The organism is Streptomyces winkii, from assembly GCF_032248595.1.
GTDB classification, from domain to species: domain Bacteria; phylum Actinomycetota; class Actinomycetes; order Streptomycetales; family Streptomycetaceae; genus Streptomyces; species Streptomyces winkii.
The window spans coordinates 797,883-913,225 of the sequence record NZ_JASTTH010000001.1 but is presented as its reverse complement, the minus strand read 5'-3'; the positions used below and the strand labels follow the sequence as shown (position 1 = coordinate 913,225).

Below are 115,343 nucleotides of genomic sequence, written 5' to 3'. Positions count from 1 at the left end.
GGCGGTCCTGGAGCGCGGCGATCGTGGCGTCATGGGGGCGGCGGCCGATCCAGACCACACGGGCGCCGTGACGGCGCATCATGTGTTCGGTCCACACGGTGCCGATGCCGCCCGCGCCGCCGATGGCCACGACGACGCCGGGCTCGCGCAGCACGGTGGGGGCAGCGCCGCCGGCGGAGGCGTGCTCGCCGGGGCGGTCGTCGCCCGGGCCGTCGGTACGGGCGGCTCGCTCGCCCGCGGCGCCAGTCGGGCAGGCGGCGCCGTCCGCCGGGGACACCTCCAGCAGCCGCTGCCGATACCACTCCCCGTGCCGCTGGGCCAGCACCTCGCCGCGCGGGTCCGCGGGAAGCGACAGCACCTCCGGCCACGGGACAGGGGCGTCCCGCTCGACGTCGGCGCCCCTGACGCGCCAGTGCGGATACTCCTTGGCCAGGGTGCCGAGCAGCCCGTGCACCCCTGCGTGGGCCGGTTCGCAGTCCGCGTCGCCGGGCAGCCGGCGGGCCTGGCGCGTCACGGCGGTGAAGCCGAGCTCCCGGGCGTCCGCGCCGTTCGCCAGCAGCGCCTTGACGAGGCGGAAGACGGCGACAGCTCCGTCGGTCCCGGCGGCGTGCGGATCGGTCGCGGAAGCCGCGCCGGGCTCGGCGGGCGCGACCCAGAAGACGTGGTCGACGCCGGAGGGCAGCAGCGCGGCGAGCTGTCCGGCCGTCGCGTCGCCGGTCGTGCCGGTCGCATCCGGCACCGTGACGTCCGCGAAGTGGCGGCGCAGCCCGGCCTGTTCGTCCGGGGTGCCGCCGAGCAGCGCGACGCGGGACCCGGGCGCGGGCCAGCGCGGGGCGGGCGCCTCGGGCTGCGCGTCCCACACCGGGGCCAGCAACTGTGCGCGGGGGACGTCGCCCGCGTCCGCACGGTCGGCGCCCGTACCGTCGGAAGTGCCCGTACCGGCGCCCGTACCGTGACCGACGCTCCGGGAGGCGTAGCCGCGGAGGCTCACGCACAGCCGTCCGCCGTCGTCGTAGAGGTCGATGTCCGTCTTCGTCACACCCCCGGCCCGGCCGGGAGCGTAACCGTCCGACCAGCGCAGATGGGCCCACATGCGGTCGGTGGTGGGGGCCAGTACGTCCACGGCGTCCAGGGCGAACGGCAGCGCGGGCGCGCCTGGGCGCTCGCCGAGGGCGCCGGTCTCGTCGCCGTACAGACCGACGACGGCCTGGATGGCGCTGTCGAGCATCGCCGGATGCAGCCCGAACGTGCTGCTGCCGGTGCCCGACCGCGCTGGCAGCACCAGCCGGGCCAGGACCTCGCCGTCCCCCACGGACAGGGACTCGATCGCGCGCAGCCGTTCGCCGTGCCGGATGCCGACGGCCTCCAGCGCCTCCCGGCACTGCTGCCGAGTCAGCGACCGCCGTGCGCAGCGCTCCCGCAGGGTCGCAAGCGGTACGGACGCGGGCGGCGTGCCCGGTGCCGTCAACCGCCCCTGCGCGTGTACGGACTTGCCGTCGCGGCATACGGAGAAGGCGTCGCCGTCGAGGTCGACGCGCAGCTCGGCGCCGCCCTGGCCGACCGGGAAGGGCGCGGGCCACACGATGTCGCGCAGCCCGACGCGAGCGGCGGCCTCGCCGCCGACTGCACGCCGCACGGCCTCCAGCGTCAGCACGCCGGGCAGCACCGCGCGTCCGGCGACATGGTGATCGGCGAGGAAGAACTCCTCACCCGTGAGCAGTTCGCGGTAGGCGGTGCGGGGCCCGCCGTCGCCCGAACCCGCGCCGGGCGGGGCCGAGCCGGGGAGCGCGCCCGGCGAGACGGGCTGCCGCCCGGCCTGCGGCTGCCCGGTCCGCGGCTGACCCGCCTCCGGCTCTCCAGGCTGCGGACGTACGGTCCGCGGCTGCTCGTTGCGGCCCTCGGAGGCCTCCACCCAGTAGCGCTGCCGCTCGAAGGGGTACGTGGGCAGCGACACCAGTCGGCGCGCTCCGGGCGGGAAGCTCTCGGCGAACGGGCCCTCGGCGCCCCGCACATAGGCCACGGCCAGCTCGGACGGCGCGAGTCCGCCCGCCGAGGAGCCGAGCGGCGTTCCGCCGTCGGCGACCCCGTACAGCACCATGTCGTAGGCGTCGTCGGGCACGATGCCCGGCCCGGCGGGGGCCGTCCCGGTGAGCGCCCCGGCGCCCTCCCCGGTGTCGGCGAGCCAGGCATGCAGACGGGAGGCGAGTTCGGGCAGCCCGTCAGCGACGACGGCCAGCCGGTGCGCGAAGTGGCCGCGCCCGGCGGCGAGGCTGTAGGCCACCGCTCCGGCGGGCAGAGCCGGTTCGCGTTCGATCCTCGCCAGCAGCCGCCGTGCCGCGTCCCGCAGCGCGGCCGGGGTGCGGGCCGAGAGCAGGAAGGCGAACTCACCGCCGGGGACGGTGACTTCACCTCCGGACGCGGGCCGGTGCTCCTCCAGCACCACGTGCGCGTTGGTGCCGCTGGCGCCGAAGGAGCTGACGGCGGCCCTGCGCGGGCCCTCGCCGGGAGCGGGCCACGAGCGTGCCGTGGTGGCGACGGTGAACGGGCTGCCGGACAGCGGCACGCGGCCGTTGGCCTCGGCGAAGTGCAGGGACGGCGGTATGCACCGGTGCTCCAGCGCCAGCAGCGCCTTCACCACGCCCGCGATGCCGGCGGCGAACTGGGTGTGCCCCAGGTTGGTCTTGACGGACCCCAGGACCACGCTGCCGGCCGGTGCGTGCGCGAACACCCGGCTGAGAGCACGGAATTCGATGGGGTCGCCGAGCTGTGTCCCGGTGCCGTGCGCTTCGACGAACTGGACCCCGCCGGGGGCGACTTCGGCGTGCACCTCGCGCAGCAGCGCCTCCTGCGAGGCGGCGCTGGGCGCGGTGATGCCGTTGGTGGTGCCGTCCTGGTTGATGCCGGTGGCGCGGACGACGCCGTAGACGTGGTCGCCGTCGCGCAGCGCGTCGGACAGCCGCTTCAGTACGACGGCTCCCGCGCCCTCACCCGGTACGAAGCCGTCGGCGCGGGCGTCGAAGCTGTGGCAGCGGCCGGTGGCGGAGAGCATCCCGGCGCGGCTCGCGGCCTCGTACAGGCGCGGCGTCGTCTGGAGGAACACCCCTCCCGCGACGGCCATGCCGGCGGCGCCCGTACGCAGGTCGCGGCAGGCGAGGTGGAGGGAGACCAGGGAGCTGGAGCAGGAGGTGTCGGTGGTGAGGGCCGGGCCCTTCAGATCGAGCTGGTAGGCGATGCGGGACGCCACGACCGAGCCCATCGTGCCCCACAGCGCCTGTGCGGGCGCGCCGCCGCCGAGGCTGTCGTAGTAGTCGCCCGCGTAACAGCCCACGTACACGCCGCAGTTGCGGTCGCGCAGCCGCTCTCCGGTGTAGCCGGCGTCCTCCAGGGCGTTCCAGCACTGCTCCAGGAAGATCCGCTGCTGCGGGTCCATGTGGGCGGCCTCGACTCCGGAGATCGCGAAGAAGACGGGGTCGAACCGGTCCATGCCGCGGACGAAACTGCCGTGGCGGCAGGTCACTTCGTCGCTCAGCTCCCAGCGGGTGACCGGCTCGATGAGGTCGTCCCCGGCCAGCAGGTGGTCCCACAGGGCACGGGGGTCCTCGGCGTCGGCGTAGCGGGCGGCCATGCCGACGACGGCGATCGCGTCGTCCTCCGGGGCCCTGACCGCGGCCAGGGCCGGAACCGGAGCCGTGGCCGGGGCGGCGGGGGCCGGGGCGGCCGTGGCCGGGGCGGCGGAAACGGCCGGGACGCCCACCGCGTCACCGACGTTGTCGGTGAGGAACGCCCGGAGGCGTTCGGCGGTCCCGTGGTCGAAGAGATCGGTGGTCTCCAGGCCTGTGCCCAGCGCCTCGTTGAGGGTGTTGACCAGGTGGACGCCGAGGATGGAGTCGAGTCCGTAGTCCGCGAAGGGGCGGCGCGGATCGATCTCCGAGGGCTCCATCTGAAGGGCTTCGGCGAGCGCGTCGAACAGCACCCGCCGGATGTGCTCGCGCGCCTGCTCCCGTGCCCGTACACCGTCCGCGCTCTCCACGGCGGCGTCCACCGACGTCACGTTCGTCGAAGTCGCCTCCGCCGAGGGTGAGTTGAGCGCGGTGGCTGACGGAGCCGTGCCCGTCGCGGGCGCGGCGCCGGGTGCGGGCGCCGCGCCGTGGGCGGCGCCATACGTACCGGCTTCCTGCCGCACGTCCACCGGACCGGGCCAGAAGCGGCGCCCGGCGAACGGGTATCCCGGCAGATGAACGCGGTCGGGCACCCGGCCGTCCGGATAGAGCAGGCTCCACTCCAGCGGCATGCCCTTGGCCCAGAACGCGGCCAGCTCCGCCCACTCGCCCCGCTCGATCCAGCGTTCGACGAGCGCCTGGAGCTCGTCCTTCCCGGCCAGCGCGCTCAGCGCCTCACCGGTCGCGCGCACCAGGCCCCGGTGCCAGGGGCCCTCGCTCTCCGGAGCCGCGACGAAGGCACGCAGCTGGTCGAGCCAGTCGGCGGGCGTGGCCGCGACGCAGCACAGCCGCTCGTTCATCGCCTCACGGCCGGTCTGGAGCGTCGCCGCGACCGACGTCAGATCGACGGCCGGACCGGCTGCCTCGCGGGCGACCAGCCACTCCGCCATCTGCTCGGCACGGGCACACAGATCCTCGGGGGTCCGGGCGGAGAGCGGCAGCAGCACCGGGTTCGCCGTCGCGGCCGCCACGCCGGGTACTGCCGGTGCGGAACGACGCGGCTCCGCGGAGCGTGCGTACTCGGCGACGATCACATGGGCGTTCGCCCCGCCGGCGCCGAACGACGACAGCCCCGCGATCCGCGGACCGTCCTGCCCGGGCCGCGTCCACGGCGCCGCCGAGGTCTGGAGCGCGAAGGGGACGGAGCCGAAGTCGATGTCGGGGTTGGGCTGTTCGGCGTGGAGCGTCGGCGCCAGCTCGCCGTGGCGAAGCTGGAGCACGAGCTTCGTCAGCCCGGCGATGCCCGCCGCGGCCTCCAGGTGGCCGATGTTGGACTTCACCGAACTGAGGGCGCACGGCGGCGTGTCGTCACCGCGACCGCTGAACGCCTGTGTCAGGCCGTCGACTTCGACGGGATCTCCGAGCGCGGTGCCCGTGCCGTGCGCCTCGATGCAGGAGACCTCGTCGGCGGTCACGCCCGCGCGGTCGAGCGCCTCGCGGATCAGCTCCGCCTGCGCCCGGGGGTTGGGCACGGTGTAACCGTTGGTGCGGCCACCGTGGTTGATGGCCGAGCCGAGGATCACCGCGTGCACGGGGTCGCCGTCGGCCTCGGCCCGCGACAGAGGCTTCAGCAGCACCGTTCCGACACCTTCGCCGGGTACGAAGCCGTCGCCGCCCGCGCCGAAGCTGCGGCACCGGCCGCCTCCGGCGAGCATCCGCGAACGGCACAGGTCCACGTAAGTGGAGGGATGCAGATAGAGGTTGACGCCGCCCGCGATGGCCAGCTCGCACGCGCCGTGCCGCAGGTGCTCGCACGCCTCGTGCACCGCCGTGAGCGACGCCGAGCACATGGTGTCCACGGGCATGCTGGGGCCGCGCAGATCGAGCAGATAGGAGACCCGGTTCGCCAGGGAGCCGAACGACGTACGGGGAGCGGCGGGCGGCAGTCCGCCCCCGGTCCTGGCGGGACGGTGCCGGTCGTAGCCGGTCTTGGTGATTCCCGCGAACACCCCCACGCGGGAGGCGTGTTGCTCGGCGAGGCGCTGCCGCGTGTAGCCCGCGTCCTCCAGCACGGACCACGCGCTCTCCACGAACAGCCGCTCCTGCGGGTCCATGTCGGCGGCCTCGCGCGGCGCGACGCCGAAGAACAGCGCGTCGAACTCCGCGAACCGGTCGAGGAACGCGCCCCACTTGCTGTAACTCGCGCCCGTGCGCACCGCGCGCTCGACGTCGGGCTCGAAGAAGCCGTCGAGGGACCAGCGTTCGGCCGGGATCTCGGTGACGCTGTCCCGGCCCGCGCGCAGGTTCTCCCAGAAGGCGTCCAGGGTGGGCGCGCCGGGGTAGCGCCCGTGCAGCCCGATGACGGCGATCGGCTCGTCGGCACCGGTCGTACGGGCGGACGCCGCGGCAGGCAGGGACGCGGGCGCCGGCCCCGGTACGGAGGCTGCCGTACCGGGCGCTGCCGTGCGGGGCGCTGCCGTACGAGGCGCTGCCGTACGTGCGGACCCGGCCGGAGCGGAGGTCGCCGAACGGTCGGCCACCGAAGGGGAGTCCGCGTCGGCGAGCCAGCGGCGGCAGCCCTCCGGATGGTGCTCGGCCAGATGGCCCGCCAGGTCCTGGAGCGTCGGGTACTGGTACAGCAGCGTCTTGGGCAGCGCCCCGAACCACTGCGCGAAGCGGCGGTTGAGGCGGGTGACGGCGAGCGAGTCGATGCCGAAGCCGTCCAGGGGCGCGGCGGCGTCCAGCCGGTCCGCGTCCAACCGCACGGTCTCGGCGACGAGTTGCTTCAGGACGGGCAGTACCCGGGATCGCAGGGAGCGCAGTTCCACAGCCGGTTTCCCCTTCCCGTCCCCCTCCGGGGGCACGGCGTCTGTCTGGTCCCCGCAGGCGGCGGACGGCCGCTCGCCCCCGGCATCGTCCGGGCGCCGGTCCCGGTGCTCGTCCACGTCCTCGTCCGCGGCCTCTTGCGGGACCTCGCCCGGGGTCTCGTCCGCGTCGTCCCTGACCAGGACGTGCGGCGTACCGAGGGCGAGCGCGGTGTGCAGCGCCGTGAGCGCCGTGTCCGTGGCCAGCGGGCGGCCGAACCGCTCTGCGATCTCGGCCAGTTGCTCGTCCGGCACGCTCATCCCGCCGTCCCGCCACAGCGGCCAGCCGACCGAGAGGCTCACGCCCCGGCGCTCGCCCGCGCCGGCCAGCGCGGCCCGGTGGGTCTGGTACGCGTCGAGGAAGCCGTTGGCTGCGGCATAACCGGCCTGTCCGGCGTTGCCGAGGGTCCCGGCGCCGGAGGAGAAGGCGGCCAGGAAGTCCAGCGGCAGATCGCGCGTGGCCTCGTCGAGGTTGACGAGACCGGCCGTCTTGGGCGCCAGTACGCGCTGGGTCTCCTGGTGGGACGCGCGGATCAGATAGCCGTCGCCGAGCACCCCGGCCGCGTGCACGACGCCGTCCAACCTGCCGTGTGTACGCAGGACTTGGCCGACCAGCGCGGCCACCGCGTCCGGGTCGGTGACGTCCACGCGGTGGTATTCGCTCCCCGCGTCCGGCGTACCCGGCACGGACTCCCCCGGTGCGCCGCGGCCGCACAGGACCGTACGGGCGTCGGGCACATGCCTGTGTATGCCGGCGACGAGCAGCCGTCCGATGCCCCCCGCGCCACCGGTGATCAGATAGACGCCGCCGGGCCGCCAGACCGGCTCGGGCGCCTGAGCCGGGACGGACGCGCCCGCGGGCGGGGGCCCCGGCGCGATGGTCCAGTGGCGCACCTGCCGTGCGCTGCCCGTACGCCGAACGTGGTCCGCGGGCTCTCCCGCCTCCTGCTCCAGGACACGGGCCAGCTCCGTCCCGTCCGGCAGCCGGTCGAACTCGATGAGCTGGCCGCGCAGTCGCGGGTCCTCCAGTGCCGCCGTACGCAGCATTCCGAGGAGGCCGGCCCAGCCGTACGGGGTGGCCTCCCGGCACACCAACTGCACCCGGCACGGCCCGGCCTCCGGGCGGCCCAGCAGCCGCTGAAGCTCGGCGAGCAGCCGGGTCGCGGCGTGCTCGTACGCGGCGGCGGGCCCGTCGTCCCGGCTCTCGACCGCGACGACCGAAAGGCGGGGCGACTGCCGCCTCAGCAGGGCGAGTTCCGCTTCCGCGACGTCGCACAGGACGGCCAGCCGACGGACACCGGCCGGTGCCGTCTGCCCGCGCGACGGCTCGTCCCGCCATGCCGGCACACGCACGATGTTTCGACTCACTGTGAGATCCGTTCCAGGTCACGGGGCGGCGCTGGGCCGCTCGTTGCGAGAGAGACAGCAGTTGAAGAGCGATCAGGGGTGGAGCAGGGTCAGGTGCCGCCGGGAGCCGGACGCACACGGCGCCTGCGGCGTCAGACCCGGCCGAGTTCGTCCGGATCGGCGCGTCCGTCGAGCACCGCGTCGAGCACCGCCGCGCGGGCCCCGGCGTCGAAGTCACCCGTTCTGCCGCCGGTTGCGCCTCTGGAGCCGGGCTCGACTCCCGCTCCATGCACGGCAGTCGGCGGTGCCGCCCCGTCCGCCTGCACCCAGTAGCGCCCACGCGCGAACGGGTACGTCGGCAGCCGGACCGTGCGGCGTTCGCCGTCCTGATGCAGCGCCTGCCAGTCGACGAGCGCTCCGTCGCACCACAGCGCGGCGGCCTCGTCGAGCCGTCCCTCACGCAGCGCGCCGGTCACCCGCGGGTCCTGCGCGCGGTCGCGCCGCACCCCGGAGCCGCGTGAGCGCCGGAGAGCGCCGGTGTGCCAGCCGTCCGGCTCCTCGCCCTTGAGGAACCGGTCCAGTACGTCGAGCACGCCCCCGGTGTCCCCGGCGACGAAGGCGAGCCGCGCCTCCATCGCCTCCCTGCCGGTCTGGAGGGTGCGGGCCAGGTCCGCCGTCGCCGGCGCCCGGCCGGCGCCGTGCTCCCGGCGCAGGAAGTCCCGCAGGCGCTCCGCCGAGATCCGCAGCCGCTCGCCGTCGCGTGCCGAGAGCACCACGACCTGCGGCCCGTACGGGGAACTCCCGTACGGAGAACTCCCCTGCGGGGAAGGCGCGTCGGCGAGTGGCGCGGCGACGTGCGGCCCGGCGAGGGGCGGCGCGGCCTCCAGCACGACGTGAGCGTTGGCCCCGCCGAAGCCGAAGCTGCTCACTCCCGCGCGCAGCGGCCATGGCCGCCCGTCCGCGTCGAGCCGCGGCTCCCAGCGGCGCAGCTCGCGCACCACCTCGAACCCGCCGTCCGCCAGCGGCAGTCGGGGATTGAGCCGCTCGCAGTGCAGGCTCGGCGGCAGCTCGCCGTGGCGCATCGCCAGCAGCACCTTGAGGACTCCGGCCAGTCCGGCGGCCGATTCCGCGTGCCCGATGTTCGTCTTCACCGAGCCGAGCGCGATCGCTCCGGTGCCGCTCTCCGTACGTCCCAGCTCCGAACGCAGCGCGCGATAGGCGCTGTCGAGGGCGCCGACCTCGACGGGGTCGCCCAGGCCGGTGCCCGTGCCGTGCGCCTCCACATAGCCGACGCTGTCGGGGTCGGTACCGCGCATGGCGTCGCGGATGAGCGCCGCCTGCGCGCGTGCGTTCGGGGCGGTGAGCGAACCGGCGCGTCCGCCGTGGTTCTCCGCGCTGCCGCGTACGACGCCCCAGACCGTGTCGCCGTCCTCCAGCGCCCGCTCCAGCGGCTTGAGGAGCACCGCGGCGACGCCCTCGGAACGTACGTAGCCGTCCGCGTCGGCGGAGAACGTCTTGCAGCGGCCGTCCGGGCTGAGCATGCCCGCCATATGCGTGGCCGCGAAGATGTCGACGCTCAGCAGCAGATTGACGCCTCCGGCCAGAGCCATGTCACAGCGGCCCGACCGGATGCTCTCCACCGCGCGGTGCAGGGCGACGAGCGAGCTGGAGCAGGCGGTGTCCACCGGCTCGCTCGGACCGTGCACGTCGAGCACGAAGGAGATCCGGTTGGCCAGCATCGAGTGGGCGTTGCCGGTCGCGGTGAAGCCGTCGGGGGCGACGCCGCTGGCGTTGAGCAGATGGTGGTAGTCGCTGCCGGAGACGCCGAACCAGACGCCGGTGTTCTCCGGGAGCCGCGCGGGCGCGTAGCCGCCGTCCTCCAGCGCCGCCCACACGGTCTCCAGCGCCAGCCGGTGCTGCGGGTCCATCAACTCCGCTTCCAGGCGCGAGAGGTTGAAGAACTCCGCGTCGAAGCGGTCGACGTCGTCGACGCGGCCCGCGAACTTCGGGAAGTCCGAGCGGGCGACGACGTCCGTGTAGTGCTGGTCGAACCGGTCGCCGGGGTACTCGCCGACCAGGTCGTCTCCCGCGCGCAGCCGCTGCCAGAAGGCGTCGGCGTCCGGCGCGCCGGGGAACCGGCCCGCGGCTCCGACGATTGCGACGGCCCCCTCGTACGCCATGCGCCCTGTGGACTCCGCCCCGGCGGGGACGGGCCGTACGGCAACGGACAACGACGCGGCGGGCGCGTGGAGTTCGGCCGGGGCCGATACCACCCCGTCCTCCTCAGCAGCGCTTCCGCCTCCGTTTCCGCGTACGGCGCGGGCCGTCTCCTCCGCGTCGTAGCGCTCGCGCAGATGCTCGGCGAGGCTGCGGATGTCGGGGCACTCGAAGAAGACGACCGGGCTCAGGTCCGTGCCGAGCAGTCCGTTGACCTCGTCGGCCAGCTTCGCCAGCGCGATGGACTCGAAGCCGTAGGCGTGGAAGTGGGTGTCGGCGTCGATCTCGTCGAGCTCGAACTTGAGCAGGTCGGCGACGGTCTCCCGCAGTACGGCGACCAGGGCGCCCTCGGCGTCCCCTGCCCGCTCCGGAGCCGGGGCAGGCAGCGGGGAAGGGGCTGGGGAAGAGGCTGGGGAAGGGGCCGGATCAGAGGCCACCGGTATCGGTGCCGCCACCGGAGCGGGCGCGGCCGCGGGAGCCGCGCTCCGCGCGCCCGGCAGCGCCGTCCGTACCACCCGTGCGGCACCGCTCTGAAGCGACCGCGGGAGCGTCCCGGCGGTGAACTCGGCGTCCTCGACGGTGCCCAGCACCCGTCCCTCCCCGTCCAGGAACGTCACGCCGAACGCGGCTTCCCCGTTCGCTCCGGTGCGGTCCAGTACGAGTGCGCGGGTGTCCGCCAGCCGCTCGCCGCGCACGGAGGCGGCGCGTACCGCCGTGGCCCCCGCGTGGCCCGTCGCGTGCTGCACGCCCTGCACCAGCGCCGCCAGCACCCAGGCCGGGACGACGACGTTCTGCTTGTGCGGGTCCTGGCACATCGGCGGTTCGGCGACATGGACGACGAGCCGCCGCTCTCCGGCCTCGGTGACTCCGGTGACGCTGCGCGCGTACGGGCGGGCGTCGACGCCCGCGTCCCCGAGGGAGGCGTAGAAGGTGCCGGCGTCGAGTGTCAGGGGGGCGGCGCGCAGCGCCGCGGCTTCCCCGGGTGCGAAGGACGGGGCGGACCCTGCGGAAGCGACAGTCCCAACGAGCGTGGCACGCCCGGCAGTTGCGCCTGTCCCGGCCTCCGACTCCGGCCGCGCCTCCCTCTCCGTCTCCGTCTCCGTCTCCACCTCCGCCGAGAAGTGCAGCGTGCCCCGCTCGGCATGCCACAGCTCCACGCGGTGCGCTCCGTCGCCGGACGCTGCCAGCCGCCACTCGAATACCTCCGTGGCGTCGCCGGGCGAGGGCAGCTGCGCCCACCGCGCGTCCCGCAGCCGCAGCGGGCCGTCCAGACCGGCCAGGCGTGCGAACACCAGCGCCCCGTCCAGCAGCGCCACCGTGGCGAAGCGGCGCGTACGGCCCACCGTGTAGACATAGTCGAGGAGTTCGTCGCCCGCCGGCTCCAACGCGTAGCGCACGCCGCGCAGATCGGACCGGTTCACGCCGACCCAGGGGTGCGCCCTGCGGGTGAAGGCGATCGGGCGGAGCACGCTGGGGGCGTCGTCGAAGCCGGGGTACCAGCAGCGCACCTTCTCGAAGGGGTACGCGGGCAGTGACAGCTTCGCGGGACGCGTGCCCCGAGGCCACAGCCTGTCCCAGTCGATCTGCGCCCCGGCCGTCCAGTACCCGGCCAGCTCCGCCAAGTCGCCGTCGTGCACGGCCCGTTCGACGGCGGCGGCCTCGACCGCGCGCCGCTGCCTGAGCGTGCTCTCGGTGAAGCGCACGTCATCGGGGAGCGCCGGGTCACGGGACGTCCAGCCGACCGCCGACAGGGTGGCGAGCCGGGCCTCGGCGTCGGCGGTGCTGCGGGCCACGAAGGCCAGCCGGCAGGGCAGCTCGTTCTTGCCGGTCTGGAGGGTGTACGCGAGCGCGTTCAGCGCGGGTGCCTCGTCCGCGATGTGGCGGCGGACGTCCCGCAGCACCGTGCCCAGGGCCTGCGGCGTCATCGCGGAGAACACCAGGAGCTGTGAACTGCCACTGTCCGGTGCCGAGTTCACGGCCCCGTCGAACTCCTCGACGACGACGTGCACGTTGATGCCGCCCGCGCCGATCGAGGTGACGCCCGCGCGGCGCGGGATCTCCTCGCCGTGCACCGACGGGCGCCGCCACTCGGCCCGTTCACGCTGGACCACGAAGGGCGTCGAGCCGAAGTCGATGGCGGGGCTGAGGGTTTCGGAGTGGAGGGACGGTGCGAGCGTGCGGTGCCGCAGCTGAAGCAGCACCTTCGTGATACCGACGAGGCCCGAACCGGACAGCAGATGCGCCACGTTGGACTTCACCGACCCGATGGCGCAGAAGCCGGTGTCCCGGGTGTCCCGTCCGAAGGCAAGGCTGGCGCCCTTGATCTCGATGGGGTCGCCGAGCGACGTGGCCGAGCCGTGGCCCTCCAGATAGCTGACGGTGCGCGCGTCGACGTCCGCGTCGTCCAGCGCCTTCTCGATCGCGCGTGCCTGCTGCTGCGGGCTGGGCACCGTGAAGCCGTTGCGCACACCGGCGTTGGTCATGCCGCTGCCCTTGATCACGCCGTAGACGTGGTCGCCGTCCTCGACCGCGTCGGCCAGCGGCTTGAGCACCAGGCTCCCCACGCCCTCGCCGAGGATCGTGCCGTCCGCACCGAGGCCGTAACTGCGCACCACGTCGGCGGACTTGGTGGTGAAGTGCGCCTGCGAGGTGGCGATGAGGTCGTACGGGTGCAGCATCAGGTTGATGCCGCCGACGACGATCATGCGGCACTCGCCGCCGCGCAGCATGCGCAGCGCCTGGTGCACACACGCCGACGAGGACGAGCACATGGTGTCGACGAACATCGACGGCCCCGTGAACCCGTAGTGGTACGAGAGCATGTTGGCCATCACGCCGATCTCGCTGCCGCTCGTCGCCGTGCCGCGCATCAGCATGTTCTCGAAGCCGTAGTAGGCGTAGCTGTTGTTCATCGAGCCGACGAGCACGCCCACGTCGCCGTCGTAGCGGCGGCGCAGGGTCTCCTTCGAGTAGCCCGCGTCCTCCAGGGCCGTCACGCCCGCCTGGAGGAAGAGGCGCACCTCGGGCGAGAGGAGTTCGGCGTCGCGCTGGGAGATGCTGAAGTAGCGCGGGTCGAAGGCGTCGACGTCGCGCAGGAAGGTGCCGGTGCGGACCGTCGTCTTCCCCTGCACGTCCCGTTCGTCGAAGTACAGGTCGCGGTGGGGCCAGCGCGAGGCGGGCACGGGCTCGAAGCTGTGCCGCCCCTCGCTGAGCAGCTCCCAGAACTCCTCCAGCGTCTCGGCCCCCGGGTAGCGGCCCGCCATGCCGACGACGGCGATGTCGCCCCGGCCGCCGGGCGCGGGTGCGGATGCGGGCTCGGCGGCAACGGCTGCCCCGGACAGGGGAGTTGACGCGGGCGCCCCCGCCGGGGCGGGTGGCTCGGCGCGACCTCCTGCGGCCGGAGGGACCGTTGCCTCGGCGGCTGCGCCCGTCCCGAACTGTGCCGTGACCTCCGGGGAGTTCACGGCCCCGGCAGGCACCCCGCCCGCTTCCGGCTCCTCCGGCTCGTCGGGCGCGAAGAGTTCGAGCAGCCGCGCACGGTGCTCGGCCACGAAGTACCCGGCGACGCCCCGCAGATCCACGTACTCGAAGAAGAGGGTCTTGGGCAGCGAGCCGAAGACGTCCTCCAGCCTGCTCGTCAGCTCCACGATGGAGATCGAGTCGATGCCGTACGTCTCCAGCTTCTCCTCGGCGTGGATCTGCCCGGCGTCCTGGAGGGTGACCTCGGCGAACTGCTCACGCAGGAAGTCCTGTGTCCGGGTGAGGAGTTCGGCCTCGCCCAGCTCGGCCCGCACGCTCCCGGCGCGCTGCTGCCGGGGGGCGGAGCCGCCGCCCGCGGGCGGCGCCCCTCCCGAGGGCGCCTCCGGGCGCTCCAGGCCCGCGTACGTCCGCAGCAGCGGAGTCTCTCCGAAGAGGACCACGCGCCGCACCGGGGAGCCCGTGTGCAGCGCCCGCTCCAGCGCGTCCAGGCCCTGCTCGGTCGGCAGCGGCACGGTGCCGGTGCGCTTGCGCAGATACGCCAGGGTCGCGTCGTCCACGCGCATGCCGCCCTCGGCCCACAGCGGCCAGTCGACGGCACGGGTGGCCTGCCCCTCGGCCTGCCGCCGCTCGGCGAACGCGTCGAGATAGGCGTTGGCCACGGCGTAGCCGGCCTGCGCCGCGTTGCCGAAAGCGCCCGCCACCGACCCGAAGACCAGTAGGAAGTCCATGCCCTCGGCGCGGGTGGCGGCGTCGATCCGGCTGACGCCGTCCACCTTCGGAGCGAGCACGGCCTCAGTGCCCGCGAGCGGCTTCGTCGCCAGATAGCCGTCGTCGAGCACACCCGCGGCGTGGAACACGCCGTCGAGACGGCCGTGTTCGGACCGTACGGCGGCGACCAGGGCCCGCACGCTCTCCTGGTCGGTGACGTCGGCGCTGCGGTACGCCAGGGCGCCCCGCGCCAGCCGGGCGGCGAGCGCGTCGGCGGCCGGTGCGGCCGGCGACCGGCCGCTGAGCACGACCGTCGCGCCGTAGCGCAGACACAGCCGCTCGGCCAGCAGCAGGCCGATGCCGCCCGCGCCGCCGGTGATCCAGTAGACGCCGCCCTCCCTGAGCAGGCTCTCGCCCGCCGTGCCGCGCGGCAGTTCGGCCGTCTCGTGGCGCAGGCGACGGCCGTCGGCGGTGTAGGCGACCTCCGCGTCCGCGCCGTCCGCGGAGGCCGGCGCGCCCGCCTCCGTACGTACGGCCTGCTCGAAGCGGGCCGTGTCGCGCGGGTCGAAGCCGTCGAGCAGCACTGTCGTGCCGTCGAAGGACGGGTTCTCCTGCCGTGCCGTCTTCAGCAGAGCGGCCAGCGGCGCGAACGCCGGCGAGCCGGGTGCGCCGGGCGCCACCAGCAGGACGCGTCGCGGCGACGACCCGAGCAGCCGCTGGACGGCGGGGTAACAGGCCGCGAACGCCGCCTTCATGGCCTCCGCGTCGTCGGTGGCGTCGCGCGGTACGGACAGGTGCTCGACGTCCATGCCGAGCCGGGCCGCGCTCGCGGGGACGAGATCGGCGTCGAGGGCGGCGTTCAGCACCGTCACGGGTACGGCCGGCCCGGACTCACCCGCGTGCTCGGGCTGGGGGGCGGGCGTCCAGACGCCGGTGACCTCCAGCAGCTCACCGTCCCGCTGGGCGGACGGCTCTCCGCGAGGGGCGCGCCGTGCCCGCCCGGGCGCGTCCGTACCCTCGGACTCCCCGCTGCCGGACGGCAGTTCGCGCGACGTATAGCCGCTGAGGCGTACGCACAGCGAGCCTTGCCCGTCGAGCAGGTCGATGTCGGCCGCGCCCTTGCGCCCGTTGGCGGCGGGCCGCAGCCACGCCCACGTCGTCTTCGCGGTCGGCGCGTACGCCGTCAGCCCGTCCAGCGCGAACGGCACGGCGGGCGCGGCCGGTCGGCGCCAGTCCCCGCTGTCGCCGGTCCCGGCCCTGCCGCCGGTCTCCGTCCCGTCGCCGGTGCCGAGCGCGAGTACGGCGAGCAGGGCGCTGTCCAGTACGGCCGGCTGGAGTGCCAGCTCCGCGGGCGACCCGGCGGGGAGCCGCAGTTCGGCCAGCAGCCCGTCGGGGCCTGAGTGCAGCGCGTGCAGCGCGCGGAGCGCGGGGCCGTGCTCGATGCCGCTGGCACGCAGCGCCGCGTATCCGTCGGCGGCGACGACGGGCCGCGCGTGCCGTTCGCGGAGCGCGGCCAGACCGGGCCCGGCGGTCGCGGGGGCGGCGTCGTATTCGAGACGGCCGCTGCTGTAGGGCGCGCCCTCCTCGTCGATGATCGCGTAGTCGTAGCCGTCGCCGGAGGCGGTCAGCCGGAGGCGCGCACCGAGCCCTTCGTCGCCGACGCGCAACGGCCGTACCCACACGGCGTTGCGGATGTGCGGTGCCGCACCCGTACGGGCACCGGCCACGGCGGGCCGTCCGGCGGCGGCCGTCACCGCCTCCAGGACCACCACGCCCGGGACGATCCGGGCGCCGCCGACGACGTGGTCGCGTACGAAGGAGTCGGCGGCCTCGAAGCGCAGCGGGAAGTGCCAGCCATCCCGCTCCTGAACGGCCTCGCCGAGCAGCCCACGGCCCGACTGGGCCTGCTCCGGGGCGAGTTGACGCGGGGCGAGTCGATGTGCCGGCTCCGCCTCCCCTTCCCGCGGGGGCTCCGCCTCGGCCGGGCCGCGCCGCGCGTCCGCCAGGCTCGGCGGCGCGTCCGGCCGGAACCAGTGCGGCGTACGCGCGAACACCTGACCCGGCATATGGACACGCCTGCCGGCGGCAGGCCACTGCCCCCAGTCCACGGGCAGGCCCCGCGTCCACGCCGAGGCGAACTTCTCCTCCTCGCCCCGCTCCAGCCAGCGTTCGGTGAGCGCGGCGACGTCGTCGGCGTCCAGGCCGTCCCCGGCGTCCTCGGCCGCACGTCCGCGCAGCCAGCCCCCGGAAGGCTCCTGCCCCCCGGCGAACGCCGCCAGCTGTTCCGCCCATTCGGCGACGCTCCGCGCATGGAACACGGCCCGCTCCCGCATCGGCACGCGGCCCTCACGGAGCGTGCGGGCGATGTCCGCGAAAGGAGGCGCGGTGCCTTCCGCGCTACGGGTACGGGCCCAGCCGGCGAGCGAGCGGCACAGCTCGCGCAGCCGCTCCTCGTCGGCGGCGGAGACGGGGAGCAGGAGAGGGCGGTCCGCGTCGGTTCCGGCCTCGCCCGCATCGGTCACGGTCTCGGCCGCGTGGGTACCGGCCTCGGCCTCCGGCGCCTCCAGCACGACATGCGCGTTGGTGCCGCCGAACCCGAACGAGCTGACGCCCGCGCGCAGCGGCCCGCCACCGTCCGTCTCCCAGTCGGTGAGCCGGTCCACGACGTACAGCGGACTGCCGTCAAGCGTGATGAGCGGGTTGAGGCGGCGGAAGTTGACCGTCGCGGGCAGCTTGCGGTGACGCATCGCGAGGATCACCTTGAGCATCCCCGCGATGCCCGCGGCGCCTTCGAGATGGCCGATGTTGGTCTTCACCGAGCCGATCCCGCAGCGGTGCGCGGCCTGCGCCCCATCCTCGCCGTCCTCGCCCGGGGCCCGGTCCCCGCCGTCCCCACCGTCCTCACGGTCCTCGCCGAGCTGCGCGAACGCCCGCTTCAGACCGCTGACTTCGATCGGGTCGCCGACCGGCGTGCCGGGCCCATGGGTCTCCACGTACGAGACCGTCTCCGGTGCGATGCCCGCGCGCCGGTAGATTCCCGCGATCAACTCGGCCTGCGCGCCGGGGTTGGTGACCGTGAGCGAACTGGTGCGACCGCCGTGGTTGCTGCCGATCCCCTTGATCACCGCGTGCACGGGGTCGCCGTCGCGGCGGGCGTCCGCGGCCCGCTTCAGCAGTACGACGCCGCCGCCCTCGCCCCGTACATAGCCGTTGGCCTCCGCGTCGAACGCGCGGCACAGCCCGTCGGGCGAGAGCATGCCCGCCTTGGCGAAGGCGATGAAGTGCCGGGGCGACCAGGTGAGGTTGACGCCTCCGGCAAGCGCGTGGTCGCAGTCCCCGGCCTGGAGCGCCTGCACCGCCTGCTGCACCGCCACCAGCGAACTGGCGCACGCGGTGTCGTTGACGACGCTGGGACCGCGGAGGTCGAAGTGGTGCGAGACGCGGTTGGCGATGATCGCGTAGGCCGAGCCCGTCGGGTAGTAGGCGTCGACCTCGGAGACCTCCTTCTCGATCAGCTCGGCGTAGTCCCAGTGGCACACCCCCATGAAGACGCCGGTACGCGAGCCCGCGATCCGGTCGGCCCGGTACCCGGCGTCCTCCAGCGCGTGCCAGCTCAACTCCAGCGCCATCCGCTGCTGCGGGTCCATCGAGCGCGCCTCGCGCGGCGATACGTGGAAGAACTCGGCGTCGAAGCAGTCGACGTCGTCGACGAAGCCGCCCCACACGCTGTTGGTCTTGTTGAACTCCCGGCGCGGATGGCCGAGATGGTCCTCCTTGCGCCAGCGCCGCTCGGGCACCTCGCTGATCAGCGAGCGGCCGGCGGCGAGGTGCTGCCAGAACTCCTCGGGGTCGCGGGAGCCCGGCAGCCGCAGGGACAGGCCCACGACAGCGATGTCCTGACCGCCGGCGGAACCTTCGGCCGTTCCCTCGGCAGGGACACCGGCCGGGGCGCCGGATTCTTCCTTCATCGCGGGATCTCCGTCCTATGCCGGCAGCGCGCTGCCGCGCCGGTCGACGACGTACAGGGGGACAGCGAGCGGGGTCCGGCGGCGGGCGTTGCCGCGCACGTACCAGTGGTGCAGCCAGACCGTGGAGGCCAGCAGGACGAACGCCTGGTTCTCCTTGGTGCCGATCCGCTCGGGAGGGCTGTCGAAGACGCGGTCGGCGAACCGGCGCACGAACCGCGCGTCGAGCACGCCGATGTCGTCCAGCGTGGCGGGATCGGTCAGCACGTCGCGGTAGTCGGGACGGGACCGTACGAACGCCGCGCTGTCCGGCGCGCGGTAGGGGAACTTGCCCTTACTGACGATGCGTTCGGGCAGCACGTCCGCGTAGGCGCGCTTGAGCAGGTACTTCTCGTCGTACGGGTCGCCGAAGCGGGAGTTGACGGAGGCGGCGCGGCGCACCACCGCCGGATCCAGGAACGGGCAGCGGTTCTCCACGCCGTGCGCCAGCGCCATCCGCTCCCCCTGGGTCGAGAGCAGATAGCCGCTGAGCAGCGTACGGAACTCCAGCCACTGCGCCTTCTGTACGGCCGTCAGCTCCGCGTAGCCCGGCTCTTCCGCGACGAGCCGGCTCAGGGCGGCGAAGGGATCGCCCGCGTCCTTGAGCAGCCGTACGGCGAACCTGCCGTTCTGGAACCGCATTTGGTGCGAGAAGAGCCCGGGCATGGTCTCCTCCGCGAACTGCTGGTAGAGGCCCAGCATCCGCCGGTGCCCGTCCTCGCCGCTGAAGTGGCTGAGATACGGATAGAGCTGAGCCATGCGCCGCATGCGGGTCGCGTCGTCGAGCTCGTGCCAGGACGACAGCAGCAGGGTGTCCTTGAAGATGCCGTAGCCGAGGAAGGCCTCGTCGGCGCCCTCGCCGCTGAGCACGACCTTGATGCCTTCGCTGCGTACGTGCCGGGCGAGCAGGTACATGGGCACGAACGCGGTGCGGAAGACCGGCACTTCGGCATGGCGGACGGCCTCCGGGAAGGTCTCCACGACATCGGTGTCGGAGACCCGCACGGTGGAGTGGTGCGTCCCGAGGTGCTTGGTCAGCTCCTCCTGTTCGGCGGACTCGTCGAATTCGGCGTCCTCGAACTGGATGGAGAACGTACGCGGCGGAAGTCCGGCCCGCTCCTTGGCGAGGTGGGCGATGATCGAGGAGTCCAGCCCGCCGGAGGCGTAGACGCCGACCTCGACGTCGCTGCGCAGCCGCAGTTCGACGGCTGCTTCGAGGTCGGCCCGTACGAGATCGACGGCCTCGTCCTCCGTGGCGGGCGGCTGGACTGCGGGTGGCTCGCCGCCGGTCAGGTCGAGTGCGGCCCAGCGTCCGCGCTCGGTCTCGTCCCCGCGAATCGTCAAGTACTCGCCCATGGGGAGCTGTTCGATGCCCCGGTATCCGCTGTGCGCGGGCAGCGGCGTCCACGTGGCGAACGCCGAGGCGAGCTGCGCCGGGTCGAAGGCGAAGTCGAAGCCGGGATAGGCGAGGAACGCCTTCATCTCGGACGCGAACAGCCAGGCGCCCTCGTGCCGGGCGATAAAGAGCGGCCGCTTGCCGAACCGGTCGCGCGCCAGGTGCAGTTCACCGGTGACGGTGTCCTTGAGGGCGAACGCGAAGGCGCCGTTGAAGCGTTCGAGACACGAACGCCCCCAGTGCGCCCACGCCATCAGCACGACTTCGGTGTCGGACTCCGTACGGAACGACACGCCCCGGCGTGTCAACTCCGCCCGCAGCTCACGGTAGTTGTACAGCTCGCCGTTGTAGCAGAGCCAGTAGCGGCCGTCGGGGCTGCCGACCGGCTGCGAGCCGGAGGAGAGGTCGATGATGCTCAGCCGCACCGTGCCCATGGCGGTCCGGTCGTCCAGGAAGCAGCCCGCCTCGTCCGGGCCCCGGTGCTCGATCTGGGCGAGCATTCCGCCGATCAGCTCCCGGTAGCCCTCCGCCGGCAGGGGGCTCGCGTGGAAACCCGCTATGCCGCACACCGGCGGCTACCTGCTCTCGGCGGTCTGCCGGCGGGCGGACGCCACGGAGTCGACGATGCCGGCGAGGGTGACGGCGACGTTCCCCAGCAGGGCCTCCTCGCCGAACTTCACGCCGTACTCCCGCTCGACGTGCGCGATGAGCGAGATGTAGCCGAACGAGTCGAGCACACCCGCCTTGAACAGGTCCGTGTCCGCGGTGATCTCCGAGTCGAACTCGAACATGAACTGCTCTTCCATGTACTGCTTGAGTTCCTGCTCCATGGCGTACCTCGTCTCGTTACGGGTCGGTTGGGGCCTTGAAGACCGGCACGGTGGTGAAGGGGTATGAGCCGGGCCGGAGTTGCGCGTCGCCTTCGACGCGGTGCGGTTGCTGGTCCCGCGCCGCCGCGGTGCCCTGTCCGCTTCGGTTTCCGCGTCCGCGTTCAAGTCCTCGTTCGCGTCCGCGTCCTGGCAGGTGTCCGCGTCCTCGTCCTCGTGGGGGTCGGTTCGGTTCCGTCCTTTCGGATCAGCAGGAGGCCAGCCCTGAGGTGATGACGCGTGCGATGCCGGGCCAGTGAGCCCGGATGAAGAAGTGGTCTCCGGTGAAGACATGGGCGGAGAGCGGCGCGGTGGTCTCCCGCTGCCAGGCCGCTACCTCCGCCTCGGTCAGGCCTTCCGCATCGCCTGTCATGGCGGTGACGGGGCAGTCCAGGGGCTGCGCGGTGGTGTACGCGCAGGCCCCCAGGACGGTGAAGTCGGCGCGCAGCACGCGCTCGAAGAAGTTCTTGAGGTCCTCGTACTCGAACAACTCGTCGGGCACGCCGCCGAGTTCTCTCAGGTGCTTCCAGAACGCGTCGGTCGGCAGGTCCGAGGTGTAGCGCTCCCGGCTGGGCAGCGACGGCCCGCACTCGCCGGAGACGAACAGACGGCGGGGCGCGGGCAGTTGCTCCTCGCGCAGCCGCCGGGCGAGCAGATGGACCAGGCGTGCGCCGAGGCTGTGGCCGTACAGCCCGTAGACGTGGTGCGGATCCGACACGCGGTCGCGTATCCGCTCCAGCATGTCCTCGACGAGGGGCCCGGGTTCGGTGAGCAGCGGCTCGGAGACCCGCTTGCCGCGGCCGGGACGCTCCAGCGTGACGACGTCGACGCCGGGGCAGTGCTCGGCGAGCCCGGCGTAGGAGCGCTCGTCGCCACCCGCGTACGCGGCGCAGTAGAGCACGGGGCGGGGCCGGTCCGGCGCGCCTCCGGATCTCCCGGCCGGCTCGGCGTCGGGGGCTCTGTCAACGGGTACCGCAGGCACGGGAGTCGAGGGAGCGGGAGCGGCGGATGCGGTCGCTCCGGAAGCGGGCGCCGAGCTCGCGGTTGCGGCGGCCGTACGCGCACCGCTCCCGGAACCGGACTCCGCGGCGATCTGGTGCAGCATCCGCGTCAGCACGCTTCCCGGCCCGACCTCCCTGCCGTCGGCGGCGGAGGCGTGCGCCAGCACATGCCGGACGCTCTCCAGCCACCGCACCGGCCCGGAGATCTGCTCGCTCAGCGTGGCCGCGATGTCTCCGTAGGGCCGCGCGGTCACGTTGGCGATCACCGTCGCCCGCAGGGGGCCGAATCGGAAACCCTTGAGAAAGGCGCGGAACTCCTCCCCTGCGGGCTTCATCAGCCGCGAGTGGAAGGCGGCGGAGACCTTCAGCCGGACGGTACGGACGCGTCGCCCGCCGAACAGCCGCTCGGCCCGCTCGATCTCCTCGGCGGGACCCGAAAGCACCGTCTGCGTAGGGGTGTTGATGTTGGCGACGTCGAGCTGCTCCAGACGCTCTTCGGCGAGCACCGCCAGTAACTCGTCCTCGGCGGGCCCGAGTAAGGCCAGCATGCCGCCCTGGCGTGCCTGCGCCATCAGCTCACCGCGCTTGAGTACGAGCCGCAGCCCGGTCTCGAAGTCGAAGGCGCCCGCCGCGTGCAGCGCGTTGTACTCGCCGAGGCTGTGCCCGAGCAGGAAGCCGCCCTCCGGCGCCCCCTCCTCCAGTGATTCGCGGTACGCGAGCGCGTTGACGGCGTAGAGGGCGGGCTGGGTGTAGCGCGTGTCGTCGAGTAACCCGTCCGGGTCCTCCAGGCACAGCTTGCGCAGGTCGTATCCGAGAACGTCGCCGGCCGCCGCCACCGCCTCGGGAAAACGGTCGAAGAGGGTCTTCCCCATGCCTTTTACCTGGGAGCCCTGTCCGGGAAAGAGCACAAAACCGGGCGTGCCTTCTGAGGTGACCACCGACATACCGAATCCGTACTCCGATAAAGGCTTCGCCGGACAACAGAATTGAACGGAAGCCCGCACGGAGTGCACGAAACGACCGTAGACCAAAAGCTAACACGCGGCGTTCAGCTCAATTGCAGCTCCGTCCACAATGCAAGACCGAGGCGGACGGACGAGTCTTGAACGCCAGACGGGAGTGTAGGCGGCGACCCCCGGGCCCGCAATCGCCGATTGGCGATACGGAACGCATCGAAGTGCGACCTGAATCACCTTGCCCGCACTTGATGCCATGACCTTGTCAACGCGCGGAGAGTGGCCTTAAAGCACCATCTTCGCAGCTCAGCGAATTGTCATGACATGGTCTAGCCCAGGGCTGCGTTCGTCCGGCGAACCTCGAATCATCCACCGCGAACGCCGCTCGAAACCGCTAACGGAAGAAGTGCTCAGGAATGCTCAAAAACTGAGCCACCATAAAGGCCGCCTACGCCGAGGTTAAGAGAGCCTTAAAATTCCAAGGGCACACAAAAACACACACAGGGAGCATGGACGACCGCACGCTGCACCATGTGGCAGCCGGTCAGAATCCCCTGCCGTTCGGGACAGATCCGGCACCGCGACCACACCTATCCCCGTACAACCCAGACATTTCCCGGAGTGAATACAGAATAGAACCCGGCAGTAACTGTAATATTGACATGGCCACGCCGCAAAATGCTGTCCAGGCGGTTTTCTGAACCACGCTCAGGAGACCGGCCCCGCTTCACTTGGATTCGAGCCGGCCCAGAGGATGGGTGTTTTCGGCGAGCTCCTTCTGTGCCGCTGTCCAGGCGGAGCCGTCGATGCCGAGTGCGTGGCGCAGATAGGCCCACGTGACCCGCTGGATCAGGGCGACCCGTGCGGGGTTCTCGTCGGTGGTCTCCTTGGCCTCGTAGCCGGGGATGCCACCGAGGGAGTGCTCTGCCCCGAAGAGGGTGAGCAGGCTCTTGTCACCGGGGCTCAGGAGGTACGGGTCGGCCGTCCACTCCGGGCCCCGCACGCTCAGCGGGGAATCGTCCCGGTCCCCCGCGACCACCAGAGCCGGCGTGGCCATGTGCTCGAAGTCCGGGTTCATGAAGGGAAATCGCTCGGCGGCGAACGGCGTCAGGTCCTCTCCGCCCCTGCCGGCCGTGGCAAGGAGTACGCCCGCCTTGACCCGCGGGTCGGACAGGTCCTCTTCCGCCCCGGCCGCCTGGCCCAGCACACGCAGACCCAGCAGACTGCCCGCCGTCTGACCGCCGAAGGAGTGCCCGGCCGCGGCGATGCGGCTCCGGTCGAGACGGCCGCCGAGACCGGGCACGGCGGCCTCCAGCACGTCGAGCCGATCGAGGACGAGCTTCATGTCCTCGACGCGGATGCGCCAGATCCGCGGTACGCGGGGGTCGTCCTGCGGGAGGCCCACGGTCCTGGAATCGAGAAAGGTGGGCTGGACCACCACGAAACCGTGGGCGGCCCAGTAGTCGGCGAGAGGCCCATAGCCTTCCAGCGACGAGCCGAAGCCGTGCGCGAGAAGGACGACCGGCAGGCCGTCTCCCGTCGCGGGTGCGGATACGCGTACGCGCAGATCCTCGCCGCGACCCGGCGCGTGCAGCACGATCGGCTTCACGGAGACGACAGCGGCGGGGGCGGTGACGGGAATGCCGATCGCCGCCGTATCCGATGGGTTCATGAACAGGGTGCTTTCTCTCCGAATGCCGAATGCCGACCGCCGGGCGTTGGCGCCGGCGACGGGTGGGGCCGGGCGGTGAGGATCTCGCGAGTTACGGTAAAACCTGACGTCGACGTCAGAGGCAAGGCCGTGTGATCCGGCTCTCACAGGAGGCGCACGTGCGTATCGGCGAACTCGCCACCAGAACGGGCGTCAGCGTCCGATCGCTGCGCTACTACGAAGAGCAGAGCCTGCTCACCTCGGAGCGCAGCCCCAGCGGCCAGCGCCACTACCCGGAGAGCGCGGTCGGCCGCATCCAGCTCATCCAGCAGCTCTACGCCGCCGGTCTGTCGAGCAAAGCGATCGTCGACCTGCTGCCCTGCGTCGTCGACGGCAACGCCACCCCGGAACTGCTCGATCGCCTGTCAGCGGAACGGGACCGCATCGACGGTCAGATCACCGAACTGGTCGGCGCCCGGGACAGGCTCGACTCCGTCATCACCGCCGCCACCAGCAATCTGCTCACAGGCCGGCCCTGCCGCGACGGGACGACTGCCTGAGGACGATGGCGGCAGCGGCCCCCGGCTGGGATGCTCAAGGCATGCAGTTCATCATCTTCATGACACTGCCGGGGCTGGTCATCGTGCTGACCGCGGTGGCCATCGTCGATCAGGTATTCCTCCAGACCGGACGGGCAGCGAAGTTGCCCTGGCGGAACAGCGTGCGTCAGGGGCAGATATCAGCGGTCGGGTTCGAGCAACTGCACGCCAACTTCTCGGCAGGAAAGCAGAACGAGCTCAAGGAGCGCCAGTCGGCCCTGCTGCTGCGGGACGACGAGGAGGACGGCGCGCCCCCGAACCGGACCACGGTGGATCTCGAGGGCGGAACGGCAACGGTCCGGATCCCACGAGCGGACCGGTAGAAGCGTTGAGGGTCGCCGTGCACAGACCCTGGAACCGGAACCGGCGTCAGCCGGGGCCGCAGAGCTCCTTGGCGTAGCAGATCTCGACGTACGGACCCGTGCAGTACGGCGGGGTCTCGCGGTAGCCGTGGCGGACGTAGAGCGAGCGGGCCTCGACCAGGTCGAGGCGGGTGTTGAGGACCGTACGGGAGGCGCCGAGCAGGCGGGCCTCGCTCTCCAGCCGTTCCAGCAGAAGCCCGGCGCCCTTCTTGCCGCGGAAGGCGGGACGCAGGTACACGCGGGTCAGCTCCGCGCACTCGGGCGTCAGCATCAACAGGCCGCCGCAGGCCGCGGCTTCGCCGTCGAAACGGCCCACGACGAACTGGCCCGTGGGCGGCCTGAGCAGTTCCACGCCGTCGTCGGCCAGGCCCTGATCGATCTCCTCGGCGGTCGCCGGGCGCTTCCAGTAGCGGCTGGCGACCTCGTCGTAGTAGGCACGGCGCAGGCCGGCCGCATCCGCCGTGTCGAAGTCTTCGGAGGCCAGATGCCAGGTCATGAGGCTTCTATAGCCGGAGCGGGCCGCCTTCACCAACCGATTTCGGCAGCGCGGTTCGCACGGCTCGCAACGCGGCTCGGGCCGGAACCCTCATCCGTCTGAAGCAGATGGACCGTCCGAGGTCTCGGTCTCGGTCGGCGTATCGGAGGGAGTGGGAGGCGGAGTGCTCTCCGTCTCCGTGGGCGTGCTCTCTGTCTCCGTCGGCGTCGCGCTCGGCTCTCCCCCGGATTCACTCTCGGACGGCGCCACTGTCTCCTGCACACCGGACGGTTGCGACCCGGGACCACTGCTGGTAGCGCTGATCCCGAATGCCGTCCCGCTGATGACGAGGACGATCACCGCCGCTCCGAGCAGGAGCGCGACCTTGTTCCGCTTGCGCGAACGCGCGAGGCCGGACGCGGCGGCATCGTCGCGTCCCTTCTCGCCCCGGCCTTCGTGGCCGGACTCGTGCGAGCGCGACGCATCGCCGCCAGGGCCCGCGGGCCGGACCACCGGGGTGGACCCGGTGGACTTCGGGCCGCCCAACTCGGCGGCCACGATGTCCGCCGGAGGCCCCAGCCGCTCCAGGACGACGCGGGCCTCCTCGGCGGCCCGGGCGTCCGCCTCTTCGAGGGCGGCGTCGATGTGCTCGACGATCTCCTGCCGGAGCTCGGCACGCCGCTCGGCCTCAAGGAAGACGGAGGCGTTGTCGAGCTGGCGCAAGTACTCGTCTATGAGCCGGTTCCGCTCTGAAGTCACTCGTGGCTCTCCTCACTGCCCAAGAGCTTGTCGACGGCGGTCTTGAAGGGCATCCACTCCTCGGCGAATTCGGCGAGAGCGTGCCGGCCCGTCGAGGTCAGGGTGTAGTAGCGGCGCGGCGGGCCGGAGTCGGACTCCTGCCAGGCCGTGCTGACCCACCCCTCCTTCCGGAGCCGCGCGAGGAGCGGATAGATGGTGCCCTCGCTGGTCATGAAGCCGTGCGCGTCGCTCAACTCCCGTACCACCTCGAAGGCGTACTTCTCGCCGTCACGCAGCAGCGCCAGGACGCAGAACTGGAGGATTCCGCGCCGAAGTTGACTGACCCCCGATCGAGCTCCCCCTGGGAGAAGTACCATGCGACACAAGGTACCTTCTGGTGAAAGGCAGCGCCAGCGTTGCAGGTTGCATCGGGAGAGGGGCGGGCTCGCTCCGGGCTCAACCGGGTTCTAACCGGGCTCATTCGTACGCGAGCGCGCTCGGCCGGCGGCCAGCACCTCGCGTCAGTAGGGCAGTCGGCCGCGAAGTCGTCCGCGCGGCTGTCCGCGGGCCTTGTTCATACTCGGCACGGGCACGCTGAACTGCGCACCGGAGCCGGGGGTTTCGGATCGGACGGACGACCGGAACGGCTCCCGCGGTGCGCGCTGAGCCCCCGGCCCAGGCGGAGCGTCAGACGCCGACCTTCATCTGCTCGGACTCCAGCAGAGCGAGGAGCACCTCCTTGCTGGGCTCACGGTGCCGCACATCGCACATGACGATGGGTACGGGCGACCGCAGGCTCAGCGCGCTGCGGATCTGGTCGACCGTGAAGTCGCATTCTCCGTAGAAGCAGTTGACGCCGATGGTGAAGGGAATCCCGCACTGCTCGAAGAAGTCCACGGAGGCGAAGCAGTCGGACAGGCGCCGGGAATCGGCGAGGATCACGGCTCCCAGCGCCCCCGAGGCGAGGTCTTCCCACATGAACCAGAAGCGCTCCTGACCGGGCATGCCGAACAGGTAGAGGACGTTCTCGCCTTGCTTGTCGAGCGTGATGCGGCCGAAGTCCATCGCGACCGTGGTCGTCGACTTGTCCGGAATGCCCTGGAGGTCGTCGACGCCCAGGCTCGCTTCCGTGATGTCTTCTTCCGTGTTCAGCGGCTCGATTTCGCTGACTGACCCGATCATCGTCGTCTTGCCCACACCGAAGCCGCCTGCCACCAGAATCTTCAGTGCCGTAGGCAACGGCGTCCGGGGGTGCCGCGTTTCAGAGCCTTCGAATGCCATCGATCACCTTACGCAGTACGCGGGCATGTTCGTCCGGGGTGTTGTTCTCCGGACCGGGCTTCTTGACCAGGATCAGCGATCTGTCCGCCAGGTCCCCGCAGAGGACTCTCACCACGCTGGCAGGCAGGTCCAGATAGGACGCGATCTCGACGATCGCCAACGGCCGTGCTCTGACCAGCTCGATGATGGCGGCCGACTCCGGCTGTTCCCTGCGCGAGTCGTGGCCGGAAGGCGGGTCGTTCCCGACCACCTGGGTTATCAGGGTGAGATCGGATCGGCTGGGTAACGTCCGCCCACCGGTGATCGCGTACGGCCGGGTGGTGAAGCCGGCCTCTCTGTCGAACCACTGCGGACTGTGAGGGGTGCCCATCTATCGCGACTGATCACCGGCTGCGACCTCCATGCGAGGCGCAGCGCTCAGGTGCGTACCCACCTGCTGGACGACCTTGGCCATCTCGTAGGCCGCCATGCCGGCGTCGACGTTCTCGGAGGCGAGCAGCGCAAGGCGCGAGCCGTCGCCGCCGGCGGTGATGAGGAGAAGGATGTTCTCCATCTCGATGACCGTCTGCCGCACCCTTCCCCCGTGGAAGCGGCGCGCGGCGCCCTGCGAAAGGCTGTGCAGTCCTGAGGCAAGTGCCGACATGTGGTCGGCGTCGTCCTTGCTGACGTCTTGTGAGCGCGCGAGAAGCAGCCCGTCCTGGGACAGCACAATGACGTGAAGCGTCTCGGGCACACGCTCCAGCAGGCCGTCGAGTAGCCAGTTGAGCTTTTCGTAGACAGGTGACTGCTCAGTCAATGTTCTGGTCCTTCCTCAGGAAACCTCAGTGCCACCGTCAGGTTCAGGCATCCTCCGGGGAGGCCCCGTTGCACTGTGCGTCCGACGACTCGGTACGGGCCTGCCGACCGGCCCGCTGTACGGCGCCCGCGATCGCCCCTGCTCGGTCCGGGGTGGGCCACTGGGGTGCGTGGCCCTCGTCTGCGGGATGCCGCTCTGTGTGGGGCGGCTGTCCGGGCGACCTGCGCAGTGGTGCCGCGAGGTTCTCGCCCGGCCTTCTCGTAGGCAGCGTCAAGGGACCCTGCGACGGCTTAGAGAGCTTCTGTGACACCTCGTCACCGGCGGGCTCCGGGAGTTCGGACGGTGCCTCCGGTTCGGCCCTCGGCGGCACCAGGGCCGTCAGAGCCGGGGCGTCCGGCGCCTTGTGAGTCCTGGGACGTGTCAAGAGCCCTCCGCCCGTGTAAGCGGGGTAGCCACCGAGGTCGTCCTCCGGATCCCGGATCGCGATGTCGGCGTCGTCGCGGCCGTCGCGGCCGTCGCGGCTGTCACGGCCGTCGAGGTCGAGCGCCGCCGCCCGCGCCCGTGCGCGCGCTGCGACCGGGTCCCGTACGGGCTCTGTGACCGGCCGGTGTGCGGGCTCCGCGACGGGCTCGCGTACGGGCTCCCGTACCGGCTCTTCGGCCGGGTCCCGTACGGGCTGCACGTGTTCCGCGGCCTGCTCCCGCGCGGGCGCATCCGTGGCCCTCGGCGGTGCGTGGTCGCGGCCGGCGCCCGGCTCCGGGGCGTGGTCGGCGAGGCTCGGCAGCAGGGGCGGGGCCTCCTCCAGCAGTTCGCTGGGCAGGAGTACGACTGCCTTCGTTCCCCCGTAGGCGGACCGGCCCAGCGTGATCTCGAGGCCGATGCGGTTGGCCAGCAGCGCCACGACGAACAGGCCGAGTTGGGGTATCTCGCCCAGCCTCGTCACGTCCGGCTCCGGCGGATCGGCGAGCAGCTGGTTGAGGTGCTCGTACTGCTCCGCGTCCATGCCGAGGCCGCGGTCGATCACCTCGACGGCCAGCCGGCCTCCGGCGACCTCCTCGGCCCTGACGTTGACATGGGTGTGCGGCGGCGAGAACGCGGTGCCGTTCTCGATGAGCGCGGCGAGGATGTGGCCGACATCGGCGACGACCCGGCCGGAGAGAGCGAACTCCGGGGCGGTCTCCACCTCGACGCGGGTGTAGTCGACGGTCTCGGCGACGGCGCTGCGCAGCACCTGGAAGACCGGTACGGGCTTGCTCCAGCGGCGGCCGGGCTGGACACCGACGATGAGCGACTGGTTCTCCAAGTCCCGGCGGAGACGGGTGACCAGATGGTCGATCTTGAAGATGTCCGTCAGCAGCTCGGGGTCGTGCTCCCTGCGCTCCAGGCTGTCGATGAGCGTGATGAGCTGGCTGATCAGCAGCTGGTTGCGCCGGAGGAGGCCCAGCACGACCGTCTCGGCGCCCTCGCGCTTGCGGCTCTTCTGCTGGCTGGTCTCCGCGGCGGTCTTCCAGCGGGCGTCGATCGCCTCGGCGAGGCCGCCCAACTCGTCGACGGCGGCGCGCTGTTGTTCGCGCACCGCGGTGATCAGGCGGCCCACCTCGTCGTGGGGAGCGCTGTCGTCGTACGGCACCAGGGCGGCGCCGACCTCCCGCTCGCCCTGCTTCAACCGCTCGGCGACGTCCGGGAGTTCACGGTCGGTCCACTGCTCCGTCGCGTCCCGCAGCTGCGTCAGCCGGCGCGGCAGCGAGCGCGAGAGCCGGATCGCCAGGAACGCCGTGAGCACGAGGACGGCCAGCACCGCGACGGAGCCGGCGATCGCGGACAGCAGAGCGTCGTCGGCGCGCTCCGAACCCTGCTCGGCCATGCCGTCGAGCGAGGCCGAGGTCACGTCGCGCAGATCCTCGGTGACCGCGTCGGCGGCCGGACGCCACTCGGCGGACCGGTCGGGCAACTCCCAGCGCGGCGTGGCGTTCTGGGACGTGGACGGCGTGGTGGTGCCCGGCGTCGTGTTCTGGGACTGGCTCTGCCTCGCACCGCGGCCGACGCCGTCTTCGATGCGCTGGAGCACGGCCCACTGCGGGGTGTCGGCGATGGCCCGGTAGTCCTTGGCGGCGGAGCCCGGCATGCCGCGGGTGTCCAGGTTCCGGGCGGCCTGCCGCTGCGCCGCGACATGGCCCGAGAAGGCCTGGCGGACGGTGGAGCTCAGATAGCCCGCGGGCTGCGCGCCGGTCAGCAACGCGTCCTCGCGGGAGAGGAGTTCGGAGATCTGTGCCAGGGAGGCCACCGCCCCGGCGCTGTGCGCGAGTCGGCCGTCGTCGCTGCGGAGGACCTCGGCGAGCAGCGTCGTGCCCGACTCGGTGGCACCGGTGTAGTAGCCGTACGATCCGCCGCGGGTGACCGCCCGCGAATCGACCTGGTTGCGCTGCCCGGTGAGTTCGCTGAGCGCCTTCGTCAGGTCGCGTTCCTTGCCGGCGTCGACCGTCTTGCCGACCTTCGCCTCGGCCGCGTGGAACGCCGTGACGGCGCGGTCGGTCCGGGAGCGGGCCTCTTCGAGCGCCGCGTGGGTCTGCTTCGTACGGTGGCTCTGCCAGGCGGCGGTGAGGCGGCGTTCGTCCTGGAGACGGGTCACCAGCGTGTGGACGGAACTGCCGGCCGAGGAACCGGCCTCCGCCTCGGCTCGTAAACGCAGCCCGCGGTCGACGGAATCGCTTGCCGCATACGCCCACATTCCCGCGAGGGCGACCGCCGGGATCAAAATGGGCGAAACCAGCGCAATGCGCAGGGAGTGACGACGTGCAGTCTTGGGCACTCTGTGCCGGTCGCGTTCCTCTGACATCTTCTTCCTCGCGACAGCGGACCGATGGTGACGCTTAGAGGGTTCCGCCGAGGGCCTCGGTTGTACCGGTAGATCACTGTATTCGCTGACGCGGCTTTCCCGGCAGATAGCCGGAAACGCTACCACGTCGTGATGCTGCCAAGGCGAACGCGAAAGGGCGTCATCTCCCGCCGCGGAGGCCCGCGTTGCCGATGCTCGCGACTCCGCCCGACGCCGGCTGCGCCGTCGGGATTCTCCCGTTCACAGCCATGTCTATCAGTTGCCGCAGCGAGCAGGAAAGCGGAGTTCGCCGCCGTATGCAACGGGACGTCAGAAAGCGTGCGGATACCGGTGGGTTCGAAAAGATTCCGTGGAGTTGTGTCGTTCAAAGGCGGGCGAGCAGCTGAGGAGTGTACAGAGCGGTGGGGGGCCGGATTCCGGCAAACACGTCGAAGTAGGTCGATGTGAGACCGGGGTCGGACTGCACGGCGCGCAGCAGCGACAGGCGCTTCGGATGGATTTCCAGACGGGCCGCGGACAAAGCGGCGCGATAACCCTCGGCCATCGAATCGTCCCGTTTCCGCGCGTAGGCCTGCAACGACTCGTCCAGCCGCTCCTCGTCCGCGAGTTCGTCGCCGATGTGCTCGGCCAGGGATTCCGCTTGGAGAAACGCGTCGGTGATTCCACGGGCGGTGATGGAATCCTTGTGGTGCCCGGCGTCGCCGACGAGCGCCCAGCCGGGCCCGGCGGCCTGCCGGAAGAAGTTCTCCTGGTGCCCCGTACCGCGCAGCCGCTCGATGCGCCGCTTGCCCTGCAACCGCTCGAAGAGGGCCGGTGCCGTGGCACGTATCTGGTCGAGGTAGGCACGGGTGGAGTCGGCGCGCACCTCCTCGAAGCGCGACTGCGGCAGGTAGGCGAGGACGAGTGTCGCGCCGTCGTTGGTCGGTACGGACGCCACCCAGCCGCCGGGCCGCTCGTAGAGCTCCAGCAGCGTCGGCACGCCTTCCCAGTACGCGTAGTAGGCGCATGTCAGCCGCGGCGTCTGCTCCGTGTAGCCGGCTCCGCAGAGGGTGGCGACGGTGGAACGCATGCCGTCCGCGCCGATCACCAGCCGTGCCTGCTCGGTGAATTCACGGCCGCGGTGTCTCAGCCGGACTCCCCGCACACGTCCCGACTCGCCGCGCAGCAGCCCCGTGACCGAGCACCGGCTGCGGAACTCGGCGCCGGACTCCACCGCCGCCTCCGCCAGCACGGGGTCCAGGACGTGGCGCCGCGGTGCGTATCCGGCGCTCTGCCCGTCCACGCCGTGGCTGCTCCCCTCCAGGCGTATGTCCTCCACGCGGTACAGGACGCGGTCCAGCGGCGGGCAGCCGGTGGCGAGGACACGGGCCAGCAGCCCCCAGCGCGCGAGCGCCGCCACGCCGGGCTGGTGGATGACATGGGTGGACAGCGTGTCGGAGCCGGGTTCGCTTCTGTCCACGAGAAGCACCCGGTGTCCGGCACGGGCGAGCAACATGGCCGTGGGTGAACCGGCGCACCGCGCGCCCACCACGATGGCGTCGAACATGCCTGGGTCTCACAGACGTCGATGAGGTCACTGTCCACCCGGCGCCCTCCGGCCGGGTGCCCGGGGCTCAGGAGCGGTCGTGCGCGAGCGCGGTCGCCAGAGCCTGCCTGTCGATCTTGCCATTCGGGTTGAGCGGCAGCTGCTCGAAGGTGCTGATGCGCCGCGGGAGCATGTACGAGGGGAGGTGGGCGCTGAGATGCCGGTACATGCGCTCGGTGTTGTCGTGGGACGCGGTCACCGCCGCCTCGATCTCCTGCTCCCCGTTGCGGCCCTCGACGGCGACGACGATGGCGTCGCGCACTTCGGGCTGCTGCCGCAGCAGCGCCTCGATCTCGCCGAGCTCGATCCGGTAGCCGCGGATGTGGACCTGGTGGTCGATCCGTCCCAGGTGTACGAGCACGCCGTCCGCCTCGGAGACCCTGTCGCCGGTGCGATACCAACTCCGGTCGCCCGGAGGGCTGTCGTCCGAGTGGATGTGTACGGCGCCGCCCTCCTCGTCGACCGAGAGGAAGCGGCCGGCGTTGTTGGCGGGGTCCAGATAGCCGGGGAAGCGCTGCCCTCCGCGGAAGCACAACTCGCCGTCGGCGGCCGGGGAGCCGTCCTCGTCGAGCACGAGGTGCTCCACCGTGGGGTACGAACTCCCGATGGGAACCGTGCCGTTGGGAGTCTCCGGCCACGCGTCCGGATCGTCCGGGAGCCGGTATCCGGTGCATGTGCAGGTCAGTTCCGTCGGGCCGTAGAGGTTGTCGACGGTGCTCGCGGGGGCGGCGGCCCGCCACTGCCGCGCGCTTGCGAGGTGCAGCGGTTCGCCGCCGAAGAGGCTCCGGCGCAGCGTCGGCATGGCACCGGGCCGCAGGGTGCCGAGGCGTTCGGCGAAGGAGATCAGCGAGGGCACGGACCACCAGTGCGTGATCCGGGCCGAGTTGATGAACGCGACCGGGGAGAGCAGCTGGCTGCGCTGCGGCACGACGAGGGTGCCGCCGCGGCTCCAGGTGACGAACAGGTCGTAGACCGAGCCGTCGAAGGACAGGTCGAAGGTCTGCGAACAGCGGCTGCCGGGGGCCACGTCGTAGAGCGTGGACGCGTACTCGACGTACGTCACGGCGTTGCGGTGGAGGACCGGCACGCCCTTGGGCGCGCCGGTGGACCCCGATGTGAAGACGATGTAGGCGACGTCGTCGAGAGTCGCGGGGCAGGGGGGCGGCGCCTCTCCGGCTGACGGCTCCGCCTCCCGCGCCGCCGCCTGCCCCGCCTCCAACGTCACCCTGGGGACGTCGAGTTCGTCGGTGGCGGGGTGCGGCTCGGCGATGAGGAACTCGATGCCGGACGCCTCGGCGATCGCGGCGTTGCGTCCGGACGGGTTGTCAGGGTTGAGGGCCACGACCGTGGCGCCCGCCCGCAGCACGGCGAGATAGCCCACGTAGGAGACGAGCGAGCGGTCGGAGAGAAGCCCCACGCGGCGGGGAACCGCGCCGCCGTTGGCGGCGACCAGCCTGCCTGCCGACTCCTCGGCCGCGTCGCGCAGTTGCCGGTAGGTCAGCTCCCGGCCGCCGACCTCCAGCGCGGTCTCCTCGCTGTGCCGGGCGGCTGCCGCGGCGAACTGCTCGTACAGGTTCCGATGGTGGCCGCTCATACCGTCTCCCTCTGGGCCTCCAACTGATGGAGGAACACGCGCAGTTGGCCCACGGTGTGGAGTGAGGCCAGCTCCTCTGGGTCGACGTGGTAGTGGTGCTCCTGAGCGAGCTTCGCGATGATCTCGATCCGCGCGAGCGAGTCGATGCCGATCTCCGACAGCAGGGAGCTGTCCTTGTACTTGGAGGAGGCACGGGCGTGCTCGCCCAGCAGCGCCGTCGCCAGGTCGTCGCCGTCCTCGTCGTCGTGCTCGCCCGGCCAGTAGCGCTGGGTCTGCCAGGGGTAGCCGGGCAGCGGCACGAAGACGCAGCCGGGGCCGAACACGGCGTGCCAGTCGACGCGTCGACCGCTGTGGTAGCGCTCGGCGACGGGAGAGAGCGCGGCCGGCAGGGTGGCGTCGATCTCCCGGTTGCGCAGCGCGGCCACCATCTCCTCGTGCGAGGTCCCCGGGACCGCCATCCGGTACTGGTGGTGCCGGCGGCGGGTCGCGGCGCTCCAGCAGATGTCGCGCAGGGCGAACTCCGCTCCCCGGCCCCCGGGGTTGAGGTAGTCGACGTAGGCGTCGGCCAGTGCCTGGAGCGCGCCGGGCGTGCGGGCCGACAGCGGCAGCAGACAGGCCTCGCCGCCGGAGGCAGCAGCAGTGCTCCGGCCCGCGGCCGACGGCTCGCCCTCGCGGAGCACCACATGGGCGTTGAGGCACGAGGCCCCCTGGCCGGTGACGCCTGCCACGATCGGCCGTCCGCGGTCGGGGAACTTCTGGAGCGTCTTCGGTACCGCCAGCGGCAGTTCGTCCCAGTCGATCAGCGGGCTGGGCGTGCTCATGTGCAGGTTGGGCGGTACCTGACGGTGTTCCAGGCAGAGCACCGTCTTGATCAGGCCGGCGATACTGCCTGCCGCCTCCGCGTAGCCGATGTTGGTCTTGATCGAGCCGACGTAGCAGGGACGGTCGGCGGGACGCCCCTCGCCGACCACCTCTCCCAGGGAGGCGAACTCGACCTGGTCGAGCATGGGCGAGCCCGATCCGTGCGCCTCGACGAAGTCCACCTCGGAGGGGGCGATTCCCGCGTCCTCGTACGCCCACCTGAGGACCTCGGTCTGCCCCTCCACGGACGGCGCGAGCAGCGATTCGCCGGTGCGCCCGTTGTTGCTGACCGCGCTTCCCCGGATCACGGCCCTGATGCGGTCGCCGTCGGCCCTGGCGTCGGCGAGCGGTTTCAGTACGACGACCCCCACGCCGTCGCTCGGCGCGAAGCCGTCGGCCTCCGCGTCGCCGAACTTGCTGCGCCCGTCGTGGGCGAGGTTCCCGGCCTGCGTCATCATCACGGCGACATCCGGGCGGAGCGCGATGTTCACGCCCGCGACCAGCGCGAGCGGGATCTCGCCCGCGCGGATGCTCAGCACCGCCGCGTGGACCGCGGCCAGCGAGGACGAACAAGCGGTGTCGATCAGCACGCTGGGGCCGCGCAGGTCGAACTGCCAGGACAGACGGGCCGGCAGCAGTGCGCGGAAGTTGTTCAGCTGCGATGCCGTGACGCTCTCCAGCCCCTGCTGGAACTGGCGCTCCAGGAAGTCACCGCGCGTGTTCCCCACATAGACGCCGGTCCGGCCTCCGGCGAGCGAATCGGGCACCTGCCCGGCGTCTTCGAGCGCTTCCCACGCGGTCATCAGCAGCAGCCTCTGCTGCGGATCGAGGTCGGTCGCCTCGGTTGGCGACATACCGAAGAATCCCGCATCGAATTCGGCGACTGTGTCGAGGTAGCCGGCGCGGCGGCTGGCGATCGTCCCCGGCTGCGGAGACGCGGAGTACAGAGCGTCCACGTCATAACGCTCCGCCGGGGTTTCACTTGTGGCGTCATGACCGCTTTGCAGAATTTCCCACAGTTGGTCGGGATTCGCAGCGCCGGGGAACTTGCAGGCCATCCCGATGACAGCCACCGACCGTTCTTCACCGTCCGTTGTAGTTCGCCTCACTACCCGCCCCTCCATTGCATACGTGTGACGCGCGACGACGATGCTCCCACCCGCCCAACAGGCTTCCACCGTGGCTGTAACTTGATGCACCCGACCCATCTCGGATCGTGACGTACTAGACGGTACGGCGCAGTCAGCCCATCGTGGACAGATAGTTCAGGTGCATATGCCCGCTGTGCGGCATTTATTCTTCACTGTTTCTCAGCCGTGCGTGCCCAGAGTTCTCGCAAGTCGGCTCGGGCATCTTTTCAAGATTGACGGGAAGCGATCGCTGCCCGAAACGGCAGAAAACAGACGGCCCGTCAGATAACACGCGCCCGCTCAACGGACGGCGCATGCCGGAACTTCGCCCCGCGGGGTTCCGCAAAGCGAGACGCGGGAATGTGCGCCGGGACAGTACGCCCGAGGTCTGGTTTCATGTGCGGCCATGGACTCCACTGCCTCCAACGAAACGCGGCTCGCGGACGAGCAGCGCGAGCGTCGACTGCAACGTCTGGGCCTCAACTCCCCTGAACCCGAAGAGAAGTTCGACCGGATAGCCGTTCTGGCGAGCAGTCTGGCGGACGCTCCCATCGCGATGGTCAACTTCATCGGCGGACAGCAGATGTTCCGCGGCCTGTGTTTCCCGGCGTCGGACCAGAAGCAGGGCGACCGGGCGGGCATCCCCTTCGGAGTCGGCGACCTCCCGCCGGCTCCCGATACGCGGGATGCGCCCATCGACATCGGATTCTGCCCCCATGTCGTGCGCCAGAAGGCCCAGTTGGCCATCGAGGACGTCCTGGCCAGCCGGCACTACCGGAACAATCCGGTTGTGGAGGCGCTGAACGTACGCGCGTACCTCGGTACGCCGCTTCAGGACAACACCGGTTTGATCATCGGCACCGTGACGGTCGCCGACGTACGGCCGCACCGGTGGACCGACAAGCAGAAGTCGGAAATGCAGTTCCTGGCCGAGACGTTGAAGCCCGAATTCCAGCTGCGGGACAGCGTCCTCGCCCAGCAGGACGAATTGCTCGCGGTCTTCGACCGCGCACCGTTCCCGATGATGCTCACTCAGGGTCCGGAGCATCTGCTGCGCTTCGCCAACACCCGGCAGGGCAGCGCATTCGGACGGGCCGATCTGCTGACTCCGGGCCGCGAGGCGTACCCCACTCTCCAGGACGCCGGTGTATTCGACACCATGGACTGGGCGTTGCAGGAGGCGCAGGTCACGGAGCTTCGAAGCGTGACCGTCCCGCTGCACGGGGCGAATCTCTCCCAGCGGTTCGACTTCACGTGCACTCCCGTGCGGCTCCGTCCCGAGGCACCCGTCAATACGGTGCTGACGACGGCGATCAAGTCCACTGAATCGGCGCCCGGAAGCCCGCAGCAGAAGCTCGCCCAGGATCTCGTTTCGAGCTTCGCGAATCCCCCGGCGCGGGATTCCGACAGCTAGGACGGGACCTTACGAGAACCCGAAGACAAACGGGGTGAAGCGCGGAGGCGTTCGGCCGGGAACGGTCCGGTCATACGGAGTGGGGCGCCGAGGTGAGCCGCATGCTCGTCTCCCACAGGCGCTCCCGGACCCGGGGGTCGTACGCCTGCGCGTCGGCGCGGGCTTCGCGCGTCCGGTCGTAGAACCGTCCGGTGACTCCGGCCAGTTCGGGGCCGACGGCGAGACGGCGGGTGGCCGCCACACCCTGCTCCAAGGTGTCGACGCTGTGGCCGACCTCTTCGAGAACGATCTTCGTCGGCATGTAGGTCGAGGGGTGGAGGCTGTTGACGGAGACCTCGTGGGCCGGGATCAGCGTCGCGAGGTGGAAGCCGCAGATGATCTGGGCGAGCTTGCTCTGCCCGTAGGCCCGCGCGCCGGAGTAGCCGTGCTCCAGCATCAGGTCGTCGAAGTCGATCGGGTGCTGGCCGAGAGACGCCACGTTGACGATGCGGGCGGGCGCCGACTCCCTCAGCAGCGGGAGGAGTTCGAGCGTGAGCAGGAACCCGGCGAGGTAGTTGACGGCGAAGCGCAGCTCGTGGCCATCCGCGCTGGTGCGCCGGGTGCGGCCGTCGGGTTCGCCACTGCCGATGCCGGCGTTGCTGACCAGGGCGTCGAGCCGGCTTGCCTGCCCGCGGACCTCGGCGGCCATGCGGCGGACCTGGCCGAGGTCGGCGAAGTCCGCGGTGACGGTCCGGGGGCGGGGCGCGCCGAGCGCCGCGATCCGCTCCGCGAGCCCGTCCAGCCTGGCCTGGTCACGGCCGTGCAGGATCAGGCCGGCGCCGTCGCGTGCGAGGTCCTCGGCGAGGGCCCGGCCCAGGCCGTCCGTGGCGCCGGTGATCAGGATGGTGCCGGAGTTCGTCATGGGGTGCCGTCCGGGTTGCTTGTCGGGGCTGTTTGTCGGGATTGCTTGTCGGGATTGCTCGTCGGAGTCGCAGTGAGCCCGTCGGCGAGGGTTCCCGGCGACGGGCTGCCGTCCACTCTTCCTCGTCTTTGACGGTTGTTCATACCTGCGCCCCCCTTTGCACCCGTACTTCTTGGAAGAATCTTCTGGCTCACCCTCCACTCCCCACACCCGCGAGGTCAGCAGACAGATGCCAGGACTCAATCGGCGCCGCTTCCTCCAGATCGCCGGCGCGACCGCCGGCTTCACCGCCCTGTCGAGCAGCATCGAGCGCGCCGCCGCGATCCCCGCCGCGCGCCGCTCGGGCACCATCGAGGACGTCGAGCACATCGTCGTGCTGATGCAGGAGAACCGGTCCTTCGACCACTACTTCGGCTCGCTCAGTGGCGTCCGCGGCTTCGGCGACCCGCGCCCGGCCGCGCCGGGCGGCGGCAGAACGGTCTGGCACCAGTCGGACGGCACCAGGGACGTGCTGCCGTACCACCCGGACGCCGAGAACCTGGGCATGCAGTTCATCGCGGGCCTCAACCACGACTGGGCGGGCGGCCACCAGGCCTGGCACGACGGCAAGTACGATCAGTGGATCCCCGCCAAGGGCACGGGGACGATGGCGTATCTCACGCGCGAGGACATCCCGTTCCACTACGCGCTCGCCGACGCGTTCACCGTCTGCGACGCCTACCACTGCTCGATGATCGGGGCCACCGACCCGAACCGCTACTACATGTGGACGGGCTACACGGGCAACGACCGCACGGGCGGAGGCCCGGTCCTCGGCAACGAAGAGGCGGGCTACGGCTGGACGACGTACCCCGAGCGGCTGGAGCGTGCCGGGGTCTCCTGGAAGATCTACCAGGACATCGGCGACGGCCTGGACGAAGAGGGCAAGTGGGGCTGGATCGACGACGCCTACCGGGGCAACTACGGCGACAACTCCCTTCTCTGGTTCAACAGTTACCGCGACGCCAAGCCCGGCGACCCCCTCTACGACAAGGCCCGCACCGGCACGGACGCCAAGAACGGCGACGGCTACTTCGACGTCCTCAAGGCCGACGTGCGGGCCGGGAGGCTTCCGCGGATCTCCTGGATCGCCGCCCCCGAAGCCTTCTCCGAGCATCCCAACTTCCCCGCGAACTACGGCGCCTGGTACATCTCCCAGGTCCTGGACGCGCTCACCTCCGACCCGGAGGTGTGGAGCAGGACGGCGCTGTTCATCACCTACGACGAGAACGACGGCTACTTCGACCACGTCGTCCCGCCCTTCCCTCCGGCCTCCGCCGCTCAGGGCGCCTCCACCGTCGACACCGCGCCCGACTACTACCCGGGCGGCGTCAGCGGCTACTCCCCCGGTCCGTACGGGCTGGGCCAGCGCGTGCCGATGCTCGTCGTCTCCCCCTGGAGCACGGGCGGTTACGTCTGCTCCGAGGTCCTCGACCACACCTCGCTGCTCCGCTTCATGGAGCGCCGCTTCGGCGTGCGGGAGCCGAACATCTCGCCCTGGCGGCGCGCGATCTGCGGCGATCTGACCTCGGCGTTCGACTTCGCGCTCAAGGACACCGAGCCCGCCCGGCTCCCGGACACCGGAGCGTACGAACCCCCGGACAGGGAGCGGCACGACAGCTACGTGCCGCAGCCGCCCGCCACGCCCGTCCTGCCCCGGCAGGAGCGCGGTTCGCGGCCCACGCGCCCGCTGCCGTACGCGCCGCGCGTGGACGGGGCGGCCGAGCCCGCGAAGGGGACGTACAGGCTCACGTTCGGCGGGGGCGAGGCGGCGGGCGCCTGCTTCCTGGTCACGTCCGCCAACCGTACGGACGGCCCGTGGACGTACACGGCAGAGGCCGCCGCGGAGTTGAGCGACGCCTGGAACACGGCCCACTCGGACGGCGTCTACGACCTCTCGGTCCACGGGCCCAACGGCTTCCTGCGCACCTTCAGGGGCCCTGGCGGCACCCCGGGCCCCGAGGTGACCGTCCGCCATGTCGCGTCGAGCGGCGACGTCGAGCTGACCATGACCAACCGCGGCGACGCCGACTGCCGCCTCACGGTCACGAACGCGTACGGCGGGTCGAAGGAGACCTGGACCGTACGGGCGGGCGGCGAGACGGTGCGGACGGTGGACCTCCGCGCGAGCAGACGCTGGTACGACCTGTCCGTCTCCTCCGACACGGACGGGTCGTGGCTGCGCCGCTTCGCGGGCCACGTGGAGACGGGCGCCCCCGGCGTCAGCGACCCGGCGATCCTGACGACCTGAGCGGGCGGGCTCCGGCGCCCCGTCAGGCGGGGAAGCGCGCGGCCCACGGCTCCAGTGGCAGGTCCGTCGAGTTGATCACCGTGGACAGGGTGCGGTACCAGCCCGCGAGCAGCAGAAGCTCCACCAACTGGGCGTCGTCGTACGCCTCTTGGAGGTCCTGCCAGGTGCTCGCGGACAGCGTGGCCCGGTCGTGGAGCTCGTCCGCCGCGGTGACGAGCAGCCGGGTGTGCGCGTCGAAGGCGGCGGAGCCGGCCGGCTGCGTCGCGAGGGCGTCCAGCACATCGCAATCGAGCCCGGCCTGGGGGCCGAGCAGCACCGCGTGCACGCCCCACTCGTACTCCGCTCCGGCGCGCGCGGTGGTCCGGCTGATCAGCACCTCGCGGTCACGCGCGGGCAGTGTCCCGTGATTGAGCAGGCCTGACGCCATCGGATGGATGCGGCCCGCCAGCCGGCGATGCACGACGAGGACGCGGAAGAGGAGCAACGGCTCCAACTCGCTTCCGGGCGGCATCCACTTGGTCAGGAGTCGTTGCGTCTCGTCGTCGTACGGGGGCGCGACCGGCGAGATCCGCGGTCCGCCGGTCGCCCCCGGCAGGGGCTTGCGGGGCTCAGGGTCCTGGGAAGCGTTCACTGCGATCTCCGTCGCTACGTTTTTAGTAGCAGCCACCATGCCGGTACTGTTCCCGTAGCGCAACACCCCGGATCGGAGGAGCTTCGAAGCATGGGAGAAGCGCCCGTCCCGGCCGACGGCACCCCGGTTCCCGGCAGGTCCGTCCGTGGATCGCAGACCGGACGGCCGATCATGGCCGCCTTCGACCTGCTGGGCCGGCGCTGGGCGCTGCGGATCCTGTGGGAGCTCCGCGACGGGCCCGTCGGCTTCCGCGCTCTTCAGCAGCGCTGCGGGGACGTGTCGCCGACCGTGCTCAACACCCGCCTCGGCGAGCTGCGTTCAGCGGGCCTGGTGGAACAGGACACCGACAGGGCCCATCGGCTGACCCCCCTGGGCCGGGACCTGAGGCAGGCGCTCGTGCCGTTGCAGGCCTGGGCCGAGCGGTGGGCCGAGACCCGCTCCGGCTCCTCCACCTGACGTGCGGCCCGGCGCCGGCTCGCCGCCCGGTGCGGCCAAACAGAATGTTGTGAGGTTGCGTATAACTCCCGCTGGAGGGTGTGGGCCCGCTACCGTGCCGCCATGACAGCGCGGCCCCCCGCTCCCGTGGCCTTGCCAGGCCGGCATGTCGTGCTGGAACCACTCAGGATCGACCACGTTCCCGACCTCTTCGCCGCTCAGGGCGGCCTCGAGACGGACTGGGGCTGGCTTCCGGTGCACGCGCCGCGCTCGCAGGCCGAGATGCGCCTGATCGTCGAGCAGCGCCTGGCGCAGCAGGCCGCGGGCGCCGCCTTCCTCTTCGTCGTGCTCGACGCCCGTACGCACCGTCCCGCGGGCTGGATCGCGTATCTGAACATCGGCGTCATCGACCAGCGCCTGGACATCGGCTGGCACTGGCTCGGGGACTCGCTGTCCAGCACGTTCGCCAGCGTGGAGATGCACCTGCTGCTCGTGCAGCACGCGTTCAACGACCTGGGCTTCTCGCGTGTGCAGTGGCAGCTCGACGACCTCGACCGTGCGGGCCACAGCACGATGATGCAGATCGGGGCGGTACGCGAGGGGCTCCTGCGGCGCCATCTGAGACGTCCGGACGGCACGTGGCGCGACACGGTCCTCTACGCCCTGCTCGCCCCGAACCGCGCCACGCCGCCCCTGGTGGGCAACCCCCGCATGGCCATTCCGGCACCCACGGTCTGGCCCGCTCCTGCGCCCCCCGGCGGGGGCCCGCCGCGCCTCGGGCTTCCCCCCGGAGGCAGATGACCGGCAGGACCCCGGCCGGGACCCGGGCCCCGGTCAGCCGAGACGGCCGAAGGTGTGCGTGACGTGGTCGGTGAGCATCGGGAGCCGCGGCACCGGACGGCCGAGGGCCGCCGCGGACTCGGGAACCGCTCGGTGCTCCAACTGCCAGCCCAGTCCGGCCAGTCGGCTCTCGACGGGCGCACGCTCCCCGGCGGGGAAGAGCGAGGACGCGTCCATGCCGAACGCCTTCGAGCGCTCCCGGAGGACCGGGTCGTCGAACAGGTCGTTGACGTTGTCGATCTGCTCGACGGCGAACCGGCTGCCGTCCGCCGAGAGCCGGGTGACCTCCTCGAAGAGCCGGGTCTCCGCGTCGGGCGGCAGATACGGCAGCAGACCCTCGGCCAGCCAGGCGGTCGGCCGGGAGGCGTCGAAGCCGGCGGCCTCCAGCGCGGCGCCCCAGTCGTGGCGCAGATCGACTCGCACCGGACGGTGATCGCAGCTGGGGGCGGTGCCCTCGCCCTCCAGGGTGGCCGACTTGAAGTCGATGATGGCCGGCTGGTCGAGTTCGTAGCAGACGGTGCCGGAGGGCCAGGCCAGCCGGTACGGACGGGTGTCGAGCCCCGAGGCGAGAATCACGGCCTGCCGGATGCCGTCCGCGGACGCGCGCAGGAAGTAGTCGTCGAAGACCCGCGAGCGCACGCCCACATAGTCGGAGGCGCCGTTCCACAGTTCCTGGTCCGTGGCGTCCACGCCCTCGGCGGCGGGCGCGGCCTGCGCGGCCGCGGTGCCGTCGGACAAGGGGAAGGGCACCGGTGACTGTGCCGCGGCGACGAGCACGGAGGCATGGGGGTCATGTATGAGTGCGTCGGGCCGTTCCGATTCCGCCGCTCTGGCGGCGGCCACCGCCAGAGCGGTCAGCCCGACGCCGGTGACGATGTCCCACTGCTGGTCCGTGCTCAACGGACACCTCCGTACTCACAGTTGCGCTGGTCGATGCGTCGTCGCGCGCGGGCATGCGCCGGGTGACGGCCCGTCGCTCCCGCGGGAGACGCCGGGCGCACCCTAGTAGATGGCAGCCTCAGGCAACTATTTCCCCCGGCGGAAATGAGCCGTCCTCCCGGCCCGTACGAGCCGCCGGGTGACGCTCCTCAGCCCTCGGAGTCGAGATCGACCCTCACCGTCAGCAGGTTCGTGCCGAACGCCCGCACGGCGGCGCTGTTGAACCGCGGCAACGTGCGCAGGCGCGCCCGGGCGTCGTCCTCCGGCACGAGATGGGCCGTGCCCCGGTGCCACCGCCCCTTGATGCGGACGCGAACTCGCGGATCGGCCTGGATGTTGCGCACGTAGTGGGACTTCTCGCCGTACTCCGAGACGAGCCAGAACTCGTCGCCTGTGCGGCGGCCGCCGACCGGGGTGCGCCGGGGCAGCCCGGACTTGCGGCCGGTCGTCTCCAGCAGGACCTGGCCGGGCAGGCGGGTGGTGACCGGGTTTCCGATGCGCCGCTGGAACGCGGTGACGGCACGGAACTTGAGGTCGTGGTAGCTCGACACTGCTGACTCTCCGCTCTTCACTTCTGGGTTCTCGGTTCTGGGTTTCCCGTGCTGAGTTCTGGGTGCTGAGCCTCGGTGCGAGTCATCGGTTCTCGCTTCGCGCTCCCCTTCCCGTAACGCAGTACCACCGCACCGCGCGACCCGCGTGACGGCGCGACGGCGGGAAGGGCGCGAAGCGGCACAGCGGGGAGGGACGGCAATCACGGAAGGGCGGAGCGGGCCCCTTCACGGAGCGAGCAGCCCCAAGTCGTCTTCATACGAGCGGACTTGGGGCATCGGCGCTTGCCCGCGCGCCGGGCGGGTCAGGACCTCCCGGCGAGGGCCGCCGCCTGGCTCGTGGTGAGGGCCCTGCCGAACGCCCTCACATCGTCCACGGTGCCCAGGAGACCCCGGAAGCCGTCGCCGAACGACAGCCCGCGACCGACGGCGAAGTCGCCCTCGGAAGCGAAGTCGCCCTCTTCGTGCCCGGTGGTGTCGACGAGGCGGCCGTCCACGTAGAGGCGGATCTCGTCGTCGGGATCGTCGTAGACGCCCGTCAGCTGGGTCCACTCGCCCGGCTCCGCGCCGAAGTCGGAGGCGGCCTCGTCGGCGTCGGCCTCCTCGGCGTCCTCCTCGTCCTCGACGGGGATCCGCATCTCCCAGCGGTCCTCGTCCGCGTCGTACTGGAGCAGGAAGCCGCTCGACTGGTCCGCGTCCTGGCTCACGACCACCTGGCGCTCGTCGGTGTCGTCGAGCTTGACGCGCGCCGAGACCGAGAAGCTGGTCTCGGTGTCGAGCACGGGGCCGTTCGAGACGACCGACTGATCGCCGTCGAACTGCACGCCTCCCCCGGCGAGTTTCGGGAGCGGGTCGCCGGTGAGCGTGCCGTCGCTGCCGTTCTTCGAGGTGTCGGCCACCGTGTCGCCGTCGGCCCTGTCGAAGAGCCACTCCAGGACCGCGCCGCGCACCGGCGGCTTGGAGCTGGGCGGCGGAGCCTTGCCGCCCCCGGAGCGCGGCGGCTTGGAGCTGCCGCCGGCGGTCACCGTCGCGGTGGCCGTGGCCGTCGGACCAGGGGGGCCGGCCTTGCCGGGCGGCGCGGGCTGCGCGCTCTGCGAGGGCGGCGACTCGTTGCTCTGGGGCGAACCCGGACGGAGGTCGTCGGACAACGCGAACGCCGCCGCGAGCGAAGCGAGCCCGATGAGGGCGAGGCTCTGCACCAGCCGGTTGGCGCGCAGCCCCCGGCCCACGGGGCGGGCGGCGCCCCAGCGCCCGAAGAGGCGGCGCTGCATCCTGCCCGGGGCGTGCGGCAAGTGGGCGCCGCCCGGGAGGAGTTCGAGCGCCGTACCCACGGGGGCGTCCTCTTCCGCCCGGATGGCGCCGTACTCCTCGCCGCCCCACGGCAGGACCGCCTCGGCGAGGAACGCACCGCAGTCCACGCGCATCTGCCCGAGATCGGCGACGGCCCGTGAACACGCGGCGCACCCCTCCAGGTGCGGCGCGAGGTCCGCCGCCATGTCGATGGCCTTCTCCTCGGCGTACGCGAGGACCATCCGGTGGAACGGCCGGCACTCGTCGGCCAGTCCGGCCTGGTGGAGCTGGACGTAGACGTTGTACAGCTCGTTGCGCGCCCGCCTCTCCAGCAGGGCTGTCCCCTCGGTGTCCGGGCCGAGGATCTCCTCGATGCGCTCGGTCTCGTCGCGCTCGACGGTCTTGTGCCACAGCACTGTCTGGCTGTGGTCGGCGAGGCCGGCGAAGGCCCGTCCGGCCACGGAGGGCTGGAGTTCCGGCGCCGCGCCGTCCTCGCCGCCGTCCGGGGCGGGCGCGTGCGAGTCGATCCAGGTGACCAGATCCGGGTTGAGGACGCTGCGCTGCTCGCCACGGGACCACCCGAGGGCAGTGCGCAGCACGACGGACAGCGCCCGGGGACGCACCGCGCCGGATGCTCCGCCGTCCTGCGGCCGCAGCGCCTGCTTCCACGCCTGGCCCGCGAGCGCGTCCGCCGCCGAAGAGCTGACGACGCAGGCCGCCGCGAAGACTCTCACCGCCTGGAAGTGACGCCGCTCCAGCTCGCGGAGCGCAGCGGTCGACGGCTCCCCTCCCGCTCGTACGAGCCGGAGCAGTTCCGCATCAGACAGGCGCGCGGTTTCCATCCGTTCGTTCAATCTCCCCGGCAGTCCCTGCGCCCCGCGTAGGAGCGGGTGCTCCACGTGTGGGTCGAGGCTGAACCGCGTCGGCGGCATTGGTCATCGTCCAGCTCATCGGAAGGAGCCTGAAAAGGCCATAGGCAATATGTACCTAGCCGGGGACTGCCCCCGATGTCGCCGCCCAATCACCCGCCGGGACGGGGTCGGGTGATGTCGCATGGCCGTAACGGGTGGTTACCGGCGGGTCCCAGCGTGCAGTGGTTTGAGGTCCGGCGTGAGGAGCAATGCCCAGTCCGGACACCGGCAGTCGGAGCAGCCGGGCAGCCGGATCCCGGCCCGGCTGCCCGGCTGCCCGGCTGTCCGGCTGTCCGGCTGTCCGGGGCTCCGAGGGACTCGCTCTCCGCGCCCAGCTCCCACGGGCCCGGCACGCGCGGATCCGGCCCCGGCGGCCCCTCCGCGGCCGGTCGCGCCGGCGCCCCGCTCACAGCCGCGGGTCGACCGGCTCCGACTCCAGCGCCAGCACCGCGAACACCGCCTCGTGTACGCGCCACAGGGGCTCGCCCGCCGTCAGCCGGTCCAGCGCCTCCAGACCCAGCGCGTACTCGCGCAGCGCGAGCGACCGCTTGTGCCCGAGGAACCGCGAGCGCAGCCGCGACAGATGCTCGGGCCTGGTGTACTCGGGCCCGTAGACGATCCGCAGGTACTCCTGGCCCCGGCACTTCACGCCGGGCTGCACCAGGCCCTTCGCGCCCCGTACGAACGCCTCCAGCGGCTTGACCACCATGCCCTCGCCGCCCGAAGCGGTCGTCTCCAGCCACCACTTCACCGCGGCGGCCTCGCTCTCCGGGTCGGCGGTGTCCACCGTGATCCGTGGCGTGCTCCGCAGCGTCTCCGGGCGGCCCGCCTCCGCCGCCGCGGCGCGGTCGGCCTCCACGAGCCGGTCCAGCCAGGCCAGTTGCTCGCCGTGCGGGACGGCCGCGAGGCTCCTGCCCTCCGCGGCGAGGATCTGGAACGGCGCAAGGCGCACCCCGTCGAGACCGTTCACCGGCCAGCAGTAGCGCCGGTAGGCGTCCGTGAACGCGTCGGCGCACGCGGCTCGTTCGCTCTGCCGCTCCAGCAGCGCGGCGACGTCCACGCCCCGTTCCGCGGTGCGCCGCAGAGCCGAGAGCGCCGGCGGGAAGACCGCGCCCGCCGCGGCGCCGACCGCCGCGTACTGCGTGCGCAGCAGCCCCGAGGCCTTCATCGACCACGGCAGCAGCTCGGCGTCGAACAGCAGCCAGTCCGTGGCGAGTTCGTCCCACAGGCCCGCACCGGCCACCGCGTCCCGCACCCTCGCGAGCAGCTCCTCGGTGAGCGCCGGGTCGTCGAAGAACGGCCGCCCGGTCCTGGTGTGGACGGTGCCCGTCGCGCCGTCCGCCGCGCCGAAGCGCCGCCGTGCCGCCTCCGCGTCGCGGCACACCACCGCGACGGCACGGGAGCCCATGTGCTTCTCCTCGCACACCAACTGCCCCACGCCGTCCGTCCGGTAGGCCGCGAACGCCTCCCGCGGGTGCTCCAGGAACCCCTCCTCGGACGAGGTCGCGCACGGCGACATCGTCGGCGGCAGATACACCAGCCAGCGCGGGTCGACCGCGAACCGGCTCATCACCTCCAGCGCCGCCGCCGCGTTCTCCTCCCGCACCGATATGCGCCCGTGGTGCGCGGTCTCGACGATCCGCCGCCCCGCGACGTCGGTCAGGTCCAGCGGACGCTCCCGGTGGCCGGACGGCCCCGCCGGGGCGAGCGGGCGCACCGGCTCGTACCAGACGCGCTCCGCCTCGACGTCGGCCAGTTCGCGCTCCGGCCAGCGCAGTGCCGTCAGCTTCCCGCCGAAGACACACCCGGTGTCCAGGCAGATGGTGTTGTTGACCCACGACGCGGACGGCACCGGCGTGTGCCCGTACACGACCGCCGCGCGGCCCCGGTACTCCTCCGCCCACGGGTAGCGCACCGGCAGGCCGTACTCGTCGGTCTCGCCCGTGGTGTCCCCGTACATCGCGAAGGAGCGCACCCGTCCGGACGTACGGCCGTGGTACTTCTCGATCAGGCCCGCGTGGCAGACGACGAGCCCGCCTCCGTCCAGCACGTAGTGGCTGACGAGGGAGTCGACGAACGCGGCGACCCGCGCCCTGAACTCCTCGCTCTCGCCCTCCATTTGGGCGACCGTCTCGGCCAGGCCGTGCGTGAGCTGCACCTTGCGGCCCTTGAGGTGGCGGCCGAACTTGTTCTCGTGGTTGCCGGGCACGCACAGCGCGTTCCCGGCCTCGGTCATGCCCATCACCAGGCGCAGCACGCCGGGGCTGTCCGGGCCGCGGTCCACGAGGTCGCCGACGAAGACGGCCGTGCGGCCCTCCGGGTGGCGGGCGTCCACGGGGCGCCCCTCGCCGTCCCGTACGAGCTCGTAGCCGAGGTGCGTGAGCAGGGTCTCCAGCTCGGAGCGGCAGCCGTGCACGTCGCCGACGATGTCGAACGGGCCGGTCAGATGCCGCAGGTCGTTGTAGCGCTTCTCGATCTGGATGCCGGCGGCGTCGGCCTCCTCGGGGCTGCGCAGCACATGCACCTTGCGGAACCCCTCGCGCTGCAACGCGCCCAGGGAGCGGCGCAGTTCGCGTCGCTGCCGCGGCAGTACGTGGCGGCCCAATTCCGCCCGGCCGGGCCGCTCGGCGTTCCGCTCGGCGCACACCTTCTCCGGCATGTCCAGGACGATCGCGACGGGCAGCACGTCGTGCTCGCGTGCCAGCTTCACCAACTGCCTGCGGGACTCCGGCTGTACGTTCGTCGCGTCGACGACGGTCAGCCGCCCCGCGGCCAGCCGCTTGCCCGCGATGTGGTGCAGGACGTCGAACGCGTCGCGGCTGGCGCTCTGGTCGTTCTCGTCGTCGGCGACGAGGCCGCGGCAGAAGTCCGACGAGAGCACCTGCGTCGGCAGGAAGTGCCTGCGGGCGAAGGTCGACTTGCCCGAGCCGGTGACCCCGACGAGCACGACGAGGGACAGGTCGGGCACGCCGAGCAGCGGGGCGGCGGCGTCCGTGGTGGCGGTCAACTCCGGTCCTCCTGTGCGTGGTCGGCCGTGCCGGGTCCGGTCGTGTCCCCGGTCCTGGGCCCGTTCGCGGGCGCGGTCGCGGTGCCGGGCCGGGCTCCGGTCCCGGGGTCGGTCGCGGGCTCTGTCGCTGCGCGGAAGAGCGCCATCTGCGTCGGCGGGCCCACCTCCGGGTCGTCGTCGCCGACGGGCCGGTACTCGACCCCGTAGCCGTAGCGGGCGGCGACCTCGTCCGCCCAGGCGCGGAACTGCTCCCTGTTCCACTCGAACCGGTGGTCCGGGTGGCGGGTGCGCCCCGCCGGCAACGACTCCCAGCGGACGTTGTATTCGGCGTTCGGCGTCGTCACGACGACGGACGCGGGCCTGGCCGTGCCGAACACCGCGTGCTCCAGCGCTGGCAGCCGCGGCGGGTCCACATGCTCGACGACCTCGCTGAGCACCGCCGCGTCGTACCCGCCCAAACGTGCGTCGCTGTAGGCGAGCGAGCCCTGCATCAGCGTGACCCGTGCCGCCTGCCGCTCCGTCATGCGCTCCAGGCGCAGGCGCCTGGCCGCCTCGTTCAGCGCGCGCACCGACACGTCCACGCCCACGACCTCGGTGAAGCGGCTCTGCTTGAGCAGCGCACCGACCAACTGCCCCTGCCCGCAGCCCAGATCGAGGACGCGGCGGGCTTTCGTCTCCTCCAGGGCACGCAGGATCGCCTCGCGGCGCCGCACCGCCAGCGGCACCGGCCGCTCCTCGGTGTCCGCGTCCTCGTCGACGGCGTTGTCCAGCTCCTCGGCCTCGCTGTCGTCGGCCTCGGCGAGCCTCGCCAGCTCCAGCCGCTCCATCGCGTCACGGGTCAGCGCCCGGCGGCGCGCCAGATAGCGCCGGGTGATCAGGGCCTGTTCGGGGTGGTTCGCGAGCCAGCCCTCCCCGGCGCGCAGCAGCTTGTCGACCTCGTCGGCGGAGACCCAGTAGTGCTTCGCGTCGTCCAGGACCGGCAGCAGTACGTACAGATGACGCAGCGCGTCCGACAGCGGCAGCCGCCCGGTGAGGGCGAGGCGCACGTAGCGCGAATCGCCCCACTCCGTGAACTGCCCGTCCAGGGGCAGCGCGTCGGCCTCGACGTCCCACCCCAGCGGCTCCAGCAGCCGCCGCACCAGGGCGGGGCCGCCGCGGGCCGGCAGCACGGGCACGTCGATGCGCAGCGGCAGGGCGCGTCCGGGAAGCTCCGGCCGCGCGTCGCAGCGGCCCTTCAGCGCGCTGGAGAAGACCGTGCGCAGGGCGACCGCGAGCAGTGAAGACGCCGCGTACGGGCGGTCGTTGACGTACTGCGCCAGGGCCTGGCCCGGTGCGCCGCCGCGGCCCTTGCCCTTGCCCTTTCCGCGCCGCACCAGCGCGACCGGGTCGACGTCGAGGAGCAGCGCCGCGGTGCAGCGCTCGGGCGACGCCTCGGGGTAGAACACATGGGCGTCGCCGCCGGACGTGGAGAACCGCTGCGCCTTCTCCGGGTGCTTGTGGAGCAGGAATCCCAGGTCGGTCGCCGGTCCGCCGCCGTCTTCCGTGGTGGTTATCGTCAGGAACACCCGGCCGAGTATCGCCGTTCGGAGCCCCCTCCCCCAGCGCTTTTCCGCTGCCCCGCGGCGCGATGGGTCCGGACGGGGCCCTGATGCGTCACAGACGTGAACCCGCGCCGCACGGCGGTACCGCCGTACCGCCGTACCGCTCAAGATCTGCCAATTCCCGCCGGTACGGGGTTCCTCCGGCGGGCGAGGTCCCTACTCTGCTGCTGCCGACTTCCTGTGAGGGGGCGACATCGTGGATGCTCCGACAGATTGGCCGTTCGTCGGGCATGAGCGGGAGATCGCCGACTTCGACGAAGCGCTCGCGAGCGACCGGTGGCACGCGTTCATCGTCCACGGCCCGCAGGGCGTCGGGAAGTCGCACTTCGCGCGGGTCTGCCGCGAGCGGGCGGAGCTCGCGGGTCATGCGACGGGCAAGGCGATCGCCGTCTCCGAACCGGGCTTCCCGCTCGCCTCGTTGGCGCATCTGCTGCCGCAGGGGACCGGCGTCGAGGACTCCGTGACGCTGTTCGGCAAGGCGCGCGACGCGCTCATGGACATGAGCTCCCGGGGCGACGGGGACGACGCCGCCCGTCCCGGCAACGGAAAGGGCCCCTGCCCGGCGTCGTCCTGCCCCGCCTCCGGCACCGGCACCGGCGCCGGCACCGGCAACAGCCCCGCCCCCGAACGGAGGTTCACGCTCGTCGTCGACGATCTCGACGGGCTCGACGAGGCGTCGGCGTCGCTCACGGCCCAACTCCTCGAAGCCGGGGTCGCCTTCCTCCTCGGCACCGTCGGCTCACTGCACGGCCTGGGCCCCGTCGCGTACAGCCTCCAGGCGAGCGGCCAGGCCCGACGCGCCGATCTGAAAGGGCTGAGCGAACCGCAGACCGGCGAGGTGATGCGCCGGGTCCTCCGCGGCCCCGTGGAGCCGCGAACGGTCTCGCTGCTGCACCGGGTGAGCAGCGGAAACCCGTGCTACCTGCGGGAGTTCGTCGTGCAGTCGCTGGCCGAGGAGACACTCGTCGACGACGGGGAGTCCTGGACGCTGATCTCGGACGTCGGCGCCACTCCCCTTCTGACGGAGATGGTCGAGCGGCGTCTGGCGGGCGTCTCCCCCGAGACCCGCCGGACGCTCAACCGGATCGCGCTCTGCCAGCCCGTGGAGGCCGCCAGCCTTCCCGGCGGCGCGATGGACGAGCTCGAGGTCCTCGGCTTCATCAGCACGTCCCTGGACGGCCGCCGCGAGTCGGTCTCCCTCCGGCACCCGGGGCACGAGAAGGTGCTGCGCTCCGCCATCCCGTCGCCCGAGCGCCGGCGCATCCTCGGCGAGGAGGCCGAACTGGTGCGCGCGAGGGGCGCGAAGAGGTTCACCGACAAGATACGGATCGCCTCCTGGCAGCTCGCCGCCACCGGCTCGGCCGACCCGGACACGCTGCTGCGGGCCGCCACTCTGGCGCGCCGCACCCAGAACTTCCGTACGGTGCGGGAGCTTTCGCGCGCCGCGTGCCGCGAGGGCGAGGACTTCCTCTCCCGGCTGCTGCTCGCCGAGTCGCTGTTCGAGCTCGGGGACCTCGACAGCGCCTGGGACGTCTTCGAGGAGGCCGCCGAGAGGACCGAGGGCGAGTTCGACCGGCTGCTCCTCGCACTCGGTAAATCGCGGCTCCTGGCCTGGGGGTTCATCGACGCGCGCAAGGCACTGGACGTCAACGCGGAGGCGGCGCTGGAGCTCTCCGAGCCCCGGCACCGCGAGGTGCTGACGGCCGCGCGCGGCGCGATCCTCATGGCGTTCGGCAGGCCCGAGGAGGCGCTGCGCGTGGTGGACGGCCGCGGCTTCGACCGCAACTGCCTCGCCCGCGTACTGGGAAACGGCTCGCGGGCCACGGCGCTCGTGTCCGCGGGCAGGGTCCGCGAGGGCCTGGAGTCGGCGCGCGAGGCGTACGAGGAGCGCGTCCGCCTTGAGGAGTCCCCCGCGATCCCGCACCCCGTCGAGTACCTGAGCATCACGATGTACGCGCTGGAGGAGGAGGGCCGCCTCGACGAGGCGTACAAGACCGGCGAGCGGGGCTGGCAGGAGGCGCTCGCCGACGACGTCGCCGGCGCGGAGGCGCTGATCGCCGCGGCGCTCGCACGCTGCTCCCTCCTGCTGGGCAGGCCCGCGGAGGCGCGGCGCTGGGCCTCCCAGTCGGCGAGCGTCGCCTCGCGCAACTCCTTCCCCGGCACGCTGCACATCGCGCTGGCCCGCAAGGCCGAGGCCGCGGCCCTGATGCAGGACGTACCGGCGGCGGCCAAGGCGGTCGACGCCTGCGCGGGCCTCCCGCGCTGGGGAACGTTCCGATCCGAACTGCCGCTGGGCCAGGCGTGGTTGCTCGCAGCGCAGGGAAAGCAGCGGGGTGCGCGGAGCGTGCTGTGGGAGGCGGCCGAGGACGCGCGGACCGCGGGCCATGTGGCCGCCGAGGCGAGAATCCTCACGGACATCGCGCGGCTCGGGGACGCACGCGGCCCCGAGGCCAGACTGGCGGCGATCGCCGAGGCCTCGGACGGCGGACTGACCGCGGCCCGCGCCTCGTACGTCTCGGCGCTCGCCGCCTCGGACCCCGCGAGGCTCATGGACAGCGCCCGTCTGCTCGGGGAGACCGGCGCGTCGCTCGTCGCCGCGGAGGCCGCCGCCTCCGCGTGCACCCTGTGGAGCCACCGCGGCGAGCACCGCCCGGCCACGGCGGCCGAGAACCTGTCCTTCTCCTTCCAGCGCCACTGCGAGAAGGCCCGCACCCCGGGGCTGACGGTGCTGGGCGCGGCGAAGCATCTCACCGCCAGGGAGGCGGAGATCGCGGGTCTCGTGTGCTCCGGCCTCACGAACGTCGAGGTGGCGGAGGCGGTCACGATCTCCAAGCGCACGGTCGACAACCACCTCCAGAACATCTACCGAAAGCTGGGCCTGCGCAGCCGGCGCGCGCTCAGGGCGGAGTACCTGAAGGAGGACTTCGCCTGACACGCGGCCCGGCCGACGCCGGAGGCAGACCCCGCCCCAACGCGCGGGGATGCCAGGCGAGTTGGGCGGTTCGGCGCCTTGCCGGACGGCACGGCCGGACCGGGCCGACGCGGCGCGCGGGCCGGCCGACGCCGGAGGCAGACCCGCCCAACGACCGGGGATTCCAGGCGAGTTGGCCGGTTCGGCCCTACCGGGCGGCACGGCCGGACCAGGCCGACGCGGCACGCGGGCCCGGCCGACGCCGGGGCCAGGCCCGCCCAACGACCGGGGATTGCAGACGAGTTGGGCGGTTTCGGCCTTACCGTGCGGGCACGGCCGGACGGACCGGGCCGACCCGGCACGCGGCCCGGCCGACGCCGGGGGCAAGCCCGCCCAACGCGCGGCCCGGCTGGCGCCGGAGGCAGACCCGCCCAACGACCGGGGATTGCAGACGAGTTGGCCGGTTCGGCCTTACCGTGCGGGCACGGCCGGACGGACCGGGCCGACCCGGCACGCGGCCCGGCCGACGCCTGGGGCAAACCCGAGCAACGCGCGGCCCGGCCGGCGCCGGAGGCAGACCCGCCCAACGCGTGGGGATGCCAGGCGAGTTGGCCGGTTCGGCCTTACCGCGCGGCACCGACAGCCCAGGCCGACGCGGCGCGCGGACCGGCTCGCGCCGGCAGCGAACCCGCGAGCCGTCTCACCGTCCGTGCCCGCGCGCACCGCCAGGCCGAACGCACCACCACCACCGGAAAAGACCGTGCCCGGCGGGATCGCACCGCCGGGCGTCAGCGCGCGCCCCTCACCGGCCCGCCAGGGCCGCCGCCTCCTCCGAGGTGAGGGCGCGCTTGAACGCACGGACGTCGTCGATCGTGCCGTCGAAGCCACGGACGAACTCCTCACCGGCCAGGCCGCGGCCGACCGCGAAGTCCCCCTGTGCGTCGACGTCTTCGAAGATGCTGCCGGTCGTGTCGCGGATGATGTTGCCGGCGAGCTGGCCGGCGTCGAAATCGAAGTTCTCGTCGAAGCTTCCGCTGGTCGTGCCGTCGTCCGTGCCGTTGCTGACGCCGCTTCCGGACGGCCCGCCGAAGAATCCGCCTCCGGCACCGCCGCCGCCCCCGGCCCCTCCGCCGAAGCCGCCGGGGCCGCCGGCTCCGCCGCCGCCCCTGAAGCCGCCGCCGCCCGAACCGGAGCCGCCCGAGGTCGTCGTCGTGGTGGTCGTGGTGGAGCTCTGGGCCGCGTCCGAGCCCCCGCCCGTCGAGACGGTGTCCTGGAGCTTGCCGTCGACGTAGAGCCTCAGTTCACCGGCGTCCGCGTCGTAGACGCCCGTCAGATACGTCCATGCGTCCTCGGCGGGCCCCGTACCGCCCCCCGCCTGGATCAAGTCGGAGTCCTCGTCGTCCTCCTCGGCCATGATCATCTCCCAGCGGTCCGCGTCCGGGTCGTACTGGAGGGCGAAGCCGCTGATGTACGAGGCGTCCTGGCTGATCACCGTTCCGAAGTCCTCGGAGTCGTCCAGCGTCACGCGGGCCGAGACGGAGAAGCTCTTCGTCGTGTCGACGACCGGACCGTCGGCGACCACCGACTGCTGCTCCTCGAAGTCCAGTGCCCCGCCCTTGATCAGCTTCGGAAGCGGGTCGCCGTCGAGCGTTCCCTCGATGCCGTTGCCGGAGGTGTCCACCGTCACGCCGTCGTCGACGGCGTCGAAGAGCCACTCAAGTGCCGCTCCGCGTACGGGAGATGCGGGCCGGTACCCGTTCCCCCCGCCCTTGCCGGGCGGGGGCTTCGTCGCCGTGACCGTCGACGTCGCGGTGGCCGTCGGCTCGTCCCCCGGCGGTATGGGCTCGGCGGTGTTCCCGGGCGGGCGCGGCGCCCCGCTGTTCTCGGCGCCCTGCCGCAGACCCCCCGTGTACGCGACGGCGACGACGAGCGAGCAGAGGCCGACAAGCGCGGTGGCGAGCACGAACCGCCGTGCGCGCGGGTTGCGTTCGTCGCCCGCCAGGGCGGCCATGCCCGGCAGCGCGAGCGCACGCCGCCGGAAGGCTCCGAGCAAGCGCCGCCCGGGCCCCGCCACTCCCGGCAGGACCGCCGCTCCCCACCCCTTCCGCGGCTCGCCCGGCGCATGTTCGGCCACCGCGAAGGTCGCGGACGAGACCGTGTGGGCCGCGAGAGCGTAGTCGGCACCTCCCCACGGCAGCAGCGCGTCGGCGAGCACGCCCCCGAACTCGAAGCGCATGCGCTCCAGATCGTCCACGGCGCGCGCGCAGTGCGTACAACGGTCGAGGTGCGAGACGAGATCGCCGGGGGTGTTCATGGACGACTGCTCGGCGTAGGCGAGCAGCATCCGGTGCAGGCGGCGGCACGCGTCGTCCACCGTCTCGTCCTGGTGGAGGCTGACGTAGGCGTTGTAAAGCTCCCTGCGCGCACGCCTGTTGAGCAGCGAGACGTCCTCGCCTCCCGCGCCGAGCAGCTGCTCGATCGCGGCGTCGCCGTCGCGCTCGACCTCGCAGTGCCAGAGCACGGTCTGGCTGCGGGCCGGGAGGCGCTCGAAGGCGCGGGCCGTCACGGACGAGGAGCGCTGCTGCGCGAGGCGGGCGGCCCCGGCGCGGCTGCCGGACGCGGCGGCGGCGCGCTCGGCGCCGTCGCCGGTGACGGCCACCGCGTCGCCGTCGCCCGCCAGGACCGCGGCGTCCGCCGGGGCCACGGCGTCCGTCCCGTCCACGGTGTCCGCGGCGTCCACGGTGTCCACCGAGGCCACGGCGTCCGGCTCGAACCAGCTCACCAACTCCGGTGCCAGCGCGCTCCGTTCGTCCGTCCCCAGCCAGTCCGCCGCCACGCGCAGCACTGCGCTGAGGGCACGGGGACGCACTGCTCCCGTGATGTCCTCGTCCAGGGGCCGCAGCGCCTGCTCCCATGCCTGCGCGGCGAGCGCTTCGCCCTCTGCGGGGCTGACGGCGCACGCGAAGTCCCGTACGGCCTGATAGTGGCGGTGCTGCAACTCCTCGCGCGCACCGGAGGACAGCTCCCCCTCGTCGAGGACGAGCCGGCGCAGCTCGGCGTCAGACAGTCGCGTGAATACCATCCGCTCGTTCATTCCCCGGGCAGTTGACGGCGTCTCAACGAAGAGACCGGAGCTGGCTGTTGAGCGCGGACGCGGCCGCGACCGCACTCGTCCTCACCCAGGATCACAGAACGGTGACAGCCGCGACATGAGCAATATGTACCTAGACCCGCCGTCCGGTTCGCCGCCGAAGCGCCTGCCTCCGGGCCGGGCACCGTAGTCCTCTCCCGGCCGGACGGCCCCGCTCGCGGGCAACACCGCAGACCACACCGGCGGCCAGAGGTGTGATCAAGCGTTTCCAACGCTTACGCACAATCGTCACCGGCCGCACATTGCCCGGCAGGCCAGGGCGCGGAAGTGTGAGCGCAAGCCGGGCCACGGCTGCCGGTCCGGCAGCCGTCCTGCTGCGAAGGAGCCGACACCATGGCGGAAGCCGACGGGGAGGCCGGCAGGACCGGCACGTACACCGAGGCCGGCGCGGACGCGACGCCCGGCGCGGACGCGACACCCGGCACGCACACCGAGCCCGGTACCACCGGCCCGGACGCTGCGACCGGCGCGCCCGCCACGGCGCCCCACGCGCCCGGAAGGCGCCGCTTCCTCACGTACCTCGTGGCCGCGCCGACGCTGGCCGTCGCCACGAGCATCGGCACGGAGTCCGGCTCGCCCGCCTCCGCACAGGCCGCCGTGCCGTCGCCCCCGGCGCCGGCCGACATCGTCGACCTCGGCGATGTGCTGATCCTGGCCGCCAAGCCCACATCCGGCCTGCTCGTGCTGACGATCGACGACGACGGCACGGTGCACTTCCAGCTGCCGCGGGCGGAGGTCGGCCAGGGCCTGACGACCGCTGTGGCGATGCTCGTCGCGGAGGAGCTGGACACGCCGCTTGAGCGGATACGCGTCCGACTCGACGACGCACGGCCCGAGTTGCTGTGGAACCAGCTCACGGGCAGCTCGAACTCGATCAGGTCGCTCTACGGTCCCGTCCGGCAGACCGCGGCCGCCGCGCGCGCCCGCATGGTCGCCACCGCGGCGCACAAGTGGAGCGTGGAGCCGGGGACCCTCTCCGTGCACAAGGGCGTGGTCGTCGGTCCGGGCGGGCGGCGCGCCTCCTACGCGTCCCTCGCCACGGCGGCCGCTACCGGGCGGACCGAGGAGCTGAGCGGCGCGCGTACGGCCACGAAACCGGAGTCGGAGCACTCGCTCGTCGGCGTTCCGACGTCCCGCATCGACGCCCGCAAGATCGTCACCGGGCAGCAGGAGTACACCCTCGATCTCGACGTCCCCGGCGCGAAGCCCGCCATGGTGCGACGCCCGCCGACCCTCAACGGCACGGTGAAGTCGGTGGCCAACGAGGCAGCCGTGCGCGCCATGCCCGGCGTGCTCGACGTCGTCGTGGTCGAGACGGGCGTCGCCGTCGTCGCCGAGACCTTCGGCCAGGCGCTCGACGGCAAGGACGCCCTCGACGTCACCTGGGGCGAGGGCACCGTCGACGGCCTCTCCGACGACGGCATACGCAAGAAGCTCCGCGCCGCCGCCCCGCCGCTCGCGGTGCCGCCCGTACTGACGGAACACACGGACGCCGAGTTCGACTTCGCGTTCGTCAGCCACGCGCCACTGGAGTCGAATTCGGCGGTCGCGGACGTACGGGACGACAGCGCGACCATCTGGTCCGGGCTCAAGTCGCCGATCGTGGCGCTTCAGACGATCGCCGCCGAGCTGGGGCTTCCGCAGGAGAAGGTCACGGTCCACGTCGTGCAGGGCGGTGGCTCCTTCGGGAGGCGGCTCTTCTTCGACGCGGCGCTCGAAGCCGCCCGCATCTCCCAGAAGAGCAGGCGGCCGGTGCGGCTGATGTGGTCGCGCATCGACGACATGCGCCACGGCCGGATGCGGCCCGCGACCCACCACAAGATCCGGGCGACGCACGCGCTGGGCAACGTGATCAGCTCGAGCACCGCGTCGCCGCCGTCGAGACCGACTTCCGGCACGGGCTCGGCGAGATCCTCACCGCCAACGCCTCGAAGCTGCCGGTCGGCGGAAACGCGAGCCTCGCCCAGTCGCTCTTCCTGACGACGGTGAAGACCCCGTACGACTTCGGCGTCACGACCCACCTGCTCAACGAGGTGCCGCTGAGGATGCCGACGGCCTCGTGGCGGTCGGTCTACTCGGCGAACGCTCGCGGCGCGGAGGAGATCGTCGTCGACGAGATGGCGAAGAAGCTGGGCAAGGACCCGGTCGAGTTCCGCCGCGCGTTCCTCAAGTCCGCGCGCCAGCGGGCGGTGCTGGACAAGGCCGCCGAGGACGGCGAGTGGGGGAGGGAGCTGCCGGAGGGCTTCGCGCAGGGCGTCGGCTTCCACGAGGAGTACAAGTCCCGTACGGCCTGCCTCGTGGAGATCGACGCGCGCGACCCGAAGAAGCCGAGGGTGACCAAGGCGGTCATCGCGGTCGACGTCGGACGGCCGGTCAATCCGCGGGGCCTTGAGGCTCAGATGCTCGGCGGGCTGACGGACGCGATCTCCACGACGCTTCGCGCGGGCCTGCACATCGACGAGGGGCTGCCGCTGGAGGGCAGCTACTCGCAGTTCCACTACGCGCGGCAGCACGACAGCCCGCGGGACGTACGGGTCCACGTGCTGCCCGCCGAGGACGGCGCGGAGCCCGGGGGCGCCGGCGAACTGGGCGTGCCCGCAGCGGTGGGCGCGGTCGCCAACGCCTATGCGCGCGCGACCGGGACCCGGCCGCGCTCCTTCCCCGTGAACTTCGACGTCGACTTCGACCCCTTCCCGCGCTGAGGAGCCTCCGTTGCCTTCCCACACCTTCTCCGTCAACGGCAAGAGCGTCACCGTCGACGCCCCCGACGACATGCCCCTGCTGTGGGTGCTGCGCGACCTGCTGGGCGTACGGGGCCCGAAGTACGGATGCGGCATCGACGTGTGCAAGGCCTGCACGAGCCACCTCGACGGGCGGGCGGTGAATCCGTGCGTCGTGCCCGTCTCCGAGGCCGAGGGCAGGGACGTCACGACGATCGAGGGCCTGGCCGACGGCGACACCCTGCATCCGGTGCAGGAGGCCTGGCTCGAACAGGACGTCGCGCAGTGCGGCTACTGCCAGCCCGGGCAGATCATGGCCGCCGTCGCCCTGCTGCGTAAGACGAAGAACCCCACGGACGAAGACATCGACGCGATCGCAAACGTCTGCCGGTGCGGCACGTACTTCCGCATCCGGGAGGCCGTGAAGAAGGCGGCGTCGATGATGCAGTGATGCGACGAGCCGCGCGGATGTGCTGCTCCGGGATCCGGGACGCGAAGTGGCGTCGCGGTGACGCGAGTAACGCAGGCGCCCCATCGTGGCGCTGAGGGAATGCGGGACTCTTGTTCCGGGCCCCGTCGGGCCGGGATTTCCCGCACTCCGCATACCGCACGCCCGCGGCCGTGGCCGTTCTTCTCCTTCGACGAGATTCCCGCGACGAGACGCTGTTTGCGCGTCGGATTGGCACCGATCCCCATGAACGACACCCAGCCCATGCCCCGGCAGCCGTACGGGAACGGCGGGCCCTCCGGCCCCCCGCCGGGAGCGGCCTACCGGCAGCCCGGACCGCCTCCGGGTCACGGCTACCAGGGCGGCGGTTACCAGAGCGGCGGCTATCAGGGCGGCGGTTACCAGGGCGGCGGTTATCAGGGCAGCGGCCCCCCGCCGCCTCCCGACCAGGGCTACAACCCGCCTCCGGCCCCGCCTTCCCCGCCGCCGCGCCGCGAGCGCCGTCCGCGTGACGGCGAGGGCGCGCAGCGTGCCGCACTGGTCATCCACACCATCGCGGACATCGCGGCCGTCATCCTGGGCCTGTGGATCATGCTCTACCTGCTGGAGGCGAACCAGGCGAACCCCTTCGTGGACTTCGTGAAGGGCACCGCCGACTGGCTCGCCGCGTGGGCCCAGGACATCTTCACGATGGAGAGCGAGGGCATGCGCGTCTTCTTCAACTACGGCCTGCCCGCGCTGATTTACCTCCTCATCGGGCACGGGATTTCGGCCCGCGTCCGCCGGCTCTGAGGGCCGCCGGAGTCCGCACGGAAACTCTCCGTGGAGAAGACGTGAACACGGAATGCGGATACTGAAACGGAATCCGGCCGCACGCGGCCGGATTCCGTTGCCGTGACGCCTCCCTACTTCGCGATCGCCAACGTCGCGTCCCTTGGCCCGCCCAAGGGACGCCGTGGCACGCTCCACGCTCGGGCCCGCACACCGCGCGCGGGCACCGCACACCGACACGTTCTGTACGACCGCCACGCGCGCACGCCGACATGGGCCCGCCCGCACCAGCAGACGGCGCCACCGCACCACCACGCACCACGTGCAGCCGACGGCCCGTGTACGGACACCCCGTGTCCGTACACGGCATCGCGCACCCCCACTTGTCCCACGCACCGCCGCCGCCCAGCGGCCACCCGGACGCTCACCCACGCCCGGCGCCGCGCGCGCCCCTCGGCACGCCACCCCGTCGTCTATCGCCCCCGCGGGCCAACAGGCCCGCCGCCGGCACCAGTCGGGCCCCTACGGCGCGTCCGGGACCCGCCGGACGCGCCGGACGATCCGGGCCCCCCGCACCCGGACACCTGGCGGCCCCCGGAGCCGCCCCCGTTGATCAATCCACGGCAATTGGCGGACCAATTACGGGTAACGCGCCTCGCTTTACCGCGGCGCCGAGCCCATTTGTTACCAACTCATGACAGTCGCTCTGCGTGAGATTACCGCCTCGTACAATGGCCCGATCCGCCTCCCCGGCCCCCCGCGACTTCACGCTGGTCAGAACGGAACTTCTCAACTCCCGTGACTTGTGCACGGATTGAGGAAGCAGTGAAGAGGAACGCAGCCGGTTGCCCCTGCGCCGCATGCGCCGTCGCAGGCGTCAGACGCTCATCGGGACGCGGGATTACCCGGCCCATTCACGCCTCCGCGGCTTTCGGAAAGCCCTGCTGAGCGCCCGAAAAGACACGCACCGTCCACCGCCGATTACAGACGTTCCGCGAACTCCATCAGCACTGCACAACTGGAAGACGGGCGAAACATTCGCTCCCCCGTCACCGAGCCAAACTGGAATCAATCCCCCGACAAAACAGACATAGAAGCATAAATATCTCCTCTGACTGTTCCGTGGAGTCGAGGCAGGACCGGTCGCGAACGTTCAGCAAGCGGTCAGCGGACAAGAGAGCCGCAGCACTATTTGAAGAAAACCGTTCGGAGGTGACACTGTGAGCCGAAAGCCGTCTCGAGAGGTACCCCTATGGTGTCAGCCAAACGAGCCGTAGCCCGCGCCGTATACGGGTCGCGTTACGACAGCGTTCCGTGGGAACAGCGCGTATACGTCAGGCCGGGCGAGCGAACACTCAGGGAGTTGCAGTGGCGCAAGCTGCTGCGGACTTCACCGGTGATATCCCTTGATGAATACCGCTCACGCGTCAGGCTCGGCGCGATCGAGGAGTTCATCTCCTGCCACATGTGCGGGGAGTCCCGACAGCAGCCGCTTTTCGAACCGACCAAGGTGAAGAAGAACGGCAAGACCGCGTGGACGTACCACGTCGTCCGCTGCCCGTCGTGCGGATTCCTGTACCGCAACCCCAACATCCTGCCGGAGCGCCTCGGCGATCTGTACTCCAAGAACTACAGCAGCTTCCTGACCGGCAACTACGCCGCGAACAGGCAGCGCCGCTACCGGCAGGCCATGGACGCCTTCAAGCCGGTCTTCGAGGAAGGCGACAAGCGCAGGCTGCTGGACTTCGGCTGCGGCGCGGGCCTCTTCCTGGAGCTGGCAGAGGAGCGCGGCTTCGACGCACAGGGCGTGGATCTCTCGCCTGACTCCGTCAAGGAGGCCAACGAGCGACTGACCTCCGCCACCGCGCACTTCGGCGACCCCGAGGACGTGCCGGAGATCGCGGCCGGTGGCTTCGACGTCGTCACCCTGTGGTCGGTGCTGGCCCATCTGCCGCGTCCGGTTGAGGACTTCACGAGGTTCCGCAACCTGCTCGCCCCCGGCGGCGTGCTCATGATCCTCACCGTCAACGCCCAGTCGCTGCTGCTGAAGGCGTTCGGCTCCAAGTGGAACGGGTTCACCCGTAACCACCTGATGTTCTACTCGCGGGAGACCATGCCGAGGCTGCTGCGCCAGGCGGGCTTCGCGGGCGTGGCCTTCGAGCCGTTCTACGGCGACACCATCGAGGCCGGCACGACGAGGCTCAAGGACGCCCACGCCCGGCGCCTCAAGCAGTCGGTCGACGCCAGCAACGGCGGGAACATGCTGAGGGCACTGGCCTTCGCCGACGAGGACGCGATCAAGCGCTGGGGCGACGGCCGTCCCGTGCACCGGCTGGTCTGAGGCCGGGCGCGGTCACGCGGTCCCACGCCGCATCCCTTGAGGGAGTCGACGGGGCCGGGCGCGCGAGCCGGACGACGGGAAGGCCCGTCTCCGCTCCTCGCACCCGGCCCCGCACGCCTCACGGCTCCCGTACGGCCTCTGGGCGCCTGAACCGTCGGTCCTGAACGCCCGTACGTACGGAGCCACTTGGCCGGTCACCGTGACGGCAGCCAGCGGCGGCCACGGCCGCTAGCGGCGGCGCCGGCGGCGGCTCTTCGGCAGATCCTCCTCGTCCGGCACGGAGGTCTCGGAGGCCTTGTCCTCGCCCGCCTCTCCGGGTCCCGCCTCTCCGGGTCCCGCCTCGCCGGGGCCCGCCTCGGCAGGCCCGGTCTCCGAAGTTCCGGACTCCGGCCCCTCCGCGAGCTCATCCGGCACCTCGTCCGGCGAGAACGCGCCGGGCGCGGGCCCTTCCGGTACGGCCGCCTCCGGCGGAATGGGAGCGTCCAGCGGGAGGCGCGCCTCGGTGAGGGACTCCCCGGCGCCGGGCTCGGCCGAACCGGCCGCCTCCACCAGGGACTTCCTCTGTCCCGTCTTCCCGACCTTGCCCTTGCGGTCCGTTCCTCCCTTGCCGTCCTTGCCGCTGTCCGGCAGGGTCCCCTCCCGCGGCCCCTCCAGGAAGCGGAGCAGCTCGACGGGGAAGGGCAGCACGAGCGTGGAGTTCTTCTCCGTGGCCACGGACGCGACCGTCTGGAGCAGCCGCAACTGGAGGGCTGCCGGGGTCTCCGACATCTGCTCGGCCGCCTGCGCGAGCTTCTTCGACGCCTCCAGCTCCGCGTCCGCGTTGATCACCCGGGCGCGCCTGTCGCGCTGGGCCTCCGCTTGCCGGGCCATCGACCGCTTCATCGTCTCCGGCAGCGACACGTCCTTGATCTCGACGCGGTCCACCGTGACGCCCCACTCCACCGCGGGACTGTCGATCATCAACTCCAGGCCCTGGTTGAGCTTCTCGCGGTTCGAGAGCAGGTCGTCCAGCTCGCTCTTGCCGATGATCGAACGGAGCGACGTCTGTGCCATCTGGGAGACCGCGAACCGGTAGTCCTCGACGCGGATGATCGCGTCGGCGGGCTGAACGACCTTGAAGTAGACGACCGCGTCGACGCGGACCGTCACGTTGTCGCGTGTGATGCCTTCCTGAGCAGGCACCGGCAGCGTGATGATCTGCATGCTGACCTTCTGGAGCCGGTCGACACCAGGCACGATCATGGTGAACCCCGGCTCCTTGACTCCGGACTGGAGCCGTCCGAGCCGGAAGACCAGACCCCGTTCGTACTGCCGCACCACGCGCGCTGCCGCCATCGCGTACAGGGCGAAAGCGATCACGAGCCCGACGATCACCTCGACGACCATCAAGGCCTCCTGCACTGCCGTACAAGCCCGGCATCAAGGGAGAGAACCACTTTCAACGGTAGCGCTGCCCGGACATCCGGTCGAGAGATGCACCGGGAGCCGGGAGCCGGTGTGGCGGGAGTTCTCCGTCGCACATCCAACACGGAAGGTGACAGCCGCCTCACGGGCCACGGCAGCCCCGAAGATCCCGCCGAATCTTTGGAAGCAGCCCTGTACAACGTTGAGGTAAACGTTGTAATAAAGTCCCCTGACGCTCGCATCCAGGGCCCGTCGCCCCCGAAGACGCCTCTTCCAGCCAGGTAAGAACACCGGGAGGACCCATGCGGAACCACACCCTCGACGGCCTGTTCCGGCGCACCGTTCCCCGGCGCCCGTTCCGCCGCACCGGCCTCGTCCTCGTCGCCGGCCTGGCCGTCTCGCTGAGCGCCTGCACGGGGCAGGGAGCGAGCGGCAGCGGCTCGGACGACGCGGACTCGAACGGCAAGGTCACGCTCACCTTCTGGAACGGCCTCACCGGCGGCGACCGCAAGACCGTCGACAAGCTGATCGGCGAGTTCAACGACTCGCAGAAGAAGGTCAAGGTCAAGTCGGTCCCGATGCCGTGGGACGTCTTCTACCAGAAGCTGCTCACCAGCGTCAGCTCGGGCAGCGGGCCGGACGTCGTCGCCATGGACGCGGGCCAGATGCCCAAGTACGCCGACAAGGGCGTCCTCCAGCCCCTCGACGACTTCTACAGCTCGAAGAAGCACATGGACACCTCGAAGCTGGTGCCCGCGGCCGTCGACAGCTCGAAGTACGACGGCAAGAACTACGGCGTGCCCCTCAACATGGCGACGCTGATGCTGTTCTGGAACAAGACCATGTTCAAGGAGGCGGGACTCGACCCCGAGAAGCCGCCGAAGACATGGGGCGAACTGGCGAGCATGACGCCGAAGTTGAGCAAGGACACCGACGACGACGGCAAGGTCGACCAGTACGCCCTGGCTCTCGCCGACAGCCAGACGGTTCCCATGTATCCGATCCTGATCTGGCAGGGCGGCAGCGACCTCGTCAGCAAGGACGGCAAGAAGGCGACGCTGGACGACCCCAAGACGCTCAAGACGCTCAAGTACTGGGTCAAGCAAGTGCGTTCGGAGCACGTCTCCCCCGTCGGCCTGACCGGCGCCAAGGCCGACAAGCTCTTCCAGACGGAGAAGGCGGCCATGGAGATCGTCGGGCCGTGGGCCACCGTGCCCTTCACGGAGGCGGGGGTGAAGTACGGCGTCACCCGCCCCTTCAAGGGCCCTGAGGGACAGCAGACGTTCAGCAGCGTCACCTCCTTCGGCGTGAGCACCAAGGCGAGTTCGCAGAAGAAGGACGCCGCTTACCGGTTCTTCTCCTTCTGGAACAGCAAGGAGTCGCAGGTGAAGTTCTCCGAGGGCACGGGCTTCCCGCCGGACCGTTCGGACATCGGGGCCGAGGAGCTGAAGGCCAATCCCTACGCGGGCAAGTTCGGAGCCCCCGACGTCCTCGACAGCGCACGCCCGCACCTGCCGGGCCAGGTGAACGGGCCGACCATCACCGACCAGATCTTCTACCCCGCCCTGCAACGCGCCCTCGACGGCAAGGACGACGTCGAGTCGGTCTTCAAGAAGGCCGACCAGCAGGTGCAGGCACAGCTCGACAAGCAGAAGTGACGGACGGGCGCGGCCCGTCGGGCGACGGACCCGGCACCGGGCGGGAGGTGACCATGCGCGCGGAAGGAAGCACACGGCCGGCTCCCGCGGTGCCGGGAGCGCGTGCGCCCCGGCGGTCCGTACCGTACCGCCGCACCGGGGCGTCCCGTCCGTCCGGGCCGCGCCGCACGCAGCGCGGACGGCAGACCCGCGCGGCCTGGCTCTTCCTCGCGCCGAGCCTCGCCGCGCTGGCCGTCTTCGTCGTCTGGCCGATGATCCAGGCCGCGTATCTGTCGTTCACGGACTACAACCTGATGCAGGCCGCGCACTGGATCGGCCTGGGCAACTACCGGCAGCTGCTGGACGATCCGGAGGCGTGGAACGCCCTGGAGAACACGCTCGTGTACGCGGTCGTCAGCACCCCGGTGAGCGTCGTGCTGGCGCTCGCCCTCGCGCTCTTCCTCAACCGGTCGATGGCGCTGCGCGGCTTCCTGCGCTCCGCCGTCTTCCTGCCATTCGTCGTCTCGCTCGGTGTCGTCTCGATCGCGTGGGCCTTCCTGCTCGACCCCAACATCGGCCTGCTGAGCGACTGGCTGTCGGGGGTGGGCCTGTCGACCGAGCAAGGGTGGCTGGAGGACCCGGCGTTGGCGATGCCCGCCGTCATCGCGGTCGGCGTGTGGAAGAACCTCGGCTTCTACATGGTGATGTACCTGGCCGGTCTGCAAGGCATCCCGCCCGAACTCCACGACGCCGCACGCGTGGACGGGGCGAGCTCATGGCAGCGGCTGCGCCGCGTGACCTGGCCGCTGCTGACCAACCAGACGATGCTGATCACGATCATGGCCGCGATCGGCACCCTCCAGGCGTTCGACCAGATCTACGTGATGACGCACGGCGGGCCGTTCTTCCAGACGGAGACCCTGGTCGTCTTCACCTACCGAGTGGGCTTCGAGCGCAACGAGTTCGGCTACGCGGCGGCCGTCTCGTGGGTGCTGCTCGTGCTGGTCTTCGTCCTCTCGATGCTCCAGTTCGGCTACTTCCGCAGGCGGGCGGTGACGATGTGACGACGGCACGGCAGGCTGATCACACGTCCGGGACGGGGCGGATTCCACCGGCCCGGCGGGGGCGCGGTGCCCGACTCCCGGCCACTCCCCGGCGACAGGGCCCCGACCTCGCCCTGGTGTGGCGCATCACGACGATCGTGGCCGCGGCGGCGATCGCGCTCGCCGTCCTGCTGCCGCTGATCTGGATGCTGCTGGCCTCGCTCCGGCCGGAGCAGGACATCGTGACGAGTCCGCCGACGCTGTGGCCGCGGTCCTTCACCCTCGAGCACTACGCCGACATCTGGAAGGAACTGCCGTTCGCGACGCTGTACCGCAACACGGTCGTCTTCGCCGCCACGGTCACCGTCGTCTCGCTGTTCTTCGACTCCATGGCCGCCTACGCCCTCGCAAGGCTCGACTTCCGCGGCCGCGAAGCGGTCTTCGTCATCGTCCTGATCATGCTGATGCTGCCGTTCCAGATCACGCTCGTCCCGCTGTACGACCTGCTCAATAACCTCGGTCTGGTCAACACGTTCACGGGGATGATCGTCCCGCGTGCGACCAACGCGTTCGGCATCTTCTTCCTGCGCCAGTTCTTCCTCTCCCTGCCGAAGGACCTGGAGGAGGCGGCGCGCGTCGACGGCGCCTCGGAGTGGCGCATCTACTGGCGCGTGGTGCTGCCGCTGGCCCGCCCCGCGCTGCTGACGCTGGGCCTCTTCCACTTCCAGTTCAACTGGAACGACCTGCTCTGGCCGCTGATCATGACATCCGACACCAGCCGGGCCACGCTGCCCGCCGGGCTGTCGCTGTTCATGGGCCAGCACGTCACGCAGTACGGACTGCTCATGGCCGGGGCCGTGCTCTCGCTGCTGCCGGTGATCGTGCTCTTCCTGCTGATCCAGCGCAGCTTCGTGCAGGGCATCGCCACGACGGGCCTCAAGTGAGCCCCAAGTGACGGACGGGACAAGGGAGTCGGGAAGGAGCCGGGAATCGTGACGCGACCGCGCTGGTTCGAGGACGGGCGGCTGCGCTTCGCCGTCGGCATCGAGGACACCTTCGTGCCGCAGGAGTCGCCGGGCCACCGCAAGCTCGACGAGTACGAGCTCACGCAGCACTACGCGCAGTGGCGCGACGACCTCAGCCGTGCCGCCGACGCGGGCGCCGAGCTGATCCGCTGGGGCATCCCCTGGTACCTGGTGGAACCGGAACCGGGCCGCTTCCACTGGGAGTGGATCGACGAGGTCGTGGAGCATCTGGACCGGCTCGGGCTGCGCTGCGTCGTCGACCTGATGCACTACGGGACGCCGCTGTGGCTGGAGGACGAGTTCCTCAACCCGGCCTACCCGGAGCGCGTCGCTTCGTACGCGGGCGCCGTCGCGGAGCGCTACCGCGGCAGCCTGACGGACTGGACGCCGCTGAACGAGCCCGTCATCAACGCCGTCTACTGCGGCGAGCAGGGCACCTGGCCGCCCTGCCTGCACGGCGACGGCGGCTTCGTGAAGATCCTCGTCCAGCTCGCGCGCGGCATGGTGCTCACGCAGCGGCGGATCGCCGACGTCCAGCCCGAGGCGGTCTTCGTCCACGTCGACGCCGGGTTCCGCTGGGCGGACGAGGCGGGTGGGGAGGACGAGGAGGCATCTCCGCTCGCTCCGCCCGAGGCATCCCCGCCCCGTGAAGCCGGAGCGGCGCGTCCGGCTCCCCTGGAGCTGCTGAAGGAGCGGCGCTTCGTGGCCCTCGACCTCGTGCTGGGCCGCGTCGGCGAACACCACCCGATGTACGGCTACCTCACCCGGCACGGCACGACCGGCGAGGAGTTGAGGTGGTTCCGCGACAACGCGGTGACGCCCGACGTGATCGGCGTGAACTACTACCCTGCCTTCAGCACGGTGCGCCGCGATCCGCGCACCGGCGCCACGGAACCCGTCGAGGCGGGGACCGCGGGCCTGACCGATCTGCTGCACACGTACGCCGCCCGCTACGATCAGCCGCTCTTCGTCACCGAGACCAGCCGCGGCGCCCCGGCCGCCGAGCGGCTCGCGTGGCTGGAGGAGAGCGTGGCGGCCGTCCGCGGGCTGCGCGCCGGGGGAATGAACCTCGTGGGCTACACCTGGTTCCCGTTCTTCGCCCTCGTCGACTGGCTCTACCGCGAGTCGGACGAGCCCATGGACCGCTGGCTGATCCAGATGGGCCTGTACGACCTGGAGCGCGACGCCGACGACGTGCTGCGCCGCCGCGCCACCCCGGCCGTCGCCCGCTTCCGCGAGCTGGCGCGGGCGGAAGCGGGCGACTCAACGGCGCGGACGGCCGAACGCCTGGACGGCTGAACGGCCGGGCGCCGCCGCCTACTTGGCGATCAGAACAGCCAACGACCTCCCGCCCAGCCGGTACTTCCCGCCCTTGCCTCCGACGGCCTTCTCCGAGCCGGGCTCGGCGACCTGGTCCGCGCCCTCCGAGCCGCCGCCCGTGTCGGTGACGCGGTGCCACTCCTTGCCCTCGCCCGGGTCGGGAAGGGTGAAGTCGACCGCGCCGGCAGCCCCGTTGTAGGCGACGTACAGGCCGTCTGCCGGGTCGCCGAGCTCGCTGCCGTCGAGGCGCCAGGCCAGCGCGTGGTTGGACGCGCCGTTCCAGTACGCCTCGTCCGGCGCGGCACCCGCCGGCGTGAACCAGTCGAGCTGTCCCATGCCGTCGCCGTCGGCGTCCTCGCCCGTGTAGAAGCCGGCGGGCCGCAACGCCGGGTGCGCCTTGCGGAATTCGAGCAGCCGGTGCGTGTACGTACGGAACGTGCGCTGGCCGTCATCGGGCTCGTGGCGCAGCCAGTTGGCCTCGTTGTCGAGGTTGTACGGGTTGTTGTTGCAGCGCGTGGTGCGCAGGGTCTCGTCGCCGCCCGTCATCATCGGCGTGCCCGCCGAGAGCATGAGGAAGGCGAAGCCGTTGCGTGCGGCCTGCCGCTGGTCCGCGGCCCCGCCGCCCTGGTCCCAGGAGAAGTTGTCGTCGGAGCCGCCGTCGGAGGGCCCGTACGGCCACGCCTGGTCGTTCTTCTTCTCGTTGCAGGCGTAGAGGTCGTGCTGTGTGAAACCGTCGTGCGCCACCATGAAGTTGACCGACGCGGACGGGCGCCGCCCGTCGTCGCCGTACAGGTCGGAGGAGCCTGCGAAGCGCGTGGCGAGCTGCTTCGGCGTCACCTCCTCGACGCCCAGCTTGTTCTGGTCGGTGCGCAGGGTGTCGCGGTACTTGCCGTTCCACTCCGACCAGCCCGCGGGGAAGTTGCCGATCTGGTACGTGCCGTCGCCCAGCGCCCAGGGCTCGGCGATCCAGTCGGTGCCCTCGCCGCCGCCGGCCCCGCGTGCGGGCATCTCCTCCGTGATGCGGTGCAGCGCCGTCTTCGGGTCGGTGGCGCTGTAGTGGAAGCAGCCGTGCTCGCAGGTGTTGCCGAGCACCGGGGCGAGGTCGTGCCGGAAGCCGTCGACGCCGAGGGTGTCCTTCCAGTACTTGAGGGAGTCGACGACGAGGTTCTGCGCGACGGGATTGCGGGTGTTGAAGTTGCCGCCGACTCCCGTGTTGTCCATGGGTTCCTGGCGGTCGTCGGTCAGGGAGTAGTACGCCGGGTTGTCCAGTCCGCGGTAGGAGTGAACGCCGTAGGTGTTCTTGTCCCCCTTCTTCCACGGGCCGCCCTCCCCGGTGTGGTTGTAGACGACGTCGGCGATCACCTTGATGCCGGCGTCGTGGTACGCCTTGACCATGGCGCGGAACTCGCGGGTGGGGCCGCCGGGTGAGTCGTCGGCGGCGTAACGGCGGTCGGGGGCGAAGAAGTTGTCGGTGACGTATCCCCAGTAGTTGTCGTCCTTGCTGCTGGCCGGGTCGGCGTCGTTGGCGTCGTTCTGCGACTCCTGCATGGGCAGGAACTCCACGGCTGTCACGCCGAGTTCGGCCAGCTCGGCGGCCTTGGCAGCCGCACCCTTGTACGTTCCGCGTTCGCCTGCGGGGACGGAGGGGTCGTTCTTGGTCAGGCCGCGCAGATGCACTTCGTAGACGATGTCGTCCTTGAGCGCGCGCTTCGGCTTCTCGCCCGTGCCTCCCCCGTCGCCCGGGGCGGTCTCGGGGAGCACGAGGCCCTTCGGCGCCTGTGCACCGCTGTCCTCGGTGCGGTGCGCGGGTCCCGTGCCGTAGACGCCCTTGTCGGTCATGCCCTCGCGCAGCGGGTCGTGGCTGACCTCGCGGGCGTACGGGTCGAGCAGCAGCTTGTTCGGGTTGAACCGGTTGCCCTCCTTGTCCACGTCGGAGACGAATCCGGCCGCGGACCCCTTCGTCCAGTCCTTGTCGTAGGGCCAGTTGGGGCCCCAGGCGCGGTAGCCGTAGTAGACGGTGCCGTCGATGCCGTACTTCTCGCGGAGTTCGCCGACGCCGACCGTGGCCGTCCACGTGCCTCCCCCAGAGCCTTCGGCCTGGGTGGGGGTCCCCCCAGCGGAGCGAGGGGGCGTGCCCCCAAGGCCGGACTCCTTCTCCAGGAGCAGGCTGCCCTTCTCCGAGGCGCCCGCGGGCTTGTCGTAGAGGTCGACGGCCATCCGCGTCGCGGCGGAGGAGCGGACGCGGAAGGTGATGTTCTCCCCGCCCGAGTCGTAGTGGGCGCCGAGAGCGGGCGCCTTCTCCCCCGCGGCGAGGGCTCGTTGGCCATCGGCGGGCGGGAACCCGAGGGCCGCCGCGAGCACGGCGAGCACGAGGCCCGCGAGGACGAGCACGAGGAGTGTCCGTTGACGGGCCGCCGCCGGCTGTCCGTCAGGGGACCGGAACGGAAGCCCGTTCAGTGGGATGCGCGTACGCACTACGGCTCCTTCACATCGCTTCGGAAGGGCCGCACGCGCCAGCAGCCGGACGTCGATTCCCTTGTGTCCAGGGGAACTTGAAGGGAACGTAACGGCGCCGCGGAGACGTGTAAAGACTTCCCGCAACATTCAGCCGGTTCTTGCGGGAGCGAAATGCACCCAACAACGCCTGCCCGGAGGGGTGTTGGGTGAGTGAGGCGCAAGTCGCCCTGGGTCACGGCGCGCCATCCTTCACTGTTTCTTCACAGCAACGTTTCATTTCCGTCCCGCATCGGTGTTCGAGGGGATGGAAGGCTTCGCAGCGGCCGATCACCATTCGGCCGGTGCCGTGCTGCGACCCCCACACAGCGCACTCGGCGCCACACCTCGGGGAGAGGACGCCAACAGTGGACTTGATACGTTCCGCCGCGCGCCGCAGAACGCTCGGCGCACTCGCCGGCACCGCGCTGATAGCCGCCGTCATTCAGATCCCGGCCTCCGCGGGCACGGCCACCGCACCGGACAGGAGCTCCGGGGCACAATCCGCCTTCAGCGCCGCCGAAGACGACGACTACTACCAGGACGCCGAGGGCAAGACCGGCGAAGAGCTCAAGAACGCGCTGCACGGCATCATCAGCAAGGACGTCAAGACGCTCTCGTACGACGAGGTCTGGGACGCGCTGAAGGAGACCGACCAGGACCCGGACAACAGCGGAAACGTCATCGAGGTCTACAGCGGCAAGTCCGTCTCCAAGGACAGCAACGGCGGCGGCGAGGGCGACTGGAACCGCGAACACGTGTGGGCCAAGTCCCACGGCGACTTCGGAACGGCCAACGGCCCGGGCACGGACGTCCACCACCTGCGCCCGGAGAACGTGAAGGTCAACAGCATCCGCGGCAGCAAGGACTTCGACAAGGGCGGCAGCGAAGTCGAGGGCGCGCCGGGCAACTTCTCCGACGACGACTCCTTCGAGCCGCGCGACGCGGTCAAGGGCGACGTGGCCCGCATGATCCTCTACATGGACGTGCGCTACGAGGGCGACGACGACTTCCCCGACCTGGAGGCCAACGACGAGGTCGACAACGGCTCCAAGCCCAACATCGGGAAGATCTCCGTCCTGAAGCAGTGGAGCGAGGAGGACCCGCCCGACAAGTTCGAGGAGAACCGGAACCAGGTCATCTTCGACAAGTTCCAGCACAACCGGAACCCGTTCATCGACCACCCGGAGTGGGTCAAGGAGATCTACAAGTAGACAGATCGGCCACGAGCCGGTCCCGTCCGCGCACTCCGTGACAGCACTGTGCCCTCGTCCCGCTCCGGGACGAGGGCACAGCCGCGAGGTCGCGCGCCCGGAATCTCAGTACTTCTTCGGCCGGTACGCGTCGTACTCGTCGCTCCCGATGCCGTAGCTGCGCGTGCTGTGGTCGGTGCCGTGTCCGCCGCGCTGCTCGTAGGCCCGGTAGGACTTGTGGGCGGAGCTCGTCCACTTCTCGAAGATCACGACGTGACGGGTCGTCGAGCTGCCGTTCGCGTCGATGATGAGGTCGCCCTTCTTCAGCTGCGACATCTTGATCTTGTTGGTGAACTGCGACGAGGCGAGGCCCACCGTGTTCGTGCCCGGCTTCCCGTACTTGAGCGCCATGCTCACGTAGCCCGAGCAGTCCGTGCGGTACCCCTGGAACGTCTTGCTCTGGCTGTACGGGACCTGGTGGCCGTCGATCGCGGTGAGCCAGGTCCTGGCCCGCTTGATGACGGTGTCCCGGCTGATGGTGGCCTCGGCCCCGGCGTCCGCCTTCGCCTCGCGCGACTGCGTCGTACCGGCGGAGTCCGCCGGACCGTCGCCGGCCATGGCCATGGGCGCGAGGGGTGCCAGTACGGCGGCGCCCGCGACCATGGGAAGAGCAATGCGCATCGTGCGGTTCATGTGTTCCGATCCCCGTGATTCGTGGATTTCCCAGAGGGCTGACAGCCGGGCATTCACGGATCAGAGATTCCGGCCCCCGGCCCGGCGTCGGGACACTAGGCAGGGTGAAGTGAACACGTCAATATTTTCCGGGTACTCCCGCCCATACCGATGACGAATGTCAGGCGGTGAGCGGGAGTTCGGGGTCCGGGCCCCTGCGGGGAATGCCCGCGCACCGAACGACGGCTACGCCGCCGGGCCTCACGCCTGTGACGTGCGGCTGCGCAGCCACCGCAGCAGCAGCCCCAGCAACGTGGCGTTGATGACGGCCGCCACCGCGAGCAGGATCACGAAGAGCGGGAGCGTGACGGCCGACGGCAGCAGGAAACCGGCTCCGCCCGCCAGAAGGACGACGAGAAAGCTGGTCGGCAAGGTCGCGAAAATCGGCCAGACAGCCGCGATCGACGGGCCTTCGTTGTTGCCGAGAACGGCGTCGGCGACCGTCCAGATCAACAAGGCCGCGCACACGGCGAGATAGCCGCGCGAGAGCCAGTTGTCCGTGGCCGCCGAGAGAATCCGTCTCCAGCCGCCGCGATCCCGCATGCTCGCCTCCCCGCTCGGTCGCCCGAAGCCCGCGATGCCGGACGGGCCGTCACCCGCGTGATACCGCAGCCCGTACCGCGTCGTCGAGAGTGGGGTGCACATTGAGTACGCCCGTGATCCCCGTCACCTCGAACAGCCGCTCCACGAAAGGGCGCAGCGGCCCGGCCAGATGCAGGGACGTACGAGAGTGGGTGCGCAGCAGCAGGTTGAGCGCCGAGGAGTCCGCGAAGCTGACCCGCGAGAGGTCCACGACCAGCCTGCCGGGCTGTGTGCTCAGCACCTGGTCGAGCACCGGGACGATGTCCTGCACGGAGTTGAGGTCCAGTTCGCCGGAGAGCGCCACCACGTCCACGCCCTCCCGGCTGTGCCGCGAGACCACGGGACCGCGGCCGTTCGCAGCGGTCACCGCCTCCGCCTCGAGCTCCTCGTTCAGCCCCTGGGCGGGCGGCTCATCCGTCGGGTCGTCACCGGTCGTCACAGCGTCTTACCTTGTCACACGCCGCACTGTCCGGCGCTCAACCGACCCGGCTGGGATGCAGCCACTGCGCGCGCAGCGTCTTGCCGCGCGCCGAGGTCAGCACCTCCAGGGAGTCGGCGCACTGCTCCGCGATGCGCAGCCCCCAGCCGCCGCTGCCGTCGAGCCTCCCGGGACTCCAGCGCGGCGGGAGCGGCATCGTGTCCGTGACATCCACTCGGACGCGGTGCCGTTCGGCCTCCACGCGCAGCTGCCACTGCCCGCGGGCGTGGCGCTGTGCGTTGGTCACGAGCTCGGACACCACCAGGAGCACTCCGCCCAGGTCCACCCAGGCGCAGGCGCGCGCCAGATGCTGCTCGACGGCCCTCCGCGCCTGCCCGATGTCGGTGTACACCGAATCCACCAGCAGGACTTCCTGTTCCCCGTCGCCTGTCACCGTACGGCTGTGACCCGCAGGCACAGGCATCACCTCCCGTCCTCTGCCGAGGACGCTGTCACCCGGCGGGCGCCACGCACGTCCGCATCTCTTCGTACGGACGGCCGCCGCGCGCGCCGTGGTCGGTCGGTCGGTCCCACATCCGCTTGCCCAACCACGGGCGCCTCATGCCAACGGCCCTTCGGCGGACGCCACAAGACTGTGCAAAACAGAAGATAAGCGACAACACTTCGCGCCCTGGGGCTTGTTCGCGGTGAAGCGGGGTAGACGGAAGGGCCCGACGTGTTCCACCGAACTGAAGGGCAGGTCCACGCGATGACATCCGCAACGCCGACCGTCACGACAGCGGAAGAGGCCGCCGCCGGCGCGCCGTCCGTACTCGCAGGGCGGGGAGCCGGAGGCGCATCGCAGGGGCTGCCCGCGATCGACGAGCCTTCGAGGCTCGCTCCCGAGGACGCGCGCCAGCTCTCGAAGTCCCTCTTCGACCGGCTCGCCGTCCTCGAAGAGGGCACGCACGAGTACCAGTACGTGCGCAACACCCTCATCGAGATCAACCTGACGCTCGTACGGTATTCCGCGCGCCGCTTCCGCTCCCGGGGCGACGACATGGACGACATCGTGCAGGTCGGCACGATCGGCCTCATCAAGGCCATCGACCGCTTCGACCTCTCGCGCGAGGTCGAGTTCACCACCTTCGCGATCCCGTACGTCGTCGGGGAGATCAAACGCTTCTTCCGTGACACCACTTGGGACGTACGAGTGCCGCGCCGCCTCCAGGAGATGCGCATGGACCTGGCGCGCGCGAACGACAAGCTCACCTCGCGGCTGGGCCGTTCGCCTCGCGTGAGCGAGCTGGCCGAGCATCTGGGCGTGAGCGAGGAGGAGGTCGTCGAGGGGCAGGTCGCCGCCAACGGCTACAACTCCTCGTCGCTGGAGGCGACCGTCAACGACGAGGAGGGCGAGGCCTCGCTGGCCGACGTGCTGGGCGAATGCGACGAAGCCATGGAACTCGTCGAGGACTTCCACGCCCTCAAACCGCTGCTCGCCCAACTCTCCGACCGCGACCGGAAGATCATCGAGCTGCGCTTCGGGGAGGAGCTGACGCAGGCGCAGATCGGTGAGCGGCTGGGCCTCTCCCAGATGCACGTCTCCCGGCTGCTGGCCCGCGCGCTGTCAGGGCTGCGTGCGGGCATGCTCGCGAGCGGCTGAGTCCGCCTGAGGCTCTGAGCCCCGGCCGAGGCCGGACCCGCCGGCCGCCGGCTGCGCCGGGAGCGGAACAGCGGGTCGGCGGGCCGGCGGGTCGGCCGGTCAGTGACTGCCGCGGCCGAGCGGGCAGTCGTTCGTCAGCTCCGCCTGCGACGCACCGTCCGGCCTGTGCACCGTGTGGCTGCGCGGCGGCTGCCGTCCGTCGTCGAGCCAGCGCTCCAGCGCCGTGAACGCCGAGCGGTGGCAGGGCGTGAGCGGCCGGAGCCGGGCGGGGAAGGTGTCGGCGAGCGAGTCGACGTGGTTGCCGTCCTCGACGCGGTAGTAGCGGAAGAGCTTGCCGCGGCCCGAGTCGTGCACCATGCGGGCGTAGACGTCCGAGTCCTCGCCGATGGGCAGTAGCGTGTCCAGGGTGCCGTGCAGCGTGATCAGCGGCTTGCCGATCCTGCCGGTCAGCCCGGCCTTCGCGGCGGCGCGGCGGACCTCGTCGGGGCGGTCGCCGTACTCGTAGTCCGCGTCGCACGGCGGTCCGTCGGGGTCGCCCGGCGCGCAGAAGGGGGTGCCCGCCTCCGTCGCGCCGTCGAAGTCCGGGTCCATCTCCTCCCGGTACACGCGCTGAGTGAGGTCCCAGTAGTTCTTGTGGAAGTACGGCCACAGGAACTCCGAGCCCTTCGGGAATCCGGCGTCGTACATCGCCTTCGCGGCCTTCTCCGCGTCCGGTCCGCCCTCCGCGTACGCCGGATAGTGGCGCAGCGCCCGCGGCAGGAACGTCAGCAGGTTCGGGGACCGGCCGCCGGCCCGCCACAGCGTGCCCTCCCAGTCCACGCCGCCGTCGTACAGCTCCGGATGGTTCTCCAGCTGCCAGCGCACGAGATAGCCGCCGTTGGACATGCCGGTCGCCAGGGTGCGCGAGGGCGCACGCCCGTAGTGGCCGGCGACCGTCGCGCGGGCGGCGCGCGTGAGCTGGGTGACGCGCTGGTTCCACTCGGAGAGGGCGTCCCCGGGTGTGCGCCCGTCGCGGTAGAAGGCCGCTCCGGTGTTGCCCTTGTCGGTGGCGGCGAAGGCGTAGCCGCGCGCGAGCGCCCAGTCCCCGATGGCACGGTCGTTGGCGTACTGCTCGCGGTTGCCGGGTGAACCGGTCACGACCAGGCCGCCGTTCCAGCGCGCCGGGAGCCGCAGCACGAACTGGGCGTCGTGGCCCCAGCCATGGTTGGTGTTGGTGGCGGAGGTGTCCGGGAAGTAGCCGTCGATCTGGACGCCCGGCACCCCGCTCGGTGTGGGCAGCTTCTCCGGCGTCAGGCCGGCCCAGTCGGCGGGGTCGGTGTGTCCGCTCGCCACGGTGCCCGCCGTCGTCAACTCGTCGAGGCAGGCGGCCTCTTGATGTGCGGCGCCGGGCACGTGCGGAGTCTCCGTACGTGCACAGCTTCGGTCCGCGTCCTGTTGTGGGGCCGCGGCACTGCCCGGCGTGGGAAAGGAGAGCAGTGCCGCGGAGAGTGCGGCGACGGTCGCGAAGCGGTACGGGCGTACGGCGGCGCTGCTGGCCCGTTTCATCGGCGAGGCCTCCAGGATGGCTGTGTCCGGCCGGGTGGGGGCGGCCGTGGGCCGGTCTCCGGCGTGGTGAGTGCCCGAAGGCTATGAGCCGCCGCAACCCGCGGCACACGTGACGAGCCGCCACCTTCGGGGCCCAGAGGGTGGTGCGCAGCCACACGCGGCGGGCACTCGCGCCGGTCGTGCGCACGGGGCCCGCGCCGCGTTCGCGGAGGGTGTCTCCGGGGGCCGGGCCTCCCCCTCGCCTCGCCGGGAGGGGGAGGCCCCATGAGCCGGCCGAACCGGCCGGACCAGCCGAACCGGCCTATGCGGCAAGCCCGTTGATGCGGTACTGCATGCAGCGGTAGTTCCGGTTGTCGTACCACTGGCTGACGATCATGTGGAAGTCCTCGAACGTCGAGCCGGGCACGATGAAGCCGCCGTACGGACTGGCCACCGCGTTCCCGCTTTCATTGCCCGGCGACGTCGGCACGATGACCGTCTGCTCCGGGGTGGCGAACAGATCCGACGTCGGCGTCGCGAAGATCTGCACCCGCATGTCGAGCGGATCCATGTTCAGCCAGCTGAGCGCGTACTTGCCGCCCATCGCTCGCAGGCAGATCTCGCCCCACCTGCGGGGCCGGGTCACGGTGGTGGCCGCCTTGCCCCAGCCCCAGGAACCGTCCGGGGCACCCCACGGCTCGTACGCCGCCGGGTCGCCGACCCTGTCGTGCGGGACGCGGTGCAGCAGCAGGCCCGACTCCACGTCGCGGTTGAAGACGGACGAGAGGACGTAGCAGTAGCCGTCGTCCGCCACCGCGTAGGTCTTCTGCTGGAACTGGCCGCCCAGCATGTCGCCCGGCCACTGGCACAGGTACTCCCAGTTCTCGCCGTTGTCGGTCGAGCGCCAGAAGTCGCTGTGGTGGGTCCTGTGCAGCGGGCCCCGCATCAGATGCATGTAGAGCGTGTCCCCGATGGCGAACACGTCCGAGGGCAGGGCCGTGTTGTTGTTCTGGTGGTCCTCGGGCACGAGGCCCTTGGCGTGCGCACCGCCGACGCTGCCGTCGATCGTGAGCGAGGCCGGGTCGGTGCTGCTGGAGCGGAGCGCGACGGGTGCGCGCCAGTCCCCTTCCAGCGCGACCTCGCCGTCGTAGGTGTCGCCCGCGAGGTAGAGCATGCCGCCGCCGGGGCTGAGGACGGGGATGCCCAGATCCGTCCACTGCGCCCCGAACGCACCGGTCTCCTGGGGGCCCGTAAGGTTCTTGATCTTGGTTCCGTTGATCGCCCTGGGCCCTGCCGTCGCCCCTGCCCTCACGTTCGCGCTCGCCCCCGGACTCCCGGTCGCCGCGTGCGCGGCGCCCTGCCCGGCGCCGACTCCCGCCGCCGCAACGGCCGTTGCGATGCCGGCGCGGAGCACCGTACGCCGGCCCGCACCCGTCCCCGCGGACCTGCCCAGGTGGTCGTGCATCTCGCTTCCCCCTTCTTCCCGTTCTTCAGAACCACTGCTTCCGGGAGCGGGACGGCGGCCACCGCCCCGTGCGCGGCGGGCGCTCGAAGTGCCGCACAGCGCCCAGGTGGTGAGCAGGCCGTGCCCCCGTTTACCACGTCGTGCCCGTCTCCCCCGCTGCCCCCTGGCCGTTCTTCGCCGTCCTTGGCCGTTCCGAGTACGTGCTGCTCGGGCGCCGCCCGGGTCAGTGGTAGAGCACCGACTGGATCCGCGGATCGTCGATGTTGCGCCGGTCGTACCAGTAGTAGCCGGTGTTGATCACCTTCGGCAGCTTCTTCCCCTTGATCGCGGCGACCGACGCGCGTACGACCTGACGGCCGATGGCGACGGGGTTCTGGGTGATCGCACCGGTCATGCGCCCCTCGTCGATGGCGTTGATCTGCCCCTGCCCGGAGTCGAATCCGACGGTGGCGATGTCCTTACGGCCGCTCTCCTTCACGCCCTGGAGGACACCCATCGCCGATCCCTCGTTGCTGCCGTAGATCCCCTTGACGTCGGGGTTCGAGGCGATGATCGCCTTGGTGATGTCGGCGGACTTGGTCTGGTCGCCGCCGCCGTACTGGACCGGCAGCAGCTTCACCCCCGGCGCGTGCGCCTTCATCCACTTCGTGAAGCCGTCGCGGCGGTCGATGCCGGAGCCGGCGGTCTGGCTGTGCACCACCAGCGCGACCTTGCCCTTGCCGCCGACCGCCTTGGCCATGTGCTGCGCGGCCTCCGCCGCGGCGGCCTTGTTGTCGGTCGCCGCGGTGGTCACCGGAATGTCGCTCTCCACGCCGGAGTCGAAGGCGACGACCGGAGTACGGCTGCGCTGCGCCTTCTTCAGATACGGCTCCAGCGCACGGGAGTCCAGCGCGGCCAGCCCGACAGCGTCCGGCTTCTTGCCGATGCTGTTGGCCAGCATGTTCACCTGCGCCTCGACATCTGCCTCGGTCGCGGGACCCTCGAAGCTGATGGTGGCGTTCTGCTTCCGCGCCTCCTGCTCCGCGCCCTTCTTCACCGCCTGCCAGAACTGCTGCTGGAAGCCCTTGGAGACGATCGCGATGTACGGCTTGCCGCCTCCCGCACCCGTCTGCTCGCCGCCGGAGCCGGCGCTGCACGCGCTGAGCGCGAGAGCCGCGGCGACGGCCGGCACGGCGGCGAGCCGCACCCTCTTCGGCCCCGTCATGCCCTGCTCCGGCGCGCGTTGTCCGCGTACACGGCGGCGACGATGACGCAGCCCAGGATGACGTTCTGCCACTCCTGCGGCACCGAGGTGATCTGGAGCCCGTTGTTGAGTACGGAGATGATGAGGGCGCCGATGACCGTGCCGACGATCGAGCCCTTGCCCCCGGAGAGCGACGTGCCGCCGATGACCACCGCGGCGATCGCCTGGAGCTCGTACCCCATGCCCGTGGCGGGCTGCGCCGAGCCCAGACGCGCGGAGATGAGCACGCCGGCGAGGCCGATGAAGAGCCCGGAGACGACGTAGACGACGAGCTTCCACTTGCGCACGTCGATGCCGGAGAGCGCCGTCGCCTCCTCGTTGCTGCCGATGGAGTACGTGTAGCGGCCCAGCAGCGTCTTGTTGAGCACGACGCCGCCCAGCACCGCCGCGAGCGCGAAGATGAGCACGGCGTTGGGAAAGTCGGCGCCGGGGATGACGCTGCCGGTGGAGATGTCCGCGTAACCGGACTCCTCCGAGAAGTAGATGGGCGCGCTGCCCGAGACGACCAGCGCCAGCCCCTGAGCGACGAGCATCATCGCCAGCGTCGCGATGAACGGCGGCAGCTTCAGCACCGTGACGTTCAGCCCGTTGACGAGCCCGATCAGCGCGCCGAACAGCAGGGTGCCGAGCACGCCGAGCCACACCGGCACCCCCGCCTCGACGATCATCACGCCGCCCATCACCGCGCACAGGGCCATGCCCGTGCCCACGGACAGATCGATGCCGCCGGTGACGATGACGAAGGTCGCGCCGAGCGCCAGCGTCCCGATGACGACCGTCGAGAACAGCATCGAGGTGATGTTGCTGTAATTGAGGAAGTTGGGGCTGGCGAACGAGAAGAAGACGAAGATGGCTATCAGGCTTGCGAACGCGAGCAGTTGCTGGACCCTGCCCAGCACTCCGCCGCGCAGGCCGCCGGACGGCGTGCCGCCTGCGGTCTCCTGCTCCGGCGTGGCCACTGTCGAGGCTGTCATCCGAACATCTCCTGCCTGCTGCCGTGTGCCGTTGCGGATGGCGGTGCCGCGCCCGTCCCGGCGGGCTCGGGGCGCAGCGTCGCGTAGTGCATGACCTTCTCCTGCGTGGCCTCGTCAGCCGTGAGTTCGCCGGTGACGCGGCCCTCGCACATCACGACGACGCGGTGCGACATGCGGAGCACCTCGGGCAGGTCGGACGAGATCACGATCAACGACTTTCCCTGCTCCGCGAGTTCGTCGACGATGCGGTGGATCTCCTCCTTGGCGCCCACGTCGATGCCGCGGGTCGGCTCGTCGAAGATGAGGATGTCGCAGTCCTTCAGCAGCCACTTGGCGATGACGACCTTCTGCTGATTGCCGCCGGAGAGGTGCTTGACCGTCTGGCCTGCCGAGGGGGTCCTGATGCGCAGCTTCTCGATGAACTCCTCCGACTTCGCGCGCATCGCACGTGAGTTGACGAAGCCCGCCGACTGGAAGCGCTGCTTCATCGAGCCGATCCCGATGTTGGTGTCGACGTCCTGTTCCAGCAGCAGGCCGAAGTTCTTGCGGTCCTCGGAGAGGTAGCCGATGCCCAGACGGGCCGCGTCCGCCGGGTTGTTGATCCTCACCGTGCGGCCGTCGAGGGTGACCGTGCCGGCGGTGACCGGATCGGCGCCGACAAGGGCGCGGGCGAGTTCGGTGCGTCCGGCGCCCATCAGCCCGGCAAGGCCGAGGATCTCGCCCCGCTTCAGCTCCAGCGACACGTCCTTGAGCAGGTCCTTCGTCGACAGGCCCGTGACGGTGAGCACCGTCTCGCGGTCCTCGCGCACGCCCTGCGGCCCTGCTCCGCCGTCGAGTTCGCGGCCGACCATGAGCGAGACGACCTCGCGCATCGGGGTGTCCGCCGCGTCCAGGGTGTCGACATAGTGACCGTCGCGGATCACGGTGATCCGGTCGGCGACCGACTTCAGCTCCTCCATGCGGTGGGAGATGTAGATGACGCCGTTGCCGCGGTCCTCGGCGCCCGTGTCCTCGGTGGCGCCCTCGATGCCGCGGGTGAACCGCCGTATCAGCGCATGCAGCGCCCGCACCTCGGCCTCGTTGAGCGCCGCGGTCGGCTCGTCCATGATCAGCACTCTCGCGTCGTACGACAGCGCCTTGGCGATCTCGACCATCTGCTGCTGGGCGACGGTCAGTTCACCGACGCGCCACCGCGGGTCCAGCGGCAGTTCGAGCCGGTCGATGAGCCCGGCGGCGCGGTCGTTGAGGGCGCGCTCGTCCAGCAGCGGGCCGCGGCGCGGCTCCCGTCCGATGAGGATGTTCTGCGCGACCGTCAGGTCGGGCATCAGGTTGAACTCCTGGTGGATGATGCTGATCCCGAGCTGCTGCGCATGGCGCGGCCCGGTGATGCGCACCGTCTCGCCGTCCAGGGCGAACTCGCCCGCGTCCGGAGTGTGAATGCCCGAAAGCAGCTTCATGAGCGTCGACTTGCCGGCGCCGTTCTCACCGACGAGGGCGAGCACCTCGCCGTGCCGGAGGTCGAGACGCATGTCCTGGAGCGCCCGTACACCGGGGAAGCTCTTGGCGACGCCGCTCACCCTGAGCAGCGGCGCCGCCGCGCCGCTCCCGGCCACCGCGCTGTGACCGCTCTCCATCTCCAGCGCCTCCCCACAAGCTCTAGAAATCGATTTCAGCAGAGCTTAGGAAGCACGCATCAAGGCGTCAATGGCCTTGCCGGACCTCCATACGGTCTCCATAGGACGGGCCGGTCGCAGGGTTGAAATCGATTCCCGGAGCGGGCACTTGGGCCGGGGCAGCGGGACGACGAAGACGGAGAACGGCCCGTCCCGCGCCTCTGGCGACGGGTGGCGCTGGAACGGGCCTGTCGTGAATGCCGAAGGTGCCGGGAGCCGGGAGCCCCGGGAGCACCCCGAAGCCCGGTCAGACCGTCATCGGAGTGCGCTCCGCCGAGGGCTCGTGGGCCCGCGCCGCCACCTCGGCCTCGACCTCCCGGTGCAGCCGCTCGCACGTACGGCTGATGAGGCGCGAGACGTGCATCTGGGAGATGCCGAGCTGCTCGGCGATGCTGCTCTGCGTCATGTCGCAGAAGAACCGCAGATAGAGGATGTAGCGCTCGCGCTCCGGCAGATTGCGCAGCTGCGGCTTGACGGCCTCGCGGTAGGTCACGCGGTCGAAGCCGGGCTCGGTGGCGCCGAGGGTGTCGAGCAGCGAGTAGCCGTCCTCGTTCTTCGACAGCTCGGCGTCGAGCGACAGCGCGCTGTAGCTCTCCAGGGCCTCCATGCCGATGACGACGTCCTCCTGGCTCAGCCCGCTGTGCTCGGCGATCTGCGCCACGGTCGGCGAGCGGTCGTCGAGGGTGACGCCGAGCTCACGGCTGCTGGCCCGTACGCGGTTGCGCAGCTCCTGCACGCGGCGCGGCACGTGCAGGTCCCACATGTAGTCGCGGAAGTGCCGCTTGATCTCCCCGACGATGGTCGGGACGGCGAAGCTCTCGAAGGCGCATCCGCGAGCCGGGTCGTAGCGCGCGACGGCCTTGACCAGGCCGAGCGCGGCGACCTGCTGCAAGTCCTCCAGGTTCTCGCCGCGGTTGCGGAAGCGCTGGGCCAGGCGGTCCGCCATCGGCATCCAGGCCCGTACGACCTCCTGACGGAGCTCCTCCTTCTCCGGCCCGTCCGGCAACGACGTGATGCGCTCGAAGTGGGCCGCGGTGTCGGGTGCATCGTCATGCGGGTGGCGTGCGTGCTTCGCACGGAAACGAACTGCTGACATGACCTGCTGCCTCCCGGTGCGCGGTGAACTACGGGTAGCGCGTCACCGCGGGAGCCGACACAGCGATCAAGCGCGGCGGCGCCGACCGCCCTCCCGCAGCTGTGCCTACTGGCCGAAGCACAAGGTGTTCAAAACACCCGAAGAGTAATTACACCGTTCATTACTCCCGATCCCCTTCAAACTACGTCGAGGCGGACTCATGTGCCACACGTACGCCATGTTTCGCCGGAGCCCATTCGGTGACGCACACGAGGGCCCCGGGTGCGAGCGGTGCACCCGGGGCCCGGAATCGGGGGAGCGAGAACGGCGGTGAACGGCGGGGTACAGCGAGTAACGCAAGGGCGCCGGCAGCGAGCGCGGTGCACCGGGACGGGAGTCAGCGCACAGGCAGTCAGCACACATGCACAGCGCGCGGAACTTGCGCGTACCTCCCGGGAGTCAGCCCCCGGGAGTCAGCCCCCGGAGCTCGCCTCCTCGCGCTCGCCCTCGGCGATCGCGTCGGCGACCTCGGCGGTACGTTCGGCCTCCTCCGCGGCGAAGCGCTCCGCGTCGAGCTTCTCCGCGATCTCCTCGTCCTGGGCCATCAGCAGGTCCAGGTTCTGGTTTCCCATCTCGAAGACGCCCATGTCCACGTACGCGCGCTGGAGCCGCTCGCCCCACAGCCCGATGTCGCGCACGCACGGCACGATGCGGCTGAACAGCAGCTGCCGGAAGAGCTTCAGGAAGTCCGACTGCTCACTGAAGGTCTCGGCCTCCTCCCGCGGGATGCCGAAGTTCTCCAGCACCTCGACGCCCTTGAGGCGGTCCCGCATCAGATAGCAGCCCTCGATGACGAAGTCCTCGCGCTCGCGCAGTTCGGCGTCGGTGAGCTGCTTGTAGTAGTCGCGCAGCGCCATGCGGCCGAAGGCGACGTGCCGGGCCTCGTCCTGCATGACGTAAGCGAGGATCTGCTTGGGAAGCGGCTTGTTGGTCGTATCGCGGATCATGCCGAAGGCGGCGAGCGCGAGCCCTTCTATGAGCACCTGCATCCCGAGGTACGGCATGTCCCAGCGGGAGTCGCGGAGGGTGTCGCCCAGCAGCGCCTGGAGGTTGTCGTTGATCGGGTAGACCATCCCGACCTTCTCGTGCAGGAAGCGCCCGTAGATCTCAGCGTGCCGGGCCTCGTCCATGGTCTGCGTCGCGGAGTAGAACTTCGCGTCCAGGTCGGGTACGGACTCCACGATGCGCGCCGCGCAGACCATGGCGCCCTGTTCTCCGTGGAGGAACTGGCTGAACTGCCAGGACGCGTAGTGCTGCCGCAGGTCCGCGCGGTCGGCCTCGCTCATCTTGTCCCAATAGGACGTGCCGTACAGGGACATGGCCTCGTCGGGGGTCCCGAGCGGGTCCTTGGGGTCGACCTCCAGGTCCCAGTCGATGCGGCGCTGCCCGTCCCACTGCTTGTCCTTGCCCTTCTGGTAGAGGGCGAGGAGGCGGTCGCGACCGTCGTCGTAGTCCCAGCTGAAGCGGGCGGCTCCGGAGGCCGGCACCTCCCACTCACCGGCTCCCGGGCTCTGGACGTAGAGGTCGTGTGTGGACATGGACGCCTCCTGGCACTCCGGGCTGCTGGGCCTCCCCGGGGCCTACTGGCCCGCCGGGAAGGGTAGTTGGCAGGCTCACACGTGTGTTACCGCGCGGTCAATGAAAGCCGCGCAATGTACGTCGCGGGGATTGACGGGCTTGCTGACAGGCAGTCTCATAAGACTTGACGGCCGACGTACCTTCGGTAACCCACGAAGAGGTGCCCAGCATGACGATCACGCCCGACCCGGCCACCGTCGACGAGACCGCACACAAGCCGCTCCGGGACGCCCTCGGTCTGCTCAAGGACAGGGAGCGGGTCGCCGAGCGCCTGCTGGAGTCCTCGCGGAAGCATTCGTTCGACCCCGAGACCGAGCTGGACTGGGACGCGCCCTTCGAGGAGGGCAAGTGGTTCTGGCCGCCCGAGCTCGTCTCGCTCTACGACACACCGCTCTGGAGGCGGATGTCGCAGGAGCAGCGCCTCGACCTCGCGCGCCACGAGGCGGCGTCGCTCGCCTCCCTCGGCATCTGGTTCGAGGTCATCCTCATGCAGCTGCTGGTGCGGCACATCTACGACAAGCCCCTCACCAGCGGGCACGTGCGGTATGCCCTGACGGAGATCGAGGACGAGTGCCGCCACTCGAAGATGTTCGCCAGCATGATCACCAAGAGCGGCTGTCCCGCGTACCGCGTCTCACGGCTCCACCACAACCTCGCCCGGCTGCTGAAGACCGTCTCGACGACCCCCGGCTCCTTCACCGCCACCCTCCTCGGCGAGGAGATCCTCGACTGGATGCAGCGTCTGACCTTCCCCGACGAGCGGGTCCAGCCCCTCGTGCGCGGGGTCACCCGCATCCACGTCGTCGAGGAGGCGCGGCACGTGCGGTACGCCCGCGAGGAGCTGCGCCGCCAGATGGTCGGCTGCCCGCGCTGGGAGGCCGAGTTCACGCGCATCAGCTCCGGCGAGGCGGCCCGCGTCTTCTCGATCTCCTTCATCAACCCCGAGGTCTACACGAACGTCGGCCTCGACAAGCGCGAGGCGATGGCCCAGGTCAAGGCGAGCGGCCACCGCCGCGAGGTGATGCAGACCGGCGCCCGCAGGCTCACCGACTTCCTGGACGAGATCGGCGTGATGCGCGGAGTCGGCCGCAAGCTGTGGGTCAGCTCGGGTCTCCTCGCACGGTAGTGGCCGGCGCCGGAGCCGCCCCGGTTACGCTCATGGAATGAGCAGCAGCGGCACGGCCCCGGCGTACCGCAGGCTGAGCGTGGACGAACGGCGTACGCAGCTGATCGGCACCGCGCTCGGCCTGTTCGCCCACAACCCGCCCGAGGACGTCTCCCTCGACGACGTGGCGGCCGCCGCCGGAGTCTCCCGCCCGCTGGTCTACCGCTACTTCCCGGGCGGCAAGCAGCAGTTGTACGAGGCGGCGCTGCGCAGTGCCGCGGACGAGCTGGAGCAGTGCTTCGCCGAAGCGCAGACCGGTCCGCTCACGCGGCGGCTGGTGCGCGCCCTGGACCGCTATCTCGCGTTCGTCGACGAGCACGACGCCGGGTTCATGGCGCTCCTCCAGGGCGGCAGCGTCGTGCAGACGTCCAAGACGTACGCGATCGTCGACGAGGTGCGCCGCGCCGCCGCCGACCAGATCCTCTTCCACCTCGGCTTCGAGCCCGGCCAGGCCGGGCCCCGGCTGCGCATGACCGTCAGCACATGGATCACGGTCGTCGAGGCCGCCTCCCTGATGTGGCTGGACGAGGAGAAGCAGCCGCCGGTCGCCGAGTTGCGCGACTGGCTGCTGGACCACTTCGTCGCCCTGCTGATGGCGTCCGCCACGAGGGACGCGGAGACGGCCCGTATCGTCCGGCACGCGCTGGACCTGGAGGAGGGCGACGGCCCGGTCGGCGAACTCGCGCGGCGGATGCTGCCGGTGGTCGGCGACAAGGGACATCTGCTGGAGGTTCCCGGCCTGTGAACCACGGCCGCCGGACCCCGGCTGTGAACGGCGGCCTGTCCGTCCCGTGTCAGGTCTGGCCGAGAACAACTTAAAGAAAACTTGAAGAACGCCTATTCTGGCTCCATGCCCACTCAACTGTCCTGGCGCGCCAAGGAGGCCACCGTCGGCGAGCTCGCCGAACGCGCCGGAGTGGCCACCTCCGCACTGCGCTACTACGAGCGCGAAGGCCTGATCCACAGCCGGCGGACGTCCGGCAACCAGCGCCGCTACAGCCGCGACACCCTGCGCCGCGTCGCCTTCATCCGCGCCTCGCAGCGCCTGGGCATGCCGCTCGCCGCCATCCGCGAGGCGCTCGCGCTGCTGCCCGAGGGCCGTACCCCCACGCGGGAGGACTGGGCGAAGGTCTCGGAGTGCTGGCGCGACGACCTCAACCAGCGCATCAAGCTGATGACTCAGCTGCGCGACCACCTCACCGAGTGCATCGGCTGCGGCTGTCTCTCCCTGGACCACTGCGCGCTCGCCAACCCCTACGACAACCTCGGCGAGCAGGGCCCGGGCCCGCGCTCGCTCGCCGGCTGCTCCTCGGGTGAGTGCTGCTGATGCGCAGCGAGGAGAGCGTCTTCGTGGGCGGCCCGCTGGACGGCCGGGTGCTGCCGGTGCTCACCGGCGTCAACGGGCGCCCGCCGAAGAGCTACGAGGTGCCGGTCCCGTCCGAGGACGGCGAGGGCCCCGCCGCCGTACACGTCTACCGGCTGGAACCGGCCAGATTCACCCGCCGCCTGGGCATCCCCCGTGGCTGGCGCTACGTCTACGAACCGGAAGGACGCCCCCGCGGAGGACCTCGCTGGCCATGGAGTGACAGCGGTCAGTAACCGTAAGCGGCCGTTTCCCGACCGATCCCGATCGCGTCTAGCACATCCGTGACGATTTCTGAGCCTCACGTGAAGTTTGCGAAGAACTGCGACGGTTCTGTTCGCGCCGTCCCCTTATACACGCTGTGCGCCTAGGCTGCCCTGCGTGATCCAAGGGATGGCCGGCCTCGGCAGCGCAGATCCCCAGCAGCTGGGTCCGTACCGCCTTCACGGCGTACTCGGCAACGGCCGCATGGGCACCGTCTATCTCGGGCGGGGGGCACCACAGCGCGGCGCGCGAAAGCAGCTTGTCGCCGTGCGGACCCTCCGGCCCGAGCTGATCCGGGACCGGCCGCTGCGTGCGCGGCTCCGGCAGGAGATGCAGGCAGCCGCGGCGAGCGTGCGCAGCCCGTACGTCGCCGACGCGGCCGGCTGCGAGCTCGACGGCGCCAGCCCCTGGATAGCCAACTCCTTCGTGCCCGGCGTCTCCCTGGAGCTGCTGGTCGCGAAGTACGGTCCGCTGCCCGAGTCCTCGGTGCGCGCCCTCGGCGGCGCGCTCGCACGGTCGTTGATGGCGCTGCACGCGGCCCGCATAACCCATCGGGACCTGGGCGCGCACAACGTGATGCTCGCCTCGGACACCCCGCGTGCCGTCGACTACGGTCTCGCGCTCGGGCGCATGAGCGGCCCGGCCACCGACGAACTCGCGGACGACGTCTTCGACCTGGGCGCGACCCTCGTCTTCGCGTCCAGCGCCCACCAGCCGTTCGCCGGGAACATGCTGCCCATGGCCCGCGAGGACCCCGATCTGACGGGCGTGCCGGACGGGCTGTGCCCCGCGCTCTTCGCGTGCCTGCACAAGACGCCGGAGTCCCGGCCCTCTCCCAGCGTTCTGGCGAGCGCCCTCGATCTGGCCGACACCGCGGAGGAGCCCGCCGTGGAGTGGCTGCCCCAGCCGTACGTCCACGAGATCCAGCAGGCGGCGGAGGCCGCCCGCCGCCTGACGGGCCGCCGGCTCTTCGGCAGGTGAGCCCCGAGGGCCTCGCGGCCCTCCCGTACGGCCGTACCTCCGCACCCGCCGCCGCACGGACGACGCCCGGGCACCCTTCGGGTGATGGACCCCGTCGACGGCCCCGGCAACCCCACCGGTAACAAGCACCGCCGTGCACGATCGCTCCGGTAGCGAGTCAGATCGGAGGCGAGCCGGTGTCACATCCACGTGCCCCACGCTCCGTCGCCGCCGGCGCGGTCGCCGCGGTGGCAGCGGCGGCGGTCGCCTTTCAGCCGATGCCCGTCGCCGCGGACCCGGTCGGCAAGCCGGTGAGCGAGCTGCTGCGCGATCTGCGGGTGATGTACGAGAAGACCGAGTCCGCCTCGGACGCGTACAACACGACCGCCGCCAAGCTGGCCCGGCAGCGCAAGCGCGCCAACGACGCGGAGAAGGCTCTCACTTCGGTGCGTTCGGCGCTCGTCGAGGGGCGCCGGGAGGCCGGGAGCATCGCGCGCAGGCAGTACCGCACCGGCGACGTCGGCCTGCCCCCGGTCGTGCAGCTGCTGCTCACCCACCGGCCGCGGAACGCGGTGGACGGCCTGCACCTGCTCAGGCGCGCCGCCGGCCGCCAGGCCGTGACCGTGCAGCGGCTGGTCGCGGGCGAGAAGAGACAGCGTCAGCTCACGGCCCTCGCGCGCAAGGCGCTCGCCGGGCAGAAGCGGCTCGCGGACCGGAAGAAGAAGCAGCGCGACACCGTACGTTCGCGGCTGCGCCAGGTCGAGCGCACCCTGGCCTCGCTCTCGCCGGACCAGCTGACCCGGCTGCGCGGCCTGGAGGTCGCCCAACAGGCCGGTACACAGCGCTCGTTGATGTCCGCGCACGGACTGCGCGGCGCGAACGTACGGCACAGGCCGTCGGCGCCGGGCGCGCGGGCGGTCGGCTTCGCACTGCGCCAGATCGGCAAGCCGTACCGGTTCGGGGCCGCGGGGCCCAAGGCGTACGACTGCTCCGGGCTCACGTCGAAGGCGTGGCGGAAGGCCGGGCGCTCCATTCCGCGCACGAGCCAGGAGCAGTGGAAGCGGCTGCGGCACGTGCCGATGAGCAAGCTGCGCCCCGGCGACCTCGTCGTCTACTACAAGAGCGCCTCGCACGTGGCGATGTACGCGGGGCGGGGCAAGGTCGTCCACGCGCCGCGGCCGGGTTCCGAGGTGAAGCTCTCCCCCGTCGGCGGCATCCCCTCCGTACGGGGCGCGGTACGGCCCGACGCGGGCAGGCCCGCGCTGCTGAACTACCGGCTTCCCAAGCCGCTGCGCTGAGGCCGCGGCACCCACGGACCGCGGGCGGGCCCCCTTCCCCGCCCGTGACGGGCCGCCGCCCCGGGGACACCCGGGCGCGGCGGCCGGAAGGCCGGGACGCAGAGGCCCGAACTCGGTCCGTGCGACGCGATCGTGCCCGTCAGGCTCCCGCGACGCTCCCCAGGTACGCCTCGGCCTTCGCCGGGTCGTAGAGGTAGTCCTCGAAGTCCGCCGGGTTGTTGAAGCCGTTGGCGAACCGGTCGGCGACGGGCTGGAGTTGGCCCGCGGCCCCGATGATGTTGAGCACGTGCTCGGGCGGCGGGGCCAGCATCGCGTTCGTCCACTTCGTGGTGTGCTGGACGTCGGCCCAGAAGCGCTCGAAGGTCTGCTGCATCCACTCCTCGTCGAAGGGCGCCTCGCCGCGCTCCAGGATGGACGCGAGGTAGGTCGCGGCGCACTTGGACGCCGAGTTCGAACCCTGGCCCGTGATGGGGTCGTTGGCGACGACGACGTCCGCGACGCCGAGCACGGCACCGCCGCTGGGCAGCCGTCCGACGGGCTTGCGCACGGTCGGCGCGTACCGGCCGGAGAGCGTGCCGCCCGCGTCCGTCAGCTCGACCTTCGTCGCCCGCGCGTACTCCCAGGGCGTGAAGCGCTCCATGAGTTCGAGCGTCTTGGCGAGCTGCTCGTTCGGGTCCTTGATGCCCTGGAAGACGTCGAGGGGGCCGCCGGGGATGCCCTCCCAGAACAGGATGTCGCAGCGGCCGCTCGTCGTCAGGCAGGGCATCACGAAGAGTTCGCCGACGCCCGGCACGAGGTTGCAGCGCACGGCCTCGGTGTCCGGGTGCTCGGGGCGCGGGCCGAGCCCGTTGACGTAGCTGACCGCGAGAGCGCGCTGGGGCGCGTCGTACGGGGAACGCTCCGCGTCCCGCTCGAACATGGAGACCAGTTCGCCCTTGCCGGCCGCGACGAGGACCAGGTCGTACTTCTTCGCGAAGAAGTCGAGGTCGGAGACCGCCGCCCCGTGGATGACGAGCTGCCCTCCGCGCTGTGCGAAGGTCTCCATCCAGCCGGACATCTTCACGCGCTGGTCGACGGACTGGGCGTAACCGTCAAGCTTTCCCAGCCAGTTGATGGCGCGCTGGGTCTCGCCCTCGCCCTGCACGGACTCCGGGTCGGCGACGGAGACGCCGAGGCCCTGGACCTTCGGGGTCTGGCTCTCCCAGAAGTTGACCTCGATATCGCGCTCATGTTGCAGCGCCGTGTGGAACTGCATCTGTGTCGACATGACGCGGCCGCCGCGAATCTCGTCCGCCGTGCGGTTCGACATCACGGTGACGTCGTAGCCCTGCGACTGGAGCCCCAGGGCCAGTTGAAGGCCTGCCTGCCCGGCTCCGACAATGAGTATCTTCCGCATGGCGGTCTCTCTTCTCCGTACGTACGTGCAGTTCCGCGCCCGCGCGGATTCAGGCGGGCGTGACGTCCAGGGCGTGACTGACCAGCGCGAGCAGGGACTTCAGGACGGTCTCCCGCTTGCGTGCGTCCATGATCACAACGGGTACGCGCCGGGGAACGGACAGGGCTTCCCGCACGTCCTCGGCCTCGTAAGCGGTGGTCCCCTCGAAGTGGTTCACCGCGACCACGTACGGATACCCGCAGCTCTCGAAATAGTCCAGAGCCGGGAAGCAGTCCTCCAGCCGCCGGGTGTCCGCCATCACGACGGCGCCGATCGCGCCGCGCACGAGGTCGTCCCACATGAACCAGAAGCGCTGCTGGCCCGGCGTGCCGAACAGGTAGAGCACCAGGTCCGATTCGAGCGTGATGCGGCCGAAGTCCATGGCCACCGTGGTCGTCGTCTTCTCGGGCGTCGAGTCGATGTCGTCCGTCGACGCGCTCGCCTGAGTCATCAGGGCCTCGGTCGTCAGCGGCTCGATCTCGGAGACGGAGCCCACGAGCGTCGTCTTGCCCACGCCGAAGCCGCCCGCGACCACGATCTTGGTGGATATCGGAGCCTTGGACAGGTCCTTCTGCCACTCCTGCACCTGCGGGGAGGTACCGTCCGCGCTCCCCGCTTCTTCCACCACCGGCTCAGAGCCTGCGAAGTCCACCAAGCACCCTTTCCAACAGCGCACGGTCGGGACGGTCGCTGCCGTGCCCCGTGCCGTGAACGCGCACCCGACCCTGATCGGCGAGGTCGCTCAGCAGAACCCGTACCACGCCCAGAGGCATCTTCAACAGTGCTGCGATCTCCGCGACCGACCTCATGCGGCGGCAGAGTTCGACAATCGCCCGCATCTCGGGCATGACCCGGTCACGCAGACCGCCCGAGGTCAACTCCGGGCGCTCCTCCGGGGCTTCGATCGCCGCGACGATCGTCTCGACCAGCAGCACATGGCCGAAGCGGGTACGGCCTCCGGTGAGGGTGTACGGACGGACCCTCTTGGACTTGCCGCTCTCGCCGCGCCGTGCGGGCAAGGGGGGCGGGGAGGAGGGAGAGGAAGAAGGAGGTGTCACTGGTCCAGCTCCATCGACGAGCGCAATTCGGTGCGGAGTTCGGGGGTGAGGACATGGCCGGCTCGACCGACGAAGAGCGCCATGTGGTAGGCGATGACGCTCATGTCGCAGTCCGGCGTGGCGTGTACGCCCAGCAGGGAGCCGTCGCTGATCGACATCACGAAGAGCGAGCCCTCGTCCATGGCGACCACCGTCTGCCGGATCTCCCCGCCGTCCATCAGCTTCGCTGCGCCGAGAGTGAGCGACCCGAGGCCGGAGACGATGGTGGCCAGGTCGGCGCTCGTCCCCTTCGGGCCGCGCCTGGCGCCGCCGCGGACGGCCGGGCCCCCCGAGGCTTCCGCCGGGCCGCCCGAGTCGCTCGAACCGTCGCTCGCGGCGCCCTCGTCAGCGGCCTCGGCCTCCGCCTTCGGGTCGGAGGACAGCAGCAGCAGTCCGTCGGACGAGACGACGGCGACGGACAGGATGCCCGCCACCTCGTCGACAAGGTTCTCCAACAGCCAGCGCAGATTGCGCGCTTGGGTGCTGCCGGTCGTGCGCGTGGTGGGCGCGTTCACGTGCGAGCCTCCTCGGCGGTGCCACCATCGGACTGCGCCCCCCGTTGATCAGTCGCATTCTCTTCAGCGTCGGTCTCGGCCGCCGCGTCACGGCGCCCGTGTGCGGCTCCCCGCTGGAATCCGCCCAGGCGGCGGCGCATCTCCTCGGCGTTCGTGCTCTGTTTGCGCTGCGGCGCCGGGTTCGTCTGCGCCTCGACATGGTGCGGGGTGCGCTTGGGGAGGCCCTTGTCGGTGATCCTCGGCTGTTCCGGGATGCCGGCTGCGGGCTCCGGGTCCGGCGCCGGGTCCGGAGCCGCGCCCGGCTCGGCGGTTCCGGCGCCGGGCTCGTGCCGGGCCTGGGGCCCGGGTTCGCGCTCGCGCTCGGCCGCCGGTACGGGTTCGGGCTCGGGCTCCGGCTCGTGTCCGGCGCGGCTTCCGTCCTCGCCCGGCGCCCACCCGTGCTCCTCCGGGGCGGGGGCAGAAGGCGGTTCCGGAGCCGCGGCCGAGGCCGCGTCCGCGCTCCGTACCGCCTCCTCCGCGGCCGTGACCAGCGGATCGTCGCCGCCCCGACGGGCAGGCAGCGCATTGGAGTTGGCCTCCGCGACCGAGCCCGGGAACGCCGGAGAGGGGTCGGTACGCCGCCCTGACGGGCCCTCGCCCGAGCCGGCCGCGACCGGAGCGGGCCGCGCGGGCAGCAGCGCGCTCGGCACCGCCACGACGGCCGCGATCCCGCCGCCCTTGCGCCGCTCGCGCAGCTGAACGCGCAGCCCGTGCCGCGCCGCGAGCTTGGCGACCACGTACAGGCCCATGCCGAGGCCGGCCTCGGGGCCGCGGTCCCCGGCCTGCGGACCCGCGGCGTCCAGGTCCGGGGGATCCTGCCCGTCGGGCACGCTGAGGCGCGCGTTGAGCGCCGCCAGTCTTCTGCTGGTGACGCCTATGCCCTCGTCCTCGACGGAGAGCATCACCTCGCCGCTCTCCAACAGCCAGCCGGACAGGTCCACTTGTGCGTCCGGCGGGGAGAAAGTGGCAGCGTTGTCGAGGAGTTCGGAGACGAGGTGGCTGAGATCGTCGGCCGCGTGCCCGGAGACCTGCACGTGCGGCGGCAGCGTGCCCAGCTCCACGCGCTCGTAGCGCTCGATCTCACTGATCGCGGCCCGCAGCACGTCCAGCAGCGGTACGGGACCGGAGTGGCTCGCGGTGACGTGCTCGGCGCCCGCGAGCAGCAGCAGGTTCTCGCTGTAGCGGCGCATCCGCGTCGCCAGGTGGTCGAGCTTGAAGAGCGTGCTGAGCCGGCCCGGGTCGCTCTCCCTCTCCTCCAGGTCCTCGATGACGCCGAGTTGGCGCTCCACGAGCCCCAGGGTGCGCAGGGCGAGGTTGACGAACGTGCTGTGGACCGCGCCCGACAGGGCGTCGAGGCGCTCCTTGAGCGCGGCGTACTCGCCGCGCACGCGGTCGCGTTCGGCGGTGAGCGCGTCCTTGTGGCGGACCAGGTAGTTGTTGTCGGCCTCGGCCTCGGCGGCGCGCTCCTGCGCGCCGGCGACGATCTCACGGAGCCTGTTCAGCGACCGTACGACCTCGGCGAACTCGTCGTTCCTGCCGTTGAATACGACCGGCTCCCCGCCCACCGGGTCATCCGCGAGCCGCCGCGAACCGCGCTTGAGCACGGACAGCGGGCGGGCCATCGAGCGCGCCGTCTGCACGCTGATGCCGGCCGCGACCAGCAGGCAGGCGCCGACGAGGGCGATGCTCCACTCCAGTGCGGTGACGTCGTCGTCCCGCAGCCGCTCCAGGTGCTTCAACTCCTCGGCGGCGAAGGACGACTGCACCCCGCGCATGCTGTCGATGCGGGCCGAGAGGGTGGCGTCGATGCGGTCGTGGTTCAGGGCGCGGTCCCGCGCGTCCAGGTACGGACGGTCCGTCAGCCGCGCCAGATAGCGCTGGGCGACCTCGACGTCGGCACCGGTGACGGTCTTGGCGAAGGTCTCGCGGGCGGAGGCGCCGGAGCCGTCGCCGAAGTCCGCGAGCGCCCCCTGCTCCCGTACGGCGGCGTGCTGGGCCTCGGCGGTCAGCGCGGGCTGGGGGCCGCCGGCGGCGAGGGCGCCGCGCAGCAGACCCCGCGTGGCGGACGCCTGCTGGACGGCCTGGCCGAGGTCGGGCAGCGCGTGCGCCGCGCCCGAGGAGCCGGAGGCCTCGGTGGCACGCGCGGGCAGGGAGCGCGCGACCTGGGCGCCCACGTCCTGAAGCGTCTTGATGGTCGCGGTGTACGACTCGTAGATGTCCAGCGCGCCGCTCTTGCCCGCCTGCGCCTCCTGACGCATCCGGGGCAGCCGGCTCAGGGCCTTGCGTACGGACGCGGGCGCCGTCTCCCTGATCTCGGTGATCTGCCGGTCCACGCGGGCCCGTTGCTCCTCGGTGACTCCGGCGCCGTTGCGGCTGGTGCGGTCGGCCGCGACGTACTCGACCATGCCGTCGCGCTCGTCGGCGAGGGCGTGCCCGAGGGCGATGGCACGCTTGTCGAGCTCGGCGCGGTCAACCAGCTTCTGGGACTCGGACAGGTCGTCGTACGAACTCAGAATCGCGGGCGTGCCTGCTCCCAGCACGGCGAGCGAGCAGAGCACGACGGATGCCAGCAGCCGGTTCCGCACCCGCGCGCGGCCCCCGTGCCCGGCCCGCAGTCCGCCCGGAACGCCCGGTTTCCGCAGTAGCTTCGTCCGCACCCGTGCTCGCAATCTCGTCGGGGCCTGCCCCGGGGCGGCCCCGGGTGGCGCAGTCCAACCTTGTGTCGCAGGAGCGGACTTGGTCCCGTGTCGTCCCTGTGAATCCCCTTGGACGCCATCCGACCCTTCCAGCGCGGATGACAGGCGATGTGACGATCTCCTGCTGGGCCACCCGAAGGAGTGAACCGTACTCGGGAGTCGGCGAACAACTCCGCTTGCGCACGCCAACCACCCTGTGCCTGCCACCGGTTGGAGATCCGCACAGGGCCCTGACAGGATGCGCGCTCGCATACTTGCGGACGCACTTATTCCGGTCAACTCCGGCCCCGCCGCGACAGCTGACCTGGCGATCCTTCCGGATGCCCGGCCCTTGACACGTACGGTGCGTCCCGTCACGGGCGACGGCCCGCATGCAGACTGACGCCATGCGCATCGACATGACCGGCGAGCCCGGAGATCCCCGGCGTCCCAACGAGGACTACGCGTCGGTGGCTCTCCCCTCCTCCGGAGAGGGTGGAGCACTGGTACTGCTGGACGGCGTGACGCCGCCCCCGGATCACACCGGATGCGAGCACGGAGTGCCCTGGTACACGGCCCGGCTGGGCGGCGCTCTGCTCGAACTCGCCGCCGCGCAGAGGGAGTTGACGCTCCGTTCCTGTCTCGCGAAGGCCATTTCGCGTACCGCTGCGGCACATGTCTCAACCTGTGACCTTTCTCACAGCCGCACCCCGCAGGCCACCGTCGTCGCCGCCCGCTGGGACGAGGAGAGCGTCGAGCACCTCGTCCTCTCGGACTCGGTGCTGCTCGTGGAGCACCCGGGCGGAGAGGTCACGCCCGTGCTCGACTCGCGGCTGGACCGACTGCCCCCGCACATCGGCACGTTGCGCGCCCGCGTGCGCGCGCTGCCTGAGGGCGGCGCCGAGCGGAACGCGGCACGCGCCGAGTACGTCCGCGAGGTCGAGGCGCTGCGCAACGTTCCGGACGGCACCGGCTTCTACACGGCCGCCGCCGATCCAGCGGTCGCTTCGCTCGCGGTGACCGGCACCGCGCCGCGCGCCGACGTACGGGCGCTGCTGGCGCTCAGCGACGGCGCGGCCCGCTGGAGCCAGACCTTCCGCCTCGGCGACTGGGCGGCGCTCCTCGCGCTCGTACGGAAAGAGGGCACCGAGGCGCTCGTGGCCCGCGTACGGGAGGCGGAGCGAGCAGACCCGCACGGCACGGCGCACCCGCGGGGAAAGGCGCACGACGACGCCTCGGCCGTCCTCGCCGAACTCGGCGCCCGCTCCGGCTGACCCCGAGCACCCGCGCCGTCCGGCGTGCCGCTCGGCCGCCCGGCTAATCCTCGGTACCCGAAAGGGAGTTGAGCTGGTGGAGCAGCCGCGCCAGCTCCGCGATCTCGGCCGGGTCCCAGGCGGCCAGCTTGCGCACGTACTCCGCGCGCCGCGCCTCACGGACCCCCCTGAAGCGGTCGCGGCCGCGGGGGGTGAGGTGCACGAGCGAGGCGCGGCCGTCGTCCGGGTCGGGGGCGCGGGCGATCAGGCCGAGACTCTCCAGCACACGCAGCTGACGGCTGATGGTCGCCTTGCCGACGCCGAAGAAGACGGCGAGGTCGGTGGCGCGCTGCGGGCCGCCGTCGTCCAGACGCACGAAGAGCCCGTACGCGGCGGGCTCCAGCTCGGGGTGCACCTCGCGGGCCATCTCCCCGGAGTAGGCGCGCGCCCGGCGCAGAAAGACCGTCAACTCCCGTTCCAGATCGAGCAGTTCGGGTGCGTACTGCCGCAGGGACTCATCCACGTGTGCGCCCTCTTTTCCGTCTTCCGTGCGGAAACTTCCCGTAGCTGACGGCGATCGTCGCAGCTCCGGCGGGATTTCGCAGGTATGGACCTCCGGCGGGAGGCTGTCCGTCTTCCCCGGCTATGTCTACGCGCGTACCGTTAAAGACGTGACATGCCCACACCATGTGGGCATGCTCCCCTCACCGCACCCCCCACGCGACTCCCCACCCCCACGCACGGTTTCGGAGGCAGCGATGCCAGCTCACGGATCCGGTACGGCCCGCCGCGGACGAGCGATCCTCTCCGCGGCGGGATTGTTCATCTCCGCACTCGTACTGCTCGTCGCCGCACCCGGTGCGGCGAGCGCGGCCCCCCAGGACACCGGCCAAGTCGAGCCGGGCGAGGCCTCGATGGGGGTGGGCGTGCGCATGCACGAGGGCGGCGACCACACCGACGGCACACCGCCCGGCACCCTCGCGGCGACCGTCCACGGCGTCGATGTGAGCGGCCATCAGGGCAACGTCAGCTGGTCGACCCTGTGGAGCAGCGGCGTCAAGTGGGCCTACGTCAAGGCGACCGAGGGCACGTCGTACCAGAACGAGTACTTCACGCAGCAGTACAACGGCTCGTACAACGTCGGAATGATCCGCGGGGCCTACCACTTCGCGCTGCCGGACAACTCCAGCGGCGCGGCGCAGGCCAACTACTTCGCGGACCACGGCGGCGGCTGGAGCAAGGACGGCAAGACGCTCCCCGGGGTGCTCGACATCGAGTACAACCCGTACGGCTCGACCTGCTACGGGAAGAGCCAGAGCGCGATGGTCAGCTGGATCAAGGACTTCACCAGCACGTACAAGGCACGCACCGGACGGGACGCCGTGATCTACACGACGACGGACTGGTGGACGCAGTGCACCGGCAACAGCGGCGGCTTCGGCAGCACGAACCCGCTGTGGGTGGCCCGTTACGCGTCCTCGCCCGGCACGCTCCCCAACGGCTGGGGCTTCTACACGTTCTGGCAGTACACCTCGACCGGGCCGACAGTCGGCGACCACAACCTGTTCAACGGCGCGATGGACCGCCTCCAGGCGCTCGCCGACGGATGACCTGACACCGGGAGTCCGGCCGCGTCCCGCGGCGCGGCGTTCCCAGCCGGGAGGGTGCCCGGTGGCGGCTTCGGGCCGCCACCGGGAGCTCCCGCGCACACGAAACGCCTGCGCCGCACCGGTGATGTGCACCGGCGCGGCGCAGGCTCATGGAACCGGGCACCCGGGGCGGGGCGCCCGGTGGCCTGTCAGGCCGCCACCGGCAGCTCCCGCCCGTCCTCGCCGAGGCACCCGGACTCGGCGGGCGTCAGGGCCAGTTCGAGCACCTGGCGGATGTCCGAGAGCGGCCGGACGTCGAGTCCCGCGAGCACCTCCTCGGGCACGTCGTCCAGGTCGGGCTCGTTCCGCTTGGGGATGACGACCGTCGTGACACCGGCGCGGTGCGCCGCCAGCAGCTTCTGCTTCACGCCGCCGATGGGCAGCACCCGCCCGGTCAGCGAGACCTCGCCCGTCATCGCCACGTCCGTACGCACCTGGCGGCCGCTCAGCAGCGACGCCAGCGCGGTGGTCATGGTGATGCCCGCGCTCGGGCCGTCCTTGGGGACGGCGCCCGCCGGCACGTGCAGGTGGATGCCGCGCTCCTTCAGATCGCCGACCGGCAGCTCCAGTTCGGCCCCGCGCGAGCGCAGGTACGACAGCGCGATGTGAGCGGACTCCTTCATCACGTCGCCGAGCTGCCCGGTCAGGGTGAGGCCCGAGCCGCCCGTCTCCGGGTCGGCGAGCGACGCCTCGACGAAGAGCACGTCGCCGCCTGCGCCCGTGACCGCGAGCCCCGTCGCCACACCCGGCACGGCCGTGCGCCGCTCCGCCGGGTCCTGCGCGGACTCGGGGGTGTGGTGCGGGCGCCCGATCAGCGCGCGCAGCTCGTCCGGGCCCACGGTGACCGGGAGTTCGCGCTCCCCCAGCTCGTGCTGGGCGGCCACCTTGCGCAGCACCCGGGCGACGGAGCGCTCCAGGTTCCGCACGCCGGCCTCCCGCGTGTACTCGCTCGCGAGCTTGCGCAGGGCGCCGTCCTCCAGCCTCACCTCGTCGGCCGCGAGGCCGGTGCGCTCCAGCTGCCGGGGCAGCAGGTGGTCGCGGGCGATGGTGACCTTTTCGTCCTCGGTGTAGCCGTCGAGCTGCACGACCTCCATGCGGTCCAGCAGCGCGTCCGGGATCGCCTCCATGACGTTGGCGGTCGCGAGGAAGACCACGTCCGACAGGTCGAGTTCGACCTCCAGGTAGTGGTCGCGGAAGGTGTGGTTCTGCGCCGGGTCGAGGACCTCCAGCAGCGCCGACGAGGGGTCGCCGCGGAAGTCCGCACCGAGCTTGTCCACCTCGTCCAGCAGCACGACCGGGTTCATCGAGCCGGCCTCCTTGACGGCCCGCACGATGCGTCCGGGCAGCGCGCCCACGTACGTACGGCGGTGACCGCGGATCTCGGCCTCGTCCCGCACGCCGCCGAGCGCGACACGCACGAACTTGCGCCCCATCGCCCGCGCCACGGACTCGCCGAGCGACGTCTTGCCGACGCCGGGCGGGCCGGTCAGGCCAAGCACGGCGCCGCCCGCCCGTCGCCCACCACCGCCCGTTGTGGACGCGCTTCGCGCGGCTGCGTCCGTCAGCCCCCCGCCGACGACGCCGAGGCCGCGCTCCTCGCGCCGCTTGCGCACCGCGAGGTACTCGGTGATGCGCTCCTTCACGTCCTGGAGACCCGCGTGGTCGGCGTCCAGGACGGCCTGTGCGCCGCTGATGTCGTATGCGTCCTCGGTGCGCTCGTTCCAGGGCAGCTCCAGGACGGTGTCGAGCCAGGTGCGGATCCAGCCGCCCTCCGGGGACTGGTCGGAGGCGCGCTCCAGCTTCTCCAGCTCCTTCATCGCGGCCTTGTGCACGTGCTCGGGCAGGGCGGCGGCCTCGACGCGGGCGCGGTAGTCCTCGCCCTCGTCCTCCGGGTCGCCGTTCAGCTCCGCGAGCTCCTTGCGTACGGCGTCGAGCTGGCGGCGGAGCAGGAACTCGCGCTGCTGCTTGTCGACGCCCTCCTGGACGTCCTTGGCGATGGACTCGGCCACGTCCTGCTCGGCGAGGTGCTCGCGCAGCGTCGTGACGGCGAAGCGCAGCCGCTCCACCGGGTCGAGGGTCTCCAGGAGCGTGATCTTCTGCTCGGTGGACAGGAACGGGGAGTACCCCGCGTTGTCGGCGAGCTGGCCGGCGTCGTCGATCTGCTGGAGCCGGTCCACGATCTGCCAGGCGCCGCGCTTGCGGAGCCAGTCGGCGGAGAGGGCCTTGTACTCGGTCATCAGGTCGGCCGCGTCTCCGCCGCTCTCCGCGGTCCCCTCCGTTGCCTCCTTTACCTCTCCGGCTTCCTCGACGAGCGTGCCTTCGACCCAGAGGGCCGCGCCGGGCCCGCTCGTGCCGGAGCCGACGCGCACGCGCTGCCGGCCGCGGATGAGGGCGCCGGGGTCGCCGTCCGCGAGACGTCCGACCTGCTCGACCCGGCCGAGCACGCCGATGTCCGAGTAACGCCCCCCGACCCGCGGCACCAGCAGCACCTGCGGCTTCTCTCCTCCGGTGGCGGCGGCCTGTGCGGCCTCCACCGCCGCTCGTACTTCACTGTCGGACAGGTCCAGCGGCACCACCATTCCCGGGAGCACGACCTCGTCATCGAGGGGCAGCACGGGCAGGGTGAGCGGTGTGGACGTCGAAGCCATGATCTCTCCCTCGGCATGCAAGTTGAGCTCTACTCGCTCAATGCCCACTCAATGCGCGCAGGGCCGCGGATGTTCCTCCGGAGCCCTTCTGTTCGCCAGGAGCGATCGACGGCGCGGCATGAGCGGAGCAGCGCACGGCAGGATGGTGTGCATGCCGACGGACCCCAGCCCCAGCGCGCACGAACCCACCGGGCAGCCGGTCGTCCTCGACCGCCGGGACGGCCCGCACGGCGAGGTGGTGCTGCGGCGGCACGGGCGGCTGCTCCAGATCATCGCCAACGGCACCTTCCTCATGGACACCTCCGACGGCCGCTCCGAGCGGCTGCTCGTACGGGCGGCGCTGGCGGAACTGCACCGCGGGCCGGACCACGGGCCCCGGCGTGCGGCGCCCCGGCTGCTCGTCGGCGGGCTCGGCGTCGGGTTCTCACTCGCGGAGGCCGCGGCCGAACCGCGGTGGGGACGCATCACCGTCGTGGAGCGGGAGGAGGCGGTGATCGACTGGCACCGGGACGGCGGGCCGCTCTCCGTGCTGTCGGGGGCGGCGCTGGCCGACCCCCGTACGGAGATCGTGCACGCCGACCTCGTGCGGTACCTGTACGGCACCGACGCAGCGGGCCCGGCGGACCCGGCGGACCCGGCGGATGGCACCGTTGGCACCGTCGAGCCGGACCGCACCGACCGGATCTTCGACGCCCTCTGCCTCGACGTCGACAACGGCCCCGGCTGGACCGTCACCGAGGACAACGATTCCCTCTACTCCCCCGACGGGCTCGCCGCCTGCCGCGCCCGGCTGGCGCCCGGCGGCGTACTCGCGGTCTGGTCCGCACAGGGCTCCCCGACATTCGAGGATGCATTGCGGAATGCCGGATTCAACCGGGTTCGCACGGAAGAGATCCCTGTCGCCCGAGGCGTCCCCGACGTGGTCCACTTCGCAACCAAACCGGCATAGCCGCAGCCGACACAAGGCCCTTACGCTGCTGCAAGCACGCACACAAACAAGCCACCGGGCCATGCAGGGGCGGGGTCGAATGGACCAGAAGAACATCACACCGGCACAGAGCAACAACGCGTCCGCGACGACCACCCCTGGCGCTCAGCGCAGAATCCTGGTCGTCGAGGACGATCCCACGATCGTCGACGCCATCGCGATGCGGCTGCGCGCCGAGGGATTCCAGGTGCAGACGGCAGGCGACGGCCCTGCCGCCGTCGACACCGCGGAGGCCTGGCAGCCGGATCTGATCGTGCTCGACGTGATGCTGCCGGGCTTCGACGGGCTGGAGGTCTGCCGCCGGGTGCAGTCGCAGCGCCCGGTCCCCGTGCTGATGCTGACGGCCCGGGACGACGAGACCGACATGCTGGTCGGCCTCGGGGTCGGCGCCGACGACTACATGACGAAGCCGTTCTCGATGCGCGAGGTCGCCGCGCGCGTGCACGTACTGCTGCGCCGCGTCGAGCGCGCCACGCTCGCCGCGCACACACCGCGCAGCGGCATACTCCGCCTCGGCGAGCTGGAGATCGATCACTCGCAGCGCCGGGTGCGCGTCACCGGTGAGGACGTGCACCTCACGCCGACCGAGTTCGACCTGCTGGTGTGCCTCGCGCACTCTCCGCGGGCCGTGCTCTCCCGCGAGCAGCTGCTGGCGGAGGTGTGGGACTGGGCGGACGCCTCCGGCACACGCACCGTCGACAGCCATATCAAGGCCCTGCGCCGCAAGATCGGCGCGGAGCGCATCCGTACGGTGCACGGCGTCGGCTACGCGCTCGAGACGCCTTCCTCGGGCGGCTCCGCCAACGCCACGTCCGGCGCGGAGGGCGGCGGCTACCCGGCGTCGGCCGCGGACGGCTCCTGACGGGCGGCAGCGGGACGTGACAGAGGTGCCGGATTCGCCGTCCGCGGGCCGTGCGGTCCGCCTTCCTCACTCGGCCCGCGTCACCGGGAGGTTCCTGGGGCGTGCGGTGCGCGCCCTGGGCCGCCTGAACCAGCGCCTGCGCCGACGCTGGGAGCCCGTATGGGTGGGGTGGCTCGACCGGCTCTGGGAGGGGCTGCGCCCGCTCGACCCCTACCGCTCGGTGAAGGCGGCACTGGGCGCCCTGGTGATCGTCTCCGTGGTGATCACCACGCTGCTCGCACTCTTCGCGGTCAACTCCGCCACCGAGCTGCGCGTGATCACCATCATCTCGATCATCGCCTCGCTGCTGATCACCCAGTTCGTGGCGCAGTCGCTCACGGCGCCGCTGGACGAGATGACGGACGCGGCCAGGGCGATGGCGGACGGCGACTACTCGCGTCGCGTACGGGGCGACCGCCGGGACGAGTTCGGCGAACTGGCCGAGACCTTCAATCAGATGGCCGCCGACCTGGAGGCCGTCGACCAGCACCGCAAGGAGCTGGTCGCCAACGTCTCGCACGAGCTGCGCACTCCCATCGCGGCGCTGCGGGCGGTGCTGGAGAACGTCGTCGACGGCGTCTCCGACTCCGACCCCGAGACGATGCGCATCGCGCTCCAGCAGACCGACCGGCTCGGCCGGCTCGTGGCGCATCTGCTCGACCTGTCCCGGCTGGACAACGGAGTCGTGCCGCTGCACGCGCGCCGCTTCGAGGTGTGGCCGTATCTGGCGGGCGTGCTCAAGGAAGCCAACATGAGCAAGGGGCAGGGCCACTCCCGTACGGACGTCCATCTGCACCTCGACGTCTCGCCGCCCGAACTGACGGCCTATGCGGACGCGGAGCGCCTGCACCAGGTCGTCGCCAACCTCATCGACAACGCGGTCAAGCACAGCCCACCGCACGGGCGCGTCACGGTGCGCGCCCGGCCGGGGGCGACCGACGAGAGCCTCGAGGTGGAGGTGCTCGACGAGGGGCCGGGCATCCCCGAGTCGGAGCGCGCGCACGTCTTCGAGCGCTTCAACCGTACGAAGGCCGCCGAGGCCTCCTCGCAGCGCGGCGGTGCCGCGGGCGGGGGCGACGGCGGTACGGGGCTGGGGCTGGCGATCGCGCGGTGGGCGGTCGACCTGCACGGCGGCTGGATCAGGGTCGCGGAGTCCCCGCGGGGCTGCCGCATCCAGGTCACGCTTCCGGGCCTGGAGGAGGCACAGGGCTGACGACCCGCCTCGACCGGCCACGACCGGCCTCCACCGGCGGCGGACCGAGGCCGCCGGAGAAGTGAGACGCAGAATCGGGCCGCTCAGTTCCAGCCTGCGGAGAACCCTGTTTGTTTCCCGCCACATCATGCGCCGAAACCGGACTCTTGATGTGACTTGCGTGACGACAACCCGGGCTGGACTGCAAGTCAGGCGGGGAGAGGCGTAGCCTTTGTTCCCGCTGTCCACCACCTAAGGAACGCGGAAGAGGGCGGTTGCCGCCGTGTCGTCACAGTCCCCCAACAGCTCGAGCGTCTCGACCCAGCAGGACGGTCAGGGAAGCGATCCCTCCGCCGTGTTCGGGCCAAACGAGTGGCTCGTCGACGAGATCTACCAGCAGTACCTCCAGGACCCGAACTCGGTAGACCGAGCCTGGTGGGACTTCTTCGCCGATTACAAGCCGGGCGCCGAGTCAGCAGGAGGCGCGGGAGAGCCCGCCGCGGCCCCCACCGCACCGCCGAGCACCGCGGCCGCCACCGCGGGAGCGACCGCCGGTCCCGCACCCGCGAAGCCCACACCGGCCAAGCCCGCCGGAGCCAAGCCGGCAGAGAGCAAGGCCGCGGCCCCGAAGGCCCCGCCCGCGAAGCCCGCGCCCGCGAAGGCAGCGAAGACCGCGGAGGCCAAGCCGGCACCGGCCAAGCCCGCACCCGCCAAGGCCGCCCAGCCCACACCGGCGGAACCGGCCAAGCCCGCCAAGCCCGCGCAGGGCGGCGGCGAGGCCGAGCAGCCCTCCGGCCCGGAGTACCAGCCCATGCGGGGCCCCTCCGCGGCCGTCGCGAAGAACATGAACGCCTCGCTGGAGCTGCCGACGGCCACGTCGGTGCGTGCCGTCCCGGTCAAGCTGCTCTTCGACAACCGCATCGTCATCAACAACCACCTCAAGCGCGCCCGCGGCGGCAAGGTGTCCTTCACGCACCTGATCGGCTACGCGATGGTGCAGGCGCTCAAGGCGATGCCGTCGATGAACTACTCCTTCACGGAGAAGGACGGCAAGCCGACGCTGGTCAAGCCCGACCACGTCAACCTCGGCCTCGCCATCGACCTGGTGAAGCCGAACGGCGAGCGGCAGCTCGTCGTCGCAGCGATCAAGAAGGCGGAAACGCTCACCTTCTTCGAGTTCTGGCAGGCGTACGAGGACATCGTCCGCCGCGCCCGGCAGAACAAGCTGACGATGGAGGACTTCTCCGGCGTCACCTGCTCCCTCACCAACCCGGGCGGCATCGGCACGGTCCACTCGGTGCCGCGGCTGATGCCCGGCCAGGGCCTGATCCTGGGCGTGGGCGCCATGGAGTATCCGGCGGAGTTCCAGGGCACCTCGCAGGACACCCTCAACAGGCTCGGCGTCTCCAAGGTCATGACGCTGACCAGCACGTACGACCACAGGGTCATCCAGGGTGCCGCCTCCGGCGAGTTCCTGCGCATCGTCAGCAAGCTGCTGCTCGGCGAGGAGCGCTTCTACGACGAGATCTTCAAGGCGCTGCGCATCCCGTACGAGCCGGTGCGCTGGAACCAGGACATCGACGCCTCGCACGACGACGACGTCACCAAGGCCGCCCGCGTCTTCGACCTGATCCACTCCTACCGGGTGCGCGGCCACATCATGGCCGACACCGACCCGCTGGAGTACAAGCAGCGCAAGCACCCCGACCTGGACATCACCGAGCACGGGCTCACGCTGTGGGACCTGGAGCGGGAGTTCGCCGTCGGCGGCTTCGCCAACAAGTCGATGATGAAGCTGCGCGACATCCTGGGCGTGCTGCGCGACTCGTACTGCCGCACCACCGGCATCGAGTACATGCACATCCAGGACCCGAAGGAGCGCAAGTGGATCCAGGACCGGGTGGAGCGCTCGCACTCCAAGCCGGAGCGTGACGAACAGCTCCGCATCCTGCGCCGGCTCAACGCCGCCGAGGCGTTCGAGACGTTCCTCCAGACCAAGTACGTGGGGCAGAAGCGCTTCTCGCTGGAGGGCGGCGAGTCCGTCATCCCGATGCTGGACGCGGTGCTCGACGCCGCCGCCGAGTCGCGGCTGGACGAGTGCGTGATCGGCATGGCACACCGCGGGCGGCTCAACGTGCTGGCGAACATCGTCGGCAAGTCCTACGCGCAGATCTTCCGCGAGTTCGAGGGCAACCTCGATCCGAAGTCGATGCACGGCTCCGGCGACGTGAAGTACCACCTGGGAGCCGAGGGCACCTTCACCGGGCTGGACGGCGAGCAGATCAAGGTCTCGCTGACGGCCAACCCCTCGCACCTGGAGGCCGTCGACCCGATCGTCGAGGGCGTCGCGCGCGCCAAGCAGGACATCATCGGCAAGGGCGGCACGGACTTCACCGTCCTGCCCGTCCAGCTGCACGGCGACGCGGCGTTCGCGGGCCAGGGCGTCGTGGCCGAGACGCTCAACATGTCGCAGCTGCGCGGCTACCGCACCGGCGGCACGGTGCACATCATCGTCAACAACCAGGTCGGCTTCACCGCGGCGCCCGAGTCGGCCCGCTCGTCGATGTACTCCACCGACGTGGCCCGGATGATCGAGGCCCCGATCTTCCACGTGAACGGCGACGACCCGGAGGCCGTGGTCCGCGTGGCGCGGCTGGCCTTCGAGTACCGGCAGGCGTTCAACAAGGACGTCGTGATCGACCTGATCTGCTACCGGCGCCGCGGCCACAACGAGACGGACAACCCGCAGTTCACGCAGCCGCTGATGTACAACCTGGTCGACAAGAAGCGCTCGGTGCGCAAGCTCTACACCGAGTCCCTGATCGGCCGTGGCGACATCACGCTGGAGGAGGCCGAGCAGGCGCTCCAGGACTTCCAGGGCCAGCTGGAGAAGGTCTTCACCGAGGTGCGGGACGCCGCGAACGCGCCGGCCCCGGCCGAAGTCCCGCAGCCCGAGGCGGAGTTCCCCGTCCACATCGAGACCGGTGTCGGCCAGGAGGTCGTCAAGCGGATCGCCGAGTCGCAGGTCAACATCCCCGACCACGTCACCGTCCACCCGCGGCTGCTCCCGCAGCTCCAGCGGCGTGCGGCGATGATCGAGGACGACACGATCGACTGGGGCATGGGCGAGACCCTGGCCATCGGCTCGCTGCTGATGGAGGGCACACCGGTCCGGCTGTCCGGGCAGGACTCCCGCCGCGGCACGTTCGGTCAGCGCCACGCCGTGCTGCTCGACCAGAACACCGGCAACGACTACACGCCGCTGCTCTACCTCGCCGACGACCAGGCCCGCTACAACGTCTACGACTCGCTGCTCAGCGAGTACGCGGCGATGGGCTTCGAGTACGGCTACTCGCTGGCGCGGCCCGAGGCGCTGGTGATGTGGGAGGCCCAGTTCGGCGACTTCGCCAACGGCGCGCAGACGGTGATCGACGAGTTCATCAGCTCCGCCGAGCAGAAGTGGAACCAGACGTCCGGCGTGACGCTGCTGCTGCCGCACGGGTACGAGGGCCAGGGCCCGGACCACTCGTCGGCCCGCATCGAGCGGTTCCTCCAGCTGTGCGCGCAGAACAGCATGACGGTCGCGATGCCGTCGCTGCCGTCGAACTACTTCCACCTGCTGCGCTGGCAGGTCCACAACCCGCACCACAAGCCGCTGGTCGTCTTCACTCCGAAGTCGATGCTCCGGCTCAAGGCGGCGGCGTCGCAGACCTCGGAGTTCACCTCCGGCGGCTTCCGGCCGGTCATCGGCGACGATTCGGTGGACCCGTCCGACGTCCGCAAGGTCGTCTTCTGCTCCGGCAAGGTCTACTACGACCTCGACGCCGAGCGGCAGAAGCGCGGTCTCACCGACACCGCGATCATCCGGATCGAGCGGCTGTACCCGCTGCCCGGCAAGGAGATCCAGACCGAGATGGCGCGTTACAGCGGCGCGGAGAAGTTCATCTGGGCCCAGGAGGAGCCGGCCAACCAGGGCGCGTGGCCGTTCATCGCGCTCAACCTGGTCGACCACCTCGACCTGATCATCGGCTCCGACCCGGTCCCGAACGCGGACCGGCTGCGCCGGGTCTCGCGCCCGTCGTCCTCCTCGCCCGCCGTCGGCTCCGGCAAGCGGCACCAGGAGGAGCAGCAGAACCTGATCCAGGAGGTCTTCGACCTCTGAGCGTCGGCCGCTCCGCGGCTCGCGACGGCGCAGCACGTACGAGGAGGGCCCGCCGGTACTGTCCGTACCGGCGGGCCCTCCTCTCGTATCCGCCGTACCGCGGTCGTTACGCCGCGGCGGCCGTGGGCTGCTCAGCCGAGGTTCGGCTCGAAGTCCCAGAGCGGGCGCGTGCCTTCGCGAATGCTCTCGGTCCGGGGGTGGCGCGTGCCCAGCGTGCGGGTGAGGCCGGAGAGCACGTCCTCGTCGAGCTTGCGGGACTCCGTCTCCTCCCCCAGCGAGCGCAGGTCGGCGGCGAGCCCGGACATCACCGACAGCGTCAGCAGATGGCTGTCGCCCAGTGTCCGGCGCGCCCGGTCCAGGGTGTCCCTCCCCAGCTCGACGGCCTCGTCGCCGCGGCCCGCGTCCTGCCGCCCGGCCGCGGAGTTGAGGGCGCAGCCCAGGGTCCACGGGTGGTCCGGGCCCAGCAGCGTACGCAGCCCGAAGTACGACTGCTCGAACATGTTGAGCGCACCCCGGGTGTCCCCGTCGGCCCGCATGATGAGGCCGACACTGGACTGCATGCCGGTCGGAACCGGGTGCGCCTGGCCCAGCAGCCTGCGGTAGCCGTCCTCGGCCTCGGTGATCAGCTGGTCGGCCGCGGACGTGTCGCCGATCTCGCGCAGGATGTTGCCGAAGTCCGTGACCAGGTTGAGGGTCTGGTAGAAGTCGCGGCCGTAGACCTGGCGGAAGCGGTCCAGCAGGAACGCGAGCTGCTCCTTGATCTCGTCCCGGTCCTCGCCCGCGTAGTAGCGGCACAGCAGCAGCTGATGCCGGGCGAACAGGGTCTGCGCGTGGTCCGGGCCCAGCACCTGGATGTGCATCTGCATGCCGAGTTCCTGGCGGGCCAGCGCTTCGGAGAACTTGCCCATCAGCCGCAGGTCGTAGGCGCAGTTGTTGCCGGCGACCAGCGTGGCCTGGTCGCGGACGGGCAGCACGCGCTCGCTGCGGCGCAGGGTCTCCACGTCGATCTCGTACGCCTCGTCGTAGCGCCCCAGCTGCCGCAGCGCCACCCCGAGATTGAGGCGCAGCGTCAGCGAGTTGGGGTTGTCCGGGCCCAGTGCCCGCTGGGCCGCGGCCATGATCTCCCGGGACAGCTCCAGCGATTCGCCGTACCGCCCGAGGCGGCGCAGCGCGACGGTGAGGGTGTGCCGGACCCTGAGCACCTCGGCCACGTCCGGGGCGTCCATCTCGTCGAGGTTGGCGAGCTGTTCGCGGATGAGCTCGTGCGCGGCGCGGATCTGGCCGCTCTCCCGCAGGCACTCGCTCTGCGAGAGGGTGAGCGGCACCCACATCGGGTCGTCCGGCGGGAACGTCGCCTTCCACCGCTCCCGCACCTGGGCGCCCAGCGCCACGCCCGTGCTGTACTCCGCGCTCACCGCGCAGTACCGCACGCAGTTGAGGACCGTCTTGCGCACCCGGTTGCCGGTGCTCTCCAGGGCGCCGCTCGGCTCGATGTGCAGCAGCAACTCGGAGTAGACCGGCCAGCTGGTGCTGTCCTGCGGCGTTCCCGGGTCGGCCTCGGCGAGGCTCCTGCGCACGATCCGCCGGTACTCCTCGAGGTCGTCGGTGGCGGTGAGCTGGCCGGCGATCGTGTGGACCAGCCGGTGCATCCGCACCCGGTCCTCGCCGCCGCCCGCCCGGCCCGACCGCGGATGCTCGACGGGCTCGATGTTGACGACGGAGAAGTTCGCGAGCACGTCCAACGCCTGCGTCCAGGCGGCGTGGTCGCGGACGATCCAGTGCAGCTGGTCGGGCAGTTCGCTCTCGGGGACGGCGCGCACCAGCCCGAGCGGGATCCGGCCGGGGGCGAACGCCGTGCACAGGGTGAGGAGCTGCACGGCGCGCGGATTGTCCTTGCGCAGCTGGTTGATGAGTATCGACCAGGAGGTCAGGGAGGCGATCGGGTAGTCGCGTACGGACTCCAGGCCGACCGGGAGGTCGATGCTGCCGCCCTCCCGGGTCATCCGCAGATACTCGGCGACCGGCATCCCGGACTCGCCGAGCCAGGCCGCGGCCTGGGCGAGCGCCAGCGGCACGTCCTCCAGCTCGACGGCGACCTGGTCGGCCTCCTCCGCGGAGATGTAGGGGGCCCGGCGCATCAAGTAGCCGGTGGACTCGCCCCGTACGAACCCGGGGACCGCCACGACGTCCGTGATCCTGCTCCAGGAGCGGTTCCGCGAGGTGATCAGCACGTGGCCGTCGCCCTCGGGCAGCATCGCCTCGGCGTCCGCCAGATCGTCCCAGCCGTCGAAGATGATCAGCCATCGGCTGTGCGGCTCGCCGCGGCGCAGCGCCTCCCGCAGCGCGCGGATGCGTCCGCCGGAGCCGCCCGCCTCGACGGGGAGGCCCATGCGCGGGGCCAGTTCGCTGAACCGCTCGCGCAGAGTGCCGCGGGCGTCCGAGTTGACCCACCACACCACGTCGTAGTCGGAGCTGAACCGGTGCGCGTACTCCGCCGCGATCGCGGACTTGCCGATGCCCGGCATGCCCACGAGGGACACCGCCGCAGTGCCGCGCTCGGCGTCCATGAGGCGCTGCTGAAGGGAGTTGAGCAGGTCGTCGCGGCCGGTGAAGTCGGCGTTGCGGCGCGGCACCTCGCCCCAGATGTCCGGGGTGTCGCGGGGGTAGCGGTGACCGGCGCGGGCCTGGGTCATCTCCGCCGGTTCGGCGTCCACTTCCAGCCGGTTCAGCAGCCTTCGTACGGCCTCGTCGGCGCTCACGCCCCACAGCTCCACGGGCCGGACCACGGCGGCGGAGGTGGGAAGTGCCGGGCTGGTGACGTTGACCGCCGCGAAGCGGTCGCGGTTCGCGGCCACGAAGCCCCGCATGGCCGTGTCCCACTCGCCCTCCTTGCGCGGGCCGAGTTCGAAGAACCACTCGCTCAGGACCAGCAGCACCGTCCCGTCGGACAGCAGCAGGTCTTCGAGCGCCTCTTCGAGGGGCTGTTCACGCGGCGGGCCCCAGCGCTGCAACACGACCTGGCAGCCGAGGCGCTCGAGGGTGCGGTGGATCCACGTGGCCCACTGCCGGTGATAGCCGGGGTAGACGATGACGAAGCTACGGTTCTCCCGACCCGCCGGCTCCACCGCGAGCGCCTGGCCCTGAGCGCTCATGCGCATTTCCCCTCACTGCTCCTGTGTCGGGCCGCCAAGCAGCGGCCAAGAGTGCCATCGCTTGGAGTCACCGCATCGTTACCGGGTTGGCCGCTTCGCTGAGCAGTCTGTGATGCGCCATCAGACCGCTCACGAACTCCCGTCCATTGTCGGTGAGTTCAGGCGAATCTGCGAGAGCCGGCAGGACCTCGGCGACCTGTTCACAGTAGTCCCTGTGGGCCCTTCGCGCGCCTCTGCGCGCGGGCGTCGGTACGCCCGTTCGACGGGTGTCGGAGATCCGGTGCCAGAGGTCGGCGAGCGCCAGGTGCGCGTAGGCGCCCTGGAGCAGCCCGCCGGTGGGACGCAGGTCCGTGCGCCAGGGCACCTTGTGGACGGCCGGGCCGCCGGAGCGGTAGAGCGGAGTCAGGTCGCACAGCACGGCCAGCTTGGTGTGCTGGATCTCGTGGACGAGTACCTCGGCCAGTGCCGCGGCGCCGTCGAGCGGCGTGGTCAGTACGGCGCCGGGGGCCGCGCGCAGGGTGGCACTGTACAGCTCCCGCGGGCCGTCGGGCGGCAGGGCGAGCGGGATCAGGCAGCGGGTCAGCGCCGCGACTTCGCGGGCACGCTGCCGGTCGGCGGCGAACAGCAGGCCCATCGCTCCGCGCCACAGCGGCGCCCACCAATCGGCCGCGGTGCGGTCGTGCGGGGCGGGGAGCTGCCACAACCCGCCGTCCGGGGGCGCGCGGCAGGGGTCGATGTCGTCCAGCACGGCGTTCCCGCCCGGCAGCGGCGCCGGCACCCGCGCCGGCTCCGGCCGTGCGGCCGCGTCGAGCCGCAGCTCTCCGGCGGGGCAGTCGTAGGCGCCGACGCCGGGCAGCACCAGCTCCCCCTCGGGCGCGGGCAGAACGAGTTCGAAGGCGCAGCCGGAGCGCAGCGCGGCGGCGGCCGCGATCTGCCCGGTCAGCGCCAGTTCGGCTCCGAAGGCCTCCGGTTCACGCGTGTAGAGCGTCCGCATGAGCCTGATGCCGACGGTGGGGTAGGCCAGGACGCGCCGGGTGCTGCGGGGATCGTGCCGTTCGGCCCGCTCCAGCAGCGCCCAGTGCGCGGCGAACTCCCGTAAGGCGGCGGCCGGAAGAGCGTCCCGCTCCGCGTTCACCCGCTCATGCAGTGCCTTGAGCAGCAGCAGCCGGTGGTTGTGCACCACCCGCAGATGAGCCGCGACATCTCCGGGCTGCGTGCGGGTCCGGCCGAGGAGCCACAGCCGTTCGGCCGTCACCTCCACCGGTCAGCCGCCACAGGGTCCGGCTCCGTCCAGGAAGTCGTCGTCGGGCGAGGGCGGGTTCTGGCTGAAGAGTTCGCTCCCTTCGCCCGCCCCGCTCAGCACGTGGGCCACGGCCGCGGTCAGGGCCGGGGTGTCCATCCGGCGCAGGGTGCGCAGGTCGACGCCGGAGAGGTCGGGAAGCGGAGGCGCGAGGGCGTACTCCCCCCGCTCCACGACCGGTTCGGCGTCAAGGTGCTTCGGCACAGTGCTCTCCCTCCCCGTGGCCCCTCTCAGGAGGCTGCTCCACAGCTGTTGAGTACTTCCCGACGCCCCGAATACGGAAACCTGTTCGGTCCTGGATTGGCTGTCATTGGGCCCCTGTGGCTTCGCCGGCCTCCAGCGATTCGATCCGTTCGCGGGTGCGTCCGGCCTCCTCCCAGGGGACGGGCGCGAGCATTCCGGCCAGCCGCTGCCACTCCTCCCCTGCCTCCCGGTACGTGGCCAGTGCCCTGCGCGGCTCATGGCACCGCTCGTACAGCGCGGCCAGCGCGTGCAGGGCACGGGCGGCCTCCACCGAACCGCTGGTACGCGCTCCGGGTACCTCGCGGGCCTCCGACACGGCGTCCTGGTAGGCCCGTTGGGCCGGTGTGAACGGGGGCCGGGCGTCCGGGAAGGCCATCCGGGCGTCCC

77 protein-coding genes and 1 pseudogene (2 of these 78 cut by a window edge) are annotated in these 115,343 nt (G+C 71.3%); 30 read left to right on the top strand and 48 right to left on the bottom strand.

Going from position 1 to position 115,343, the window contains the following annotated elements; genetic code table 11:
• From QQM67_RS04030 to QQM67_RS04005, 6 genes are all read right to left on the bottom strand, one after another.
• Window positions 1–7,891: the start of an SDR family NAD(P)-dependent oxidoreductase gene (locus QQM67_RS04030; RefSeq protein ID WP_314172113.1), read on the bottom strand. 17,255 nt of this gene lie to the left of the window's left edge; 7,891 of the gene's 25,146 nt are visible here — the first part of the coding sequence; it begins with the start codon at window positions 7,889–7,891; the stop codon falls past the left edge of the window.
• Between the two features lie 131 nt (window positions 7,892–8,022).
• Entirely contained in the window at window positions 8,023–18,243 is a 10,221-nt protein-coding gene (locus tag QQM67_RS04025) for an SDR family NAD(P)-dependent oxidoreductase (RefSeq protein WP_314172112.1), read from the bottom strand.
• A gap of 15 nt (window positions 18,244–18,258) precedes the next feature.
• A complete protein-coding gene (asnB, locus tag QQM67_RS04020; RefSeq protein ID WP_314172111.1) occupies window positions 18,259–20,244 on the bottom strand; it encodes an asparagine synthase (glutamine-hydrolyzing) in 1,986 nt (661 codons plus the stop codon).
• Window positions 20,245–20,250: 6 nt separating this feature from the next.
• Window positions 20,251–20,505, bottom strand: coding sequence for an acyl carrier protein (locus QQM67_RS04015; RefSeq protein WP_314172110.1), 255 nt, complete (start codon window positions 20,503–20,505; stop codon window positions 20,251–20,253).
• A 244-nt stretch (window positions 20,506–20,749) separates the two neighbouring features.
• Entirely contained in the window at window positions 20,750–22,486 is a 1,737-nt protein-coding gene (gene fabD / locus QQM67_RS04010) for an ACP S-malonyltransferase (RefSeq protein WP_314172109.1), read from the bottom strand.
• A gap of 739 nt (window positions 22,487–23,225) precedes the next feature.
• On the bottom strand, window positions 23,226–24,170 hold the full coding sequence (locus QQM67_RS04005) for an alpha/beta hydrolase family protein (RefSeq protein WP_314172108.1): 945 nt from the start codon (window positions 24,168–24,170) through the stop codon (window positions 23,226–23,228).
• Window positions 24,171–24,328: 158 nt separating this feature from the next.
• Between QQM67_RS04005 and QQM67_RS04000 the strand changes: the two genes are divergently transcribed.
• The gene (locus tag QQM67_RS04000) at window positions 24,329–24,709 is read left to right on the top strand and encodes a MerR family transcriptional regulator (RefSeq protein WP_314172107.1); all 381 of its coding nucleotides are present in this window, start codon (window positions 24,329–24,331) and stop codon (window positions 24,707–24,709) included.
• A gap of 41 nt (window positions 24,710–24,750) precedes the next feature.
• Window positions 24,751–25,071, top strand: coding sequence for a DUF6191 domain-containing protein (locus QQM67_RS03995; RefSeq protein WP_314172106.1), 321 nt, complete (start codon window positions 24,751–24,753; stop codon window positions 25,069–25,071).
• A gap of 46 nt (window positions 25,072–25,117) precedes the next feature.
• Here the strand turns inward: QQM67_RS03995 and QQM67_RS03990 are convergent, their stop codons facing one another.
• The 10 genes from QQM67_RS03990 to QQM67_RS03945 form a co-directional block, all read right to left on the bottom strand.
• Window positions 25,118–25,606 (bottom strand): GNAT family N-acetyltransferase, encoded by a 489-nt coding sequence (locus tag QQM67_RS03990; protein WP_314172105.1) that lies wholly within the window; start codon window positions 25,604–25,606, stop codon window positions 25,118–25,120.
• 90 nt (window positions 25,607–25,696) lie between these two features.
• Window positions 25,697–26,344 carry an HAAS signaling domain-containing protein gene (locus QQM67_RS03985; protein ID WP_314172104.1) on the bottom strand — a complete coding sequence of 216 codons (648 nt, stop codon included), beginning with the start codon at window positions 26,342–26,344 and terminating at the stop codon, window positions 25,697–25,699.
• Complete coding sequence (locus QQM67_RS03980) at window positions 26,341–26,700, bottom strand: PadR family transcriptional regulator (protein ID WP_314172103.1); 360 nt, start codon at window positions 26,698–26,700, stop codon at window positions 26,341–26,343. The genes QQM67_RS03985 and QQM67_RS03980 overlap by 4 nt, the downstream gene beginning before the upstream one ends.
• Before the next feature lie 310 nt (window positions 26,701–27,010).
• The gene (locus tag QQM67_RS03975) at window positions 27,011–27,604 is read right to left on the bottom strand and encodes a GTP-binding protein (protein ID WP_314172102.1); all 594 of its coding nucleotides are present in this window, start codon (window positions 27,602–27,604) and stop codon (window positions 27,011–27,013) included.
• Window positions 27,585–27,974, bottom strand: coding sequence for a DUF742 domain-containing protein (locus QQM67_RS03970; RefSeq protein ID WP_314172101.1), 390 nt, complete (start codon window positions 27,972–27,974; stop codon window positions 27,585–27,587). The genes QQM67_RS03975 and QQM67_RS03970 overlap by 20 nt, the downstream gene beginning before the upstream one ends.
• Entirely contained in the window at window positions 27,975–28,400 is a 426-nt protein-coding gene (locus tag QQM67_RS03965; RefSeq protein WP_314172100.1) for a roadblock/LC7 domain-containing protein, read from the bottom strand. It abuts the gene before it with no gap.
• 43 nt (window positions 28,401–28,443) lie between these two features.
• Window positions 28,444–31,029 carry a sensor histidine kinase gene (locus QQM67_RS03960; protein ID WP_314172099.1) on the bottom strand — a complete coding sequence of 862 codons (2,586 nt, stop codon included), beginning with the start codon at window positions 31,027–31,029 and terminating at the stop codon, window positions 28,444–28,446.
• Window positions 31,030–31,600: 571 nt separating this feature from the next.
• Window positions 31,601–32,782, bottom strand: coding sequence for an NAD(P)/FAD-dependent oxidoreductase (locus QQM67_RS03955; RefSeq protein WP_314172098.1), 1,182 nt, complete (start codon window positions 32,780–32,782; stop codon window positions 31,601–31,603).
• A gap of 67 nt (window positions 32,783–32,849) precedes the next feature.
• A complete protein-coding gene (locus QQM67_RS03950; protein WP_314172097.1) occupies window positions 32,850–34,415 on the bottom strand; it encodes an amino acid adenylation domain-containing protein in 1,566 nt (521 codons plus the stop codon).
• Window positions 34,412–36,400, bottom strand: coding sequence for a beta-ketoacyl synthase N-terminal-like domain-containing protein (locus QQM67_RS03945; RefSeq protein ID WP_314172096.1), 1,989 nt, complete (start codon window positions 36,398–36,400; stop codon window positions 34,412–34,414). Before QQM67_RS03945 ends, QQM67_RS03950 begins: the two co-directional genes overlap by 4 nt.
• Before the next feature lie 412 nt (window positions 36,401–36,812).
• On the opposite strand from QQM67_RS03945, the gene QQM67_RS03940 reads away from it, so the two are divergent.
• A complete protein-coding gene (locus QQM67_RS03940; protein WP_314172095.1) occupies window positions 36,813–37,820 on the top strand; it encodes a GAF domain-containing protein in 1,008 nt (335 codons plus the stop codon).
• Window positions 37,821–37,890: 70 nt separating this feature from the next.
• Here QQM67_RS03940 and QQM67_RS03935 read toward each other — a convergent pair whose 3' ends face one another.
• Window positions 37,891–38,721, bottom strand: a complete 831-nt coding sequence (locus tag QQM67_RS03935) for an SDR family NAD(P)-dependent oxidoreductase (protein ID WP_314172094.1) — start codon at window positions 38,719–38,721, stop codon at window positions 37,891–37,893.
• A 229-nt stretch (window positions 38,722–38,950) separates the two neighbouring features.
• On the opposite strand from QQM67_RS03935, the gene QQM67_RS03930 reads away from it, so the two are divergent.
• Complete coding sequence (locus QQM67_RS03930; RefSeq protein ID WP_314172093.1) at window positions 38,951–41,011, top strand: phosphocholine-specific phospholipase C; 2,061 nt, start codon at window positions 38,951–38,953, stop codon at window positions 41,009–41,011.
• A gap of 22 nt (window positions 41,012–41,033) precedes the next feature.
• Here the strand turns inward: QQM67_RS03930 and QQM67_RS03925 are convergent, their stop codons facing one another.
• Window positions 41,034–41,642, bottom strand: coding sequence for a carboxymuconolactone decarboxylase family protein (locus QQM67_RS03925; RefSeq protein ID WP_314172092.1), 609 nt, complete (start codon window positions 41,640–41,642; stop codon window positions 41,034–41,036).
• A 90-nt stretch (window positions 41,643–41,732) separates the two neighbouring features.
• Between QQM67_RS03925 and QQM67_RS03920 the strand changes: the two genes are divergently transcribed.
• Together QQM67_RS03920 and QQM67_RS03915 are read left to right on the top strand one after the other, a co-directional pair.
• Window positions 41,733–42,098, top strand: a complete 366-nt coding sequence (locus QQM67_RS03920; protein ID WP_314172091.1) for a winged helix-turn-helix transcriptional regulator — start codon at window positions 41,733–41,735, stop codon at window positions 42,096–42,098.
• 102 nt (window positions 42,099–42,200) lie between these two features.
• Window positions 42,201–42,878 carry a GNAT family N-acetyltransferase gene (locus tag QQM67_RS03915; RefSeq protein WP_314172090.1) on the top strand — a complete coding sequence of 226 codons (678 nt, stop codon included), beginning with the start codon at window positions 42,201–42,203 and terminating at the stop codon, window positions 42,876–42,878.
• Between the two features lie 33 nt (window positions 42,879–42,911).
• Here the strand turns inward: QQM67_RS03915 and QQM67_RS03910 are convergent, their stop codons facing one another.
• The 5 genes from QQM67_RS03910 to QQM67_RS03890 form a co-directional block, all read right to left on the bottom strand.
• Window positions 42,912–43,817 (bottom strand): SAM-dependent methyltransferase, encoded by a 906-nt coding sequence (locus tag QQM67_RS03910; protein ID WP_314172089.1) that lies wholly within the window; start codon window positions 43,815–43,817, stop codon window positions 42,912–42,914.
• A gap of 188 nt (window positions 43,818–44,005) precedes the next feature.
• Window positions 44,006–44,407, bottom strand: a complete 402-nt coding sequence (locus QQM67_RS03905; RefSeq protein ID WP_314172088.1) for a nitroreductase family deazaflavin-dependent oxidoreductase — start codon at window positions 44,405–44,407, stop codon at window positions 44,006–44,008.
• A 302-nt stretch (window positions 44,408–44,709) separates the two neighbouring features.
• Window positions 44,710–46,536 (bottom strand): LamG domain-containing protein, encoded by a 1,827-nt coding sequence (locus tag QQM67_RS03900; RefSeq protein ID WP_314172087.1) that lies wholly within the window; start codon window positions 46,534–46,536, stop codon window positions 44,710–44,712.
• 475 nt (window positions 46,537–47,011) lie between these two features.
• The gene (locus QQM67_RS03895; RefSeq protein WP_314172086.1) at window positions 47,012–49,612 is read right to left on the bottom strand and encodes a polynucleotide kinase-phosphatase; all 2,601 of its coding nucleotides are present in this window, start codon (window positions 49,610–49,612) and stop codon (window positions 47,012–47,014) included.
• Window positions 49,609–51,177, bottom strand: coding sequence for a 3' terminal RNA ribose 2'-O-methyltransferase Hen1 (locus QQM67_RS03890; RefSeq protein ID WP_314172085.1), 1,569 nt, complete (start codon window positions 51,175–51,177; stop codon window positions 49,609–49,611). The genes QQM67_RS03895 and QQM67_RS03890 overlap by 4 nt, the downstream gene beginning before the upstream one ends.
• Before the next feature lie 232 nt (window positions 51,178–51,409).
• Here QQM67_RS03890 and QQM67_RS03885 point away from each other — a divergent pair, with 232 nt between their 5' ends.
• Window positions 51,410–54,145 (top strand): LuxR C-terminal-related transcriptional regulator, encoded by a 2,736-nt coding sequence (locus tag QQM67_RS03885; protein ID WP_314172084.1) that lies wholly within the window; start codon window positions 51,410–51,412, stop codon window positions 54,143–54,145.
• 781 nt (window positions 54,146–54,926) lie between these two features.
• Here QQM67_RS03885 and QQM67_RS03880 read toward each other — a convergent pair.
• Window positions 54,927–57,206, bottom strand: a complete 2,280-nt coding sequence (locus QQM67_RS03880) for a LamG-like jellyroll fold domain-containing protein (protein ID WP_314172083.1) — start codon at window positions 57,204–57,206, stop codon at window positions 54,927–54,929.
• 402 nt (window positions 57,207–57,608) lie between these two features.
• Here QQM67_RS03880 and QQM67_RS03875 point away from each other — a divergent pair, with 402 nt between their 5' ends.
• The 5 genes and pseudogenes from QQM67_RS03875 (at window position 57,609) to QQM67_RS03855 (ending at window position 63,555) form a co-directional block, all read left to right on the top strand.
• The gene (locus QQM67_RS03875; RefSeq protein WP_314172082.1) at window positions 57,609–59,255 is read left to right on the top strand and encodes a molybdopterin cofactor-binding domain-containing protein; all 1,647 of its coding nucleotides are present in this window, start codon (window positions 57,609–57,611) and stop codon (window positions 59,253–59,255) included.
• 5 nt (window positions 59,256–59,260) lie between these two features.
• Window positions 59,261–59,977 carry a molybdopterin cofactor-binding domain-containing protein gene (locus tag QQM67_RS03870; protein WP_314172081.1) on the top strand — a complete coding sequence of 239 codons (717 nt, stop codon included), beginning with the start codon at window positions 59,261–59,263 and terminating at the stop codon, window positions 59,975–59,977.
• 10 nt (window positions 59,978–59,987) lie between these two features.
• Window positions 59,988–60,446, top strand: a complete 459-nt coding sequence (locus tag QQM67_RS03865; protein WP_314172080.1) for a (2Fe-2S)-binding protein — start codon at window positions 59,988–59,990, stop codon at window positions 60,444–60,446.
• 507 nt (window positions 60,447–60,953) lie between these two features.
• Window positions 60,954–61,235: pseudogene (locus QQM67_RS03860) on the top strand (hypothetical protein); the annotation flags it as partial.
• 1,342 nt (window positions 61,236–62,577) lie between these two features.
• Entirely contained in the window at window positions 62,578–63,555 is a 978-nt protein-coding gene (locus QQM67_RS03855) for a class I SAM-dependent methyltransferase (protein WP_314172079.1), read from the top strand.
• 228 nt (window positions 63,556–63,783) lie between these two features.
• Here QQM67_RS03855 and QQM67_RS03850 read toward each other — a convergent pair whose 3' ends face one another.
• Complete coding sequence (locus QQM67_RS03850) at window positions 63,784–64,941, bottom strand: SPFH domain-containing protein (protein WP_314172078.1); 1,158 nt, start codon at window positions 64,939–64,941, stop codon at window positions 63,784–63,786.
• A 320-nt stretch (window positions 64,942–65,261) separates the two neighbouring features.
• Here QQM67_RS03850 and QQM67_RS03845 point away from each other — a divergent pair, with 320 nt between their 5' ends.
• The 4 genes from QQM67_RS03845 (at window position 65,262) to QQM67_RS03830 (ending at window position 69,963) form a co-directional block, all read left to right on the top strand.
• Window positions 65,262–66,617, top strand: coding sequence for an ABC transporter substrate-binding protein (locus QQM67_RS03845; protein ID WP_314172077.1), 1,356 nt, complete (start codon window positions 65,262–65,264; stop codon window positions 66,615–66,617).
• Between the two features lie 53 nt (window positions 66,618–66,670).
• The gene (locus QQM67_RS03840; RefSeq protein ID WP_314172076.1) at window positions 66,671–67,660 is read left to right on the top strand and encodes a carbohydrate ABC transporter permease; all 990 of its coding nucleotides are present in this window, start codon (window positions 66,671–66,673) and stop codon (window positions 67,658–67,660) included.
• A gap of 116 nt (window positions 67,661–67,776) precedes the next feature.
• Entirely contained in the window at window positions 67,777–68,583 is an 807-nt protein-coding gene (locus tag QQM67_RS03835; protein ID WP_314172075.1) for a carbohydrate ABC transporter permease, read from the top strand.
• A gap of 48 nt (window positions 68,584–68,631) precedes the next feature.
• Window positions 68,632–69,963 carry a family 1 glycosylhydrolase gene (locus QQM67_RS03830; RefSeq protein WP_314172074.1) on the top strand — a complete coding sequence of 444 codons (1,332 nt, stop codon included), beginning with the start codon at window positions 68,632–68,634 and terminating at the stop codon, window positions 69,961–69,963.
• An 18-nt stretch (window positions 69,964–69,981) separates the two neighbouring features.
• On the opposite strand, the gene QQM67_RS03825 is transcribed toward QQM67_RS03830, so the two are convergent.
• Window positions 69,982–72,459, bottom strand: a complete 2,478-nt coding sequence (locus tag QQM67_RS03825) for an isoamylase (RefSeq protein WP_314172073.1) — start codon at window positions 72,457–72,459, stop codon at window positions 69,982–69,984.
• Window positions 72,460–72,845: 386 nt separating this feature from the next.
• Between QQM67_RS03825 and QQM67_RS03820 the strand changes: the two genes are divergently transcribed.
• Window positions 72,846–73,691 (top strand): endonuclease I family protein, encoded by an 846-nt coding sequence (locus QQM67_RS03820; RefSeq protein ID WP_399065114.1) that lies wholly within the window; start codon window positions 72,846–72,848, stop codon window positions 73,689–73,691.
• Between the two features lie 105 nt (window positions 73,692–73,796).
• Here the strand turns inward: QQM67_RS03820 and QQM67_RS03815 are convergent, their stop codons facing one another.
• From QQM67_RS03815 to QQM67_RS03800, 4 genes are all read right to left on the bottom strand, one after another.
• Window positions 73,797–74,363 (bottom strand): NlpC/P60 family protein, encoded by a 567-nt coding sequence (locus tag QQM67_RS03815; protein WP_314172072.1) that lies wholly within the window; start codon window positions 74,361–74,363, stop codon window positions 73,797–73,799.
• A 240-nt stretch (window positions 74,364–74,603) separates the two neighbouring features.
• Window positions 74,604–74,945, bottom strand: coding sequence for an SCO4225 family membrane protein (locus QQM67_RS03810; RefSeq protein ID WP_314172071.1), 342 nt, complete (start codon window positions 74,943–74,945; stop codon window positions 74,604–74,606).
• A gap of 49 nt (window positions 74,946–74,994) precedes the next feature.
• Window positions 74,995–75,423 carry an STAS domain-containing protein gene (locus QQM67_RS03805; protein WP_314172070.1) on the bottom strand — a complete coding sequence of 143 codons (429 nt, stop codon included), beginning with the start codon at window positions 75,421–75,423 and terminating at the stop codon, window positions 74,995–74,997.
• Between the two features lie 37 nt (window positions 75,424–75,460).
• On the bottom strand, window positions 75,461–75,886 hold the full coding sequence (locus tag QQM67_RS03800) for an ATP-binding protein (RefSeq protein ID WP_314172069.1): 426 nt from the start codon (window positions 75,884–75,886) through the stop codon (window positions 75,461–75,463).
• 285 nt (window positions 75,887–76,171) lie between these two features.
• On the opposite strand from QQM67_RS03800, the gene QQM67_RS03795 reads away from it, so the two are divergent.
• The gene (locus tag QQM67_RS03795) at window positions 76,172–77,065 is read left to right on the top strand and encodes an RNA polymerase sigma factor SigF (protein WP_314172068.1); all 894 of its coding nucleotides are present in this window, start codon (window positions 76,172–76,174) and stop codon (window positions 77,063–77,065) included.
• 99 nt (window positions 77,066–77,164) lie between these two features.
• On the opposite strand, the gene QQM67_RS03790 is transcribed toward QQM67_RS03795, so the two are convergent.
• The 7 genes from QQM67_RS03790 to QQM67_RS03760 all read right to left on the bottom strand — a co-directional run bounded on the left by QQM67_RS03790 (window position 77,165) and on the right by QQM67_RS03760 (window position 86,617).
• Window positions 77,165–78,610 carry a tannase/feruloyl esterase family alpha/beta hydrolase gene (locus QQM67_RS03790; protein ID WP_314172067.1) on the bottom strand — a complete coding sequence of 482 codons (1,446 nt, stop codon included), beginning with the start codon at window positions 78,608–78,610 and terminating at the stop codon, window positions 77,165–77,167.
• A 301-nt stretch (window positions 78,611–78,911) separates the two neighbouring features.
• Window positions 78,912–80,054, bottom strand: a complete 1,143-nt coding sequence (locus QQM67_RS03785; RefSeq protein ID WP_314172066.1) for a DUF4185 domain-containing protein — start codon at window positions 80,052–80,054, stop codon at window positions 78,912–78,914.
• Window positions 80,055–80,277: 223 nt separating this feature from the next.
• Window positions 80,278–81,258: an ABC transporter substrate-binding protein gene (locus QQM67_RS03780; RefSeq protein ID WP_314172065.1), complete on the bottom strand. Its 981-nt coding sequence runs from the start codon at window positions 81,256–81,258 to the stop codon at window positions 80,278–80,280.
• Window positions 81,255–82,271, bottom strand: coding sequence for an ABC transporter permease (locus tag QQM67_RS03775; protein WP_314172064.1), 1,017 nt, complete (start codon window positions 82,269–82,271; stop codon window positions 81,255–81,257). The genes QQM67_RS03780 and QQM67_RS03775 overlap by 4 nt, the downstream gene beginning before the upstream one ends.
• Entirely contained in the window at window positions 82,268–83,905 is a 1,638-nt protein-coding gene (locus tag QQM67_RS03770; RefSeq protein WP_314172063.1) for a sugar ABC transporter ATP-binding protein, read from the bottom strand. Before QQM67_RS03770 ends, QQM67_RS03775 begins: the two co-directional genes overlap by 4 nt.
• Window positions 83,906–84,191: 286 nt before the next feature.
• Window positions 84,192–85,040, bottom strand: a complete 849-nt coding sequence (locus QQM67_RS03765) for a SigB/SigF/SigG family RNA polymerase sigma factor (protein ID WP_314172062.1) — start codon at window positions 85,038–85,040, stop codon at window positions 84,192–84,194.
• A 452-nt stretch (window positions 85,041–85,492) separates the two neighbouring features.
• On the bottom strand, window positions 85,493–86,617 hold the full coding sequence (locus QQM67_RS03760; protein ID WP_314172061.1) for a ferritin-like domain-containing protein: 1,125 nt from the start codon (window positions 86,615–86,617) through the stop codon (window positions 85,493–85,495).
• A gap of 209 nt (window positions 86,618–86,826) precedes the next feature.
• Here QQM67_RS03760 and QQM67_RS03755 point away from each other — a divergent pair, with 209 nt between their 5' ends.
• The 6 genes from QQM67_RS03755 (at window position 86,827) to QQM67_RS03730 (ending at window position 91,707) form a co-directional block, all read left to right on the top strand.
• A complete protein-coding gene (locus QQM67_RS03755) occupies window positions 86,827–87,783 on the top strand; it encodes an AurF N-oxygenase family protein (protein ID WP_314172060.1) in 957 nt (318 codons plus the stop codon).
• A 37-nt stretch (window positions 87,784–87,820) separates the two neighbouring features.
• Window positions 87,821–88,567 carry a TetR/AcrR family transcriptional regulator gene (locus QQM67_RS03750; RefSeq protein WP_314172059.1) on the top strand — a complete coding sequence of 249 codons (747 nt, stop codon included), beginning with the start codon at window positions 87,821–87,823 and terminating at the stop codon, window positions 88,565–88,567.
• Window positions 88,568–88,672: 105 nt separating this feature from the next.
• Window positions 88,673–89,149: a redox-sensitive transcriptional activator SoxR gene (gene soxR / locus QQM67_RS03745; RefSeq protein ID WP_314172058.1), complete on the top strand. Its 477-nt coding sequence runs from the start codon at window positions 88,673–88,675 to the stop codon at window positions 89,147–89,149.
• Window positions 89,149–89,421 carry a hypothetical protein gene (locus QQM67_RS03740; protein WP_314172057.1) on the top strand — a complete coding sequence of 91 codons (273 nt, stop codon included), beginning with the start codon at window positions 89,149–89,151 and terminating at the stop codon, window positions 89,419–89,421. Before soxR ends, QQM67_RS03740 begins: the two co-directional genes overlap by 1 nt.
• A gap of 145 nt (window positions 89,422–89,566) precedes the next feature.
• Entirely contained in the window at window positions 89,567–90,430 is an 864-nt protein-coding gene (locus QQM67_RS03735) for a protein kinase domain-containing protein (protein ID WP_314172056.1), read from the top strand.
• Window positions 90,431–90,606: 176 nt separating this feature from the next.
• Window positions 90,607–91,707, top strand: a complete 1,101-nt coding sequence (locus QQM67_RS03730) for a C40 family peptidase (RefSeq protein ID WP_314172055.1) — start codon at window positions 90,607–90,609, stop codon at window positions 91,705–91,707.
• Between the two features lie 139 nt (window positions 91,708–91,846).
• Here QQM67_RS03730 and QQM67_RS03725 read toward each other — a convergent pair whose 3' ends face one another.
• The 5 genes from QQM67_RS03725 to QQM67_RS03705 are packed head-to-tail and all read right to left on the bottom strand — an operon-like array spanning window position 91,847 to window position 97,450.
• The gene (locus tag QQM67_RS03725) at window positions 91,847–93,103 is read right to left on the bottom strand and encodes a styrene monooxygenase/indole monooxygenase family protein (protein ID WP_314172054.1); all 1,257 of its coding nucleotides are present in this window, start codon (window positions 93,101–93,103) and stop codon (window positions 91,847–91,849) included.
• A gap of 49 nt (window positions 93,104–93,152) precedes the next feature.
• Window positions 93,153–93,770: a GTP-binding protein gene (locus tag QQM67_RS03720; RefSeq protein WP_314172053.1), complete on the bottom strand. Its 618-nt coding sequence runs from the start codon at window positions 93,768–93,770 to the stop codon at window positions 93,153–93,155.
• A 4-nt stretch (window positions 93,771–93,774) separates the two neighbouring features.
• Complete coding sequence (locus tag QQM67_RS03715; protein ID WP_314172052.1) at window positions 93,775–94,161, bottom strand: DUF742 domain-containing protein; 387 nt, start codon at window positions 94,159–94,161, stop codon at window positions 93,775–93,777.
• A gap of 35 nt (window positions 94,162–94,196) precedes the next feature.
• Window positions 94,197–94,754, bottom strand: coding sequence for a roadblock/LC7 domain-containing protein (locus QQM67_RS03710; protein WP_314172051.1), 558 nt, complete (start codon window positions 94,752–94,754; stop codon window positions 94,197–94,199).
• Window positions 94,751–97,450 carry a sensor histidine kinase gene (locus tag QQM67_RS03705; protein WP_314172050.1) on the bottom strand — a complete coding sequence of 900 codons (2,700 nt, stop codon included), beginning with the start codon at window positions 97,448–97,450 and terminating at the stop codon, window positions 94,751–94,753. Before QQM67_RS03705 ends, QQM67_RS03710 begins: the two co-directional genes overlap by 4 nt.
• A 425-nt stretch (window positions 97,451–97,875) precedes the next feature.
• Between QQM67_RS03705 and QQM67_RS03700 the strand changes: the two genes are divergently transcribed.
• Window positions 97,876–98,742, top strand: coding sequence for a protein phosphatase 2C domain-containing protein (locus tag QQM67_RS03700; RefSeq protein WP_314172049.1), 867 nt, complete (start codon window positions 97,876–97,878; stop codon window positions 98,740–98,742).
• 43 nt (window positions 98,743–98,785) lie between these two features.
• Here QQM67_RS03700 and QQM67_RS03695 read toward each other — a convergent pair whose 3' ends face one another.
• A complete protein-coding gene (locus QQM67_RS03695; RefSeq protein WP_314172048.1) occupies window positions 98,786–99,244 on the bottom strand; it encodes a MarR family winged helix-turn-helix transcriptional regulator in 459 nt (152 codons plus the stop codon).
• A 235-nt stretch (window positions 99,245–99,479) separates the two neighbouring features.
• Between QQM67_RS03695 and QQM67_RS03690 the strand changes: the two genes are divergently transcribed.
• A complete protein-coding gene (locus QQM67_RS03690) occupies window positions 99,480–100,331 on the top strand; it encodes a lysozyme (protein ID WP_314172047.1) in 852 nt (283 codons plus the stop codon).
• Window positions 100,332–100,519: 188 nt separating this feature from the next.
• Here the strand turns inward: QQM67_RS03690 and lon are convergent, their stop codons facing one another.
• The gene (lon, locus tag QQM67_RS03685) at window positions 100,520–103,018 is read right to left on the bottom strand and encodes an endopeptidase La (RefSeq protein ID WP_314172046.1); all 2,499 of its coding nucleotides are present in this window, start codon (window positions 103,016–103,018) and stop codon (window positions 100,520–100,522) included.
• A 142-nt stretch (window positions 103,019–103,160) separates the two neighbouring features.
• Here lon and QQM67_RS03680 point away from each other — a divergent pair, with 142 nt between their 5' ends.
• From QQM67_RS03680 to QQM67_RS03665, 4 genes are all read left to right on the top strand, one after another.
• Window positions 103,161–103,967, top strand: a complete 807-nt coding sequence (locus tag QQM67_RS03680; protein ID WP_399065239.1) for a spermidine synthase — start codon at window positions 103,161–103,163, stop codon at window positions 103,965–103,967.
• A gap of 79 nt (window positions 103,968–104,046) precedes the next feature.
• Entirely contained in the window at window positions 104,047–104,868 is an 822-nt protein-coding gene (locus QQM67_RS03675) for a response regulator transcription factor (protein WP_314172044.1), read from the top strand.
• 136 nt (window positions 104,869–105,004) lie between these two features.
• Window positions 105,005–106,120: a HAMP domain-containing sensor histidine kinase gene (locus QQM67_RS03670; protein ID WP_399065236.1), complete on the top strand. Its 1,116-nt coding sequence runs from the start codon at window positions 105,005–105,007 to the stop codon at window positions 106,118–106,120.
• A gap of 262 nt (window positions 106,121–106,382) precedes the next feature.
• Window positions 106,383–110,261, top strand: a complete 3,879-nt coding sequence (locus tag QQM67_RS03665) for a multifunctional oxoglutarate decarboxylase/oxoglutarate dehydrogenase thiamine pyrophosphate-binding subunit/dihydrolipoyllysine-residue succinyltransferase subunit (protein WP_399065094.1) — start codon at window positions 106,383–106,385, stop codon at window positions 110,259–110,261.
• A gap of 131 nt (window positions 110,262–110,392) precedes the next feature.
• Here QQM67_RS03665 and fxsT read toward each other — a convergent pair whose 3' ends face one another.
• The 4 genes from fxsT to QQM67_RS03645 all read right to left on the bottom strand — a co-directional run.
• Window positions 110,393–113,413 carry an FxSxx-COOH system tetratricopeptide repeat protein gene (gene fxsT, locus QQM67_RS03660; RefSeq protein WP_314172043.1) on the bottom strand — a complete coding sequence of 1,007 codons (3,021 nt, stop codon included), beginning with the start codon at window positions 113,411–113,413 and terminating at the stop codon, window positions 110,393–110,395.
• Between the two features lie 67 nt (window positions 113,414–113,480).
• Entirely contained in the window at window positions 113,481–114,674 is a 1,194-nt protein-coding gene (locus QQM67_RS03655; protein ID WP_314172042.1) for an aKG-HExxH-type peptide beta-hydroxylase, read from the bottom strand.
• Between the two features lie 3 nt (window positions 114,675–114,677).
• Window positions 114,678–114,917, bottom strand: coding sequence for a hypothetical protein (locus tag QQM67_RS03650; RefSeq protein WP_314172041.1), 240 nt, complete (start codon window positions 114,915–114,917; stop codon window positions 114,678–114,680).
• Between the two features lie 103 nt (window positions 114,918–115,020).
• Window positions 115,021–115,343 carry the end of an SAV_2336 N-terminal domain-related protein gene (locus QQM67_RS03645; protein WP_314172040.1) on the bottom strand. Its footprint extends 2,731 nt past the window's final position, so the window shows 323 of its 3,054 coding nt (coding positions 2,732–3,054); its start codon lies beyond the right edge, outside the window; it ends in the stop codon at window positions 115,021–115,023.

Coding starts and splice junctions, on each gene's coding strand:
- QQM67_RS03990 (WP_314172105.1), bottom strand. CDS start 25,606: ATGACCTGGCATCTGGCCTCCGAAGACTTCGACACGGCGGATGCGGCC.
- QQM67_RS03975 (WP_314172102.1), bottom strand. CDS start 27,604: ATGGCATTCGAAGGCTCTGAAACGCGGCACCCCCGGACGCCGTTGCCT.
- QQM67_RS03940 (WP_314172095.1), top strand. CDS start 36,813: ATGGACTCCACTGCCTCCAACGAAACGCGGCTCGCGGACGAGCAGCGC.
- QQM67_RS03945 (WP_314172096.1), bottom strand. CDS start 36,400: ATGGAGGGGCGGGTAGTGAGGCGAACTACAACGGACGGTGAAGAACGG.
- QQM67_RS03690 (WP_314172047.1), top strand. CDS start 99,480: ATGCCAGCTCACGGATCCGGTACGGCCCGCCGCGGACGAGCGATCCTC.
- QQM67_RS03980 (WP_314172103.1), bottom strand. CDS start 26,700: ATGGTACTTCTCCCAGGGGGAGCTCGATCGGGGGTCAGTCAACTTCGG.
- QQM67_RS03840 (WP_314172076.1), top strand. CDS start 66,671: ATGCGCGCGGAAGGAAGCACACGGCCGGCTCCCGCGGTGCCGGGAGCG.
- QQM67_RS03765 (WP_314172062.1), bottom strand. CDS start 85,040: ATGTCAGCAGTTCGTTTCCGTGCGAAGCACGCACGCCACCCGCATGAC.
- QQM67_RS03770 (WP_314172063.1), bottom strand. CDS start 83,905: ATGGAGAGCGGTCACAGCGCGGTGGCCGGGAGCGGCGCGGCGGCGCCG.
- QQM67_RS03780 (WP_314172065.1), bottom strand. CDS start 81,258: ATGACGGGGCCGAAGAGGGTGCGGCTCGCCGCCGTGCCGGCCGTCGCC.
- soxR (WP_314172058.1), top strand. CDS start 88,673: ATGCCCACTCAACTGTCCTGGCGCGCCAAGGAGGCCACCGTCGGCGAG.
- QQM67_RS03775 (WP_314172064.1), bottom strand. CDS start 82,271: ATGACAGCCTCGACAGTGGCCACGCCGGAGCAGGAGACCGCAGGCGGC.
- QQM67_RS03850 (WP_314172078.1), bottom strand. CDS start 64,941: ATGGTCGTCGAGGTGATCGTCGGGCTCGTGATCGCTTTCGCCCTGTAC.
- QQM67_RS03875 (WP_314172082.1), top strand. CDS start 57,609: ATGGCGGAAGCCGACGGGGAGGCCGGCAGGACCGGCACGTACACCGAG.
- QQM67_RS04005 (WP_314172108.1), bottom strand. CDS start 24,170: ATGAACCCATCGGATACGGCGGCGATCGGCATTCCCGTCACCGCCCCC.
- QQM67_RS03760 (WP_314172061.1), bottom strand. CDS start 86,617: ATGTCCACACACGACCTCTACGTCCAGAGCCCGGGAGCCGGTGAGTGG.
- QQM67_RS03920 (WP_314172091.1), top strand. CDS start 41,733: ATGGGAGAAGCGCCCGTCCCGGCCGACGGCACCCCGGTTCCCGGCAGG.
- lon (WP_314172046.1), bottom strand. CDS start 103,018: ATGGCTTCGACGTCCACACCGCTCACCCTGCCCGTGCTGCCCCTCGAT.
- QQM67_RS03795 (WP_314172068.1), top strand. CDS start 76,172: ATGACATCCGCAACGCCGACCGTCACGACAGCGGAAGAGGCCGCCGCC.
- QQM67_RS03935 (WP_314172094.1), bottom strand. CDS start 38,721: ATGACGAACTCCGGCACCATCCTGATCACCGGCGCCACGGACGGCCTG.
- QQM67_RS03700 (WP_314172049.1), top strand. CDS start 97,876: ATGCGCATCGACATGACCGGCGAGCCCGGAGATCCCCGGCGTCCCAAC.
- QQM67_RS03810 (WP_314172071.1), bottom strand. CDS start 74,945: ATGCGGGATCGCGGCGGCTGGAGACGGATTCTCTCGGCGGCCACGGAC.
- QQM67_RS03790 (WP_314172067.1), bottom strand. CDS start 78,610: ATGAAACGGGCCAGCAGCGCCGCCGTACGCCCGTACCGCTTCGCGACC.
- fabD (WP_314172109.1), bottom strand. CDS start 22,486: ATGTCGGTGGTCACCTCAGAAGGCACGCCCGGTTTTGTGCTCTTTCCC.
- QQM67_RS03880 (WP_314172083.1), bottom strand. CDS start 57,206: ATGGTATTCACGCGACTGTCTGACGCCGAGCTGCGCCGGCTCGTCCTC.
- QQM67_RS03930 (WP_314172093.1), top strand. CDS start 38,951: ATGCCAGGACTCAATCGGCGCCGCTTCCTCCAGATCGCCGGCGCGACC.
- QQM67_RS03970 (WP_314172101.1), bottom strand. CDS start 27,974: ATGGGCACCCCTCACAGTCCGCAGTGGTTCGACAGAGAGGCCGGCTTC.
- QQM67_RS03900 (WP_314172087.1), bottom strand. CDS start 46,536: ATGGAAACCGCGCGCCTGTCTGATGCGGAACTGCTCCGGCTCGTACGA.
- QQM67_RS03800 (WP_314172069.1), bottom strand. CDS start 75,886: ATGCCTGTGCCTGCGGGTCACAGCCGTACGGTGACAGGCGACGGGGAA.
- QQM67_RS03995 (WP_314172106.1), top strand. CDS start 24,751: ATGCAGTTCATCATCTTCATGACACTGCCGGGGCTGGTCATCGTGCTG.
- QQM67_RS04025 (WP_314172112.1), bottom strand. CDS start 18,243: ATGAAGGAAGAATCCGGCGCCCCGGCCGGTGTCCCTGCCGAGGGAACG.
- QQM67_RS03785 (WP_314172066.1), bottom strand. CDS start 80,054: ATGCACGACCACCTGGGCAGGTCCGCGGGGACGGGTGCGGGCCGGCGT.
- QQM67_RS03740 (WP_314172057.1), top strand. CDS start 89,149: ATGCGCAGCGAGGAGAGCGTCTTCGTGGGCGGCCCGCTGGACGGCCGG.
- QQM67_RS03955 (WP_314172098.1), bottom strand. CDS start 32,782: ATGTTCGACGCCATCGTGGTGGGCGCGCGGTGCGCCGGTTCACCCACG.
- QQM67_RS03845 (WP_314172077.1), top strand. CDS start 65,262: ATGCGGAACCACACCCTCGACGGCCTGTTCCGGCGCACCGTTCCCCGG.
- QQM67_RS03750 (WP_314172059.1), top strand. CDS start 87,821: ATGAGCAGCAGCGGCACGGCCCCGGCGTACCGCAGGCTGAGCGTGGAC.
- QQM67_RS03950 (WP_314172097.1), bottom strand. CDS start 34,415: ATGAGCGGCCACCATCGGAACCTGTACGAGCAGTTCGCCGCGGCAGCC.
- QQM67_RS04015 (WP_314172110.1), bottom strand. CDS start 20,505: ATGGAGCAGGAACTCAAGCAGTACATGGAAGAGCAGTTCATGTTCGAG.
- QQM67_RS03815 (WP_314172072.1), bottom strand. CDS start 74,363: ATGAACCGCACGATGCGCATTGCTCTTCCCATGGTCGCGGGCGCCGCC.
- QQM67_RS03915 (WP_314172090.1), top strand. CDS start 42,201: ATGACAGCGCGGCCCCCCGCTCCCGTGGCCTTGCCAGGCCGGCATGTC.
- QQM67_RS03755 (WP_314172060.1), top strand. CDS start 86,827: ATGACGATCACGCCCGACCCGGCCACCGTCGACGAGACCGCACACAAG.
- fxsT (WP_314172043.1), bottom strand. CDS start 113,413: ATGAGCGCTCAGGGCCAGGCGCTCGCGGTGGAGCCGGCGGGTCGGGAG.
- QQM67_RS03725 (WP_314172054.1), bottom strand. CDS start 93,103: ATGCGGAAGATACTCATTGTCGGAGCCGGGCAGGCAGGCCTTCAACTG.
- QQM67_RS03680 (WP_399065239.1), top strand. CDS start 103,161: ATGGTGTGCATGCCGACGGACCCCAGCCCCAGCGCGCACGAACCCACC.
- QQM67_RS03675 (WP_314172044.1), top strand. CDS start 104,047: ATGGACCAGAAGAACATCACACCGGCACAGAGCAACAACGCGTCCGCG.